Source organism: Bacillota bacterium (assembly GCA_009711825.1).
Taxonomy (GTDB): Bacteria; Bacillota; Proteinivoracia; order UBA4975; family VEMY01; genus VEMY01.
The window spans coordinates 1-115,343 of the sequence record VEMY01000026.1 but is presented as its reverse complement, the minus strand read 5'-3'; the positions used below and the strand labels follow the sequence as shown (position 1 = coordinate 115,343).

The 115,343-nt window shown below is 49.3% G+C and carries 127 protein-coding genes and 10 tRNA genes (1 of these 137 running past the window's edge); 13 read left to right on the top strand and 124 right to left on the bottom strand.

What is annotated here, in order from left to right; genetic code table 11:
- From murE to FH749_09350, 9 genes are all read left to right on the top strand, one after another.
- Positions 1-943 carry the 3' portion of a UDP-N-acetylmuramyl-tripeptide synthetase gene (murE, locus tag FH749_09390; protein MTI95681.1) on the top strand. The gene continues 611 nt to the left of window position 1, outside the view, so the window shows 943 of its 1,554 coding nt (coding positions 612-1,554); its start codon lies off the left edge, out of view; the stop codon is at positions 941-943.
- A gap of 38 nt (positions 944-981) precedes the next feature.
- A tRNA-Pro gene (locus tag FH749_09385) sits at positions 982-1,058 on the top strand.
- 12 nt (positions 1,059-1,070) lie between these two features.
- Positions 1,071-1,147: transfer RNA gene (locus FH749_09380), tRNA-Glu, on the top strand.
- Positions 1,148-1,150: 3 nt separating this feature from the next.
- Positions 1,151-1,227, top strand: a tRNA-Asp gene (locus tag FH749_09375).
- Between the two features lie 3 nt (positions 1,228-1,230).
- Positions 1,231-1,306, top strand: a tRNA-Thr gene (locus tag FH749_09370).
- Between the two features lie 9 nt (positions 1,307-1,315).
- Positions 1,316-1,401, top strand: a tRNA-Tyr gene (locus FH749_09365).
- Between the two features lie 5 nt (positions 1,402-1,406).
- A tRNA-Gln gene (locus tag FH749_09360) sits at positions 1,407-1,482 on the top strand.
- A 7-nt stretch (positions 1,483-1,489) separates the two neighbouring features.
- A tRNA-Lys gene (locus FH749_09355) sits at positions 1,490-1,565 on the top strand.
- A 45-nt stretch (positions 1,566-1,610) separates the two neighbouring features.
- Positions 1,611-1,698, top strand: a tRNA-Leu gene (locus FH749_09350).
- Positions 1,699-1,744: 46 nt separating this feature from the next.
- On the opposite strand, the gene FH749_09345 is transcribed toward FH749_09350, so the two are convergent.
- The 49 genes from FH749_09345 to FH749_09105 form a co-directional block, all read right to left on the bottom strand.
- The gene (locus tag FH749_09345; protein MTI95680.1) at positions 1,745-2,518 is read right to left on the bottom strand and encodes a protein-glutamate O-methyltransferase CheR; all 774 of its coding nucleotides are present in this window, start codon (positions 2,516-2,518) and stop codon (positions 1,745-1,747) included.
- Complete coding sequence (locus FH749_09340) at positions 2,515-2,925, bottom strand: nucleoside-diphosphate kinase (GenBank protein ID MTI95679.1); 411 nt, start codon at positions 2,923-2,925, stop codon at positions 2,515-2,517. The genes FH749_09345 and FH749_09340 overlap by 4 nt, the downstream gene beginning before the upstream one ends.
- 142 nt (positions 2,926-3,067) lie before the next feature.
- Entirely contained in the window at positions 3,068-3,454 is a 387-nt protein-coding gene (locus tag FH749_09335) for an S-adenosylmethionine decarboxylase proenzyme (GenBank protein ID MTI95678.1), read from the bottom strand.
- 123 nt (positions 3,455-3,577) lie between these two features.
- Positions 3,578-3,654 (bottom strand) — tRNA-Pro (locus FH749_09330).
- Positions 3,655-3,746: 92 nt separating this feature from the next.
- A complete protein-coding gene (spoIVA, locus tag FH749_09325; GenBank protein ID MTI95677.1) occupies positions 3,747-5,228 on the bottom strand; it encodes a stage IV sporulation protein A in 1,482 nt (493 codons plus the stop codon).
- A 94-nt stretch (positions 5,229-5,322) separates the two neighbouring features.
- A complete protein-coding gene (locus FH749_09320; protein ID MTI95676.1) occupies positions 5,323-6,363 on the bottom strand; it encodes an NAD(P)H-dependent glycerol-3-phosphate dehydrogenase in 1,041 nt (346 codons plus the stop codon).
- Positions 6,360-7,673: a ribosome biogenesis GTPase Der gene (gene der / locus FH749_09315; protein ID MTI95675.1), complete on the bottom strand. Its 1,314-nt coding sequence runs from the start codon at positions 7,671-7,673 to the stop codon at positions 6,360-6,362. The genes FH749_09320 and der overlap by 4 nt, the downstream gene beginning before the upstream one ends.
- Positions 7,674-7,675: 2 nt before the next feature.
- Positions 7,676-8,965 carry a DUF512 domain-containing protein gene (locus FH749_09310; GenBank protein ID MTI95674.1) on the bottom strand — a complete coding sequence of 430 codons (1,290 nt, stop codon included), beginning with the start codon at positions 8,963-8,965 and terminating at the stop codon, positions 7,676-7,678.
- Positions 8,966-9,003: 38 nt separating this feature from the next.
- Positions 9,004-9,450, bottom strand: a complete 447-nt coding sequence (locus FH749_09305) for a DUF3189 family protein (GenBank protein MTI95673.1) — start codon at positions 9,448-9,450, stop codon at positions 9,004-9,006.
- On the bottom strand, positions 9,447-9,941 hold the full coding sequence (locus tag FH749_09300; protein MTI95672.1) for a DUF3189 family protein: 495 nt from the start codon (positions 9,939-9,941) through the stop codon (positions 9,447-9,449). Before FH749_09300 ends, FH749_09305 begins: the two co-directional genes overlap by 4 nt.
- A 30-nt stretch (positions 9,942-9,971) precedes the next feature.
- On the bottom strand, positions 9,972-10,175 hold the full coding sequence (locus FH749_09295) for a hypothetical protein (GenBank protein ID MTI95671.1): 204 nt from the start codon (positions 10,173-10,175) through the stop codon (positions 9,972-9,974).
- On the bottom strand, positions 10,165-11,088 hold the full coding sequence (locus FH749_09290; protein MTI95670.1) for a hypothetical protein: 924 nt from the start codon (positions 11,086-11,088) through the stop codon (positions 10,165-10,167). The genes FH749_09295 and FH749_09290 overlap by 11 nt, the downstream gene beginning before the upstream one ends.
- Complete coding sequence (locus tag FH749_09285; GenBank protein ID MTI95669.1) at positions 11,088-11,744, bottom strand: DUF1614 domain-containing protein; 657 nt, start codon at positions 11,742-11,744, stop codon at positions 11,088-11,090. The genes FH749_09290 and FH749_09285 overlap by 1 nt, the downstream gene beginning before the upstream one ends.
- 24 nt (positions 11,745-11,768) lie before the next feature.
- Positions 11,769-12,815: a type 2 isopentenyl-diphosphate Delta-isomerase gene (locus FH749_09280; GenBank protein ID MTI95668.1), complete on the bottom strand. Its 1,047-nt coding sequence runs from the start codon at positions 12,813-12,815 to the stop codon at positions 11,769-11,771.
- Complete coding sequence (locus tag FH749_09275) at positions 12,808-14,796, bottom strand: bifunctional 4-hydroxy-3-methylbut-2-enyl diphosphate reductase/30S ribosomal protein S1 (protein ID MTI95667.1); 1,989 nt, start codon at positions 14,794-14,796, stop codon at positions 12,808-12,810. Before FH749_09275 ends, FH749_09280 begins: the two co-directional genes overlap by 8 nt.
- 64 nt (positions 14,797-14,860) lie before the next feature.
- The gene (locus tag FH749_09270; GenBank protein MTI95666.1) at positions 14,861-15,541 is read right to left on the bottom strand and encodes a (d)CMP kinase; all 681 of its coding nucleotides are present in this window, start codon (positions 15,539-15,541) and stop codon (positions 14,861-14,863) included.
- Positions 15,542-15,566: 25 nt separating this feature from the next.
- Positions 15,567-16,385 (bottom strand): 3-deoxy-7-phosphoheptulonate synthase, encoded by an 819-nt coding sequence (gene aroF, locus FH749_09265; GenBank protein ID MTI95665.1) that lies wholly within the window; start codon positions 16,383-16,385, stop codon positions 15,567-15,569.
- 15 nt (positions 16,386-16,400) lie between these two features.
- Positions 16,401-16,772: a chorismate mutase gene (aroH, locus tag FH749_09260; GenBank protein ID MTI95664.1), complete on the bottom strand. Its 372-nt coding sequence runs from the start codon at positions 16,770-16,772 to the stop codon at positions 16,401-16,403.
- A 154-nt stretch (positions 16,773-16,926) separates the two neighbouring features.
- Complete coding sequence (locus FH749_09255; GenBank protein MTI95663.1) at positions 16,927-17,511, bottom strand: cob(I)yrinic acid a,c-diamide adenosyltransferase; 585 nt, start codon at positions 17,509-17,511, stop codon at positions 16,927-16,929.
- 3 nt (positions 17,512-17,514) lie between these two features.
- On the bottom strand, positions 17,515-19,374 hold the full coding sequence (locus tag FH749_09250) for a glycine--tRNA ligase subunit beta (protein ID MTI95662.1): 1,860 nt from the start codon (positions 19,372-19,374) through the stop codon (positions 17,515-17,517).
- A gap of 66 nt (positions 19,375-19,440) precedes the next feature.
- Positions 19,441-20,202, bottom strand: coding sequence for a DNA repair protein RecO (gene recO / locus FH749_09245; GenBank protein ID MTI95661.1), 762 nt, complete (start codon positions 20,200-20,202; stop codon positions 19,441-19,443).
- Complete coding sequence (locus FH749_09240; GenBank protein MTI95660.1) at positions 20,202-21,065, bottom strand: GTPase Era; 864 nt, start codon at positions 21,063-21,065, stop codon at positions 20,202-20,204. The genes recO and FH749_09240 overlap by 1 nt, the downstream gene beginning before the upstream one ends.
- Positions 21,066-21,070: 5 nt before the next feature.
- Positions 21,071-21,484 carry a cytidine deaminase gene (gene cdd / locus FH749_09235; GenBank protein MTI95659.1) on the bottom strand — a complete coding sequence of 138 codons (414 nt, stop codon included), beginning with the start codon at positions 21,482-21,484 and terminating at the stop codon, positions 21,071-21,073.
- Between the two features lie 12 nt (positions 21,485-21,496).
- A complete protein-coding gene (locus FH749_09230; GenBank protein ID MTI95658.1) occupies positions 21,497-22,549 on the bottom strand; it encodes a DUF881 domain-containing protein in 1,053 nt (350 codons plus the stop codon).
- Complete coding sequence (locus FH749_09225; GenBank protein MTI95657.1) at positions 22,546-23,601, bottom strand: DUF881 domain-containing protein; 1,056 nt, start codon at positions 23,599-23,601, stop codon at positions 22,546-22,548. Before FH749_09225 ends, FH749_09230 begins: the two co-directional genes overlap by 4 nt.
- A gap of 6 nt (positions 23,602-23,607) precedes the next feature.
- On the bottom strand, positions 23,608-23,973 hold the full coding sequence (locus FH749_09220; protein ID MTI95656.1) for a diacylglycerol kinase family protein: 366 nt from the start codon (positions 23,971-23,973) through the stop codon (positions 23,608-23,610).
- A 6-nt stretch (positions 23,974-23,979) separates the two neighbouring features.
- Positions 23,980-24,414: an rRNA maturation RNase YbeY gene (gene ybeY, locus FH749_09215; GenBank protein ID MTI95655.1), complete on the bottom strand. Its 435-nt coding sequence runs from the start codon at positions 24,412-24,414 to the stop codon at positions 23,980-23,982.
- Between the two features lie 15 nt (positions 24,415-24,429).
- The gene (locus tag FH749_09210; GenBank protein MTI95654.1) at positions 24,430-26,607 is read right to left on the bottom strand and encodes an HDIG domain-containing protein; all 2,178 of its coding nucleotides are present in this window, start codon (positions 26,605-26,607) and stop codon (positions 24,430-24,432) included.
- A gap of 4 nt (positions 26,608-26,611) precedes the next feature.
- On the bottom strand, positions 26,612-27,517 hold the full coding sequence (locus tag FH749_09205; protein ID MTI95653.1) for a PhoH family protein: 906 nt from the start codon (positions 27,515-27,517) through the stop codon (positions 26,612-26,614).
- Positions 27,518-27,574: 57 nt separating this feature from the next.
- Positions 27,575-28,744: a hypothetical protein gene (locus tag FH749_09200; GenBank protein ID MTI95652.1), complete on the bottom strand. Its 1,170-nt coding sequence runs from the start codon at positions 28,742-28,744 to the stop codon at positions 27,575-27,577.
- Positions 28,741-29,028, bottom strand: a complete 288-nt coding sequence (gene yqfC, locus FH749_09195) for a sporulation protein YqfC (GenBank protein ID MTI95651.1) — start codon at positions 29,026-29,028, stop codon at positions 28,741-28,743. The genes FH749_09200 and yqfC overlap by 4 nt, the downstream gene beginning before the upstream one ends.
- 71 nt (positions 29,029-29,099) lie before the next feature.
- The gene (locus FH749_09190; GenBank protein MTI95650.1) at positions 29,100-29,441 is read right to left on the bottom strand and encodes a hypothetical protein; all 342 of its coding nucleotides are present in this window, start codon (positions 29,439-29,441) and stop codon (positions 29,100-29,102) included.
- Between the two features lie 9 nt (positions 29,442-29,450).
- Positions 29,451-30,446, bottom strand: a complete 996-nt coding sequence (locus tag FH749_09185) for a UPF0365 family protein (protein MTI95649.1) — start codon at positions 30,444-30,446, stop codon at positions 29,451-29,453.
- Positions 30,447-30,507: 61 nt separating this feature from the next.
- Positions 30,508-31,824 (bottom strand): nodulation protein NfeD, encoded by a 1,317-nt coding sequence (locus FH749_09180; GenBank protein MTI95648.1) that lies wholly within the window; start codon positions 31,822-31,824, stop codon positions 30,508-30,510.
- A gap of 91 nt (positions 31,825-31,915) precedes the next feature.
- Positions 31,916-32,365, bottom strand: coding sequence for a GatB/YqeY domain-containing protein (locus FH749_09175; protein MTI95647.1), 450 nt, complete (start codon positions 32,363-32,365; stop codon positions 31,916-31,918).
- A 16-nt stretch (positions 32,366-32,381) separates the two neighbouring features.
- A complete protein-coding gene (locus tag FH749_09170; protein MTI95646.1) occupies positions 32,382-32,561 on the bottom strand; it encodes a 30S ribosomal protein S21 in 180 nt (59 codons plus the stop codon).
- Between the two features lie 84 nt (positions 32,562-32,645).
- Positions 32,646-32,984 (bottom strand): histidine triad nucleotide-binding protein, encoded by a 339-nt coding sequence (locus tag FH749_09165; protein MTI95645.1) that lies wholly within the window; start codon positions 32,982-32,984, stop codon positions 32,646-32,648.
- A gap of 87 nt (positions 32,985-33,071) precedes the next feature.
- Positions 33,072-33,515, bottom strand: a complete 444-nt coding sequence (locus FH749_09160; GenBank protein MTI95644.1) for a hypothetical protein — start codon at positions 33,513-33,515, stop codon at positions 33,072-33,074.
- A 56-nt stretch (positions 33,516-33,571) separates the two neighbouring features.
- Positions 33,572-35,092 (bottom strand): tRNA (N(6)-L-threonylcarbamoyladenosine(37)-C(2))-methylthiotransferase MtaB, encoded by a 1,521-nt coding sequence (gene mtaB, locus FH749_09155; GenBank protein MTI95643.1) that lies wholly within the window; start codon positions 35,090-35,092, stop codon positions 33,572-33,574.
- Positions 34,867-35,577, bottom strand: coding sequence for a 16S rRNA (uracil(1498)-N(3))-methyltransferase (locus FH749_09150; GenBank protein MTI95642.1), 711 nt, complete (start codon positions 35,575-35,577; stop codon positions 34,867-34,869). Before FH749_09150 ends, mtaB begins: the two co-directional genes overlap by 226 nt.
- Positions 35,574-36,425 carry a 50S ribosomal protein L11 methyltransferase gene (locus tag FH749_09145; protein ID MTI95641.1) on the bottom strand — a complete coding sequence of 284 codons (852 nt, stop codon included), beginning with the start codon at positions 36,423-36,425 and terminating at the stop codon, positions 35,574-35,576. Before FH749_09145 ends, FH749_09150 begins: the two co-directional genes overlap by 4 nt.
- On the bottom strand, positions 36,412-37,542 hold the full coding sequence (dnaJ, locus tag FH749_09140; GenBank protein MTI95640.1) for a molecular chaperone DnaJ: 1,131 nt from the start codon (positions 37,540-37,542) through the stop codon (positions 36,412-36,414). The genes FH749_09145 and dnaJ overlap by 14 nt, the downstream gene beginning before the upstream one ends.
- 62 nt (positions 37,543-37,604) lie before the next feature.
- Complete coding sequence (dnaK, locus tag FH749_09135; protein ID MTI95639.1) at positions 37,605-39,416, bottom strand: molecular chaperone DnaK; 1,812 nt, start codon at positions 39,414-39,416, stop codon at positions 37,605-37,607.
- A complete protein-coding gene (locus tag FH749_09130; GenBank protein ID MTI95638.1) occupies positions 39,409-39,930 on the bottom strand; it encodes a nucleotide exchange factor GrpE in 522 nt (173 codons plus the stop codon). The genes dnaK and FH749_09130 overlap by 8 nt, the downstream gene beginning before the upstream one ends.
- A complete protein-coding gene (gene hrcA / locus FH749_09125) occupies positions 39,923-41,014 on the bottom strand; it encodes a heat-inducible transcription repressor HrcA (GenBank protein MTI95637.1) in 1,092 nt (363 codons plus the stop codon). The genes FH749_09130 and hrcA overlap by 8 nt, the downstream gene beginning before the upstream one ends.
- Positions 41,014-41,268, bottom strand: coding sequence for a hypothetical protein (locus tag FH749_09120; GenBank protein MTI95636.1), 255 nt, complete (start codon positions 41,266-41,268; stop codon positions 41,014-41,016). The genes hrcA and FH749_09120 overlap by 1 nt, the downstream gene beginning before the upstream one ends.
- A gap of 67 nt (positions 41,269-41,335) precedes the next feature.
- Positions 41,336-42,295: a hypothetical protein gene (locus FH749_09115; protein ID MTI95635.1), complete on the bottom strand. Its 960-nt coding sequence runs from the start codon at positions 42,293-42,295 to the stop codon at positions 41,336-41,338.
- A 54-nt stretch (positions 42,296-42,349) separates the two neighbouring features.
- Positions 42,350-43,324: a GPR endopeptidase gene (locus tag FH749_09110; protein ID MTI95634.1), complete on the bottom strand. Its 975-nt coding sequence runs from the start codon at positions 43,322-43,324 to the stop codon at positions 42,350-42,352.
- Between the two features lie 13 nt (positions 43,325-43,337).
- The gene (locus tag FH749_09105; protein MTI95633.1) at positions 43,338-43,664 is read right to left on the bottom strand and encodes a phage holin family protein; all 327 of its coding nucleotides are present in this window, start codon (positions 43,662-43,664) and stop codon (positions 43,338-43,340) included.
- 130 nt (positions 43,665-43,794) lie between these two features.
- On the opposite strand from FH749_09105, the gene rpsT reads away from it, so the two are divergent.
- Positions 43,795-44,046 carry a 30S ribosomal protein S20 gene (gene rpsT, locus FH749_09100; protein MTI95632.1) on the top strand — a complete coding sequence of 84 codons (252 nt, stop codon included), beginning with the start codon at positions 43,795-43,797 and terminating at the stop codon, positions 44,044-44,046.
- Between the two features lie 28 nt (positions 44,047-44,074).
- On the opposite strand, the gene holA is transcribed toward rpsT, so the two are convergent.
- The 3 genes from holA to pyrR are packed head-to-tail and all read right to left on the bottom strand — an operon-like array spanning position 44,075 to position 47,660.
- Positions 44,075-44,989, bottom strand: a complete 915-nt coding sequence (gene holA / locus FH749_09095; protein ID MTI95631.1) for a DNA polymerase III subunit delta — start codon at positions 44,987-44,989, stop codon at positions 44,075-44,077.
- On the bottom strand, positions 44,926-47,130 hold the full coding sequence (locus tag FH749_09090; GenBank protein MTI95630.1) for a DNA internalization-related competence protein ComEC/Rec2: 2,205 nt from the start codon (positions 47,128-47,130) through the stop codon (positions 44,926-44,928). Before FH749_09090 ends, holA begins: the two co-directional genes overlap by 64 nt.
- Entirely contained in the window at positions 47,127-47,660 is a 534-nt protein-coding gene (gene pyrR / locus FH749_09085; protein ID MTI95629.1) for a bifunctional pyr operon transcriptional regulator/uracil phosphoribosyltransferase PyrR, read from the bottom strand. The genes FH749_09090 and pyrR overlap by 4 nt, the downstream gene beginning before the upstream one ends.
- A 196-nt stretch (positions 47,661-47,856) precedes the next feature.
- On the opposite strand from pyrR, the gene FH749_09080 reads away from it, so the two are divergent.
- Positions 47,857-48,609, top strand: coding sequence for a LysM peptidoglycan-binding domain-containing protein (locus tag FH749_09080; protein MTI95628.1), 753 nt, complete (start codon positions 47,857-47,859; stop codon positions 48,607-48,609).
- A 35-nt stretch (positions 48,610-48,644) separates the two neighbouring features.
- On the opposite strand, the gene speE is transcribed toward FH749_09080, so the two are convergent.
- The 48 genes from speE to FH749_08840 form a co-directional block, all read right to left on the bottom strand.
- Positions 48,645-49,457, bottom strand: a complete 813-nt coding sequence (speE, locus tag FH749_09075) for a polyamine aminopropyltransferase (protein MTI95627.1) — start codon at positions 49,455-49,457, stop codon at positions 48,645-48,647.
- Positions 49,458-49,506: 49 nt separating this feature from the next.
- Positions 49,507-50,088 carry a hypothetical protein gene (locus FH749_09070; protein MTI95626.1) on the bottom strand — a complete coding sequence of 194 codons (582 nt, stop codon included), beginning with the start codon at positions 50,086-50,088 and terminating at the stop codon, positions 49,507-49,509.
- A 38-nt stretch (positions 50,089-50,126) separates the two neighbouring features.
- Positions 50,127-50,324 (bottom strand): DUF1858 domain-containing protein, encoded by a 198-nt coding sequence (locus tag FH749_09065; protein MTI95625.1) that lies wholly within the window; start codon positions 50,322-50,324, stop codon positions 50,127-50,129.
- A 6-nt stretch (positions 50,325-50,330) separates the two neighbouring features.
- Entirely contained in the window at positions 50,331-51,053 is a 723-nt protein-coding gene (locus tag FH749_09060) for a class I SAM-dependent methyltransferase (GenBank protein ID MTI95624.1), read from the bottom strand.
- Positions 51,050-51,373: a ribosome silencing factor gene (gene rsfS / locus FH749_09055; protein ID MTI95623.1), complete on the bottom strand. Its 324-nt coding sequence runs from the start codon at positions 51,371-51,373 to the stop codon at positions 51,050-51,052. Before rsfS ends, FH749_09060 begins: the two co-directional genes overlap by 4 nt.
- Positions 51,370-52,569, bottom strand: a complete 1,200-nt coding sequence (locus FH749_09050; protein MTI95622.1) for a LytR family transcriptional regulator — start codon at positions 52,567-52,569, stop codon at positions 51,370-51,372. Before FH749_09050 ends, rsfS begins: the two co-directional genes overlap by 4 nt.
- Before the next feature lie 35 nt (positions 52,570-52,604).
- Positions 52,605-53,210 carry a nicotinate (nicotinamide) nucleotide adenylyltransferase gene (nadD, locus tag FH749_09045; protein ID MTI95621.1) on the bottom strand — a complete coding sequence of 202 codons (606 nt, stop codon included), beginning with the start codon at positions 53,208-53,210 and terminating at the stop codon, positions 52,605-52,607.
- Entirely contained in the window at positions 53,203-54,456 is a 1,254-nt protein-coding gene (gene obgE, locus FH749_09040; GenBank protein ID MTI95620.1) for a GTPase ObgE, read from the bottom strand. The genes nadD and obgE overlap by 8 nt, the downstream gene beginning before the upstream one ends.
- 89 nt (positions 54,457-54,545) lie before the next feature.
- Complete coding sequence (locus tag FH749_09035; GenBank protein ID MTI95619.1) at positions 54,546-54,827, bottom strand: 50S ribosomal protein L27; 282 nt, start codon at positions 54,825-54,827, stop codon at positions 54,546-54,548.
- A 4-nt stretch (positions 54,828-54,831) separates the two neighbouring features.
- Positions 54,832-55,161: a ribosomal-processing cysteine protease Prp gene (locus FH749_09030; GenBank protein MTI95618.1), complete on the bottom strand. Its 330-nt coding sequence runs from the start codon at positions 55,159-55,161 to the stop codon at positions 54,832-54,834.
- Positions 55,162-55,476 carry a 50S ribosomal protein L21 gene (rplU, locus tag FH749_09025; GenBank protein MTI95617.1) on the bottom strand — a complete coding sequence of 105 codons (315 nt, stop codon included), beginning with the start codon at positions 55,474-55,476 and terminating at the stop codon, positions 55,162-55,164.
- A gap of 112 nt (positions 55,477-55,588) precedes the next feature.
- A complete protein-coding gene (locus FH749_09020) occupies positions 55,589-56,305 on the bottom strand; it encodes a DUF2344 domain-containing protein (GenBank protein MTI95616.1) in 717 nt (238 codons plus the stop codon).
- Positions 56,218-58,062 (bottom strand): TIGR03960 family B12-binding radical SAM protein, encoded by a 1,845-nt coding sequence (locus FH749_09015; GenBank protein MTI95615.1) that lies wholly within the window; start codon positions 58,060-58,062, stop codon positions 56,218-56,220. Before FH749_09015 ends, FH749_09020 begins: the two co-directional genes overlap by 88 nt.
- 5 nt (positions 58,063-58,067) lie before the next feature.
- Positions 58,068-58,919 (bottom strand): hypothetical protein, encoded by an 852-nt coding sequence (locus FH749_09010; protein ID MTI95614.1) that lies wholly within the window; start codon positions 58,917-58,919, stop codon positions 58,068-58,070.
- A gap of 87 nt (positions 58,920-59,006) precedes the next feature.
- Positions 59,007-60,122: a rod shape-determining protein RodA gene (gene rodA / locus FH749_09005; protein ID MTI95613.1), complete on the bottom strand. Its 1,116-nt coding sequence runs from the start codon at positions 60,120-60,122 to the stop codon at positions 59,007-59,009.
- Complete coding sequence (locus FH749_09000) at positions 60,115-61,842, bottom strand: hypothetical protein (protein MTI95612.1); 1,728 nt, start codon at positions 61,840-61,842, stop codon at positions 60,115-60,117. Before FH749_09000 ends, rodA begins: the two co-directional genes overlap by 8 nt.
- On the bottom strand, positions 61,839-62,345 hold the full coding sequence (locus FH749_08995; protein MTI95611.1) for a hypothetical protein: 507 nt from the start codon (positions 62,343-62,345) through the stop codon (positions 61,839-61,841). The genes FH749_09000 and FH749_08995 overlap by 4 nt, the downstream gene beginning before the upstream one ends.
- 17 nt (positions 62,346-62,362) lie before the next feature.
- On the bottom strand, positions 62,363-63,187 hold the full coding sequence (gene mreC / locus FH749_08990) for a rod shape-determining protein MreC (GenBank protein ID MTI95610.1): 825 nt from the start codon (positions 63,185-63,187) through the stop codon (positions 62,363-62,365).
- 23 nt (positions 63,188-63,210) lie between these two features.
- On the bottom strand, positions 63,211-64,236 hold the full coding sequence (locus FH749_08985; GenBank protein MTI95609.1) for a rod shape-determining protein: 1,026 nt from the start codon (positions 64,234-64,236) through the stop codon (positions 63,211-63,213).
- Between the two features lie 76 nt (positions 64,237-64,312).
- On the bottom strand, positions 64,313-64,993 hold the full coding sequence (locus tag FH749_08980; GenBank protein ID MTI95608.1) for a JAB domain-containing protein: 681 nt from the start codon (positions 64,991-64,993) through the stop codon (positions 64,313-64,315).
- 16 nt (positions 64,994-65,009) lie between these two features.
- A complete protein-coding gene (gene maf, locus FH749_08975) occupies positions 65,010-65,567 on the bottom strand; it encodes a septum formation protein Maf (protein MTI95607.1) in 558 nt (185 codons plus the stop codon).
- On the bottom strand, positions 65,564-66,052 hold the full coding sequence (locus FH749_08970) for a Gx transporter family protein (GenBank protein ID MTI95606.1): 489 nt from the start codon (positions 66,050-66,052) through the stop codon (positions 65,564-65,566). The genes maf and FH749_08970 overlap by 4 nt, the downstream gene beginning before the upstream one ends.
- Positions 66,053-66,123: 71 nt before the next feature.
- Positions 66,124-66,498, bottom strand: coding sequence for a NusG domain II-containing protein (locus FH749_08965; protein MTI95605.1), 375 nt, complete (start codon positions 66,496-66,498; stop codon positions 66,124-66,126).
- Between the two features lie 5 nt (positions 66,499-66,503).
- Positions 66,504-67,517 carry an FAD:protein FMN transferase gene (locus tag FH749_08960; protein MTI95604.1) on the bottom strand — a complete coding sequence of 338 codons (1,014 nt, stop codon included), beginning with the start codon at positions 67,515-67,517 and terminating at the stop codon, positions 66,504-66,506.
- Positions 67,518-67,553: 36 nt separating this feature from the next.
- A complete protein-coding gene (locus tag FH749_08955) occupies positions 67,554-69,824 on the bottom strand; it encodes an NADH dehydrogenase (protein MTI95603.1) in 2,271 nt (756 codons plus the stop codon).
- Between the two features lie 4 nt (positions 69,825-69,828).
- Positions 69,829-71,310: a monovalent cation/H+ antiporter subunit D family protein gene (locus tag FH749_08950; protein MTI95602.1), complete on the bottom strand. Its 1,482-nt coding sequence runs from the start codon at positions 71,308-71,310 to the stop codon at positions 69,829-69,831.
- A gap of 15 nt (positions 71,311-71,325) precedes the next feature.
- Positions 71,326-72,798, bottom strand: a complete 1,473-nt coding sequence (locus FH749_08945) for a monovalent cation/H+ antiporter subunit D family protein (GenBank protein MTI95601.1) — start codon at positions 72,796-72,798, stop codon at positions 71,326-71,328.
- Positions 72,795-73,157 (bottom strand): cation:proton antiporter, encoded by a 363-nt coding sequence (locus FH749_08940; GenBank protein MTI95600.1) that lies wholly within the window; start codon positions 73,155-73,157, stop codon positions 72,795-72,797. The genes FH749_08945 and FH749_08940 overlap by 4 nt, the downstream gene beginning before the upstream one ends.
- Positions 73,150-73,572, bottom strand: coding sequence for a sodium:proton antiporter (locus FH749_08935; protein MTI95599.1), 423 nt, complete (start codon positions 73,570-73,572; stop codon positions 73,150-73,152). The genes FH749_08940 and FH749_08935 overlap by 8 nt, the downstream gene beginning before the upstream one ends.
- Positions 73,565-73,882, bottom strand: coding sequence for a hypothetical protein (locus FH749_08930; protein ID MTI95598.1), 318 nt, complete (start codon positions 73,880-73,882; stop codon positions 73,565-73,567). Before FH749_08930 ends, FH749_08935 begins: the two co-directional genes overlap by 8 nt.
- The gene (locus tag FH749_08925; GenBank protein MTI95597.1) at positions 73,882-74,121 is read right to left on the bottom strand and encodes a DUF4040 domain-containing protein; all 240 of its coding nucleotides are present in this window, start codon (positions 74,119-74,121) and stop codon (positions 73,882-73,884) included. The genes FH749_08930 and FH749_08925 overlap by 1 nt, the downstream gene beginning before the upstream one ends.
- A complete protein-coding gene (locus FH749_08920; GenBank protein MTI95596.1) occupies positions 74,122-74,451 on the bottom strand; it encodes a monovalent cation/H(+) antiporter subunit G in 330 nt (109 codons plus the stop codon). It abuts the gene before it with no gap.
- On the bottom strand, positions 74,448-74,711 hold the full coding sequence (locus tag FH749_08915; protein MTI95595.1) for a cation:proton antiporter: 264 nt from the start codon (positions 74,709-74,711) through the stop codon (positions 74,448-74,450). The genes FH749_08920 and FH749_08915 overlap by 4 nt, the downstream gene beginning before the upstream one ends.
- Positions 74,712-75,260, bottom strand: a complete 549-nt coding sequence (locus tag FH749_08910; GenBank protein ID MTI95594.1) for a cation transporter — start codon at positions 75,258-75,260, stop codon at positions 74,712-74,714.
- A 2-nt stretch (positions 75,261-75,262) separates the two neighbouring features.
- Positions 75,263-76,063, bottom strand: coding sequence for an RnfABCDGE type electron transport complex subunit B (locus FH749_08905; GenBank protein MTI95593.1), 801 nt, complete (start codon positions 76,061-76,063; stop codon positions 75,263-75,265).
- Positions 76,064-76,083: 20 nt separating this feature from the next.
- Positions 76,084-76,677, bottom strand: a complete 594-nt coding sequence (locus FH749_08900) for an RnfABCDGE type electron transport complex subunit A (protein ID MTI95592.1) — start codon at positions 76,675-76,677, stop codon at positions 76,084-76,086.
- Positions 76,677-77,333 carry an electron transport complex subunit E gene (locus FH749_08895; GenBank protein MTI95591.1) on the bottom strand — a complete coding sequence of 219 codons (657 nt, stop codon included), beginning with the start codon at positions 77,331-77,333 and terminating at the stop codon, positions 76,677-76,679. The genes FH749_08900 and FH749_08895 overlap by 1 nt, the downstream gene beginning before the upstream one ends.
- Positions 77,334-77,345: 12 nt before the next feature.
- Positions 77,346-79,010 (bottom strand): FMN-binding protein, encoded by a 1,665-nt coding sequence (locus FH749_08890; GenBank protein MTI95590.1) that lies wholly within the window; start codon positions 79,008-79,010, stop codon positions 77,346-77,348.
- Positions 79,007-79,945 (bottom strand): RnfABCDGE type electron transport complex subunit D, encoded by a 939-nt coding sequence (locus tag FH749_08885; protein MTI95589.1) that lies wholly within the window; start codon positions 79,943-79,945, stop codon positions 79,007-79,009. Before FH749_08885 ends, FH749_08890 begins: the two co-directional genes overlap by 4 nt.
- 28 nt (positions 79,946-79,973) lie before the next feature.
- Positions 79,974-81,251 carry an electron transport complex subunit RsxC gene (rsxC, locus tag FH749_08880; protein MTI95588.1) on the bottom strand — a complete coding sequence of 426 codons (1,278 nt, stop codon included), beginning with the start codon at positions 81,249-81,251 and terminating at the stop codon, positions 79,974-79,976.
- A 78-nt stretch (positions 81,252-81,329) separates the two neighbouring features.
- Complete coding sequence (gene aspA, locus FH749_08875) at positions 81,330-82,742, bottom strand: aspartate ammonia-lyase (protein ID MTI95587.1); 1,413 nt, start codon at positions 82,740-82,742, stop codon at positions 81,330-81,332.
- 74 nt (positions 82,743-82,816) lie between these two features.
- Positions 82,817-83,440, bottom strand: a complete 624-nt coding sequence (locus tag FH749_08870) for a redox-sensing transcriptional repressor Rex (GenBank protein MTI95586.1) — start codon at positions 83,438-83,440, stop codon at positions 82,817-82,819.
- 109 nt (positions 83,441-83,549) lie between these two features.
- A complete protein-coding gene (locus tag FH749_08865) occupies positions 83,550-86,183 on the bottom strand; it encodes a formate dehydrogenase subunit alpha (GenBank protein MTI95585.1) in 2,634 nt (877 codons plus the stop codon).
- An 11-nt stretch (positions 86,184-86,194) separates the two neighbouring features.
- Entirely contained in the window at positions 86,195-87,697 is a 1,503-nt protein-coding gene (gene nuoF, locus FH749_08860; protein MTI95584.1) for an NADH-quinone oxidoreductase subunit NuoF, read from the bottom strand.
- 2 nt (positions 87,698-87,699) lie between these two features.
- A complete protein-coding gene (locus tag FH749_08855; protein MTI95583.1) occupies positions 87,700-88,068 on the bottom strand; it encodes a (2Fe-2S) ferredoxin domain-containing protein in 369 nt (122 codons plus the stop codon).
- A 55-nt stretch (positions 88,069-88,123) separates the two neighbouring features.
- Positions 88,124-88,588 (bottom strand): NADH-quinone oxidoreductase subunit NuoE, encoded by a 465-nt coding sequence (nuoE, locus tag FH749_08850; GenBank protein ID MTI95582.1) that lies wholly within the window; start codon positions 88,586-88,588, stop codon positions 88,124-88,126.
- Between the two features lie 233 nt (positions 88,589-88,821).
- Positions 88,822-89,538: a deacetylase gene (locus FH749_08845; GenBank protein ID MTI95581.1), complete on the bottom strand. Its 717-nt coding sequence runs from the start codon at positions 89,536-89,538 to the stop codon at positions 88,822-88,824.
- The gene (locus FH749_08840) at positions 89,535-90,272 is read right to left on the bottom strand and encodes a hypothetical protein (protein MTI95580.1); all 738 of its coding nucleotides are present in this window, start codon (positions 90,270-90,272) and stop codon (positions 89,535-89,537) included. The genes FH749_08845 and FH749_08840 overlap by 4 nt, the downstream gene beginning before the upstream one ends.
- A 111-nt stretch (positions 90,273-90,383) precedes the next feature.
- On the opposite strand from FH749_08840, the gene FH749_08835 reads away from it, so the two are divergent.
- On the top strand, positions 90,384-91,586 hold the full coding sequence (locus tag FH749_08835) for a winged helix-turn-helix domain-containing protein (GenBank protein MTI95579.1): 1,203 nt from the start codon (positions 90,384-90,386) through the stop codon (positions 91,584-91,586).
- A gap of 26 nt (positions 91,587-91,612) precedes the next feature.
- Here FH749_08835 and FH749_08830 read toward each other — a convergent pair whose 3' ends face one another.
- The 11 genes from FH749_08830 to FH749_08780 all read right to left on the bottom strand — a co-directional run bounded on the left by FH749_08830 (position 91,613) and on the right by FH749_08780 (position 101,957).
- Positions 91,613-93,193, bottom strand: coding sequence for a tetratricopeptide repeat protein (locus tag FH749_08830; GenBank protein ID MTI95578.1), 1,581 nt, complete (start codon positions 93,191-93,193; stop codon positions 91,613-91,615).
- Between the two features lie 51 nt (positions 93,194-93,244).
- Complete coding sequence (locus tag FH749_08825; GenBank protein ID MTI95577.1) at positions 93,245-94,459, bottom strand: hypothetical protein; 1,215 nt, start codon at positions 94,457-94,459, stop codon at positions 93,245-93,247.
- On the bottom strand, positions 94,437-97,049 hold the full coding sequence (locus FH749_08820; GenBank protein MTI95576.1) for a valine--tRNA ligase: 2,613 nt from the start codon (positions 97,047-97,049) through the stop codon (positions 94,437-94,439). Before FH749_08820 ends, FH749_08825 begins: the two co-directional genes overlap by 23 nt.
- Before the next feature lie 291 nt (positions 97,050-97,340).
- Positions 97,341-97,949, bottom strand: a complete 609-nt coding sequence (locus FH749_08815; GenBank protein MTI95575.1) for a DMT family transporter — start codon at positions 97,947-97,949, stop codon at positions 97,341-97,343.
- Positions 97,871-98,266 carry a DMT family transporter gene (locus FH749_08810; protein MTI95574.1) on the bottom strand — a complete coding sequence of 132 codons (396 nt, stop codon included), beginning with the start codon at positions 98,264-98,266 and terminating at the stop codon, positions 97,871-97,873. Before FH749_08810 ends, FH749_08815 begins: the two co-directional genes overlap by 79 nt.
- A gap of 104 nt (positions 98,267-98,370) precedes the next feature.
- Positions 98,371-98,607 (bottom strand): hypothetical protein, encoded by a 237-nt coding sequence (locus FH749_08805; GenBank protein MTI95573.1) that lies wholly within the window; start codon positions 98,605-98,607, stop codon positions 98,371-98,373.
- Between the two features lie 87 nt (positions 98,608-98,694).
- Positions 98,695-99,846 carry an FAD-binding oxidoreductase gene (locus tag FH749_08800; protein ID MTI95572.1) on the bottom strand — a complete coding sequence of 384 codons (1,152 nt, stop codon included), beginning with the start codon at positions 99,844-99,846 and terminating at the stop codon, positions 98,695-98,697.
- Positions 99,839-100,120 (bottom strand): (2Fe-2S)-binding protein, encoded by a 282-nt coding sequence (locus FH749_08795; GenBank protein ID MTI95571.1) that lies wholly within the window; start codon positions 100,118-100,120, stop codon positions 99,839-99,841. The genes FH749_08800 and FH749_08795 overlap by 8 nt, the downstream gene beginning before the upstream one ends.
- On the bottom strand, positions 100,113-100,613 hold the full coding sequence (locus FH749_08790) for a 4Fe-4S ferredoxin (GenBank protein MTI95570.1): 501 nt from the start codon (positions 100,611-100,613) through the stop codon (positions 100,113-100,115). The genes FH749_08795 and FH749_08790 overlap by 8 nt, the downstream gene beginning before the upstream one ends.
- Complete coding sequence (locus FH749_08785; protein ID MTI95569.1) at positions 100,606-101,697, bottom strand: FAD-dependent oxidoreductase; 1,092 nt, start codon at positions 101,695-101,697, stop codon at positions 100,606-100,608. Before FH749_08785 ends, FH749_08790 begins: the two co-directional genes overlap by 8 nt.
- Positions 101,691-101,957: a (2Fe-2S)-binding protein gene (locus FH749_08780; protein MTI95568.1), complete on the bottom strand. Its 267-nt coding sequence runs from the start codon at positions 101,955-101,957 to the stop codon at positions 101,691-101,693. Before FH749_08780 ends, FH749_08785 begins: the two co-directional genes overlap by 7 nt.
- 246 nt (positions 101,958-102,203) lie before the next feature.
- On the opposite strand from FH749_08780, the gene FH749_08775 reads away from it, so the two are divergent.
- The gene (locus FH749_08775) at positions 102,204-102,686 is read left to right on the top strand and encodes a hypothetical protein (GenBank protein ID MTI95567.1); all 483 of its coding nucleotides are present in this window, start codon (positions 102,204-102,206) and stop codon (positions 102,684-102,686) included.
- 31 nt (positions 102,687-102,717) lie between these two features.
- On the opposite strand, the gene FH749_08770 is transcribed toward FH749_08775, so the two are convergent.
- The 13 genes from FH749_08770 to FH749_08710 form a co-directional block, all read right to left on the bottom strand.
- On the bottom strand, positions 102,718-103,035 hold the full coding sequence (locus FH749_08770) for a hypothetical protein (GenBank protein ID MTI95566.1): 318 nt from the start codon (positions 103,033-103,035) through the stop codon (positions 102,718-102,720).
- Between the two features lie 129 nt (positions 103,036-103,164).
- Positions 103,165-103,587, bottom strand: coding sequence for an aminopeptidase P family protein (locus FH749_08765; protein MTI95565.1), 423 nt, complete (start codon positions 103,585-103,587; stop codon positions 103,165-103,167).
- 129 nt (positions 103,588-103,716) lie between these two features.
- Positions 103,717-104,649 (bottom strand): HPr(Ser) kinase/phosphatase, encoded by a 933-nt coding sequence (gene hprK, locus FH749_08760; protein MTI95564.1) that lies wholly within the window; start codon positions 104,647-104,649, stop codon positions 103,717-103,719.
- A complete protein-coding gene (locus FH749_08755) occupies positions 104,646-105,239 on the bottom strand; it encodes a YihA family ribosome biogenesis GTP-binding protein (GenBank protein MTI95563.1) in 594 nt (197 codons plus the stop codon). Before FH749_08755 ends, hprK begins: the two co-directional genes overlap by 4 nt.
- Positions 105,229-107,550 carry an endopeptidase La gene (gene lon / locus FH749_08750; protein ID MTI95562.1) on the bottom strand — a complete coding sequence of 774 codons (2,322 nt, stop codon included), beginning with the start codon at positions 107,548-107,550 and terminating at the stop codon, positions 105,229-105,231. Before lon ends, FH749_08755 begins: the two co-directional genes overlap by 11 nt.
- A 27-nt stretch (positions 107,551-107,577) precedes the next feature.
- A complete protein-coding gene (gene lonB, locus FH749_08745) occupies positions 107,578-109,266 on the bottom strand; it encodes an ATP-dependent protease LonB (GenBank protein ID MTI95561.1) in 1,689 nt (562 codons plus the stop codon).
- A gap of 98 nt (positions 109,267-109,364) precedes the next feature.
- Entirely contained in the window at positions 109,365-110,627 is a 1,263-nt protein-coding gene (clpX, locus tag FH749_08740) for an ATP-dependent Clp protease ATP-binding subunit ClpX (protein MTI95560.1), read from the bottom strand.
- Between the two features lie 18 nt (positions 110,628-110,645).
- Positions 110,646-111,239 (bottom strand): ATP-dependent Clp endopeptidase proteolytic subunit ClpP, encoded by a 594-nt coding sequence (gene clpP, locus FH749_08735; protein MTI95559.1) that lies wholly within the window; start codon positions 111,237-111,239, stop codon positions 110,646-110,648.
- Positions 111,240-111,253: 14 nt separating this feature from the next.
- A complete protein-coding gene (locus tag FH749_08730) occupies positions 111,254-112,540 on the bottom strand; it encodes a trigger factor (protein ID MTI95558.1) in 1,287 nt (428 codons plus the stop codon).
- A gap of 115 nt (positions 112,541-112,655) precedes the next feature.
- Positions 112,656-112,730: transfer RNA gene (locus FH749_08725), tRNA-Gly, on the bottom strand.
- Between the two features lie 44 nt (positions 112,731-112,774).
- Positions 112,775-113,872 (bottom strand): hypothetical protein, encoded by a 1,098-nt coding sequence (locus tag FH749_08720; GenBank protein ID MTI95557.1) that lies wholly within the window; start codon positions 113,870-113,872, stop codon positions 112,775-112,777.
- Between the two features lie 107 nt (positions 113,873-113,979).
- Positions 113,980-114,870 carry a hypothetical protein gene (locus FH749_08715; protein MTI95556.1) on the bottom strand — a complete coding sequence of 297 codons (891 nt, stop codon included), beginning with the start codon at positions 114,868-114,870 and terminating at the stop codon, positions 113,980-113,982.
- Between the two features lie 3 nt (positions 114,871-114,873).
- Complete coding sequence (locus FH749_08710) at positions 114,874-115,260, bottom strand: sigma-70 family RNA polymerase sigma factor (GenBank protein ID MTI95555.1); 387 nt, start codon at positions 115,258-115,260, stop codon at positions 114,874-114,876.
- Positions 115,261-115,343: the final 83 nt, after the last annotated feature.

Genomic DNA, 115,343 nt, shown 5'->3' with positions numbered 1-115,343 from the left:
ACACATTGACTTCCATGGTTCCTTTGAGAATTACTGGTATTGGAAGTCAAGCCTTATCCGAGAATTGGATTCTGACGCAATCGCCATCCTCAACGCCGATGAACCAAAGATCAAGGATTTGCAGCACCAAACTAAAGCTCAGGTTGTTACCTACAGCCTCAAGGGCGATCCAGACGCTGACTTTCTGATATCGGAGGTTGATTTATCTACCACCAACACCAGCTACCGTTTACAATCTCTTAAGCCCGTAACAATTGGCAGTAAAAAAATTCCGGCCCTCGATTTGCGCCTAAAACTTGGCGTACTGGGTTTGCACAATATCTACAATTCAACTGTTGCTGTTATCATCGCACTGGTTGCCGGGGTAGAACCTGAATTGATTCAACAACGACTGCCCGGCTTTACCGGCGTTGAACGCCGGTTCCAGCTGATTTATGATGGAGAGTTTGCCGTTATTGACGATCATTTTGCTAACGCCGGCAATATCGACATTACACTAGAGACTCTTAACATGATGCCCTATAACAACCTAATTTTAGTCGCGGCCATCAGGGGCAGCCGTGGCGTTATTGTGAATACTGAGAATGCGGAAACTGTCTGTAAATGGGCCTCTAAACTGAAATTAACGGAAATTATTGTTACCGACAGCGCTGAGTTTACCGGCGAGAAAGACCTGGTAACTGATGCCGAAAGAAAAGCGTTTATCAGTATTTTGGAGGAAAATGGGTTAAAAGTTGAGTATCATAAAAAACTGGAGTCAGCAACAGATTCCGCTCTTAAAAAAGTCTGTAAAGGTGATATTATTTTGCTGGCCGGCTGCCAGGGCATGGATAGCGGCGCCCATGTTATTTTACCCAAAGTAGCAGCTACAAGGCCGGATGCTGAACAGAAAAAAATTCTGGCGCCACTGGCAGATAGAGTTGCAGGAAACACCTTGACTTAATTTTTTTCCTGCTGTATAATACTAAACGTCCGCTTTTTCGGGGCGTAGCGCAGTTTGGTAGCGCATCTGGTTTGGGACCAGAGGGTCGCAGGTTCAAATCCTGTCGCCCCGACCATTTTACGGACATGGCCCCTTGGAGAAGCGGCTTAACTCACCAGCCTTTCACGCTGGCATTCAGGGGTTCGAATCCCCTAGGGGTCACCATATGGAGCTGTGGTGTAGTGGCCTAACATGCCTGCCTGTCACGCAGGAGATCGCGGGTTCGACTCCCGTCAGCTCCGCCATACGCCGACGTAGCTCAATTGGCAGAGCAGCTGACTTGTAATCAGCAGGTTATCGGTTCAAGTCCGATCGTCGGCTCCATATTTTTTTGGAGAGGTTCCCGAGTTGGCCAAAGGGGGCAGACTGTAAATCTGCTGGCTCCGCCTTCACTGGTTCGAATCCAGTCCTCTCCACCATCCGCTGGGGCGTCGCCAAGTCGGTAAGGCACGGGACTTTGACTCCCGCATGCGTAGGTTCGAGTCCTGCCGCCCCAGCCATTTTTATGGGCCATTAGCTCAGTTGGTAGAGCACCTGACTTTTAATCAGGGTGTCCCAGGTTCGAATCCTGGATGGCTCACCATATTGACAACCAACACATTCTGTGTTATAAATATTCTTGTGATTTGCGAGAGTGGTGGAACTGGCAGACACGCTAGATTCAGGATCTAGTGGGCACTACGCCTGTGGGGGTTCAAATCCCCCCTCTCGCACCATTATTACAAACTATACAGGGTTGGCAAATGCCAACCTTGTTTTATTCTATAACTTTTTATATAAGTACAAGCTCTCTGGCTTTAAATTATAATGTTCTGGACTGAGAATCTGCTCAGTAGCACCCAGAAACAAGTACCCATTCTGCACCAGGGCTGCGGCAAGTTTTTGATGGATTTTTGCCTTTGCTGCTTCATTAAAATGGATGATAACATTGCGACAAATAATCATGTGATTATCCTGCAGATAATGGGAACTGTGTAAATCATGACTAAAGAATTGGATTCGCTTGCGAAATTGCTCTCTGACCTGAAAACCGTCCTCCTTTTGCTTAAACCACCGGCTCCGCTCTGCGACACCGATTTCCTGCACAGCTTTTGACGGATAAAGTCCCGCCCGGGCATGGGCCAGCGCCTGCTTGTCTACATCAGATGCATAGATTTGGTATCTGTGGGTCGGAAGCAAAGTGGCCAACATAAATGCCAAGGAATAGGCCTCTTCACCGGTAGCACATCCACAACTCCAAAATTTTAATACTCCGCTGTTTACTAGCTCCAGCTCTGCAACAGCCTGCTGCAAATTCAGCCAGTAGCGCTTGTCCCTGAAAAATCCTGTGTAGACGATTGTCAGGCGTTGGATTGTCGCTTCTACCAAGCTGGAATCAGTTTTCAGAGCGGCCAAATATTCATCCATTGAATTAAAACCAAATTTGACGCGTAAAAGCGCTAACCGACGCCGTAATTGCGGGACATTATATTGTTTTAGGTCCACCCTAGATTTAGCGCTCAAAACTGCTATGATTTCTGAACTGGGCTCACTCACTGCTCAATCCCGCCAAAAAACAAACTGGCTTCCCTTTGGGCTGCTTCAATGCTGTCGGCGCCATGCACCAGATTCTCGGTGCTAAGCATAGCGAAGTCGCCTCTGATTGTCCCTGGCAATGCCTGCAGTGGATCCCGATGGCCAATCATTAGACGGGCAAGCTTGACGGCATTCTCTCCCTGCCAAATCATTGCCACAACTGGTCCCGAGCATATGTGCTCCACCAGCCGCTCGAAAAACGGTTTACCTTGGTGTTCCTGATAATGTTCCCGGGCCAGCGGAGGCTCTACTTGCATCTTTTTTATCGCCACCAGCTTCATTCCCTTGGCTTCAAAACGGCGGATAATTTCGCCGGTTAGTTGTCTTTTTACACCGTCGGGCTTAATCATCACAAATGTCTTTTCCAATCTGTACACATCCTTAGATTTATTAAACTATATTATACACAAAATATGTATATAAAACCAAATCCCTACGCTCGCACATAACGTCGTAGGGATTGGCACTAATCTTCAGCTTTATGCGAGTATAACAAAATATACTCCTCCTTTAGTCATTCACCGCGGGTTTATGAGCTACATCATACTCGAAAACCCCTCTTTTTACTTCCTTGGCCTCTAAACGTTCGGCGCTAAAGTTATCCTTGATGTAATTACATGATACCCAAGGGTCCACCGTATCCCCGCATGTAAACACATCAACCGCAGCGTAGCCAAGTTCCGGCCAGGTGTGAATAGCCAGGTGTGATTCAGAAATAACAACCACACCGCTTACACCCTGCGGAGAAAATTTGTGAAAAGCAACCTCTCTGACCTCCGCGCCGGCCACCAACGCAGCTTTAACCATGATTTTTTCTACAGTCTGAATATCATTGAGTATCTCTTCTTTGCAACCATAGATTTCGGCTAGGACATGCCTGCCCAAAGATTTGGCCATCTTTCAACCTCCCCGATTAGTATTAGTATACGGAAAAAACTCAAACTAATTTTAAACACATTCATTCTAAAAGTCAAGAAATAAAAAAACTCGCCTTTGGCGAGTTGAGAAATGCAAATTTAATGGTCGGGCTGACAGGATTTGAACCTGCGACCCCTACACCCCCAGCGTAGTGCGCTACCAAACTGCGCTACAGCCCGAACCGAACATTTTATATCTTAAGCCATCAACGAGACTTTGTCAAGTATCCGGCAAAAAGAAAAAATAATGGCGCATTGCCATGCGCCAAAGCCTACAGAATAATCGCGATCAGGCCGCCATTGCCCTCGTTGATAATTTTTTCCAATGTCTCCTGCAATTTCGCCTGGGCACTTGGCGGTAAGTTGGAAAGCTTGGATTGGATACCATCCTTGACAACTGAATGTAAAGATTTACCGAATATGTCTGATTCCCAGATTTTTTCAGGATTATCTTCAAATTCGTCAAGAATATAATTTACCAAATCCTCGCTTTGCTTTTCAGTGCCGACTATCGGTGCAAACTCCGACTCAACATCAACTCTGATCATATGGATTGCCGGCGCACTGGCGCGTAGACGAACACCAAACCGACTGCCCTGGCGGATGATTTCTGGCTCATCTAAGGTCATTTCCTCTAATGACGGCGGGACGATTCCATATCCCTGGCTCTTGACGTCTACCAGCGCCTCTTCAATCTTATCGTATTCACGCTTAGCCACGGCAAGGTTCCGCATCTGTGCAAACAGCTCTCCGGCATTTTTAACATCATAACCGGTAGTCTCAGTAAGCACCGAGTAGAATAAGTCCGTCGGGCTCTCCATGGTAATTTCCACTTCACCAGTTCCCAGGTCCGAACCGGTTATTGACACCCGGTTGACAAACTCAAACTGCTCAGTAATTGGCTCCAGCGTACACCGCAGATCCCGGACCTTCCCCAAAGTGCCGAGGATATTGGTGATTATCTCGGTATACCCGGTTTTTAACCAATGATCTTCATCCAACACTTCCACCCAATCAGGCATCAAAATATTGGCCTGATTTACCGGAAACTCATACAGTGCTTCCCGAAGGATAAGATCAACGCTCTTTCTGTCCAAACGCAGACAATTACAAGCAATCACCGGCGCTCCATAAATACCCGTCAATTCTTCACGCAGCTGTTGACACTGTTGTGAATCGGGATTATTGGAATTGAGTATTACTACAAACGGCTTGCCGATTGCCTTTAATTCCTCAATAACGCGCTCTTCTGACGGCTGGTACTCATCCCTGGGCAACTCGGAAAAAGAACCATCAGTTGTAATAACCAATCCAAGCGTTGAATGATCGGCAATTACTTTGCGGGTGCCAATCTCCGCAGCCTGCTGAAAGGGTATTTCCTCTTCTGCCCATGGGGAAATAACCAAACGCTCTCCCCGTTCATCTTGATAACCCAGGGCGCTTTCCACAGTATAACCGACGCAGTCCACAAGTCTTACCCTCATGGTGAAGTCTTCATCAAAACGGACTTCAACTGCCTCGTCGGGAATAAATTTCGGCTCGGTGGTGGTAATCGTTTTACCGCCGCTAGATTGCGGCAGCTCATCTACGGCCCGCATTTTGTCCTGTTCGTTGGTGATATTGGGAATGACCAATAACTCCATGAATTTTTTTATGAAAGTGGATTTTCCACTGCGTACGGGCCCTACGACACCTAAGTAGATGTCTCCGCCGGTGCGCCTGGCAATATCATGATATAAGCTGTGCTCTGCCAATTTTCTCCTCCCCCTCATCGTTATATCCGCAATTGTTCACAATATATATATGTGCAATTTTTGGATGTATGCCGATGACAGGAAAAAAGCCCGTCTATATCTTCATCAATTTACCTTTTATTGCCACTATATCTTCGGTCTCATTTGTCTTGCCACGGAGCATCAAACCTCCGACAGCGTCTAGTGGAGTCTGCTTGTTCTGCAAAACATCCCGGAGCGCGCAAGTGATTGGCATACTAACGGACATTTTCTCAGAGAGCTGGGCAGCAATCTCAGTAATCCGAACACCTTCCACCACCATTCCGGTGCGCTCCATAATCGCTATCATACTTTCCCCCTGACCCAACGCGTAGCCGGTCTTCCAGTTGCGACTATGCTTACTAGTACATGTGGCTATCAGGTCTCCTATCCCTGCCAATCCGGCAAAAGTAAGACTGTCGGCGCCCATCTGCACACCCAAGCGTGCAATCTCTGTCAGCCCCCGGGTCATCAGGGCCGCTTTAGTATTATCACCAAAGCCCAAACCGTCACAAATTCCTGCAGCAAGCGCGATTATGTTCTTCAAAGCGCCAGCCAGCTCCACCCCAACAATATCAGGATTGGTATAGACGCGAAATTTTGGAGTCATAAATACATCCTGCACAGTTTGGGCTGTGGAGTCGTTGGTGGCGGCCACCACTGTGGCGCTAGGAATATCTCTGGCCACTTCCTCCGCGTGATTGGGACCGCTGAGGACCGCAACCAACTCCGGCCGGCCAGTTACCTCTGCTAATACCTGGGAGCTGGGAAGGAATGTTTCCTTTTCCAGACCTTTGCTGAGGCTAACCAAAATCGTCTCCGTTTTTAGATAGCGAGCTACTGCCTTGGCGGTCTCCCGCACCGCCTTTGAAGGAGTTGCAATCGCCACCAAATCAGCATCAGCCAATGCAACTGCTAAATCGGCGGTAATTGCTATATTTGCCGGCAGCATCACACCTGGCAGATAGGCGGTATTTTCCCGGTATTTGTCTAATTTTGAGGCAAACTCCTGTTTCCGTGACCAAAGGGTTACCTGGCAGCCTTTTTTGGCCAGAACAATGGCAATCGCCGTTCCCCAGCCGCCGCTGCCAATAACTGCAACACGGCGCGTATTCATTGCTTTTCCCCCCGTTTACGTAGAATAAACTGAATTGGCGATCCCATAAAGCCAAAGGCCTCCCGAAACCTGTTTTCAAGGTAACGGAGATATGAAAAGTGCACGAATTCGGGTTCATTACAAAAGAGCACAAATCTAGGCGGCTTAACACCGACTTGGGTTCCATAATAGATCCGCACTTTCTTGCCCTTAGCTGAAGGTGGATTGGCTGCCAACGCATCGTTTAATAAGTCGTTAAGCAGGCCTGTGCTAATCCGCATGTTGTATTGCTCCACAGTCCCGTGGATGAGCGGAAACAGCTTTTGTATCCTAGCGCCGGTCAGGGCCGAAATAAACTCGATTACGGCATAATTGAGAAACTTGAGTTCCCGATAAATTTCTTCCCGGAACTGATGCATGGTATGGGTATCACGTTCGACAGCATCCCATTTATTGACCAAGATAATTATTGCTTTACCGGCTTCATGGGCAATGCCGGCAATCCGCTTATCCTGTTCCGTTACACCATCCACCGCATCTAAGACCAACAGGGCAATCTCACAGCGTTGTACAGCGCGGATACTTCGCAACATGCTGTAATACTCCACGCCGGAAGCAAGTCGACTCTTTTTGCGAATGCCGGCTGTGTCGATAAATGTGTAGTTTATATCATCATGAACGATTCTGGTATCGACAGCGTCCCTGGTCGTTCCTGGAATTGAGCTTACAACAGAGCGTTCGCTCCCGGATAGACGATTAATCAAAGATGATTTCCCGACATTGGGTCGGCCGATTATCGCAACCGGAATGCCGTCATCTTCAGTTCCCTCTGGCAATTTTTCCAGATGAATAACCAACTGATCCAGCAAATCCCCGATGTTCAGGCCGTTGGCGGCTGAAACTGGAATCGGTTCTCCAAGCCCGAGGCCGTAGAATTCCGCCACTTTGGCGCTGCTGTCGGCAAAGGAATCGACTTTATTTACCGCCAACAGCACCGGCTTATTTCGCTTGCGGAGAATGGAAGCCAGCTCCTCATCAGCCCCGGTAACGCCTGCCTTGGCATCGACAACGAAGATTATACAATCACTTTCTGCAACAGCTTCTTCAGCTTGCCTGGTGACGGCGGCGTCTAAAACATCACCATCCCAGACAAAACCGCCGGTATCCACTAGCATAAAATGAAATCCATTCCAGTCAGTGGCTGCGTACAAACGATCCCGGGTCACTCCCGGGGTATCCTCGACAATGGCAATCCGCTTCTGCATGAACTTATTAAACAGAGTAGACTTCCCCACATTGGGGCGCCCGACCACAGAAACAATTGGCAACATTTTTATTCCTCCCCACCTGCAAGCAGTTCAAATAGATCTAGTATTGTCTCCCGTGCCTCCACTTGACAGCGGGCGACAGCAGTCAGTTCATCGAGAGTATAGTCATCTACAAAACAGCCGGCCCGGACCGCCGTTCCCGGAACTACCAGTAAATCCGGGGGTCGGGATTCGCCTTTTAGTGTTCTGATTATGTCGCTGCCCGACAAAAGTCCAGCGACAGTGATGGTTTTGCCTAAGAATCTATTCTCAACACCCTTCACAGTAAGCTCAAGACCCGCTAACTTAGCCTCCAGCACTGTCTGCGCCCTGGTCAATACCGGCGCTGCGAGAGTGCCGGTTAACAGTAGCACCCGTTGGAAAGAAGACTTGTACTTCGGTTTCTGGGCTACAGTTTCCAAATCCATCAGGGTCTTACGGACCATCCCTACCCCATTTTCCAATTGCGAAAAATCTTCATAGTATTTACGTTCGGGAACAGTACGCCCTGAGAGTAGAAAAATTTCATCAGCAATATATACAGTTCTGCGGCCTGTTAGCTGATAAAACCGTTCCCGATATGTGTCGGCCAGCTCAATAGTAGTTTGGGCAGTCTGAGGGTCAACCGAGGGGATCTGGGGCAGACCTTGGCGATGTTTTGTCAACCCCACCGGCACTATTGCCAGTGACAACAGCTGATTCGCCATCGTAAGTAAATCTGATAAAGTTTGTTCCAGAACCTGTCCGTCATTGTAGCCAGGACAAAGGACGATTTGACCATGGAACAGAATACCGTTTGCTGCCAGGCGCTCCAAAATCTCCACCAGATTGCGGCCTCTGTCCTTACCTAGCATGGCGCGGCGGACTGTAGGGTCAGTGGCATGTATCGAGATATATAATGGTGATAGATGCTCATCTATAATTCGCGCTAAGTCCTTTTCACTTAAGTTGGTCAGGGTTACGTAATTGCCATGCAGGAAAGACAGACGGTAATCATCGTCCTTGACATATAGAGTCTGCCGCATCCCCGGCGGCTGCTGGTCGATAAAACAAAACACGCATTTATTGGCGCAGCTTCTTGTTACAAAATCAAATTCCAGGTCGAGGTCATCATCATAGTCCTTTTCTATATCATAAACTGTCAGCTCACCATTTGCCGACAAAATTTCAATTGCCACAGTTTGACAATTGATATGAAAATGATAGTCCAGAATATCATTGACTTTATTACCATTGATAGTAAGAATTTTATCCCCGGGAGCAATGCCCAACTCCCACCCGATGCCTGCCGGCGCTGCTCTTGCGACTCTTAGCAATCCACTCACTCCTAACGACAAAAGCTGACCTTACCAAATTATACTTGTTCAGCCCGCGCTTGTAAAACCATATCCCGCAGTTTGTGGTAATTGCGTGCAATTTCCCGGGCCGCAAGTCGCCTCCCAAAATCACGGCTCCGTGGATAGTTAGACAAATAGCCGCCGATTCGCGTCCAGGGACCGATTGCCCGCAGACAGTCAACCAGTTTGTAGTGGAGATCAATCCCCAACTCGCCGATTATGCTGTCCAGCAGCCGGGAAAAGACCAAGCTGCCGCCGTTAATGCCAACAAAATATACTTTATTGTCTGCATTATCGCGTCCGGCAAATACAGGAACTCCAAAATCTACTCTCTGCAGACAATCGAAATAATCTAAGCGCAAAATATCATCAGCTCCAGGGTTGTCCGGCAGTTTCTCCAAATGTATGGCTGCTGCAACTACCGACATATGCGCCCCCCGATAACAATGGTAAATATAAATCAAATCCTCTCCTCCTTAACCACGTCAACTATCTTTTGCAAATCGTATATCGCCTTTTTGACTCCGTACGTAACCAGTGGTCGACCAATCTGTTTAAGTCCCAGCGCCCTGGAACACACCCCGCCCAATTTCATCCAGAGATTTACCGCCGGCAGTGTGTCGATAAAATGCATATGCTGATAATGCTGGCCAAATATCGCCAGCGTAGCTTTTAATGCAGTAATCACAGACGGCCCTACCGTTTCCAGGCCGACCGAAAACACCAAATTTCCGTTCTCATCAGTGCCCACAAATTGCAGCACTCCATGGTCATCTGCTTTTTGTGTATCAAAATACGGCAGGCTCAACAAATAATTGTCCGAAACTGCCTGCTCTGGCTTTAGCAGTCCGGTATGCAAAGCGGCAGCAACTGCCGACGAATGTGAACCGCCGTAGCAGTGATAAATAATAATTTTCTTGATTTCTGTCACCACCACCGTCGAATTCATCCGCAAAAGGTCGAATTTTGTGATTGCCCGGGAAAGTCAATGTTTTACTACAACCATTACGTCGTTCTCAAGGTCATGGGCCACCGCCTCCATGATTCGAGAGAGATACATGGAAATCTTTTGTTGTTCTTCTTTGTTTTCAGCAACAAATACTGGCCCTAAACCAGGGGATGCAACTTTGTCCTTGCTCGATTCTAGAACAACGGTTGCCAAAATTGCTTTTGTTAAATCAACCTTCATTTGGTCTTCGCTCCTGTCCAGAACTGGTCTCACTGGGCCGGGATACCGACCCTTCCAGCACGGGGATTTTTTCCACTGCTTTCAATAGCGCAGTTTCATCCCGGAAATCCGGTACAATCACCAAGCCCAATTTACCTGTTTCCACCTGTCTGCGCACCAAAGGCGTAAACTCGGCTGTATCCACATCTTTATAGACTCCCAACAACATTGCGCATATATGGGCAATCGCCTGGCGTTGACCGGTATTGGCAAGCGTGGCCGCCGAATCCATACTTCGCGGTTCGATTATCAGTCCCAATCCATGCTCCAGATAAACCTCTTTAATTTCTTCCAAACCAAGGTTCATGAAGTGCACATCATCAACAAATAAATTTGGTCCCTCGAAGCGTATTTCCCCGATTTTGACCTTAGCTATGTGGCCAAGCCGTTTACCTTCCATGACCTTTGTCATGAAGAATAAGAGCAGAGCGGCGGCGCCGGCCATTACCCCTATTCGGACGACTAATGGCTGGCCGTCCAAGAGCAAGATGTCCAGGATGCTAAGGGCCAAAGAACAGCCCATTACCATAAAGTTCCGGGCTTCAAATGCGCGGGCGATACCTTCGATAAAGTGGTCTCCCCGGGGCACCAACTCCCGCTTATCAAGGTTGGACAAAGTCTCCCGTTCAATATTGCGAATATCCCGGAATTGCTGGGCTGCCAGTGCAAGAAAAGTAACTGCCACATATTCTTCCGCCAACAGGGCTGGCAATGCCACAGCTCCAAGACCGGCTGCAATGAACCCCAGGGACATATGTGAGATATAACCATGGGGATATGTCGGGTATTGGCGGTAATCAGAACGTAAAATCAGAATGCGTAGCAAACCGCCAAGGATGCCGGCAATGATTACGGTGGAAATATAGCCCTCCATTATTCCTTCCCCTTTCTGCGCTCATCCGGCGCCACAAGTTCCCTGCTTTCCCCAATCAGTTCAGCAGTGCCAACAGCAAGCACGCCGGCAATTAAAGTCGAATCAAATATTCCAGCGCCGCCGATGTACTGAACCATTCCCAGGGGGATTCGCCAAAACGCCACTAAAGAATCCGCCAAAAGCACCCCGGCAGTGGCGCCAACAAACGCTGAGCGCCGCGACCGGCCTGCCAGATAGCCGATTATACCGGCAACAATCCCGTAGGCATACATCGGGTCTAAAAACATAACTCCCGGCTCCTGGGGTAACACACGATCCACAACCAAAATGGCGACTGTGGTGGCGATTATCGCCAAAACAGCTCGGATTTGCTCAATCCTGGTATCGGCCGTGCCAACCAAATAAATAATCATCGCCAGCGGCACAAGCGCTCCGCCAATGTTTATCCGCAATAATCCGATAGCTATATCCGGCAAGTAAGTGCCAACAAACATTAATCCGATTATCACCAAGGCCGCACGATCACTGAGCCGCATTCTGTCGAGAGTCCTCTGGAGGAGACCCAGAAAAATCAGTGCCGCCAGAATTGTTAACACCAACGGACTTAAATTCAAGTTCGCTTCCTCCCTTCGATTCCTTATCTTAGGTTGCACCATTTTGGATTAAAAAAAACAAGGTCGTCAGACCTTGTTTTGTGAGTAACAAGCCAGCAGCGCCGCCAGCTTACCGCCAATATGAGGTTTTTGATTGCGCAGTTCGCCGATGGATTTTAGTCCCATCAATGCTAACCCCACTCGCAGCTGGCGGATTAAGTTAGCTGTAAACAAATTAGCCGCCTCGGGGCCCTGCCGTATGAGCAACTGCACATAATGCCCGGCTATTCCTGTGGAATCGGCCCCCAACGCCAGCAGCTTTAAGCTCTTCAACCCATCGGTTATCCCTCCGGAAGCGACTAAATCGACCCCCGTGGTTTTAAGCGGAGCACAAAGAGCAACGCAGACCGGGGTGGGATAGCCCCAGTTGGTAAACGGCCGCCACCAATCGCCGCAGTTGCGTCGGCCCTCGATCACGGCAAAATTTGTCCCGCCTGTCCCGCTGATATCGATGCCCTGGACGCCGAGCGTAGTCAATTGTTTATATTGAGCAGGCAAAATCCCAAAGCCCACTTCCTTAACAATAACAGGAACCGATGCGCGGGAACAAATTTCTGCGATATTGTTCAGCAACCCCGATTTAGGCCTGTCTCCTTCTGGCATAATAAACTCCTGAGCAGGGTTTAGATGAAGCTGCAAAATCTGGGCATCCAGCATATCTACCGCTCGCAATGCCAGTGCCGGCGGGGTACTGGCGCTGACATTGGCCATAATTAGTCCATGGGGATTGAGTTTTCGGACTATCCGGAATGTCTTCTCCATACGTTTATTGTCTAAGGCCGCCGTTTGTGACCCAACGGCCATTGGTACTTGGAAGCGCTTGGCGACCTGAGCCAAATTCATGTTGACAGTCATCGTGCGCAGGGTGCCACCGGTAATCGCGTTAATAAAAAAAGGAACATCAACCGGATAACCGCATAGGCTGCCAGAAAGATCAACCTCACCGGGGTTAACCGTCGTCAGACAATCATGGGGAAGCTGAATGTCATCGAAGTATGTAGCAAAAGAACATCTGGACCCTTGTAGGGCAAGGGCCAGATGTTCATGCTTTCTTTGAGCTCTAAATTTACTCATCCGACTGGTCAAACAAATTGCCAAGCCGTTCGCCGATAGTAACCCCAATTGAACCCTGCTCTTGGGACTTTTCTTCTTTGGCTGGTTTACGCGGGGTGCGAGTTGCTTCCCGAATGCTGAGACTTACCCGCTTTGCCTGTGTATCAATGTCAAGGATTTTAACCTTAACATCCTCACCAACACTCAACACATCTCCGGGTTTCTCCACATGTTCTTCAGAAATCTGGGATACATGCACCAGACCGTCGACGCCGGGAATCAGCTCCACAAAAGCGCCAAAATCGGCAAGACGGACAACCTTACCTTCTACAACGTCCCCGGCTTTAAATTCTTTGCCAATTTGAGTCCAGGGATCAGGCAAGGTTTCTTTCAGGCTTAAGGATACCCGTTCTTCCTCAGGATCGACCTTGAGGACATAGACGTCGACCTCTTGGTTCTCGGAGAGAACTTCACTGGGATGTTCCACCCGATTATGGGCCAGTTCGGAAATATGAATCAGGCCGTCGATACCGCCAATGTCGACAAATGCGCCAAAATTGGTGAGTCGGCGGACGATCCCTTTGACTACCGAGCCTTCTTCCAAATTGGCCAGAGTCTCGGATTTCTTTTCTTCCAGTTCTTTGAGCAGATACGCCTTCCTGGAGACAATAACCTTGTTGCGTCGGCGTTCCAACTCAATGACCAAGATGGTCACTTCCTGACCAACAAATTGGTTGAGGTCTTCAACGAAACGCAAGTCAACCAAGGAAGCAGGCATAAACCCTCTCAACCCCAAGTCGACAATCAGGCCGCCCTTTACCACTTCAACTACAGGAGCGGTAAGGGGTGTCTGGTTTTCGAAAGCCTCTTTGACCTTGGTCCAGGCTTTGGACTGGGCAACCTTACGGGCTGACATCTCCAGTAAATCATCAGACAGCTTGGTCACTTCCGCTTCGATGGAGTCGCCAACAGCGACCAATTCGCTGCAGTCGTCCACCCGACGGAAGGACAGCTCATCTTTACGGATAAGACCTTCCAACTTGTAGCCAACATCGACCAGGATTTCGTCTGGATTCACCTGAACAACCTCGCCAACTACTATATCGCCAACCGCGATCGGTTTAGTTTCTTGTTCCAAAATTTCGCTGGTCTCCTCCTTTGTTTCAACGCCATCATTATTAATTTCATTCACCACGTCAACTACCTCCCTTATAATCCATTCCGGTGTAGACGCACCGGCAGCAATGCCAACGGTTTGGATGTTATTAAACCAGTTGAGCTCAAGCTGCGATTTGTTTTGTATATGATGTGTCGGAACACCGGATTGCGAACAAATGTTAACTAACTCTCTTGTATTAGAACTGTTGGCGCCGCCAATAACCAACATCAAATCTACTTTAGCCGCCAATTGGGCGACCTCCCGTTGGCGATCTTTTGTGGTTGGACATATCGTATCAATTATGTCCAAATCCGGGTAACGGGAGCGAAGAATCTTTAGAATATCCTTTAATTTATCCAGGTTGTAGGTCGTTTGAATAACAGCTGCAGCCGGTATAGGGATGCTGGCTCCTTCGGCATCTTCGATACTATCCACCACAGTCAGGCTGGATTCTGACCAACCCTTTATACCTTCAACTTCCGGGTGATCATCTTTACCAATTATAACTATGTGCTTACCCTGTCGACTAATATCCCGAACAAGATTATGAATCCGGGTCACATACGGGCAGGTGCCATCAATTACATTGTATCCCTTGGCGGCCAAATCATCGGCGACCTCAGGCCCCACTCCATGGGAACGCAGGACAACAGTGTCTGTTCCCTGTTGAAAATCCTCCGCGGCCTTTATCCCTTTGGCCTCAAGATGGGCAAGCATATCGGTGTTATGAACCAGGGGGCCATGAGTCAGCACCGGGCCTACCGCGGCGACGTCTTCTGCTTTTTTTAGCGCCCGTTTTACTCCCGGGCAAAAACCTGCATACTCTGAAATAATTACCTTCATTTTTACAATTCTCCATGTCTGAAACTAACTAAGATTATATAACAAATTCGGGCATTTGGCAAAACTAGCACTTATTCACCACAGAAAGCACTTTATCCAGAACCTCGGGAATAGTCAGTTCGGTGGTGTCAATCACAATTGCATCCTCGGGAATAGAAAGCGGCGCCACAGCCCTGGTGCTGTCAAGATGGTCCCGGGTTAAGATATTTGTTCGGACTGCCTCCAAACTTACTTCCTCAGATGTTTGCTTCAATTCTAAATAGCGTCGCTCCGCACGTTTATCCGCGGAAGCAGTGAGAAAAAACTTATATCTCGCGTGGGGCAGAACCACTGTGCCTATATCCCGACCTTCCATTACAACATCACTTTCGGCAGCCAATTGCCGCTGGATTTCAGTAAGCGCGTTGCGCACGCCTGGCAGCTTGGCCACCAGTGATACTCCGGCGGAAACTGCTTCGCTGCGAATAAGCTCACTGACATCACGCCCGCCATAATAGGTGCGAAAGCTGCCTGTGCAATCAGGCACAAACCGGAACATATATGCTGTAACCAAATCGACGATAGCACGTTCACTGTCCGCTTCCAGGGGCAAACTATGCTCCAACGCCAATAGTGTGGCTGTCCGGTACATAGCCCCGGTATCGATATATTGAAAGTTTAACCGGTAAGCCAGGGTTTTGGCAATAGTGCTCTTGCCCACCCCCGCCGGTCCGTCAAATACAACAGAAATTTTATTTGTCCTCATTGCCAACCTCCATTTGTCCTACCCTTTAAAATTCGACGTTAATTCTTGAATCCCTGCAAAAAACTCCAGACAGGATTGCATTAACGTCAACACATATCTGCTTCAGTTGGCTGGGGGTCAGCGATTGGGGGCCATCCGACAGCGCCTTGGCAGGCGCCTGATGCACCTCAAGCAATAACCCGTCTGCGCCGGCGGCCACAGCAGCACGGCATAATGGGGGGACAAGACTGGCATCGCCGGCGGCATGGGAAGGGTCCACAAAAATCGGCAAATGCGTTAATTGCTTCAAAGCTGCAACCGCGCCCAAATCGAGGCAATTACGAGTCCTTGTTTCAAATGTCCTGATTCCACGTTCACAAAGAATGACATTGGGATTACCCTGGGTGAGTATATGCTCGGCAGCCAACAATAACTCGTCCACAGTGGCTGCAAAGTGCCGCTTAAGCAAGATAATCCGTTCTGTGGCCGCAGCCGCCGCCAACAAAGGGTAATTATACATGTTACGGGCGCCAATCTGAATGATATCTATTTTGGGAGCCAATAGCGCTAATTGTTCTCTATCAAGAGCCTCAACAACCACGGGCTTGTCATATTTTTGGCTGACCTCTGTCAACCAATCAATTCCGCTGCTGCCGACACCGCTAAAAGCGTGGGGAGAGGTTCTCGCCTTAAATAGGCCTCCCCTGACCACATGGACATAGGGGTAAATTTGGTTTATTACCGCCTTCAACTGCTGTTCACTCTCAACGGCGCAAGGTCCGGCTGCAATGACAAAGTCTTCGCCAATGGCAATATCATTGAGCTTAAATACCGACTTGTGACCAGGATAGTGTTTTTCATACATGTATCTGCTCATTGCTTATTCCTCCACCAGATCCGGACGCAACCCCTGGGCTGCACCCAAGTAAACATGCTGAGGCCGGTACTCCCCTGGCTTGTTTGTGACTACCAAAACTCGGAGGCAGGCGGCCAGTGAATTTACTACATGCATTTCCTGGACACAAAACATAGGAACCTGCTGAAAGCCGACAGCCCTAACCGCCTCGGCAGGGTATGCGGCGTCCAAATCCTGGGTTGCGGAAAACATTATGTATACAATATCAGCGCTTTGCAGCTGATTTCTGAGGCAGATCTGACTTACCAGTTCCACCGCGGCAGTGGCGATACTCTGACGAGTATTTTCCACCGGCGCCGTGGCGCCCCTAATTGCCCCACTTATCATTCCATCCACACATAATCAGTCCCCTCAAACTTCTCCAACAATATAAGGTTGCGAGCGCATGCAGGCACGCTCAAAACGTACTGAAAAATGACCAGCAGCAATAGTAATCCAAGCACAGCACGGATTGCCAGACCTTCCACCCGGTCAAGGAACTGCTCATTCATTAATATTCAATCCCTCTTCTGGCCGGAATGCCAACTTCATAAGGGTGTCGCACCTGTTTCATTTCGGTAATTAACTGTGCCCGCTCTGCAATCGAATCAGTCAGGTTTCGACCCGTGAGAATCAGCTCCACCGAGGCTGGTTTTTTATCAATGATTTCATGGACGGTGGCTTCAGTTACCAATTCAAAGTAAACAGCATTAAGGATTTCATCCAGAACAACTAATTGGAACTCGCCACCGCCGACTATGTTGAGGCTACGCTCCACAGCTTTCTTTGAGTAAAAGTGGTCAAAATCAGTCGCTTTGCCTTTCTCGACAAAACATTGACCACAGGCCAGGCAATCGCTTTCTCCTTGCTTAATCAATGCATTATGGGAACATATGCGTCCATATTGCCAAACCTCAACAGCCGGCGCCAACTTCGTCAATGTTGTAAGCTCTCCATAGTAACTACTGCCCTTCATAAACTGAATAAACGCTGCGCGCCAACCGTGCCCGATTGCGCGGATAGTTTGTCCTATGGCAGCCGTCGTCTTGCCTTTGCTGTTACCAGTATAAATTTGAACGATACCGGGTTCAGGCATATTTTACACCTCCGTAGGTTCCAGTTTTGTAAAATCGGCAAATTCCCATAACAACTCTCTGATTTCGCTCAACAGCCCCAGGCGGTTCATGGTAACAGGCATATCATCGAAATCTAGATGGACACTTTCAGTGAATCGGGCCAGCGGATTTTTCAACCTGGCTAATCCAGCCAGTGCCTGTCGGAATTTGCGTTGCTCAAGTTCTGATTCTACCTCATCTTTGAGAACCAGAAGCAATTCAAACAAGTCCTTTTCAGCGCTTGTCTCCAAAAATTCCCGGGCTGACTCTTCATAATTATAGCCTCTGGGACAGTTTTTTTCCACCATAGCGGCCACAGCTATACAATCATCCACCAAATCCCTTTCTTCACCTGAATCAAGCAATTTCACTCTTTCTATTGCTGTATAGACATTGGTCGGCCTAACTGCCAGTAGCGCACGGATGCTCTTTTCCCCATAATTTTGCTGTCGAAGATATGCACCCAAGCGTTCAAGAAATATCTTTAACAATTTGTCAAGGTCTTTACGCTGCCAGGGAACAAGCCCCTGAGATTCATAAAGAGACAAAGAAAAACGTAGCAAACGGGCCAGCGATAAATCGAGGGCAACGCTGTCGACAATCTGGATTATCTGGTCAAATAACTGCTTTACCTCCCGATAGCGGGAAAAACTCAACTCATCTAGATGGTAGTAACCGCAGATATCATCGAGTCGGTCGGCAATGCCCAACACAGCTCCAACCAAAGTATGCGGCAATTTGGAGCAGTAGGTGCCCGGACACAAGTGTTCCCGGATTGCAACGCCAACAACATCAGGCTCACCCAAATGGATAGCCAGTTGTTCTCCCATATGCCCCTGCATTTGCGGGAAATGTTTGCAGACCTGGGTGACAGTATCTGCTTTACAGATACGTGCAGCTTTTTCTGCCACTTCTTCCACCTGCTTGCCGGCATCCAACAAGTCGATAATTGTAATGCTTTGTTTTAAAATCCGTTTCTGTTTATCCCATAAGCTGCCCAAGCCGGTCTTATAAGCTGTTGCCCGTAACATTTGTTCTCTGACCGCCGGTTTGAGATTAAGATCCCTGTGATAAATATTGGCAATATGTGCCAAGCTCTTGTCAAGCAGGGCCTGGAAGCGTTCATCATCCACAGTGTCAGCGTCCACAACCACTAGACCCCGACAGATTAATTCTCCATCCCTGTACAAAGGAAACACGTTATTATCCAGAAGTACAATTCGCAGCAGCTGCTCGGGAAACTGGAGGTGTTGCTGAGGGAAAGTAACCTTGATCACCTCAGGCTTTTCTACAGATATCAAAACTTCATTTAATAGCGATTCTGCACTGATTTCACCACCCAATTCTGCTGCACCTTCAGCCAGAAGCTTACGCAGATAATCTTCCCGTTCTCGATTATCTATCAAAACACCCTGGCTCTCCATAAGAGCCCAGTAGCTTTCAACACTTGTTATCTCGAGTAACTGACCGGTGTTATCCGGAGTCCAGTTTGCAACTTCAAAATCGCTAAGCCTGACAGCCAGCAATTCGTCGCCATAAAGAGCGAGAACATTAACTACTTGCTCCCAACAGTCGGAAAGGCAGCGTTTAAACTGGTTCAAGGCGTCCCCCAAGGCAATTTCGATAGTAGACTGGGAGATAATCTGCTCCTCCGGTTCACCGCTGTTTAGCCAGACGACAATTCTTCGCACACTGAAATAAAGTTCGGAGCGGCTGTACTCGATTTCATGCTTAAGCATACTCTGTTTAACAGCTTCAAATAGAAGTTCCGCGGCCTTGGGAACCCGCCGGTACCCCAAACCGTCAAAAGAGAGTTCAATCAACAAGTTACTTTGGAGCTGCAAAATATATCTCCCCTTAATTACAGGAATTAACAGTAAAACCCTTCAACCTCTGTCGAAGGGTGGAGGTTATGGGCAGTCGTCGCAAACAGGATATAAAATCTGATTCCGGAATGACTGCATTTTAGTCTTTCCCTCTGTAAGGGAAAATATAAGAGTATCAACAATCCCGGAGCACTCCCGGGCTTGCTGGTCAGTAACAGAAAGCTTGTCAAGTTTATTCAGCTCAGTGCCGCTAAGTCGGCGCAGTATGTTGAGTATGTCTGACCTTATCCAGAGCAGGTGCTCACCTTGCCCGCGACACTCTGGGCAAATAACGCCACCGGAATCGGGGCATAAGCTCCCCTGGGCCAGTGACTGATAACATCGAGCACAAACAGAAAAATCAAGTCCATACCCCAGGCTGGCTAAAAACTGCAACCGGCATCCCTCAAACACCATCGCCGACCAGGGGTTAGAATCTAGTAGCTCAAGATAATCCTTGGCGAGCTTAAATGCACTTTCCTCTCCTGCTTCTTCAGCCACAAGTAATCGACATAATTCTAAAATCGCGAAACTTGCCGTGCATTTCTGCAAATCGTTGCGAAGATTACGAAAAGAACGGCTGATATCTGCCTGGCGCAGGTAGGGTAAACCCTTGCCATAATATAATACATACTCACCATAAACAAATTGTTGGACTGGAGCGCTGAAGCGGCTCTTGGTTTTCCGGGCGCCTTTGGCAACAAAACGAAGCATGTTGCCGGATTCTGTAAATAACCAGACAATTAAGTCTGCCTCGCCAAAGCCAAAAACATGGACCACAAGCCCTTTCTGTTTCTGCAGGCGCATTACTTATAGCCCAACGCTTTCAGTTGAACAGGGTCTTTACGCCAATTTTTTCGAACCTTTACAAACAGTTTCAGGTGCACGGGTACATTAAGTAATTCTGTAAGCTTCATGCGAGCGGATTTGCCGATGCGGCCCAGCATTTGCCCTCCCCGGCCAATAACAATTGGCTTATGGGATTCTTTTTCGACAATGATACTGGCCTGAATCTTGGCTTCAGCATCCGACTCCCTGAACTGCTCTATCTCGACAGCCACCCCGTGGGGGACTTCATCATTTAAGAGTTTCAGCGCTTGCTCGCGAATAACCTCTGACGCCACAAACCGCAGGTCTGTATCCAGTAATTGATCTTCCGGGTAGAGCATCTCGCCCTCTGGCAGCAACATCTTCAGTGTATCAATCAGCTTATCCATGTTAACCGCTTCGCTTGCAGACACGGGCACAACCGCCTCAAATTTCCCTTCGGTCTCAAACCGGCTTAAAAGTTCAATCACAACATCCTGCTCCAACAAATCAATCTTGTTCAAAACCAGAACATGGGGAATCTTGGCGCTGAATTCAAGCCAGGATTGTTTGTCCGCCTTGGTCGCATCGATAATAACCAAAACCAAGTCTGCGTCTTCAGCGGCCCTCCCGATTTCAGCGGCCATGTATTCGCCCAACTTGTTTTTGGGCACCTGGGTCCCGGGAGTATCGACAAAGATTATCTGGTAGTCGGAACCAGTGAGAATACAACGAACATGTTTACGGGTTGTCTGATGCTTTTCCGAAGTAATCAAAAACGGTTCTTGTAAAAGCGCATTAATCAAGGTCGACTTTCCTGCATTGGGAGCACCAACAACTGCGACAAAACCTGTTTTAATAATTCCACCTACCTTTCATTCAAGTTCCTGGGTGTAAACGCAGCTGGCAACAGCTGGGAAATGGTGGTGATATCGCCGTGGCCAGCTGTATTTATCAATATAATTTCCGTATTGTCGGTAAAAAACTCACTCATGACCTGTCGGCAGGCGCCACAGGGCGTCGCCGGCTGCTCTGTATCAACGGCAACGGCTATTGCCTTAAACTCCTGTTCCCCCTCAGAGATTGCTTTAAAAATTGCCGTTCGTTCTGCACAGACAGTAAGGCCGTACGAAGAATTTTCGATATTGCAACCGCTGTATATTTTTCCGCTACGGGTAAGCACAGCCGCCCCCACACGATACATAGAGTAAGGCACGTAGGCCTGTTCCCTGGCCTTGAGCGCTGCCCCAACCAGACGTTGATGATAGTCCCCTTTCGTCACCTAGCTTCCCTCCTAACGTGTTTTTGCGGGCAGAGTTAAGTTTTCTCTGGGTTCAGCCTCAATTTCGAACTGTCCAGGGAGCCAAATCTGGTCAAAGAGCAGGAATACAGCAGAGTTTATAGTGTCGTAATCCCCCACTGCCTGGATAACAAGAGGATTGGTACGGATACGAGAACCATCGACGATAATGCCATTATCGCCGTCGATGATAAAACTGGTTGCAGTCATCCGCTTTCCGTCAATTGTAACCCCCAGGGCTTCAGCATCAAAAATCTCACCCACTAAATTTCGCACATCCTCAGCCTGAATGCCCTGTGCAGGCCGAATCCGAAACTCTATGCCTGCCCCGGATAGTTCACCATAGCCGGCCAATTGGGCAGTACGGTTATATTCGTTACGGAGAGCCTGAATTTCCCGCTCCCAGTAAGCAACACTATCATAATCGGACTCGGGTTGGATTATACGGGCTGTGCCATTTTCTATCTCAATATTAATCACTGACTGGTCATAAAAACTGTCAAATAGATTGCGGAAATAGTCGTGGCTGAATAGGGTTGGGACCTCGGCCAATTGCGCGACAGTTGCATCGGTAAGCCGGTTGGAATCACGGGCTGCCAAACCACCATCGGGCAGCGGCTCCAGAGTCAGCACCGTTTTAGAACCAACCGCCTGGATTTCCGGGGCTTCGTTTAATATGGTCATCACTTGTTCACCGTTGCTCCTGATGTACTCAGAACTGATAATATTCCTGACTTCAGCGGCGTCATGCTGTACAAGCTGGGCGAGTTCTGTACGACTCCTGGCCAAATAAACATCATAATGGAGCTTAGCCAGGGCCTGTTTAACCGCACCCCGCTCTTCTACGCCCAAATCAGTAGCAAGATTGCGCATGCTTTCCACCAACTGATTGGCAAAATCCTTAGAGGTGTCCAGCGGCGGTTGCGAGCGCAAATCCCGAATATCCGATTGATTATAGAATACAACCACATTGAGGATAAATATCAAACCTGCCAGGACAGCAATTATAGTGAGTGTGCGTTTAGGCAATTTGCTCACCCCTCTCATTGACGACGCCGGTAGGCAGGCAGATGAATTTCTTCTTCTTCCATCACCTCAACCCGGAGGCCTCGTTGCTCAGTTAAGTAATCAAACAAAGGCGACAGAGCTGCAAGCATTGCGTCAGAATCGCCAACAGCGACAATCACCCATGGCTTTCCTGCAATTGCCTCATTATTTACATACACCAAAGCGCCGACACAGCGTATAGAACTTGAAGCTATCAGTCGTTTGCCACCAACTGTAATTCCCTTGGCGCCATTTGCAAACAATGTATGGACAATTTCGTAAAAATCTTCGGCATGAAACCACTCGGTTGAATCGATGGGAAACTCTGCATCATCGAGGTATATAGTGAGACCGGGACCGGTAAGTTCAGCATGACCGGCCTGCGCCCGCAGCTGATGAAGTTCTTGCTCAAGAAACTTATACTGGTTCTCCAACTGGACAATCGAGCCCACATCGAGAGCCGGTTCCCTGGCCGCGGTTACAGGCAAGCCGTCAACGAGATCAATGACCACCGCTACAGTCTGTAAACGCAAGGCTTCAGGGATTTTATAGTTCATTAACTGTTCTTGCGTTTCAGGCGACAGGTGCTCTCCGCCTTCAATTTCCACATAATTATCACCGGAAAAACTGATGTGAATTTCATGGGGGAATGATTCCAGTTCCTCATGGTTGGGGTCTTGACCAATAATATATTTCAAATCTTGGGCAAGGGAGTAATCTGCATGTTCCCAAATCCGCCGTTCAAGTTCATTCATCTCGGTCATTATGATGTCGTAAACTTCCTCGGGAGTGGTTGCATTATCGATCATGTTTCGGATGTTCACGGCCGGCCAGGCGATGGGCGGATCGTCGACAGATATCCCCAGCTCAGTTGCAGCGTCCAAATTTGCTTCAACCAAACCCTGGGCATAATTTTGCACAATCCGCAACTCTTTGGTGCTAAAACTAATGATGTCAAAGGCAGCCAGTACTTGTACAACCGAAAGGCAGATTGTCAAACTTAAGACTATCAGCAATCCATTAAGACATTTCTTTTGCCACCGGTCAGTCATCAGGCATCACCTCACAAAATCAATTATTCGGGGCAGAATTATGAATAGAGCAGCAATCAGCGCAAATATAGCAGAAAGCAAAACGGCAGCGGCGGCACAATTTTTGGCGATTTTCGCCAGTGGATGAATGCGCGTTGTATACAGGTCAATAGTTTTCTCGATGGCCGTGTTAAACAACTCGCAAATCAAAACGGCAAAAGCCGCCGCAAACAAAAGGACAGCTTCGACAGCTGGGATATCCAGCCAGAAGATAATTGCGGCCAATAAGATTACCGAGAGGATGTGCACACGAAAGTTACGTTCTGTGCGCAACGCATACTGAAAACCCTGCCAAGCGTAGTAGAAGCTCTGCCATAAGGTTTTGGCACGCATCGGCAACTACCTCCCTGCATCCATCTTGGTCAGTAACTCCTCTTCCCGCACTCGCATTTGGCGATTGGGTTCATTGCCATGCTTATAACCAATCAAATGTAGCAGGCCGTGGATTACTAACCAAGAGAGCTCGCGTTTTAGCGAGTATCCATACTCTGCTGCTTGTTCAGTTGTCCGTTGCCAGCAAATATATACTTCTCCCAACATGCCAGCTTCCTCCAAAGGAAAGCTCAGCACATCGGTCACCGAGTCTTTTTGCCGGTAATCTCTGTTCAACGAACGTATAAAGTCTGCGCTGGTTATGATGACATTTACCGTACTGGTGCCACAGAGCTCCGGATCATTGTCAGCAATCACCCGAGCCCGGTTGATAACATCGGCAATCAGCGCCTGTTCTTGCTCCGATAAATCATCATGGTCGATAAATAAATCCAGATTCATTTCTTCACTGTCCTTTTATGAGCTGGCATTTGCCAGTTCTTGTTCTGTCGGATAGGCAATTCGTTTATGATGCGAACCGGCCAAATTGCGGACAAAGGCGTCCCCAATAAGGTTAAGCTCCCGCAGTGTTAAATCGCAATCATCCAATTGTCCGTCCGCCAACTTATCATTGATAATCTTCTTCACCAGATTGGCAATCCGAAACTGATTGGGCTGGGACAATGAACGGACCGCAGCTTCAACCGAATCTGCAAGCATAATAATTCCTGCTTCTTTAAACTGGGGACGCGGTCCCTCATAGCGGAATTTTTCCTCCAGCAATTGATCCTTGCCGGTACGCTCTGCCAAAGCCCGGTGATAGAAATATCCGATGAGACTGTCGCCATGATGCTGCTGAATAATGTCCCGGATTACCGGTGGTAACTTGTATTGATTTGCCAGCTCCACTCCATTTTTAACATGGGCCGTCAGAATCATGCTGCTCAGGCTGGGGGGAATCTTATCATGGGGGTTGTCGCCGGAAAATTGGTTTTCGATGAAAAAATACGGCCGGGACAATTTGCCCAAATCATGGTAATAGGCGCCGACCCGGGCCAGGATCGGGTCAGCATTTACCACTTCGGCTGCCGCTTCCGCCAGGTTGCCGACAAGAATGCTGTGATGATAAGTTCCCGGCGCTTCTAATAATAGACGTTTCAAAGGTTTTTGGTTGGGATTTGCCAACTCAAGTAAGCGCACCGAGGTTGTTATACCGAAGGTGTTTTCGAAAATCGGCAAAAGGCCAATGGCAAAGATTGAAGCCAAAATACCACCGCCCACACCCATAAGCATTTCAATCAACACGCGCTGAAGTGAAGGCATAGACACTGAAATACCTTCACCAAGCAAAAACACACCGGATATTAGCACAAAGTTGGCCCCGGCAACAATCAATCCGGCCCGGGTTAAGTCGGAGCGTTGATTAACATTTGTCACGCTGAATGCGGCAACGATACCACCAACCAGTGCGAGCAATACTGAATTGAATTCGCCTCCAGTCATTAGCCCGATTATCAGAGATAGCGAAACGCCGAAAAACACACCCAGATTTACGTCAAAGAGAATTGTAATCAGCATTGCCGCCATCGTCACCGGCATAATCAGGGGTTGCTCCAACAAATTAATTGAGACATTTGCCAGAATAATCGTGACTATGATAATTAGCCCCAACAGCAAGACTGACGAAGCGTTTTCGTACACCTTGGGGTAAAGTCTGTATAGATAATATGCCCAGACAGCAAAAATAAAGAAAATTATCCCTGCCAAACCAGCGTAATATCCATAGGCGACCGACCCCTGAAGCAGCCCCAAAGCCTGGAGTTGATGAATATGGGTCGAGGTTACCACCTCGCCCTGGTCAAGTATTTTTTCTCCCCTGCGAATAACTATTTCATCAACACTTTCCCAGGCCTCCCTGCGGGCCTCAGCGGTTTTTTCAGGCGAGAACACCCAATTGGGCCGAAATTCTGCCCTCAACTTGTCGTTTAAGAATCCAATAATTGCCGGTTCTACATCCAGTCTGTTAAACTCAGCAATCAGGTTATTCAAATGGTGCTCACGGTTGTTTTCGGTAACCTCAAAGCGCATTTCCTCAAGTATCAGTGCTTCTACATTGAGAATAATCTGCTGCAGTTCCGGCAGTTCTAGTGTCAACAGCGCCACAGCAGTATGCTCGTCCACAGTCGGGTCAAATTCTTTGATTGCCGCAACCATTCCATCGATGTCGGGTTCCGGCTCTGACTCTAAATCGCCGTCCTGATCATCAGCGCCGTCATCCACTCCCGTTTCAGTTTCTCCAGGTTCTTCAATCGGCTCCCGCTCCAAGTCATATACAAAAGACAATAAAGCAGTAACCGTTTCCGCCACTTCATCAACGATGCGGGGATCCCGTTCATATTGGTCCTCAACAGCATTCTCCGCTTCCTGGCGGGCATTTCTCGTGGCTGTTTGATCGATAACCTCCCGGGGAGCGAAAATAGTTTCCGACGCAATCTGCCCTTCCTCCAAAGCATGCTGGGCAGGTAAAATCCCAACGACAACAGCCATGAATATAAGGATGCATAGCAAAACTGCCTGCACAAATCTATAGGAGCGTGTGTGGGTCAGCCCATGAATTTTGCCAATATGGGGAATCTTATTTAAAATGTTTTTCACGTGCTCACCTCATTTTTTCGGCATACTCAGCATACGCCCGGACAATTTCACCCACCAGTCTATGTCTGACAACATCGGCCTGATCCAAATTAATAACGCCAATACCGTCGATACCGCTTAAAATACCTACTACCTGGCGCAAACCGGAAACCTTGTCCCCAGGCAGGTCAATCTGTGTGATATCACCGGTAATTATTGCTTTTGAACCAAAGCCAAAGCGGGTCAGAAACATTTTCATTTGTTCCGGTGTGGTGTTTTGCGCTTCGTCAAGTATGATAAACGCATCATTTAGAGTCCGGCCACGCATATACGCCAGGGGCGCCACCTCAATAATACCCTTTTCCATAAACTTTTGATAGACATCGAGGCCTAAAAATTCTAACAAAGCGTCATATAACGGGCGCAGATAAGGATCGACCTTGTCCTGCAAATCGCCGGGCAAAAAGCCCAAGCGTTCGCCTGCTTCGATTGCTGGTCGGGTTAGGATAATTTTACTTATTTGCTTCTCCTTCAGTGCCCTTACAGCCATGGCAACGCCCAAATAAGTCTTGCCGGTACCAGCCGGTCCAATGCCAAAAACCATTTCGTTTTTTTGGATCGCTTTAATATAGCGGTACTGTCCCATGGTTTTGGCATAGATTTTTTTGCCGCGGGGAGTGGTGATTATTACATCCCGGTAAAACTGGCGGTAATCGGCGGGGCTGCGGCGATAATTTTTAACCATATATGCTATTTCATCATAAGTGGGAGAATGACCAGAGCGGATTATTTCCAATATCTGAACTACCAGTTCCTTTGCCTGTTCACATTGTTCTTTAGGTCCGGAAAGCACCAAACCCTCATCGCGAACATTGGCTCGAATGCCAAAATTATTAATGAATATCTCCAAATTTTTATCCTGGTTTCCCATTAATTTTGCCAGCTCGACATTATCTGTTAGCTTTACCACACAACTGAATTCCGCCAATCAATTGCCTCCTTCATGGCCATCTTCAATGCCAATATTAACCTCCAGCTCGAGGTATACTTTTACACGAAAAATATCTTCGTGTTCAAGCGTAATATCCTTAATCTCTTTTTTCAATAGCTCCGCATCAGTGTAGGTTTGCAGGTGAAGGGATATCAAGGCCCGTTCCTCTGCCAATCTTCTGGCCTCTTCGGGTGAATATTCTGTGGTTACCGCTTCAATCTCCGTGTATGTGCGCTCAACCAACTGCACCGGCAGCCAACTATTCCAGCGAATATCTGTGCTTGATTCTTCAGTATTATATAGTTCATATTTGGGCTTGCGCCCGGAAATCAGTAGACGACGTTCACCAAATTCAATAAATTTTTGCACCTGGGTATTACCTGTGGGGATAAACTCTGTTTCTGCGAGCGCGCACTCGCCATAACCCTCAAGGTAAACAGTTGCTTTAACATTGCCGGAGGCATGAACTACATTCTCGCCCTCCCGGTATCCAGCTATCAAGACATCGCCGACAACGACTGTCATGCCCGGCTCAACCAAGGGCCTGCCCTGAAGTACCATTATTGCCGATATTATACCATCATAAGCAGCAACTATGTCAATGGGAGTATCTATCTCCTTGGGAACCGGCTCCTTCTCCACTACTGTTATTTTAACATAAGTCCCCTGCCTTTCGACGGCTGCCCACGCAATTTGGGGAAATTCTATAATTATTCCGGATTCCAACGTATCAAAATCCAGCCGGCGATGTAGACTGCCCCGGTATAAACCGTGCTCTTCTACAAATTCTAGAAATTCATCCTCTTTGATAGTTTCAAGGCCGCTAATTTCAAGAGTCCACACGAACCCAGCCAGCCAATAGACCAAGAGCCAAAAACAAAAAAAACCAGCAATCAGCAATTTGCGGCGACGTAAAGTCCGCAACCAGATATAGAGCCCGCCGCGCCAAAGCACTTCCAGCGAACTTCCCGTTTTATGATGCAGACCCCAGGATTTTCGGTAGCTGAAAACATCGGTACTGAACTCCAACCAACCATCACCGACGATGATATCCCACATACCGATATCGTTAGCGACGAGAATATTCACCATCTTTTCCGGAAAAGGAGTTTGACTGCGTACCCGGACATAACCAACTAACCAACCGAGAAATTTTCGGCCTATCATTGTCCATCGAGTCCTTCCAGGTTTATTTCAGTAATTGTGCCTTCCACGTAAATATCATCACTGTATACAGTGCGCAAGCGTAGTCCGTTTCCCTTGATCACAACTTCGCCGCCATTGACGCTAATCTTAACAGCAGTGTCCGTATACAGGGTGATTCCCCGATGGTTTTCCACATAAACCTGGATATTTCCAATGACTGTAATCCGATGCAAATCCATAACTACATCAGGCGGAAACTCAAATACATCAGCCATCTTTTTTTTCACTTTTTTACTCACAGGCATTCACCTCTTGTAAAAAACTATGCCTGCGAAAACACTGGTAGCACATAAAAAACGCAGAAAAAAGCCGGAGATTAGTTTCTCCGGCTCATCAATCTGTGGGGATTTCTAGAACGTGGTTTGCCTAGAATTTCGGCCATGATAATACCGTTAACCACATCCTGTGTATCCAGCACCCAAGGGCCGCCATCTTGATCATCATCTAAATCTTCCACCATCAATGGCGCTTCTTCCTGACGCAAATCAACTTTTGGTTTTGGAGCTGTTTGCGCACCACGGAGCTCTGCTTCGGTCGCCTCCGGCATTTCTACCAGGGGCCGCACCGGTGTCCGCTGGGGCTGTTTAGGTGGTTCCTGGTTCAGGGACTTAATTACCATCCAGATAATGCCGATGGCAAACAGAATAAGTATTTCCATTTTAGTTTCCTACTTGTTACCTTTGTCGTTGGAACCGCCCTTACCGGACTTACCTATGGAATCCCGCATCTGGGTATCAGCCACTACATTTTGTAGGTTGTAGTAATCGAGGGCACCCAGCTTACCTTCACGCAACGCGGTGGAAAGGGCTTTCGGAACCTCTGCCTCGGCTTCCACAACTTTCGCGCGCATTTCCTGGACAGATGCCTTCATCTCCTGCTCCTTAGCTACAGCCATTGCACGGCGCTCTTCTGCCTTTGCTTGGGCGATCCGCTTGTCGGCTTCCGCCTGATCGGTTTGCAGCTGGGCACCAATATTCTTGCCTACATCGACATCGGCAATATCGATGGAAAGGATCTGAAACGCGGTTCCAGCATCCAAAGAACGATCAAGTACGTTTTTGGAAATTAAATCAGGATTCTCCAGCACTTGCTTATGGGTGCTAGCAGAACCGATGGTGGTGACAATACCTTCGCCAACTCGTGCGATAATCGTTTCTTCGCCGGCGCCACCAACCAAACGATCGATATTGGCCCGCACAGTAACCCGGGCTTTGGCCTTGACTTCAATGCCATCCTTGGCCACAGCGGCAACGATTGGGGTTTCAATAACCTTAGGGTTGACGCTCATCTGGACAGCGGTGAGCACGTCACGGCCTGCAAGATCGATAGCAGCAGCCCGTTCAAAACCCAGTTCGATATTTGCCCGCTGGGAGGCAATCAATGCGTTAATCACCCGGTCCACATTCCCACCAGCCAGGTAATGTCCTTCAAGCTTGTCGATACTGACAGTCAGTCCAGCCTTGGTAGCCTTAATCATCGGCGCGATTATCCGCGCAGGGATAACCCTCCGCAGACGCATACCAATAAGAGTTGGCAGGCCGACACGAACTCCTGCCGCCCAGGCGCTAATCCAGAGACCAACCGGGATAAAGCTAAAGAGCAGCGAAAGTACAAGTATCCCGAGAACAATCGCAACAAACACAAACGCTATTTCTGGACCCATAACAATCTCCCTTCCAAATCTTAAATTTTTTATTGCTGTGCAAAAGCACAATTACAACCAGTTACTCTTTCTTTTCAAATACCACAACTTCCGCGCCGGAATAACCGCTGACAAAAATTACGGTGTCCCGAGGGATATATGAGCCTTGGGTAATTGCATCAATCCGTTCGCCATTACTGAGCTCAACCGTGCCGCTTGGCCTTAAGGGGGTAACAGTTACACCCTCCATGCCAATATGTGATGTAATATCCTTAGGCCCCACATATCCTTCCTCTTTAGACTCAGAGGAACTGAGCACCAGGCGTTGCCACAGGGTGCTACGCCTCAAAAACCGGAAGGCGACGGCAATAATCACCACGGCAAACAGTGTCGCCCAGCCCAAAGTTTTAAAGCCCTGCTCCACAGTTTCCGCTGAGAGAATGATACTAAAGGCCACAGCAACCAGACCAACTATACCTAAGACGCCGAATCCGGCGATAAAGATTTCTGCCGCCAAAAACACTATGCCCAGCAGAAACACGGCAATATGTTCCCAGTGTGCAAACCCGGCAACAAGATGACCACCGAAATAAAGGGCAAATGCTGCCACCGAGATAGAACCGGCGACTCCAAAACCGGCGGTGAATAGCTCAATGAACAATGCGGCAATCGCCACCGATAACAGAAGCGGACTAATTAATGGTCCGGTCAGCCAGCGGGCAATTCCATCGGCCCGGGAGGGCTGATATTCGATAGTTTCTCTACCAGCAAGGCCCACTTCCTCAAGAACCTCCGTACGGCTATTGACAATTGCCTCGGTATATCCCAAATCATATGCCTCTTGAGAAGTAAGGGTCAACAGCTCTCCGCGACCCACGATACCATCAATCTGTTTTTCAGGCCGAACCATCGCCGAGGCAATTTCAGGATCGCGGCCGTTACGCTCTGCAGCCGAACGAACCGCCTTCTCAACAGCAGAAAAAGTCTTCTCGTCAGCAGGCGCACCTTCGCCAGTAACGGGCATAATCGACCCCATGGTGCTGCCGGCATTCATATAAAGCTCATCACAGGCCAGGGCTATGTAACCACCGGCTGAAAGAGCGTACGTGCGTACATACGCATAGACGGGTATGCCAGTCTGGATTATAACATCGCCGATATCAAACGCTGCCAGCACAAAGCCGCCAGGTGTGGTAATTTCCAGGATAATCGCCTCAGCTCCGGCATTTTCCGCCGACTCAAAAGCGCGTTGCAAATAAGTGGGCAGGTAATTATCCACTTCTCCATCCAAGCGGACTATTTGCACACTGCCCTCCTGGGCCTCACCGACAGCCGGCAGAAACAAAGACACACATAAGATGACTGCCAGATAAATGATAATTCTCGTTTTCCTAGACATGTTACACCTCCCCTGAACTATTACTAATAAATTAATATTCGTCAAAATGCTGGATTTATCCTGCTCTAAAAGTAAATAACCGGTCTCCCGGTTATTTACTGATTAATTTCCGGGCAAAAGCAGAAACCTGCTTTCCATCAGCCCGTCCCTTGACCTGGGGCATAACGATTCCCATGACTTTGCCGATATCGGCAGGGGTCGAGGCCCCGGTCTCGGTTATTGCAGCGCTGACAAGTTCTGTAAGTTCTGTCTCACTCAGTGGTTCTGGTAAGTAGCGGCTGATTATCGCTACTTCCTGTTCAAGATTTTTCGCCGTCTCAGCGCGCCCCGCTTTTACATAATCAGCGGCCGCATCGCGGCGTTTCTTGGCCTCCCGGGACAAAACATCAATAACCTGCTCCTCATTTAAAGAGGAACCTGCTGCAATTTCTGCATATTTGATTTCTGAGCGGAGCATCCGAATTACTGAGAGGGTGAACTTATCCTTCTCTTTCATGGCAGCTTTCATATCCTGATCGAGGATATTAATAATTTCAACCATTTGCCCTGCTCCTTAATTAAAATCTTCTTTTTTTGCGTCGTGCTGCTTCTGACTTCTTCTTCCGCTTGACGCTGGGTTTCTCATAATGCTCCCGCTTGCGGACCTCTGACAAAACGCCGGACTTTTGACACTGACGTTTAAACCGGCGCAGGGCGTTATCCAAAGATTCGTTTTTGCCTACCTTTACTTCAGACACGTGTTTCTACCCTCCCCTCAAAAAAACCGACAACTGTTGCACGCAGTAAATTATACCCTTGTTTTTGGTTAGCTGTCAACTTATTTAGCCCGGAGGCCACTGTAACTCCCTACCGGACAGTACATGGAAATGAACATGCCCCACGGTTTGACCGGCCAAGCGCCCTGTATTTATCACGACCCGGAAACCGTTTTCCTGCCCGTAGCGTTTACCAAGCTCGGAGGCTTTGGCCAGCAGTCGACCCATAAGCGGAGCTTCAAACTCGGGGGCAGTGAGATCCTGGTAGTGTTTTGCCGGAATTACCAGCAAATGCACCGGCGCCTGCGGGTTAATATCCTTGATGACGATTATTTCGTCGTCCCGGTAAATTGCTTCCGAGTCGATTTCGCCACTAGCAATTTTACAAAAAATACAGTCAGACATTGATATCACCTCCTGAACCCTATGTTAATATTTCTAGATATATTTCCCAAATCCTGCATAAAAATTAAACGCCCGTTCACTGGGCGTCTAATTAGACGTTAGTTCGAATTTAATATCCATGCCTCCCCCAGGCAGGTGAGTCCGATCAATAACAATCAGTTGATATGTGTCTTTTCGCTCTAAAGCAGCAATTGACACAACACCTTCATCAGAAATCGCAGTACTCCGCGCCTGACAGTTTAGCAAAAGCAAGGCGATTTCGGTGTCGGGATTAAAATCATAGTCACTGAGACCTATTCCCAGTGTTCCATGAACAGAAACCCACATATCCCAATCGCTGATCACGATAATCTCGTTACCCGACAAAAGCGAACCCTGGCCGACACTGCGGTAAGGAATTGTATCTGCCTCATGGGTTACAGGCGAAACCGGCCCGGACAGTCCGTCATAAACCGATACAGCCAAGAGCATCAAAAACAATACCGCCAGCGGCAGCAGCCGTTTGGCCTCAACAACGATTAATCTGGTCATAACATTACCTCCCATTTTTTGCGAGGTAATGTATATATATGATTATGGACTCTTGCTTATACCATTTGTCCCTTCAACTCTCCGTTGAACTGACTGGTAATCTTAACAGGCAGGATACTGCCGGGTTCTGCCTCTGCGGCGCAATGGATTCGCACATAACGCTCGCCATAGCCAACCATGTAACCTTCATCCACCGGACTCGGTTCCTCTATTAATACCGATTCTTCAAACCCAACTAAAGAATTGGCATAGCGTAGCGCGGAACCGTGTCCGGCATCAATCAAGATTTCGCTACGGCTATTTTTCAGTTGGGGAGCAATTTGCTCCTTGAATTTTGCCGCCGGAGTGCCCTGCCGGGCAGAAAACCGAAACACATGGAGCTTGCAAAACTCAACAGCTTCAACCAACTCTACTGTTTGCAGAAAATCAGCATCAGATTCGCCGGGAAAACCGACAATGATGTCAGTGGAAAAAGACGGCTTATTAAACTTATTCTTAAGGCCGGCAATCAAATCCAAATAATCTTTACGTTGATATTTCCGTCCCATGCGCCTGAGAATATTGTCACTCCCGCTTTGCAAAGGGATATGAAAATGTTTGCAGACCCTGGGGTTACCGGCAATGGCATCGATCAAATCAGCGTTGAAATCGGTGGGCTCCACCGAACTAATCCGGACACGAACATCGACAGGCAAAACGTCCAGGGCGCGAATCACCGCTGCCAGAGAGCGGCCGTCAACAGTTTCCCGCCCATAGGAAGTCAAGTTGATACCGGTAAGAACAATTTCACCATACCCTTTGGCCGCCAGCTCTTGAGCCCGCTCCACAACCTGGGCCACCGGCATGCTCCGCAATCCGCCCCGGGCCATTGGCACAATGCAATATGTGCAAAACCGCTGGCACCCTTCCTGGATTTTAAGGGTCGCACGATGCCTACTGGCGGTCACCGCCACCGGCAATTCATCAAAGCTCTCAAGTGGGTGCACCACCACCCGCCGTTGGTTGCCTTGTATAGCCTTTTCGACAATGTTAACAATTTCTCGCTTGTGGCTGTTCCCCACCACCAAATCAACTTCGGCCATTTCACTCAACTCACCGGAAGCAGTTTGGGGATAACAGCCCAGGGCAACAACACAGGCCGCATTATTGCGCCGACGCGCCTGTCGTAATAGTTGACGGGATTTCCGACTACCCAGGTGGGTTACAGTGCAGGTATTAACAATATAAACATCTGCATGCTCGGAAAAATTAACAATATCATGGCCTGCGTTGGTAAATAATTGTTCAATTCCTGCCGATTCGTCCTGATTAACTTTACAACCCAAAGTGGTAATTGCGATTTTAATCGGTTTCACCCCAATTCGCCTGCAGCAAAGAGCACACAGGTTAACATGGCAATGGCAGCAGTTTCGGCCCGCAATATTCGTGGCCCCAGACTCACCTGCTGCCAGCCAGCCTGGGTCAAAATCTCTGCTTCTTCTTCGGTAAGCCCGCCCTCGGGGCCCACGAGAATTCTTAGGGCGCCGGTAACAGAAGCTGTCAAACGGGACAGCCCGGGATCTTTGGCCTCCTCCCATGCGAACAGAGACAGACGGTCACCGCCAGGCAATTGTTCCAAATTCTTCATCCCAACGATCTCCGGTATCCGGGTACGTCGACACTGCTGCACAGCGTTGACAGCGATTGTCTGCCATCGGGCCAGCTTGCGTTGGAAACTCCCCGTCACCTTGACAACACTACGGGCAGCGGAGTAAAGAACAATCCTTTGCACTCCCAATTCAACACTTTTCTGGATAACCCATTCCAGTTTATCACCTTTTAGCAGCGGTAAGCATAACTCGACATCGATCTGCGGCTCATTATCGGCAATTGCAGCTGTCATCTCCAAATGGCAATGTTCAGACTGGAGAACAGCCAAGTATCCTTGGCCTTGCTGATCAATCAAAACAAACTTGTCCCCGGGACTAAGGCGCAGCACTGTCTGCAAATAATGCAGCTGCTCCTGAGAAAGCGGAACCGCTTCTCCGGGCGCGAAATGTCCTGCAACTACCAAGCGTTTCATTGTCCAACAACCAGGCAGCCCCAACCATCTTTGGTTCGGGAACGAACAAAGATTTCAGCAGCATCAGCCTGCCGCTGTAACTGCTGGAGCTGTTCGTTGGAAAAACCGCTGAGAACCATTAAGCCGGCTTTAAGTTTATCGGCATACAAACCTAACAAAGTCAGGGCAGCGTTAAAACCAATATTTGCCACTAACAAATCAGCTTCCTGAAGCAGGTCGCCCTTTAGCGCATCGGCCTCAATAAAATTCACGCTGCAATTATTGCGCAAACTGTTTTCCCTGGCAATTCGCACTGCCATTGAATCAATTTCATAGCCGGTTACCCGATGCGCTCCCAGCTTCGCGGCGAGAATGGACAAAATCCCCGAACCGGAGCCGATATCTATGACCGTCCACCCGGGACGAACTAATTTCACAAGTTCCCGCACACAGAGCTGGGTGGTGGGATGAATACCGGTACCAAAAGCCAACCCTGGGTCCAACTCGATTACAATTGGCGAAGCGCCAGAGAAATCCAGCCAGGAAGGTTTAATTGTAACGCTGCCAATTGTCACCGGATGATAATATTTTTTCCACTCTTCCGCCCAGTCTTCTTCCTTTATCGGCGTGATACTATACTCCAGATTTTCACCCAGGTCAGAAAATAGATTTTCCAACCGGGCCAGAACATCCTCTACACCCGGGCCGCTTTGCAGATAAGCGATTGCCGAGCTCTGGGCACCCGGCCCCTGCTCAATAACCACACCACCAGCATTGGTTTCATGAAAAAAGTTTGCCACTGTTTCAATATAGTTCCCTGCCGTTGTCACCTTTATTTCAGACCAGCTCAAGTTACTACCTCCTGCCAAAAGCCCGTTTTATTCGGGTGAGAATATCGCCGTCTACATTCTCAATAGTTTCCCCGCTGTACTTGGCATATGTCCGCAAAGCTTCCCTGGCCTCGGGGCTCAGACGCTTTGGCACATCAATGCGGACTTTCACCAGTTGGTCGCCGCGGATATTCCGATTTACAGCTGGTATCCCTTTGCCCCGAATGCGGAAACTGTCGCCACTTTGGGTCCCGGGGGGAATATTCAAACGTTGGACGCCATCAAGTGTGGGCACATCCAATTCAACCCCCAGGGCCGCCTGGGCAAGGCCAATGGGAACATCCAAGTGCACATCCTGCCCCTTTCTAGTGAAATATTCATGGGGGCGCACAGAAACCACCAGATATAGGTCTCCGGCCGGGGCTCCTTGATGACCGGCATGGCCACCGCCGCTAACCCTGATTCGGGACCCATTATCGACGCCAGCGGGAATTTTGATCTTCTTACGCAGCTGCGTTTCCACCCGCCCCTGGCCACGGCAATTGGGACAATTCTCCTTGATCACACTGCCCTGGCCGGAACAACTGGGACAGGTTTGGACCTGTACCATCCTGCCCAACAAGGTGTTTTTTACCACACGCACTTGTCCGCTGCCCTTACACTCGGAACACTGCTGACGACTTGTGCCCGGACGGGCGCCGGAACCATGACAGTCGGAACATACGGTATAGACATGATACGAAACTTCTTTTTCGGTTCCAAAAGCGGCCTCCTCAAAACTCAAGGAGAGATCCATGCGCAAATCAGCACCTCGTTGTGGCCGCTGCCTGCCGCCTTGGCCGCCAAAACCCTGGCCAAACATCGACTCAAAGATGTCTTCAAAGTTTACTCCAAAACCGCCGTCAAAACCGCCAAAACCACCAGCTTGCTGTTCATCGCCGGTAAAGCCGTAATTATCGTATTGCTCCCGCCGGTTGGCATCGCCAATGATGTCATAGGCCTTCTTTAATTCTTTGAACTTGACTTCCGCGCTCTTATCGCCAGGATTGTGGTCCGGATGATATTTACGAGCCAGTTTCCGATATGCTTTTTTTATTTCCTCCTGGGAAGCATTTTTGCTTACACCCAGGGTCTGATAGGGATCAAATCCAGACATCGGCAACACCTCCCGCATTTAAAAAGTCAAAGCCAAGCCAGGCTTTGACTTTGGGTCCCAAATTATTTTTCTTCATCTACATCAGTGGCGTCAGCGTCAACTGTCCCCTCTTCAGCGCCAGCATCTGCCCCTTCAGCTTCTGCTGATTGCTGATAAGCCTGAGCCGATAACTCATGCATGATTTTTGTAACAGTCTCGGTTTCAGCCTCAATCTGCTGCAGGTCTTCACTCTTAATGGCCTCTTCCAACTTCGTTACGGCCGCCTCAATTTCCTGTTTACGTGCCGCATCTACTTTGTCACCCAGGTCGCTGACGGTTTTGCGAGTGCTGTAGACCAAATTGTCGGCGTTATTCTTAGCTTCCGCCAGCTTTTTGCGCTCTTCATCAGACTGGGCATACTTTTCGGCATCCTGAACCATTTTTTCGATTTCATTATCATCGAGACCGCTGGAAGCAGTGATTGTAATTTTTTGTTCCTTCTTGGTAGCCAAGTCCTTGGCGGAAACATTGACAATCCCGTTGGCGTCGATATCAAAAGAAACCTCGATCTGTGGCACACCACGGGGTGCCGGCGGAATGCCGTCCAGATGGAAGCGGCCCAAAGTTTTGTTATCGGCAGCCATCGGGCGCTCACCCTGAAGCACGTGGATTTCAACACTGGGCTGATTGTCAGAGGCAGTGGAAAAAATCTGGCTCTTTGAAGTGGGTATTGTCGTATTCCGTTCAATCAGTTTGGTAAACACGCCGCCCAGGGTTTCAATACCCAAGGACAGGGGCGTAACATCCAAAAGCAGGACATCTTTAACTTCGCCAGCCAAAACTGCGCCCTGAATTGCAGCGCCTAGGGCCACAACTTCATCGGGGTTGACCCCTTTATGGGGCTCCTTGCCGGTCATTTCCTTGATTGCATCCTGGACGGCGGGGATGCGGGTAGAGCCGCCAACCAAGATGATTTTGTCAATTTCTTCGGGCTTGAGTTTGGCATCTTCCAGCGCCTGACGCGTCGGCTTCATAGTCAACTCCACCAAATGTCTGGTGAGCTCATTAAACTTAGCCCGGGTCAAGGTCATATCCAAATGCTGCGGCCCGTCTTGGGTTGCGGTGATAAACGGTAGACTGATATTTGTTTGTAAAGTAGAGGAAAGTTCAATCTTTGCCTTTTCCGCTGCCTCAACCAAACGCTGAGCAGCAGTTTTATCTTTGCTGAGGTCAATTCCGGTTTGCTTTTTAAACTCGCTGACCATCCAATCCATTACACATTGGTCAAAATCATCGCCACCCAGGCGGTTATTGCCATTTGTTGCCTTTACCTCAAAAACGCCGTCGCCAATTTCAAGGATTGAAACATCGAAGGTACCACCACCCAGGTCAAAGACCAAAATTACCTGATCATTATCTTTATCCAGACCGTATGCCAGGGCTGCTGCTGTCGGCTCGTTAATTATACGCAGTACATTGAGACCGGCAATCTTGCCAGCATCCTTGGTTGCCTGCCGCTGGGAATCGCTGAAATAAGCGGGGACGGTAACTACCGCATCCTTTACTTCCTCGCCCAGATATTCCTCGGCGTCTTTTTTCATTTTTTGTAAGACCATTGCCGATATTTCTTGGGGAGTAAAAGATTTATCATCAATGGTTACTTTGTGATCTGTGCCCATATGCCGTTTAATTGAAGAGATTGTCCGTTCCGGGTTAACAACGGCCTGTCGCTTTGCAGTTTGTCCAACCAAACGCTCGCCATTCTTGCTGAAGGCCACCACTGAAGGAGTAAGGCGGCCACCCTCGGAGTTGACGATAACCTCCGGTTTACCCCCTTCCATCACAGCCAAAACTGAGTTTGTTGTTCCCAAATCAATACCAATTACTTTACTCATCGTCTTGTTCCTCCTTCTGTTTACTCACCTTAACCATACATGGTCTGATTAGCTTATCACCCAGCTTATAGCCCAGGCGTAAATCTTCCGTTACTATGTTGCCCGGGCAGTCCGCATCAGCATCAACAAAGGCCACCGCTTCGTGAAAAGATGGGTCAAAGCTCTCCCCTTGTGCCGAAAGGGGCTGAAGTCCCTCTGCCTGCAAAACATCCATCAACTGTTGATGAATCATTTCCATTCCCTTGAAAAAAGGATCGTCCTGCTTACCTCGATCCAGGGCAATCCGGAAATTATCCAACACCGGAAGCAGCTTGCAAACCAGGTCTTCTGTGGCCCGGGACACAATTTCCCGATTCACTCGTTCAGAGCGCTTTCGGAAATTTTCCAAATCAGCGGCCAGGCGCTTATATCTTGCCTCCAACTCCTGGCATTGCGGACAGGGTCCGGTTTCTTCTGGTTCAGCAGAATTCGCTTGTTCTTCAACTTGCTCAGGATTTTGCTTTTCTTCAGTCATTGCCAATACCTCCAAAACTATTCAAATACTCCCGCAACACCTTGATAAAACTAAGTGTCTTTGCGTAGTCCATCCGTGTAGGACCAAGAATACCAATAGTCATATTTTTGTTGTTTCGTTTAAAAGCCGTAACCACAAGACTGCAATTATTAAATGAATCGAGTCCAATCTCGGAACCGATTTTGATGATTGTATCAGCCTCGGCGCGACCTGCATTTAACAGTTGTAAAAGCAAATCGTTTTGCTCCAGTGACTGAAGCAGCTCTCGGACTTTACCGACATCGTTAAATTCTGGTTGCTGGAGCATGTTAACAGCGCCGTCCACCACCAGGTTTTCATTTTCGCTGTCCAGCATAAACTGAACCAATTTAATTATGTGGTCTACGACGGCAATATTGCCGGCAAAATCGCTCTTGATGCCCCGCAACAGCGAATCTGAAATCTGGGCAAGCGGTACCCCCTGAAGGTGGTGATTCACAAATGTTGTAAGAGCCTTGATTTGAGAAACCTGCAGCCCGTCCGGTAAAGTAACCGAACGAAACTTGACAATACCGTCATTGAGCACAACAATCATCGTTCCCAAATCATTGGTTCGGGGGATTATATCCACATGACTGATGCAGCGATCTTTGTCAGACGGTTCGGCGATCAAAGAAATGTAGCTGGTCAATGAGGAGAGCAATTTTGCAATCTGCCGGGGAAATTGGTTGGTTTCCGGGCTGACTTCTGAAATCAAGTTCTTAAGTTGAAACAAATCATCGCCAGTCAGCTCCATGTCCTCCATCAGTGAGTGCACATAAAACCTGTAGCCGTTATGTGACGGGATGCGTCCAGCAGAAGTGTGCGGCTGCTCTAAATAGCCCAGCTCCTCCAGGTCTGCCATTTCATTACGAATTGTGGCCGGACTGAGCCCGATATCATGCCGTTTGACCAGGGCCCTGGAACCAACCGGCTCTGCGGTAAAGATATAGTCCTGAATAATCGCCTTCAGAATTTGACGCTTTCTGGCATCCAGCATCGCGCTCCTCCCTTCTGTTAGCACTCGTTTAACATGAGTGCTAATCCACACTAAAAAAAATACCATTAGCGCATTGTTTTGTCAATATCTGCAGCTTGCGAACCAAGTCTAAACAAATCAATGTACAAAGGCAGCGTAAATTGGGTTTCGCCAATGGTTACTACTATATGTTCATCCTGAACAGCCAGGTTAAATAATTGCAGGCCCGGAATGTTGTAAACATTGTCCGGACCAGCTAAAACAAACCCATGGGCATACTCGATGCCGATGGTTACAAACGGGGAATCTGGTTGCTGCAGGGCGGTGAACTTTCTATCCACAATGTTGATTCCTGTCGGGACAGCAATCGCGAGTATCAGCATACAGACGAACAACAGGTTCTTCTCTTCAGCGCTCAGGATTTAACCCCTCCAGATATACTGCCACCGCGTCCGCAAACAGCTCGGCGCCATACATCGCTTCCTCTAAAGTATTATGATCGCCACCGATTTCCACTAATATTGACTGGGGATGCAAATCCTGATTATACGTTGCAAAACTATACACCCGTACTCCCCGAGTCAATCCCGGATACATCTCTTCGATAATTGCGTCCAGCGACATGGCAACCCGGTAATTTTCCCGCCAGTTTTGATGCCGTGAGCCCACTATAAACATTATCATCCCTGCTTCACGACCATTTATGCGTGCTGTAGTTGCCCCTCTCGGATTAGATCTCACCGAATCCCGGTGGACATCCATTATTAAGTTAAAGCCGGGATGGCTGGCTTTCATTTTTTTTAGCGTCTCAGCGGAACGCCGGTAGGATTCGCTGTAAATCTGGTCATGGTATGTGCGGTCATGTACGACATCGATTCCCCGGGCGGTTAGGGAGTCTGCAATAACCATTCCAAGCCGTACTACAGTTTTGTCAAAGTTTTCTGTATGTGTCACTCCCGCGGTAGAAATAAAAGATTCAGTTGTATGGGAGTGGTAAATCCCCACAAGACCGTCCACCTTAATCGCGGGCGCCTCAGGGTCTGTCGGCTGGTTAAGTCCGGGAGAGACAGGTTCTAAAGGACTGGGCTCAATAACCGGAACTTCCTCCGGGAGTTCCAGGGCGGCAAACGCGGGTAGCTGCAAGCCCAACAAGCGCCACGGTTCCACCTGAGCGCTGAGGCCACGGTTACCAAAGCCGTCGTAAAAAACCGCGGGGGCGCCCCAACTCAATAAATATGTGGGGTCAAAACCCAAAGTCATGGATAGTGGAGCAAACCACTGGCCCAAAAGTAAACTCACCAATAACAACATGCAAAGGCCAAGAATAATTGCCGGTTTAATCGCTATCTTCATTATGAACACCCCCATAAAATATAGTATGCAGGCAAAACCGAAATAATAAAAAAAAAGGGTCACATGACCCTAATTTAAATATTCCCTGGCTACCCGCGGATGTAAAGCCACATTGAGGGCATTGGCCAACAGCGACGAAATATCTTCTAATAATCGATCAACTTCTTTTGGTGTGACCATCAACAAGCCGATTGTCGGGTCCAGGACTTCTCTAATCATTTTGTGCTTGTCTTCGGTGGCGAAATCATCAAGAATCTTGAGGATATTCTCGGTGTTGGAACTCAATTCCGCCGCTTCATCACGCATCGCTTGAATCAGAAGGTCAATGACATCGTTTGTCATGGTGGCGGCATCAACTACTGTCGGAACGCCGACTGCAATCACAGGAACTCCCAGTGTATCTTTTGTCAACCCCTGACGTCTGTTGCCAACCCCTGAGCCGGGATAAATACCTGTGTCGGATATTTGTATTGTCGTGTTCAACCGATGCAGACTTCTAGCGGCTAGAGCATCAATCGCAACCACAACATCCGGTTTAACCCGCTGCACGATGCCATAGATGATTTCGCTGGTTTCGATACCGGTAATTCCCAGCACACCAGGGGCGATCGCGCATAGGTTTCGAAAGCCCGGCCCCAGTTTATCCGGATAGAGGGATTTAAGGTGCCTTGTAACATAAAGATTTTCCACGACGCTGGGGCCAAGCGAGTCGGGGGTTACATTCCAGTTTCCCAATCCCACCACCAGTACCGAGGTGTCCTCACTGAGGGGCACAATATCCTGTAACTGAGTGTTAAGGATGCCCAGTAAATGCTCTTCAAGCTGAGAGTTTTTGTCCCGCATGCCCGGAGCCTCTAATGTAACGTACTTTCCCTTGGCTTTGCCTATTTTCTCAGCTGCAGCATCCGATAGAATCTCAATTACTGAAATATCCACATCGCCTTCCCGAAAATGACGAGTGTCAATACCCTCGATTTCAGGCAACTGGCTGGTTTGGAGCAGTACCTCGTGTGCTTCGATTACCAGTCCGGTCTTTAACTCCATATTAACCTCCACGTTACCTTAACTCAGTGGGCACGAATGCGTCGATTATCCCGATAACCAAGGCAGCCAACAGGGCGCCAATGATTGAGACATTGAATTCAGGCACCAGCCATTGGGTCAGATAAATAACCACAGCTGCCGAAGCAAAGCCGGCTAAACCCCGGTTTTGAGGAGAAGCGTTTTTGCCAAACAGCGACTCCGCCAGATATCCCAAGACGCTGATTACTACTGCCGCCAGGAGAGCGGTCCCAAAACCCATTCCAGAGACACCCGGCACAAGAAATCCGACGAACATCAAAACCAAAGCAGAAACTATAAACCTAACCACTAATCTTAGCATTGTATTCCCTCCTTCTTGCTTAGATTGTCCCAGAAAAAACAAAATAATTCTGGCCGGTAAAACTTGCAATCCACCCGGAGCCGTGATAAAATCCTTATGTTGCCTATTCAGAAACAAGGAGGTGTACCAATTGCCAAATATCAAATCAGCGAAGAAGCGCGTCAAAATCAGCGCTGTTAAACGTGTACGCAACACTAGCGCCAAATCCGCCATCAAAACAACGGCAAAAAAATATGAACAAGCTGTCAACGCCGGCGAACAAGAAAAAGCCACTGTCCTTTTCCAAAAAGTTTCATCCCAGCTCGACAAAGCTGCAGCCAAAGGTATCATCCATAAAAACGCCGCTGCCCGTCGCAAATCGAGACTGGCCGCAAAACTATAAAAAAATCCCGACCAATAATCGGGATTTTTTATTTTGCTAATTTGGTGATCAGACTATGCAACAGAGCAAACGCGGGGTAAGCTCCTGTCTTAAATTTATAATCGGCTTCGGCCAAGTTCTGCAAAGCGACGGCACATTTCGCTACATCCAGGTTATTTGCCTGCTTCCACATAATTTCAAAGGCGTAGGAATGCAATTTTAAACGCTCGCTGATTTCACTGGCGCCGAAACCTTGTTTCTTTAAAAAAACAATCTGAAATAAATAACGGTATTGACGGGCGAGCATCTGGATAATATACGGAAACGCCGAAGCGCCAGTATATAACAAGCTGGCTGTTTCTAGACTGCGCTTAGTGTTGCCGGTTACCACCGCGTCCACCAATTGAAACACATTGGCCTGGACAGAGTTAGTCGCCAGCTCAGTTACGGATTCTTCAGTTATCTGTGCATTATAACTGAGCAATTTGTCAATTTCAGTGCTGAGCAATTGCAGATCCGGACCTGTCCGGGCCAAAAGCGCCCGGGCTGCCGACCGCGAAATAGTTCCCTGACGATGATTTGTCTCGTCCATCACCCAGCGCACCAGGTCACGTGGAGCGGACAAAACTTCTTCCCTGGAATGTTTGCTTACGGCTTTATACAATCCCGTACGCTTGTCCGGCTTACCCAGAGCATAAATAACTAAAACATTAGTATGGCTGGGTAGAACTCTCTCCACACTGCCGGCATCGACACCCTGCCAGCGGGTTAACTCCCCATAATCAACAATAAAGACCCTGCTCTCAGCAAACATACCCTGGGTTGCCAGCTTATCAGCCAACTCCTGCCAGGAACCGGGACGCTCGATATCCCAAATATTTTCGCCGGCAAACTTTGCAGTTAATTCCCGGATTTTGCTGCGGACAAGATATTCCGAACCACGGATGAAAAAGTTTTCGGCCATACGTCACCCCCGAAAGATTTTAAATTGTAGGACCCACCCGGCAACAACATGGCCCTGACATAGCCTTGGTGGTCAAGGCGCCAGATTTCGATATCATTGCTTGCCAAAACCTGCAGCGTATGCTCATGAGGAAACTGATAACGATTATTCAGCCCGCAACTGATTATCGCTGCTTCAGGAGCCACCGCCTCGATAAAACTATGGCTTGAGGAAGTATCACTGCCATGATGCGGCACTTTAAGAATTTGGTGATTATCCACCGACTCTTGCCAGAATTCCTCTCCGGCCAACTCTATATCCCCAGTAAGCAACACAGAAGTCTGATTAAGATCCAGCGAAGCCAAGAGCGAATTATTATTCAAGGACCCCAGATCCCTGCCTGGCGCATGGAGCATAATCCCGGCGGCCAGTTCAATTGAACCGGTCAAAGTCTGGGTACTCTCATTTATCTCTATATCAAAATCCTCATTAACCCATATAGCATCCACCGTAAATTCATCAAGAATCACCGGCAGACCGCCGACATGATCCCAATGGGGGTGTGAGATTATTACTGCCCGTAATTTGTTCACCCCAAGCTGACGAAGGGCGGGAATCAACCCCCATTGGGCGGCATACTCATCGCCAGTGTCAATCAAATACCATTGTCTCTGATTGCGAATTAGAATCGCATCGCCCTGCCCCACATCAAGAAACCAAACGGCCGGTATTGATTGCACAGCAAAATGTCCGACAAGGAGCAGTATACCGGCGCCAGCGGCTAATTTCAACCGAAAACGCGGCCACAAACGCAATGAAAGATAATAGGTTGCCAGACTGCCGCTCAGTATCGCTATAACCGGCCACGGAACCCACAGCCAGCCAGGAAGGCTTGCGAACCCGTCAACAATAGCCAACAAGCCGGCAATCAAGGGCAAAGCGAAGCCACTAGCCAGCGTCGCCGTCATACCCCCTAGACCACATAACAATGCAAAGAACATTAAAACCGGCAGCAGCGGCACAATAATTGTGTTCAACAGCACCGCCCACACAGAAACCCCGCCAAACAACCATAAGTTGAGGGGAAGCATACCAAGCTGGATTGCAGCGCTAAGGGCCAGCACCCGACGAAAGGGGTGCGGTACAAGCGCTAGCCGTGATTCAACCTGCCTTCCAAATAGTAAACAACATAAGGTAGCGCCAAAGGAAAGCAAAAAAGCGCTTTCAAATAGCCACAAAGGATTGTAGCATAAAAAAACAAAACTCACCCAGCACAGGGCCTGAACTCCTGAAGTTGATCGCCCAGTGCTGATATACCCAACTAAACTGAAACCAGTCATTGCTGCGGCCCGTAACAACGAGATACGGGGCCCTACAAAAACAATAAAGCCGATTATCAACATGCCAGTAGCGACTTCAGCAACAAATTTACGTTTTGATATCTGCCGCATCATCAGAAGGCAAAGTGCTGATAACACACTTAAATGCATGCCCGAGAGAGCAGTTATATGCCCGATACCCGTTTGATTTAAAAGTGACCGGGTGTCGGGTCCCAAGAGCGAGCGGTCACCTGTTGTCAACGCCAAGGCAACCGGGCCCGCCTCGTCACCCAAGTATGTCAAGAGATTTTGACGATAGCTTCCACGAACAGTTTCAAGCGCTGACGGATTGCGGGGTTGAACAAAGATTACTTCGCTGTCAGTAAGCCTGCCAACTTGTCTTTTAAACATATACTGGCGATAGCGCCAGAGTTCACCTGGGTTTCGGTAACGCACCGGTGGAACCAAGACTGCTTCCGCTGTGTACGTCCCTAATTCACTGACATCAGTAACTGTCACAACTGCTCCCGATAACTCTGGTGGCAACAGCACTTCTGCCTCCCAAACCATTTGCTCCCCATGTAAATATACAGGGCGATTGAGGGCAAATTGATAAGTTAATTTTTCTCCATAAAACGGTTCCGGTCTGGGAAGCGCTATAAAAGCCTGGGCCGCCAACCCAATCCCAAATAAAATCCAGGCTAGAGCTAAAAGGGATTTCGTTTTAAACCGAAGCCAGGCTCCGATGCTGATTATGGCCGCAGCAAAAGCCCAGACACCTACGCCGGTGACAAGCCCCAACGCAATTCCAACAATCAGGGCCCTCAGCGCCAGGTAGATCATTTTGCAATTACTACAGAGTCCTGTCCATCGACTTCTTCAAAACGCACACATATTATTTCGTCCCGGGCGGTCGGCACATTTTTACCCACAAAATCTGCCCGAATCGGCAGTTCCCGATGACCGCGATCGACCAATACAGCAAGCTGTATCGCCCGGGGACGCCCTAAATCGACAATTGCATCCATGGCGGCCCGGACGGTGCGGCCTGTATAGAGGACGTCATCAACCAAGACCACTATCTTTCCCTGAACTGGAAATGGAATTTCGGTCTTATGGACCACTGGCTGCTCCAATTCAGTAGTCAAATCGTCACGATAAAGAGTTATATCCAACTCTCCCACTGCCAACTCGGCACCTTCAATTGCATATATTCGTTCTTGAATCCGCCTGGCAAGCGGTACCCCCCTGGTTTTAATACCTAGCAAAACTACATTCTCGACACCTTGGTTTCTCTCGATAATTTGATGGGATATACGACTGATCGTGCGTTTGATATCTTTGTCTTCAAGAATTTTACTTTTAATTTCCATATGAGCACCTCCCTTCTACCCAAATCTGCCATCATACAGCAATCATAAGAAAAAACTTGGATAAGTTTACATAACATAAACTAGTGCGCAATTGACGCCGATATGGACAAGTAAGCGGTTTGTTGCGGCTCCCTGAAACATCTATAATTTACACTGTATTTCGATAAACTACAGAATTACTAAGGGACGGTGAATTATGTTAAGAAAGCTATCGAGAACAGCGACGTTTACCATCTGTTTGACGATCCTCCTCGCGTCATTATCCACTGCCTACGGTCAAACTTATCAAATCAAGCCCGGAGACAACCTGTGGCGTATATCAAATCAGTTTGGGGTTTCAGTACAAAACCTGAAAGATGCCAATGATCTGTCCAGTGATTTGATTTATGCAGGCAGAGAGTTGAAAATCCCCCAAGTACACACGGTAGTGCGTGGCAACACCTTGTTTATGCTGGCCCGTCAATATGACACAACAGTTGATGCGATAAAACAAGCCAATAACCTGCAGAGCAACTTGATTGTAGTCGGGCAACGTCTGACCATGCCCACCCGGCAACAATCAAACGGCAATCCAAATGGGCAGCGAATGAATGTAACCAGCGAAGAAATGGATCTCCTGGCTAGGGCAGTATACAGCGAAGCCCGGGGAGAACCATTCAACGGTCAGGTTGCAGTGGCAGCAGTCATTTTCAACCGCGTTGAACATGATGAATTTCCCAACACAATTTCCAGCGTAATTTTTGAACCTTGGGCATTTACCGCTGTTCATGACGGCCAGTTTTGGCTCACTCCTAATCAGACAGCGTATGACGCTGTAGAAGAAGCTTTAGAAGGTACCGATCCCAGCCAGGGCGCAATCTTCTACTACAATCCGGTTACCGCCACCAATCAATGGATCCGGATACGTCCAATAATCACTCAAATTGGACGCCATGTATTTGCCCGTTAAAAACGTGCCTTAAGAGGACTCAACGAGTCCTTTTTTTATTTCAACAAATCTTGAAAATATGCAGGCAGCATAAAAGCGCCTTGGTGTATAGCATCATTATAATACCGGCAGCCGCTGGTGACTGACATATTAACCCCTTTAATGTTTTGACCGGCCAGGGCAAAGCTCCAGGGGCCAATCGAATAGGTTGGAACGTTGGCCCAGTAAAATCGCACATCTTGAAATATCTGTCGCAAACCCTTAGTGACCTGGCGGATCAAATCCTGATTGAAAAGCGGCGACTCTGTCTGAGCAGCCATCAACCCTCCCGGTTTGAGCGCCCTGAAAATATCACTATAGAACTCCCGGGCAAATAATCCGACAGCCGGACCGACGGGGTCTGATGAATCAACCAAGACACAGTCATAGGCCGCCTCCCGCTTACGTACATACTCAATCCCATCACCAATGTGGACTCTAACCCGGGGGTCATCCAGACCGCCTGCCAACTCCGGCAGAAATTCCCTACAGAGCCGGACCACATCGCCGTCTATTTCCACCAGGTCAACGGAATCAATATTATGTTTCAAAACCTCCCTCACAGTCCCTCCGTCACCGCCACCGACAACCAGCACTGTTTTCGGATTGGGATGGGTGTTGAGCGGAACATGAGCCAGCATCTCATGATATATGAATTCGTCACTCAGAGTTGTTTGAATAACCCCGTCTAAGATTAATCCGCGACCGAACTCAACAAATTCTACAATATCGATCTTTTGATACTGGGATTGGTGGGATGCCAGAGTGCGGGCGAGTTTCCATTGCACTTTGATATTCTCGGTTTCTCTTTCCGAAAACCACAAATCCATCATATTCACCTCCTGTCTAATCATACCATGTCTTCCGGCGGCGACCAAACTACTCAACACATATTAAGCTGCGGATGTTTTCAAATGTCTTGGGCCCGATTCGGTCGACATTCATTATGTCTTCGGGACTGGAAAAACCGCCGGTCTGCTCTCTGTAAGTGATAATCCTCTCCGCGATCGCAGGTCCGATTCCAGGCAGTGTTTGCAATTCGCTGAGGTTGGCTACATTGATATTTATCAGGCCATTTGTCTGTGATTCGGTTTGCTCAGCTCTTTGCAAAGCAGGAACATAGATTTTTTGCCCGTCAAAAACATAGGCAGCCAAATTTAGCGTGTCGGCATTGCCCTCACTCTTAATACCCCCGGCGGCAGCCAGCGCATCTTGAACCCGGGCCCCGTAAGTAAGCTCGTACACCCCCGGATTGTTAACAGCGCCGGCAACATGCACTAGCACAGATGCGTCAGCTTCTGTGCTTTCCGCCGGCGGGGCCGAGCGCAGATTACACGTCCCGACAATCGCCATCATAACAGCCAAAATACTCACAGCCAGCACTTCTTTAATGGAAATTTGCATATCTCCCCCCCCCCGATATGTGTGAATATTCAACAAAAGGGGTGAGAAATCCTGCATATTAAAAGCTGTTGTCGAAACAACAGCTTTTTGGCTACTTATTTAACTTCGTTTAGCTTATCCATTAAGAGGTCGAGGTTGATTCCATGCACAGCTGCGGCTTGTTCAATTGTTTCACCGCTGGCTGTGGGGCACCCCACACAGTGCATACCGAAACTTAAAAAAACATCAACAGTCTTCGGTTCTTTTTCAAGTACTTCCCGAATTGTCATTCCCTTATCGAAACTCACAGTCATCACTCCTTAGATTTTTTTGCCGACAAAGGTGATCCTCTGTGTCTTAAAGCCAGGCGAACGCATAGTATAGTCATCCTTCAAGTCACCGACCGAGAAACCAGTTTGTCGCAACCAGTATAACAGGGATGACGGTTGATAGCAACGCTCCACAATCGAAATGCGATGCCGGCTGTAGAAATCCCCTTTCCTTTCGAATAGGGTCAAATCAGCTTCGTTCCAGGGGTAGCTGAAATGATTCTGCCAGATTATTTCACCAGTATCGGAAGACAAATAAAATAAATTGTCGGCTAGAATATGCCGATATTTATCCGGCGAGTTGATGTCAAATATAAAGCATCCGCCGGGACGCAACTTGCGGTAAACCTGCCGGAAGACAGCGATGATATCTTTCACCTGGATGATATGGTTAAGCCCATCACAAGTACAGCAAACCAAGTCGGCTGTTTCGGTAAAATTAAAAAAACTTTGGTGCAGCCATTGAACCTGGCCGCTGCCCGGTTTGGCACTGGCGATACTAAGCATCGCCGGTGATATATCAATCCCGATGACCTGAAATCCGGCCCTGCTTAAGCGCAAAGCCAAATTGCCTGTCCCGCAACCCAAGTCAATAATTTTTGCTCCGGGCGCTGCAAAAGCAGCAATAAATTTTGCCCAGCGCCCGTAGGGAACTGATGCCATCAATCGGTCATAATGCCTTGCCAAAGTCGCGTAGGGATCAGGCGTATTCAAGCTTCTCCCCACAGCCGTTCCAGCTGGTAGTATTCGCGGCTGGCAGGCAAAAACACGTGAATGACAACATCAATATAATCCAGGAGAATCCACTCTCCTTCCTGGTACCCCTGCTTGCGAAATAACTGTACATCATGCTCGGCAAGAGCATCCTGAATTGAATCAGCGATGGCTCTGGTCTGTATTTTGTTGGAACCGGTGATAACTAGAAAATAATCCGCAACCGATGATTGCCCGCTGATATCGAGAATGCTGATCTCTTGGGCTTTCTTGTCGTCAGCAGCGCTTACAGCAATGTCTAAGAGTTCGGTGCCAGTCATTCACTACCTCCAATCAGATCTTTACCTAAGATAATTGAAACCGGGTTTTCGGAATCATTATATTCACCCTCAATTAACGCCGGCTCACAGTCCAGAATCAGCGCCAGTTCCAGCGCAGCCAATTGGTACTCAGGCAAATAATAAATCTGGGTTTGTTGAGTAACGTCGGCATTGTCCACTCGGCCAATCTGGTATTCCAAAGCTCGCAGGTTTTCAGCCGAACTGCCGGCGAACCCATCAACCCCGTTACCATTATAAACATCTACAACCAGAGTATCCCGGTTGTACGCGGGAATATCCTCCAGAAACTGCCTGACCACCAAATTGACTAGCCGTGGTTCCGCTGACCAGAATCTGTCGTTATCTGCGCTCAACCACCGGCCCGGCAGCAATAAAACATCCGAATTATGTTGATTGACTGCCGCTAAAGTGTCCCGGAAACGGGCAAGCTCCCGGGCGGATAAATTTGTGTCATGCATAGTGTTTACCAATCTCAGATTATCGACCATATTAACTAGATTATTTAGCGCAAAAACTTCATTAAAAACCGCGACTATCAATTTGTTATGGGCATAAATTGCTTCCGGAGACAAGGAGTCGTCGGCCAAGGCGGCAAAAGCCTGAACGTTGGTGTCAGAAATTGAGTTTGCACCGGCAGCAAAAACATAATCGGTATCATCGATGGTTACCGAATGTCCTTGCTCCAGTGTTATTTGTAACGGCTGCACTGACTCCAACAGGGCCGGTAACTCATCAAATTCATAGGTTAACCAATAATCCACAGAAAGGGAGCCCAGCAGGTTGTCCAGCGAACTGATAACAGGTTCGATACCCTTATGGGCAAACATTTTGGATAACGATTCCCTGACACCGTCCGCATCGTCCACCAACGTTTCCGGTGGAATGTTTAGCAGATATACAGGACGCGAACTGTCGGCGGGTACACTCAATATCGATGCGGTAGTGACGGAGTCTTGATAACTACCGAGCACCAAAAACTGGGTGCGCTCCTGATCCTGAGGATACCAGATTGTCGGACTATCAGACACTCTGAGCGCATTATAGAGCGTAAAGAAATTGACACTCGCCGCAATCAATATAAGAAACACAACAACCGTCAGAATCGTGCCCATACGCCGGTAGTTGAAGCCCCTGCGCCGGCGCCGATAATACCCGGAACGTGAATATCTACGCACTGTGCTTACACCTCCCCATATTTATTCTTTCAACGCTAGACGCGTTTTTCCTTCAGATACAAACCCCTTTCCGCAATAAAATCAGCCACTGCCTCAGGAAGCATGTACCTGACACTCTTATATTGTTGTATTCGCTGGCGAATAAAAGTAGAAGAAATCTGGACGATTGGCGCATCACAAATTTCTAACCGCAGGTTCAAACTCCGGCGTACACCTGTGAGATCAAGCTCAGACCAAGCTTGTCGGGGATAAACCAATAAAGTACATAAAGCGGCAATCCTTTCCGGGTTGCGCCATGTTTCCAATTCTGTCACTGAGTCGCTACCCAACAAGAAGTACAAGCTGTCCGCCTGTAGCTGGTAACGTGCTTGCAATTGTTCCAGGGTCTCATATGTATACGCCGGTTCTCGTCGCTTGATTTCCGTATCATCAACCGAAAACAGAGTGTTTCCGGCAATTGCAAGTCGAACCATCTCCAGGCGCTGGGCCGCTGTGCAGCGCACCTGTTTGTGGGGAGGGATGCCTGCAGGCAAAAAAGTCACCGGCGCCCCCAGCTTCTCCGAAGCCAGCTGCGCCATCAGCAAATGGCCTAAATGAGGGGGATCAAAAGAACCGCCAAAAAATATTTTAATTTTACTCATATGTAAACTCCTGGTCGGCTATGACCACAGTATCTCCCTCTTTGATACCGCAAGCCCGCAAGCGGTCGTAAACCCCGATACGTTTTAGCATTCGAAAGAAGTTGCGAACGGCATCATCGTTCTCGAAGTCTGTCTTTGCAGCCAGGATTTCCACCCGCCTGCCCCGGACTACAAAATAATCTTCCACCTTATCTACAATAATCCCTTCCTCCGGGGTGAGATCAATAACCGGTGACTGTTCAGGGGCCACCAATGCTTGTCGAGGCAAGTCCTGAAGCTTGCCCGCAACATGATGCATCAGCTCTTTCAATCCAGAACCGGTTACACCGGAAACCACAAACACCTCGCCCGGCAATTTGCTACGCACTTGCTCCACGTAAGCTGCCTCTGCAATATCACTCTTATTGAGGACGATTATCTGAGGCAAGCTTGCCAGGCGATCATTAAATTCTCCTAGTTCAGCATTTACAGCCTTCCAGTCGGCAAGAGGATCACGCCCGCTGAGGCCCGAAACATCCAGCACGTGAATTAACAGGCGGGTGCGCTCAACATGACGCAGAAACTGATGCCCTAACCCCTTACCCTGGGCAGCGCCCTCAATTAAACCGGGAATATCCGCCAAAACAAAAGAGTCATCGCCGGCTGCCACTACCCCCAGATTGGGTGTAATTGTCGTAAAAGGAAAGTCGGCAATTTTCGGCCGTGCCGCTGAGACATTAGCCAGCAAAGTTGATTTGCCAACATTGGGAAAACCAATCAACCCCACATCGGCCATCAATTTCAGTTCCAGACGCAGCTCAATTTCTTCGCCTGGCAGCCCCAATTCAGCTGATTTAGGTGCACGATTGACAGAGTTGGCGAAGCGAGCATTACCACGACCACCTTTTCCACCCTTGGCGACAACAAATGTCTGCTCATCCTGATCTAAATCGGCCAGCAGTTTATTTGATTCGGCAGCGTAGACAATGGTTCCCACAGGGACCTCGATGACCAAATCATCGCCGTTTTTTCCATGGCGGTTTCCCTTTCGGCCAGCAACGCCATCTTCAGCTTTAAACTTGCGTTTATAACGAAAACTGAGTAAAGTATTCTTCTCCGACACGGCTTTCAAAACTACATTGCCGCCATTGCCTCCGTCGCCGCCATCAGGCCCGCCGCGGGGTACGTATTTTTCCCGCCGGAAACTGACTGCCCCGTTACCGCCGGCGCCAGCGCTGACTATGATTTTCACAAGATCCACAAACATATTTTCACCTGCCGTCTAATCTATTGCTATTGTTATATGATACCATTAATAGAGGATACAAAAAAACTCCGGTCACCCGGAGTCTTTAATTATTGCGCATAAACACTGACCTTTTTACGGCCACCCTTGCCATTGCCTTCATAGGCAACTACGCCGTCAATTTTGGCGAATAAAGTATCGTCACCGCCGATACCGACATTATTACCCGGGTGGATTTTAGTGCCCCGCTGGCGAACAAGAATTGAACCTGCGGACACAAACTGGCCATCCTGCCGCTTAACGCCCAGTCGCTTAGAAATAGAATCGCGGCCGTTTTTAGAACTGCCAACCCCTTTTTTTTGGGCAAATAATTGCAAATCAATCCTGAACATCGGCTTACACCTCCTCGTTCATTAACTGGATATAGGTAGGATATTGTCGGGCGATATTTTCCAGACCGACAATCAAAGTTTGTAAAACAATCTGTGCGCGCTCAGTTTGTCGCTCATCCAGGCCATCAGGTATGCGACAGTTTAAAAAGCCTTCATCCCGGGCCCATTCCGGCGCAACACCCAACACCTGCGTGAGCGCGGGGATTGCTGTCTGACTCAAGGCAGAAACGGCCGCGCAGATTATGTCGGCGCCGTGGACGGCATATAGAGAATGCCCGGACACCGAAAATCCAACTATCAGCTGATGGTGGTTCTGGATAGTTATCTTAATCATTTAACCAAGCGTGATTTTTTCGATGCTTACTTTGGTGAAGGGCTGACGGTGGCCCTGCTTACGACGGTAATTCTTTTTGGCTTTGTATTTAAAGACAATAACTTTTTTGCCTTTGCCCTGTTCCAAAACCTTTGCTTCCACACTGGCATTGGCAACTAGGGGATTGCCGACTTGCAGTTGCTCATCAGTGCTCACAGCCAAAACTTCGTTGAGAGTCACAGTTTCACCCGGCTCAGCATTGAGCTTTTCCAGGGAAATGACATCACCTTCGCTGACCCGATACTGTTTGCCGCCACTTTGAACGATTGCGTACATTTCTACACCTCCAATACAGCGTACTCGCCGAACCTAGGCAGCCATAGGCATTTAAACCCGGTCCGAGCGGTTAAAACCACGCCTTTAATATTAGCACATCCGCCTATTCCCGTCAACAATCAAGGGATTTTAAACCAACAGGCAAGTCTCCGTCAAAGCAAGTGAAAAATTCCGTCCTGATCACCCGCAACAACGGAGATTCTGGGAAAAGATGGGCGGCTGCCAACTCCGGCCGCACAGTCACCTGGTTTTGAACATGCAGGCGCAATTGCAGTATCTTCTTGTCCTGATGCCAATAGATCAAAAAATCTTTGATATTAAATTTTTTGTCCTTTTGTTCAACAATAGAATTGCCTGCCAGTATTCTTTCTGCCTTTTCCATGTCGGGCTCTTTGGCAAAGTAAAGCTCATAGCCAAGCCCAGCCACCATAGCAGTCAATTTTGGCATGTTTTCAGGGGCCTCCTGACATGCAACGACCAATAGTCCCTCGGGCAGAATCGCGTTCAGTCTAACCTGCAAATCTCCTGGCGTTACTGGGGTCAAAACGCTAATTTCCAAGAGCTCTCCCCGGGATTCATAACCGGTGGCCAGAGGCAGGGCAAAGCGCATCTTAGGATGGGGATTAAACCCTTTGCTCATTTGCATTTGCACCCCGGCAATCTTCAACACCCGCTGCCACAAGCGTTGCAAATCCAAGTGGGAAATAAACCGCGCCGGACCAGTTTTAGAAAAAGAAACTATCAATCGCACGTGCGTTCCCCCCGACTCCAGGGTTTTAGCGAATAGGCAGTGCAAATTCCACAACCATGGCAATCGAAGAATGTGCAGTCAGCGGTCTGCTCGGCTGCTTCCGCCCGCTCCGCCTCTCTTGCCAAGAACTGTTTGCGAATGCCGCTATCGATGTGGTCCCAAGGCAGCTTTTGCGCAAGGGGCATCCGATTACATACCAGTTTTCGGGGATTGAGCCCATTGCTCATAAAGGCCTGTTCCCATAAATCGGGGCGGAAATGCTCCCGCCAGGCATCAAACCGACACCCCAGCTGCCAGGCAGTAAAAATCGCGTTAGCCAACCGCCGGTCGCCTCGGGCCAAGGTCGCCTCCAAAAAACTCTCTTCCCAGCCGGTGGTCTGAATCTTGATATTTTTTGCCGGCAGCTGTTTTCGCAGCAAATCTTGTCTATACTCCACTTCTTCTTTCTCTAAAAGCGGCTCCCATTGAAATGGGGTGTGGGGTTTGGGAACAAATGTAGAAACGCCAAGATTTATCCGCAGCCGGCCTTTGGCGCCTCCTGCTTCCCGGTAGAGAGTTTGGATTTTAGCGACCAGAGCGGCAATACCCAACACATCATCGCGGGTTTCAGTAGGCAAACCAATCATGAAATATAATTTTACCGTGGTCCAGCCATTGCTGAACGCAGATTTCACCGCAGTCAGGATATCGTCTTCAGTGACATTTTTGTTTATCACGTTCCGAAGCCGCTGGGTGCCAGCTTCTGGCGCCAGCGTCAGTCCGCTCTTGCGCTGGGCGCCGGTGAGCTTGGCAAGGTTAACGGAATATGAGTCGACCCGCAGGGACGGCAATGCCACGCTGATACCGGGCTTCATAAACCGACTAATTAACTCCTCAATTTCGGTATAATCAGCGCTGCTAAGCGAGCTGAGACTAAGCTCCCCGGATCCAGTTTTCGCCAACAGCTGTTGGCCCTGGCGTGCAAGCAGATTGGAATTGCGTTCCCGCACCGGCCGATAAATCATCCCGGCCTGACAGAATCGGCAGCCCCGGGCGCAGCCCCGGCAAATTTCGATACTTGTGCGATCATGCACCGGTTGCACAAGCGGTACAATTACGTTTTCCGGCAAAGGAAATTCGGCGAAATCATTGACTATCCGCTTGCGGGGTCGAGATGGAACCAAGTCGTTGATTGGTATGGTTCCGATATACGCTCCCGCTTGATCGAACTGGGGATGATAAAATTCCGGCACATAAATTCCTCCGATTGCAGCCAGTCGCACAAGCGTCTGTTCCCGGCTCCAGTCCGAGGATTTTGCCTGGCGTACAAGTTCAATAACTTCGGCAATCAGCTCTTCACCTTCGCCGAGTACAAACGCATCGACAAAACCGGAAAGCGGCTCGGGATTATAAGCGCCAGGCCCGCCAGCAATGATAAACGGCAAACCAGTCCGCTCCCGGGTCCAAATGGGAATGTCGGCAAGGTTTAGCATGTTGAGGATGTTTGTATAACCCAACTCATATTGAAGCGTAAACCCGACTATATCAAAGGCCGCCAGCGGACGTTTGGTCTCCAGGCCAAAAAGAGGAATATTATTATCCCGCATTTTCGATTCCATGTCCGGCCAGGGTGCAAAGACCCGTTCTGCCTGCGCTCCCGGCAGTCGATTAATAATATCATAGAGTATCTGAAAGCCCAGATAGCTTGTACCTATCTCATACACATCAGGGAACGCCAAAACCACGGAAACGTCTACCGAATCCAGGTTTTTGCGAACGGCATTAATTTCGTTGCCTGTATACCGGGCCGGCTTTTCCACCTCAGGGAGAATTGCCTCCAACTGTTCCCAAAGCATGCACATCAATCCTCTCGTCCACTGTCAATTAAATCAGCTAATTTTCTTTCGCCTGCGCCTTCCATAAATTTGGACAGCAATTTGTGTTCGGAAACCTGACCACAAACCGTCCAGTCGGCTTTCAAAACCGAAATCAAATAATAGCGCTGGGGACGCATGAATTTAAAGACATCTTTAATTTTAGCATCTTTGCTGGCGACAAAATTATCGGCGTTCAGTAACGGCTGCCCCCGAAGCTGACGGAGACGGCCAACCGCATATCGCATCAGCGGTACCATCAGATTCTTCTTTTCGCTGTATGCATTGTACAGCAAAAACACACCGGCTGCAAATATTGTCGGATTGGGTACCCCTTGCCATAAATACAATCCGCCCAAGGCCAGAAGACCTATACCACAAACATGACCACTGAAAACTGTGATTTCAGTTGCCCGGTAAAATGAAGTCCAGCCAATCAGAGAAGCCCGGAGAATACGTCCCCCATCAAGAGGCAAAGCCGGAAGCAGATTAAAGGCCATAAGCATCAGATTGGCGCTAACAAAATATGCGCCAAAGCCGGAGCCTTGCGAACTTATAGTCATTGTCAATAGCGCGGTAAATAGACTGGCCACCGGGCCGGCCAAAGCAATTCGAACTTCTGAGAAAGGATTTAGCTCCACCAAATCATCCAACTGCAAATAACTGCCGATCGGATAGAGGGTAATTTTTTCTATCCGATACCCCAAAGCCCGGGCGACCAGCGCATGCCCCGCTTCATGAATACCGAGCGCCAAAAGCAACGCTGTCGCTTCCCGGAAATGCCCAAGAAAAATGAATAACGCAAATAGGAGCAAAAAAAAATGCGACACCTTAATCATGTCCTGCACCAGCCCCCAAATTATCTGATGCTAATAGATATTATTTGGGAGCAGTCAGATATGCCAAAGCCCGGCAAAAGCCGGGCTTTAAAATAGCGAAGAATCTTTGTGGGCGCTGACACTAAGCACCAGGCCTAGAGCCATGCAGGTGGCCAAAAACGAACTGCCACCGTGACTAATTAAAGGCAGGGGCAAGCCGGTGACTGGCATGATGCTGATGGTCATACCCACATTGACCAAGAGCTGGAACATCAGCATGCTGGCAACGCCAATACAAAGGTAACGTCCCAAACTGTCCTTGGCCTCCATGGCGACCTTGAAAACCCGCCAGATTAAGAGCATATAGACAATCAAAAACGCCACAGAGCCAACAAACCCCAGCTCTTCCCCAATAACCGCGAAAATAAAGTCGGTATGGTTTTCCGGCAAAAAACGGAGCTGGTTGTGGATGCCCTGGAACAGCCCGCGGCCTTTAAACTGGCCGGCGCCAATTGCCACCTTGGACTGGATGATTTGCCAACCGCTGCCCTGGACATCCTGCCAGGGATCAAGAAAGATCGTGAGCCGGGCAATCTGATAATCTTTCAACACAAAGAGAAATGCTAGGACACCGGCGATTACCCCTGCCACCGAGAGCACGGCCAAATGCAGCCAACGCAAGCCGGCGACAAACAACATTCCAAACAGAATCGCAATCAGCACCAGAGATGTCCCCAAATCCGGCTGTTGGAAAATCAGGAGCATCGGCAAGGCCGTATGGGCAAAGGGCAGTACCAAATCAAACCAGCCCTCCACCGTCCGCCCTTCTTTGGAGAGCAGTATGGCCAGGGTGATTATTATACAAACCTTTGCAATCTCCGAGGGCTGCAAGTTGAAAAAACCAATTCGAATCCAGCGCTGGGACTCATAAATCTCGTACCCCCGGAAGATAACCAGCACCAGGAGCGCAAGGTTGAACAAATAGATTGGAATCGCCAACCGGCGCAGCTCGTTATAATCAATCAAGGAGAGCACAAGCAAGGCGACAAGACCCATTCCCAGCCGCATCCCTTGATTAAGAAAGTAATTGGCGTTAAGCACATCAGTCAGGGAGCGGTCTGTTGTCACATATGAGGCCGTGACCATCAGCACGCCAAAGAAAGAGAGGCCGAGAATTAATGACAGAAGGGTGAAGTCATAATTCTTGAGAATTTTTTTATTCATCCTCGTTCTCCTCCTCAATCAGGCCAAAATAGTAATCAATAATATCCCGGCCAATTTCGGCGGAGCGGGAACCAAGAACACCATGCTCCATGAAGGCGACAATCGCAATCTCCGGCTCGTCATAAGGGGCGAAGCCGACCCACCAGGAGTGGGAGTCATAGCCCTTCCTGCCATCCTGGGCTGTACCGGTCTTGCCAGCCACATCGAAGGGCAGGCCCCGGAGCGAGGCTGTGCTGCGGGCAGCAGCCCGCATGCCCTCGTGAATGACGAGCATGTTCTCAGGAGCGAAAGCGTATTCCGCCAGCACTTCCGGCGCAAATTCCTCAACAGTTTCCCCGTTGGCATCAACAATCTGCTCAACCATATAGGGCTTGTAATGAATGCCGCCGTTGGCCAGCATCGTCACATAATTGGCAACCTGGAGCGGTGTAAATTCATTCAGCTGCCCATAGGAAATCTGGACGGTGTCACCACCCCACCAGGAATCCTGAGCGCGTCGAAAGTCCAGGGAAGTTTGCTGCTCACCTTGAGGCAAGTCTGTAAAGCCGGCATTCCTCACTTCCCGGGTAAGGCCGAACATTTCTGCATACTCATAAATCATTTCATACCCGAGGCGGACGCCCATGGTGCCAAAGTAAATATTGCAGGAGCGGTCCAGCGCGCCGCGCATACTCAGGTGGCCATGGGCAACAGAGTTATAACATACAGTTGGAAAACTGAGGATGCTGGTGCGACCAGTACAGCGAATCGTTTCTGTCGCTGTCGCCTTATTTTCTTCCAACGCGGCAAGGCCAGTAATCATTTTAAATGTTGAACCAATCGGGCGCCGATAACCAACTGCCCGATTAATCAAATATCTGTTTTCCGAGTCCCAGAGCGAAGTTTCATGTTTTTTGTTGGCGTCAAAAGTCGGCTCACTGACCATAGCCAGAATCTGCCCGGTATTGACATCCATAACCACAACCGAGCCGGAATAGGCCTGGTGAGCGCCCCGTTCCTCCCGGTTAAACTCAATCACCCGCTGCAAGGAATCCTGGGCTGCCTGCTGCAGGCCGGCATCAATGGTCAAATGCAAATTATGGCCCGGCACTGCCGGTTGACTGTATACCGGGGCGCCCACCGGCCGTGCGGTGGCGTTGACCTGAACGACGCTGAGGCCGTCCTGTCCCGTTAGATATTCATCCCATTGTAATTCCAGTCCTTCTGTGCCCGTATAATCAATATTTGTCCTTCCCAAAGCATGGGCCAAAAGCATCTCCTGGGGATAAACTCGCTTGGGAGTCACTTGAATAACCAGGGCCGGCATCCGATGCCGGTTTTCTTCCAATAGAAGCACCGTCTCAAAATCTATATCCCTGGCAACCACAACCGGCTCAAACCGCCGGGAATGACCGGCCACCCGCTCAACAATGTCTTCGACGGGCATGTCTATGATTGATGACAGCACCTCGATAGTTTCATTGCGTCGATCGCTATCCGGTTCATGGGCCAGGGCGACATTGTACGCAGGAATGTTGTCCGCCAACTCAACGCCGTCGGCAGTAATGATTTTACCCCGGGGAGCTGTCTGTACCAAGTGGCGGAAGCGGTTGTTTTCGGAAACATTGCGCCAATGCTCACCTTCGACAACTTGAATTTCAAAGAGGTTGTACACAAGCACCAGCACAATAAGGGCGGACAAAATACGGAGTAAATGCATACGGAAAATCGTCTGTTTCATACATTTTCCCCCAATACAGCCGCCATCGAAGCCTTGCCCCGGACCCGGAACAAGGCAAGGACAATAAGCAACAAGCCAAGGTTGGCCAAGAGATTTATGCCGGCATTAAACTGCAGTGTTGCCAGCAACTGACCGGAGTCCATGCCGTTCATATAAAATATAAAGGTGGCTGTCAAATCTTGAACCAAGGTTGCCACCGCCAAACGCAAGCCGCACATGTATACCCGCTCCACCAGAAGATTGGTCTTCAATTCCCAAAGCGCTACCGCAGACACAAAGTACATCAGCATAAACATGCCGGTGATTTCGCCATACAGCACATCCTGGACCAATCCTGCCAGCAAAGCAAAACCTAAGAGTTTGTTCCTGCCGGCAGTAAAGGAGATGAGCACCAGAAACACTAGGGCTGCATTCACCGGCAACCGGGGCAGAAACACAGGCAGAAAACTACCTTGTAACAATACCAGCAAAATAGTTGCACCGGCCTGATAAACAGATTTCATGGGCTCACCTGCCTTTCCTAATCATAATTGACGATAATCAGGACTTCTTCCAGACGCTCAAAATCCACTTCCGGGCGAATCAGGGCGCTGCGCTCTAGGGTTACCAGATCATCATAAACCTCCACCACACGGCCAATTACCAAGCCTTTGGGATAGATTCCCGTCAGTGGCGAAGAAATAATCACATCGCCTTCGGAAATATTGGAATCCGCCGGCAGCCGCGTCAACTGGGTGTAGCCGGCGGGACTGGTCAGTCCAAGCAATACGCCATTATCACGGGTACGCTGAACAATGGCACTGATACCACTGTCCGGACTGATAATCAATTGGACCTTGGAAAATGTAGGCGAAACAGAGATAACCTTGCCTACCAAACCTCTGTGGGTCACCACAGGCATGTCCAATTCGATTCCGTCATTAGAACCTTTGTCAATTGTAACTGTTGAGAACCATGTGGACGGATTCCGGCCGATAACCTGTGCCGGTGTTGTTTCAAAAGGTGCGTCTTCAGCGAAGTCCAGCAGTTCCCGCAACCGGCGGTTGGCATGCCGAACTTCCAACAATTCATATTCAATCCCGGCATATTGGGAGAGTTGTTCCTTTAGCTCCCTGTTCTCGATGAAAACATTACGAACATCTACCATAAACCCATGGGAGCTGACAAAAAAATCAGCCACCGCGTTAACTCCCACCTGGAGAGGATGTAAAGCCTGGGCAAACAGGTCTTCGATGAACTCAATGCGCTCCGGATTACTAGAGCTCCAACTCATTGTCAGACTGAGCACCAGGATAATTAGAACCCCGTTAATAATTTTTTGTCTTCGCCTGATTGCCGGCAGCATGTTATCCCTCCCCTCAGGTAATATTAGCGCTTAGCAGCCAACGCAACGCGACGTAATAGCTCAATTTCCCGTAATACTTTGCCTGCGCCCAAGACAACACAGTCCAGGGGATTATCGGCAATTACAACCGGCATGCCGGTTTCCTTACTCACCAAGCGGTCAAAGCCGTCAAGCAACGCGCCGCCTCCGGTCATGACAATGCCACGGTCCATAATATCCGCAGCCAACTCTGGTGGCGTTTTTTCTAACGTGACCTTAATCGCTTCCAAAATGCTGTTGATTGGATCTTTCATTGACTGATTAATTTCACCAGCAGTTACGCTCAAGGTCTTGGGTAGGCCGGAAACCATATCCCGCCCTCTAATTTCCATGGTTTTATCTTCGGATTCAGGAGCTGCCGAACCAATGGTAATTTTTATGTCTTCAGCAGTTCTTTCGCCGACCATCATATTATATTTTCTCTTAATATAATGAATTATACTTTCATCCATTTCATCGCCGCCAATCCGTATGGAACGATGGGTGACAATACCGCCAAGAGCGATGATCGCCACGTCGGTGGTCCCACCCCCGACATCAACAATCATGCTGCCGTTGGGTTCTTCCACCGGCAATCCGGCGCCAATTGCTGCAGCCATCGGTTCTTCGATCAAATGGACTTCCCGAGCTCCCGCCTGGTGAGTAGCTTCTTTAACTGCACGCTCTTCAACAGCAGTGACTCCCGAAGGCACACATACAACAACCCGGGGTTTACGCCGAAACCAATTTCGCCGATATGCCCTGCCAATGAAATAACGAAGCATTTCCTGAGTAATATCAAAATCGGCGATAACACCGTCTTTCATCGGTCTGATGGCAACAATGTGACCGGGGGTGCGGCCAATCATACGTTTGGCGCTCTCACCGACCGCCAAAACCTGGTCCCTGTCCCGGTGCTTCTGAATCGCCACTACTGATGGTTCCCGAAGAACGATTCCTTTTCCTTTTACGAATACAAACGTGTTTGCAGTTCCGAGATCAATTCCAATATCCTGTGACAAAAAACCCATCAAGCTCACTAAGCGGTCTCCTTTCAAATTTCAAGTGCATTGAATAGTTTGTTTTGAATTAGTTTACCCGGAATAATCAAACATAGCCCCGTTCTTTCAGACTACAAAATACACCATCGCCAATAACCAGATGATCGAGAACATCTATCCCCACCAGTTTGCCAACCTCGACCAAACGCCGGGTTACATTGATATCCTCCTGACTCGGTGTCGGATCGCCGCTGGGGTGGTTGTGAATCAGAATAACGGCGGCGGCGCTCCGCTTAATAGCGCGGGCAAAAACCTCCCGGGGATGGACAATTGACGCATTGAGGCTGCCCCGGGAAACCTCTTCACAACCAATGATTATATTTTTCGTGTTCAACAATAGAAGACGGAATTGTTCGTGCTGCAAAAAACGCATATCTTCCATTACCCACGCTGCAACATCATTGGGTGACTTGACCCGCACAACTTCAGCTTCTTGTTGATTGAGCCGGCGGCCAAGTTCTAAAGCGGCCTTAATTTGCGCTGCTTTAGCATGGCCAATACCGGAAGTTGCGGCGCAAATCTCCTCAACGCCGGCATGATTCACTCCCCGTAAGTCTCTGAATTGATAGAGCACCGATTCAGCCACCTGAATAGCGTTCTGATCCCTGGAACCTGTCCGTAAAATTATCGCCAACAGCTCCTGGTCAGTCAAGGTGTTCGGTCCATAGCGGAGCAACTTTTCCCGGGGACGCATATCAGGAGGTATGTCCTTAATGGTATACCTCACAGCATCCTCCCCCTGTCTAAATATAACCCTCCAGCAAGCGGGCTGTCGTCGCCAACGGCAACCCAACTACATTATAATAGCAACCGTCAATTGCTTCAACAAATTTACCGGCCTTATCTTGAATTCCGTAACCGCCAGCTTTGTCCAGTCCATTCCCGGAAGCGCTGTATTCATTGACTTCTTTAGCAGAAAGCTTACGAAACAAGACCTTTGTAACCACAAATTCCCTATTAAGGATTTCACCAGCACGGGCAATAACTACCGCTGTGCCCACAACATGTTGTCGATTTGAGAACTGCATAAGCATATTATAATTTTCTATGCTGTCCCGAGGCTTGCCAAAAATTTTCGTCCCAAGACAGACGATTGTATCTGCCCCGAAAACAAGCGCTTCCGGGTTTTGATCTGATATAAATTTTGCCTTTGCGCTCGCCGTATCTAAAGCATATAGTCCCGGCACCTGTAATGGGCCGGGACTTTCGTCCACTGCTGCTGGAAACACATCAAAATTTGGGGTAATCTGCTGAAGCAATTCCCGGCGACGTGGCGAAGCGGAAGCAAGGATTAGGTTCATCGCTGCAAACCTCCCTGAATTTTTGCCTTAGCCATCGCCTTAATCAACAAGCCGGCCGTAAGCCCAACCATAATGCCCGTAGGCACAGCAAAGAATAGCAAATATGGCAAAAGCGTAAACGTGGCCACTTGCTCCAAAACCCAACTAGCTACGGTCAATTGCGCCACGTTATGGGCCACCGCTCCGGCAAGGCTGATGCCCACCAGACTAAGGCGCTCCCGGAAGCGTCCATAGAGTAGCACCATCACCAACCAGCTCAAAAGCGCCCCAGACATACTCATGGCAAAGCCAACCACGCTAAAGCCAATTAGCAGAGAGCCGAGGATAACTCGGCTCACAGCGACAGCAAGACCAAACCGGGCGCCGAGAAGCGCAATTGTAGCGACTGTAATTATATTTGCCAGTCCCAGTTTTGCCCCGGGAACCGGTAACGGCGGCAGCATTCCCTCAAGAACATGGAGGACCGTAGCCAAAGTTGTCAGCATCGCCGCCAGGACCAAACTGTAAATATAAATCCGATTACTGGTTCCGGGTCTTTGCATCAATATCACCCTCGTTAGTTCGTAATAAAATCAAAATCATCTTGCTGACCGCGCACATGAACAATAACCCGGTTGGGCAGACATGCTATCGGCCTGCCGGGACGGTCTACCCATCCCATATTCACACAAACTTTATCCGGGCAATCGGAATGACTGACACGGACCCGGTTTTCACCCAGTTCAACGGTTGTAATACCAATTATCCCATTCACATCGATAATATCATGACGGCCCTGTTGGCTCAGGGGATAGCTGAATCGCTCATCGCCATCGACTTCGATCACTATCTCACCGGTATCTGCCTGCCAGGGGCGAAACTGCCAATAGGCAAGGCCACCAATAGCGACAAACAATATCAGTCCCAAAATCAGCCAGTCTCCACGTCTCATAAGCCTTACCTCAACTCTAACCGGTCTTCAAGACCGCTGGTCCAATGAATCTCATCATCAGCGTCCCAAATCAAAGCTTCCACGGAGTCAAGGGATTCAGCAAGGGCGAGCCCTTCCTCCGGTCCCATCACAAAAATTGCCGTAGAAAGCAAATCGGCCAGTTCTGCAGTCGGCGCGACAACAGTTACACTTTTGCAAAGATTACCTGGCAGACCTGTGGCCGGATCAATAATATGATGAAAACGTATGCCGTCTTGTTCAAAATACCGCTCATAATCGCCCGAAGTAACAATCGCGCTGTCGGACACTTCAATCACAGCAAACAGATGCTGTATTTCATTTGGATTCTTAATGCCAATCCGCCAGGGCGTTCCGTCGGGCTTGGAGCCTGATACCCGAATATCGCCACCGGCATTGACAGTGGCATATTCAACACCGTTGGCAAGTAGAAAATCAACAGCACGATCGACAATATAACCCTTGGCAATCCCACCCAGGTCAAGACGCATACTCTTCGGCAGCGCTATAGTTTGTCTGTCCGTGTCCACTTCAACCCGTGTATAGTCGACAAGCGGCAGATTATCGGCCAATTGCGCTTCATCCGGAAAACGTTTTTCGCCAAAGTCGTATAGGTCCAAAACAGGCGCCAGCGTTATATCAAAAGTGCCATTGGTCAAGTCGGCATATTGAAGCGCCGTGTTGACTACATTCAAGGTATGGGGACTTACAGACACTGGTTCAGAACTGGCGCTGATCTTTGCCACATCACTGTCCGGCAGATGAGCGCTGAGAATTGCTTCCAGACGCTGCATTTCCGCTTTCACCGCTGTCAAAACGCTTTCGGCCTCTGCGCTTTCCATTGTCGTAACAATCCGGACATCCACCAATGTATCCATAATATCGATATAAGTTTCGGTATACTCTTTTAGGTCTGGGTTATTTGTCGGCGACTGGCCATTTGAGCAGGCTACCAGAAAGAATATGGCTACCAACAACAACCCAACGCGTAGATATCTCACCGTTAACGCCTCCCTGCTGGGAAAATTAGATATTGCTTAACGTGTGCCGTACACCAACAATATTACCACAACGACGACAAAAGCAATTGCAACAAAAATTGATTCAACATTAAGATTGCTCAGTTCCCATTGGGGATTAGCCAATTGGTCCTGCAGGGAATGCCACCACTGCCGTTTGACAGGTGGTTTTTTGTATTCAGAGACATCAAACAACCCCTGCTCCATCGAATTAAGCCGGTGAATCGCCCGGGTCGAAACAAGACCCAGGTCTGAATACAGTTTATCCAAATCCTGGTCCAGTCGATCAAGATTGACACAAAACTGTTCGGAGCGGCGGCCCATGGACATATAAAGACTGTCCAAGGCTTGATCCCAGGCATCGATTGCATTGCATACATCAACCGAAATATTGCCCACACGGTAATAAAGGCGGTTTATAGAACCATCGACATGACCCAGATACCGGCATAGCTCCAAAGACATATCGCCAGTACTGGCGTAAATTTTGTTGATAGAATGATCAACTTTGCCCACATAGCGGCAAATTCCCATGGAGGCATCGCCAGTACCATGATAGACTTGGTTGACCTTTCGGTCAATAAACACACCGGGGCCTAAACAGAGCATCATAAACCCCTGCGCAATTGGGCGGTAAAATAATTTCTCAATACTGAACCAATCCGGAAAACGCAAGCGGTCAAGTCTTACTTTGACCACCAACAACCAAATCACCGCCGCAACGGCGATTGTCTTAAGCATGCCTAGCAAATCAGGACCGCTCCACACATTGACGGAAAGAGCGTAATCTAACGCCGATTCCCCAACGCCAACAGTGTCCATAGCAGGAACAATCAATTGCCGGGTCGTGAAATGGGGAAACAGACCGACAAAAGCGATTGCTGCTGAGCCGATTAATAGCGGCACCTGGTACCAGCGAGGTAGACGACGGGGAATAACTGCATCCCCGCGGACAGGCCCCATAAACACATTCAAAAACATTTTTAGAAAATAGCAAATCGTTATCGCGCTTGCGACAACAAAGACTTTTTCACCAAACCATAAAACCCAACCGGGGTTATAGTGTTCCAAAGCTTCAATACCATGATGCAAAAATGTTTTACTGGCATAGCCATTAAGTCCAGGCAGACCGGCTATACCCAGGGCGCCAAAGGCAAATGTAGCCGTTAGCAACGGACTTTGTCTTGCCAATCCACCTAGACGCTTGTAATCCAGAGTGCCGGCATAAGCCAGGATGACACCCGCCACCAGGAACAAAGTGCCTTTAAAAACAGAGTGGTTAAGAATGTGAAACAGCATTCCGGATACGCCTAGGCCTACATTTCCCCGAACAAATAAGGCAACTCCCAGTCCCAGTATCACATAGCCTATTTGACTGATGCTGCTGTACGCCAGCGTCTTTAACATGTTGGTCTGGCGCAGAGCCAGAAAGGCGCCGACAAACATGCTGCCCAGCCCCAGTCCCACCAGAAGCCAGCCCATAAAACTGCTATTGGCTGTGCCGCCAAAGGGGAACAATACTTCCGAATATACCCGCAGCAGGCCATAAGCGCCGGTCTTTATCATCAAAGCTGAAGAGATAATATTCACAGGCACCGGGGACACGCTGTATGCCTTTGGCATCCAAATATGCAGCGGCACAACACCGGTTTTAATGCCAAAACCGAAAAGAAAGCAAACAGCTGCGGCGATAATAATATTTGATTCGGCCTGGAGAGGCAGGAAATCAGTATTGCCAGCCACATAATAGACCAGGATAATCCCGGTAAGCAAGGCAAGACCACCGACAACACCAAGTAGTAAATATAAATAACCTGCATTCAGCGCTTGCTCGTTTTCCCGGTGAATAACTAGCACGTACGAAGCAAAAGTCATTAACTCAAAAAATAGAAACAATGTTACAAGATCAGCCGCCAGCACAACCCCCAGACAACCCAGCAGTGTCAACTGCATGAACATAAAGAAACGCCCCGGGGAATTTATATTTTTCAAAAACTGAACGGAGAAAATTGACACGACTGAGGCAGCAGCCGTAAACAATGTTGTGAAGAAAAAAGCGAGGGTATCCATTCGCAAATTCAAGCCCAGCAACAATACATTGGACAAGGATACTCGGGCTGTTTCTCCACCGGCCTTAATGCCGGCACCGAATAGTAACGCGGCTGTGAGCAAGGTAAGAATCAAATTGATAATCCCAGGGTTATTCAGGCGCTTGCGGGCAGTGAGAAAAATAACACTACCCATAAGCGGAACTGCCAGGGCACCGAAAATTAGAAATTCCATGGACATGGATTTATCCCCCCAATAACATTTTGGCAGCGATTTCGGCCCATGTCAAAGGAAAATTCAGAGGGAACAAGCCAAACAAGATGCAAGCAATTGCCAGCACACATACTGGCCAAAGCATTGACAGCTTCAACTCGGAAAACGGTTTTGCCCACACTTTCTTTTCGGGGCTGACACCGAAGAAAGCAGAAATAATAATCGGTAGATAATAAATACCGTTCATCAAACTACTGAGAATTAACAATACCACAAAATACCACTTTCCTGCGTCCAGCGCTCCCATGGCAAGCACAAGTTTAGAGATAAACCCGTTGAGCGGCGGAATCCCAATCATTGCAAAAGCAGCGATGGAAAAAGCAGCCATGGTAATTGGCATCTGCAAGCCAATACCCGAAAGCTCATTAATCTTTCGTTTGCCGGTTTTATAAATGATTGCCCCGGCACATAAGAACAAGGTAGACTTCATCAGTGCATGGGAAAAAATGTGAAAAATACTCCCAGTCAGACCATTAAGATTCATGAACGCCATGCCTAGCAAAACATAGCCCATTTGACCAATGCTAGAATATGCAAGTCGACGCTTGATATCGGTTTGGGCAATCGCCACCGCCGAACCCAAGAAGATTGTAATTGCGGCCATTACCAAAAGAATGTTGTGCCAACCTGCTTCCTGGATAAAATCAACGCCGTAAACATTATAGATAACCCGCATCATACCGTAGGCGCCGGTTTTAAGCATTATCCCTGACAAGAGCGCACTGGCCGGTGACGGCGCCACAGGATGGGCGTCGGGCAGCCATACATGCAGCGGGAACACACCCATCTTCATGCCAAAGCCGACTATGAATGCGAGAAAAGCAGAGAGCGCAAGCTGATTCGGTTCGCTGAACAGAAAGTTGTCGGGTAGAATATTGACATTGCCGGCGATTTCGTAGGCAATGACGATTCCAAAAAACAGGGCCAGACCGCCAATCAAAGTCAGAATCAAATACTTATACCCGGCTGCCATGGCCGCAGCAGACTCCTCGTGGACAACCAACACATATGAAGAAAGGGACATCAGTTCAAAGAACACAAACAGGCTGAAGAAATCACCGGTCAAAAACACACCCATGCAGCCGCCGAGACTGAGCAGCAAAAAGGGATAAAAACGGTTTTGACCGCCCTCATGGTCCATGTAAACAGTTGAATAGACCGTGGATAAAAACCAAACTGTCGAAGCAATCGCTGCCAAGATAAAGCCCAGCATATCAACACGGAAAGAAATGCCAAAGGGCGGGAATATCCGCGGAAACGCAATTGCCACCTCGCCGACATCCCTGATTTGCGGGTACATTGCTATGACCAAGACCAAAGTAGTTCCGGTTATCAATTGGGCAAAGAAATCGCGCAACCGGGCAGACCGTCGTTCAATTATATAAAGGGGAATGGTCGCCACGATAGGCAAAATTGTTGCCCAGACCGGCAGATAGTTAATAAAATCAGCCATAATTACCGCCTCCACTCAGTGCAGCCAGATAGCTGCTGCTTGTTCTGCCAGACGCACCAGTGAGCCGGGCAGGATGCCAAAATATAAATTTATCGCTGCTAAAATAACCAACGGCAGAAGCATCTTCCAGGGGAGCTGATCCATGGTGAACTTTCCAGATCCCCCGCCAAAAAACGCTCGCACGATAATCGGTAGATAATAAACGGAGTTTAGCAAACTGCTGATAATAATTACCAGCACAAAAAACGGTTGTCCCGCATCCAAAGCACCTAATGCAAGCCAAAGTTTGCTAAAAAAGCCGCTGGTGCCTGGAATGCCGACCATTGACAGCGCACCCACACCGAAGGCAGCCATCGTTAGTGGCATCTTATAACCGATTCCGTTCAAATCATCGATTTTCCGGATTCCGGTTTTGTATATAATTGCTCCGGCAGCGGTAAATAACAGGCTCTTCATCACAGCATGATTGAAAATGTGAAGCAGCCCGCCTGTGGCGCCCCGTGCACTAACCAGGGCTATGCCCATAAAAATGTAACCAACCTGTGCCACACTGGAGTACGCCAACATACGCTTGATGTCCGTCTGAGTTATCGCAAACAGCGAACCGAGGAAAATCCCCATGGTTGCCAATGTCAGGATTACCAACGGTATTGGAATTTGAACGAAGAGCTCGACGCCGAACATCTGGAACACAATCCTGCCAATAACGACAATAAAGACTTTGAGGACGACACCTGACAATAAGGCACTGGATGGCGTCGGTGCTGATGAATGCGCATCAGGCAGCCAGAGATGCAGCGGGAACAGCGCTGACTTAATTCCAAAGCCAACTACGAAGAGCGAAAGCGCAATCCTTACATTCCAGGTAAACGCTTCCGTGGCTTCCGGCAGCACCTGGGCAACGGCGCCGATGTTCAAGTGCCCTGTCACCATATAAATCAGGGCAATCCCCATCAAAATCATCCCCGAGCCCAAAGTGCTGAGAATCAAGTAATTTATTGCAGCCCGAAGACACACTCTTTTCGACTTGATAGCCACCATTGCGCAGGCAGTTAGGGTACCGATTTCTGTAAACACAAAGATATTGAAAAGGTCAAATGACATAACTAACCCGTTGAGGGCAGCCATCATTAAAAAATAGATAACATAGAACCAATTATGCATCCGTTCATCGATTTCCCGGTCTAAATCATCGACACTATAGACCGAAACCAAAAATCCGATGACAGCAATCGTCAACTGCAATAAAACCGTGATTTCATCGACAACAATCTCAATGCCCACCGGGCTCGCCCAATTGCCGGGAAAATACCGAAACGGACCGGCATCAAATACATGAAACGCGGTGGCCCCTACTATCAGCAAGCCTGCAGCACTGACGGCCACCCCGAAATAACGACTGGAAAACTTTTTTAACCGGCCCAATAGAGGCGTGATGAATGCCATCGCCAGATAGAACACAACCAGCATCAAAGGTAAGTGTATCATTCTTCCCCGTCCCTCAACCGCATAATTTCATCAGTATTAACGGTGCCATAGTATTCGTAAATCTTGATAACCATTGCCAGGGCAAAAGCCGTCAGACTGACGCCAACAACAATGCCGGTTAGAATCAAAGCCGATGGCAACGGATTTATATAGGCGGAAATTTGATCATCTATAATCGGTGCATTGCCGCCCCTGACATAACCCACCGAGATAAACAGCAAAAATACCGATGTTTCCATGATATTCATGCCGATAATTTTCTTTATCAGGTTGGAGTGGGTCAACATCGTATGGAAACCAATCAAAAATAGTAATATAGCGACAAAATAATGTAAATTAGCAAAAATAGTGCTAATCATGTTTCCCCTCCTCCAGGAGGTGATAAAACAAAGTGACAATTGTGCTGCAGACCTTGAGGCCAATGGCAATCGTCAATAAGGGTATAATTCCACCACTGACGAGGCTGCCGGCAGTTCCCTTGTCGAGAAAATTAGTGAGAAAATTGACTCCGGCCGCTAGCCCCAAAACACCGACAATGATGAAAATCAGACCGCCCAAGGACTCAAGCCACTTGGCAACCAAACGCGGCAAACGTTTAAAGCCCGCATCCACATCATAAGCCAGAGCATATAGGATAAAGCTCGAGGCAATTATTGCGCCGCCTGCAAAACCGCCACCCGGAGAAATGTGTCCATAGAAAACAATATACATGCCGTACAGCTGAATAAACGGCACAATCAGTTTAGCAACAGTCTGCAGGACAAGATCACCCATTTTTCTGCCCCCTTCCGGCACTTCTGTGGGCAAGCAGAACAGTTAAAACTGCGGCGATGCCCGCAAACAAAACCGAAGCCTCACCAAGCGTGTCGTAAGCCCGGTAATCGAGAATAATTGCCGAGATAACATTTTGAGCGCCGGTATCGGTAACTGTATTCTCCAACAGATATTGGGTTAGTTCGTTATAAGCCGGCCCCGGCTCACCGAATGTCGGCATTTCAGCTACCATGCTGAACATCAGCACAGCGATACAGACCAGGATTGCAGTGGCAAGAACTGAGCGAACGCTTTTCACTAGTAGACGCATTATTCATTCCTCCTGGTCTTGCTAATTACGACCAAAAGCAAAATCGTTGTGACTCCTGCCCCCATTGCAGCTTCGGTCAGGGCCAAGTCCGGCGCTTCCAGCTGTTGCCAAATAATCGCCATTACCAGAGAATAGGCGGCAAACATAATCACTGCGCTAAGTAAATCTCGGGTTCTAGCAACAACCACGGCGCAAACTACAAGGAAAATCAGCATCAAAGCATTAAGAATCTCCAGCATTTACCGATCCTCCTCGCCGTGGTAATTCCACTTGTAAGTCCCCTCCACATGAGGATACCGGTTGTTGTATGCAGCCCGGCCAATAACATGGGCCGCAGTTGCGTTGGTTATCCAGATAAGGATAATGATTGCAATTAACTTCAAAGCGTCGGTAACAGAACCCAGGCGCAGCGCCAAAGCCAATATTATCAGGCCACCGCCGAGAGTATCGCATTTTGTTGTTGCATGTGCGCGGGAATAGACATCTGGGAACCGCCACAAACCAAGTGCTCCGACGAAAAAGAAGAAAGCGCCGATTACCATCAATATTACAACCAAGATATCAATCATGATATATTACCCATTTCCAGATACTTGGCCACACTGACGGTCATCAGGAAACTGATTAATGCGTAAACAATTGCCACATCGAGGAAAAATACCTCGCCAAACACATAGGAGATAACTGCGATAATCGCTACCGTTTTAGTGCCAATGATGTTAATTGCCAGAATCCTGTCTATAGCGGTCGGTCCAACCACAGCCCTAGCAAGAGCGACAAAGATTAAGAGCATTAAGAAAACGCAAATGCCGATCATAAACTGAGTCATTTATAACCCCTCCTCAATCCGCCGCAGCAAATGAATTAATCGCCATTCAACAACGTCCCGGGCCGCAGCTAATGTCAGAGCATGCACAACAAATGTATCTCCCTCTACGGCGATTGTCAGAGTGCCGGGGGTCAGGGTGATGGAATTGGCGAGCAATGTCTTTGCCAAATCGGTTTTCAGCCCCGGATTAAATGTCACCAACCCCGGCTGCACAGGCAGCTTCGGGTCAAGAACAATCCGCGCCAGTTGGAGATTAGCCAATACAATCTGCCATAGAAGACTGAAACTATAAATTGCCAGCATTCCTACCTTGGCCGGTTTAATTTTCCTCTCCCGTGAAAACAAAGAATCCAGCAGGTCGCGGTTAATCAACACAACCGCGAAAGCTGTCAGCACCCCAAGCACTGCACCCAACAAACTGAAATTAGTTATAACAAGCCAAAACAGCATCAAGACTAAAAAGAAGATAAATTTATGGCCAAACAATATAAACCGCCCCTCCCGGATAAAGGCGACGGCGCCTGCCTGCGAAGACAGGCGCCATGCCATAATCACACACGAACTATGGAATTGGTCGGGCAGGCATCAATGCATGCTTCGCAATTGGTGCATTCATGATGGTCAATAACTGCCAGATTATCACGCATCGAAATTGCGTCCACAGGACAAGTCTTGACACATTTGGAACATGCAATACAGCCCACTTTGCAGACCTGCAGCACTGCTTTGCCTTTGTCCCGGGAGTTGCAGGCGATATCAACATAGGCGCCTGAGGGCTCCATGCGAATAACATCCTTGGGACAAATACTTTTACAACGATTACAGCCAGTGCATTTAAGTTCATCAAAGACAGGCAGGCCATCTTGCCCCGTGGAAATTGCGTCAAACGGACAAACCTCAATACAACTGCCCAATCCTAAACACCCATAAGGGCAAGCCTTGTCGCCACCATCGATCCGAGCAGCAGCGCGACAATCCTGGATGCCGTAATAGACCATTTTCGTCTTCGCCACTTCATCAGTTCCACGACAAGCCAGCTTGGCCACATATCGCTCGTCCTCATGGCCCACGGAAACATTCATAATCCTGCTGATTTCATCAGCAACTTTCTGGCGGCCAACAGGGCAGCCATTGACGGGCGCTTCTCCTGATGCGACAGCCTCAGCAAAGGCGCTGCATCCCGGATATCCGCAGGCACCGCAATTGACGCCTGGCAGTACCTCGAGAATGTCCTCAACCCGGGAATCCTGTTCCACACTAAAAACGATATTGGCAACAACCAAGACAATCCCGAAAAACAGCCCCAATCCTCCCAATCCCAGGATGGGAGCCAAAAGATCTAAAAAGCTCATTTAATTCACTCCCCTGCTACCTAGAGTACAAACCCGGAAAATGCCAGAGCGAGAATACCTGCAGAAATCAGAGCAATGGGAACACCGGCCAATGGTTTTGGCAGCTCCAGGTTATCCAGGTGCTCCCGGATTCCCGCAAGCATTACCAAAGCCAGTGTAAAGCCGACGCCGGCGCCCAGAGCATGGACGATGGATTGCAGCAAATTGTACGATCCGCTTGCCGGCACAAAGATGTCAGGACTGATGTTCAGGAGCGCCAAACCGAGAATTGCACAGTTTGTGGTTATCAGAGGCAGGAAAATACCCAGCGCCTTATAGAGGGTGGGACTGATCTTTTGTACTGCCAGCTCAACCAGCTGCACCAAGGATGCAATAACCAGGATGAAGGTGATTGTCTGCAGGTATCCGAGCCCAAGTAGATCCAAAAAGAATGCCTGCAGCAGCCAGGTTATCACCGAAGCCAAAGTCATAACAAAGATGACTGCCATACCCATGCCGACTGAAGTTTCTACCCGTTTGGAAACACCAAAGAACGGACAAATTCCTAAAAAACGGGAGAGCACAAAGTTGTTTACAAATATGGCTGCAAAGAAGAGCGCAAATAATTCAGCCATTAGTTGCCCCTCCTTTCGGTGGCGCCTTTGGCGCTAAAGTAGTTTATTATCGCCAACAACAGACCCAGCGAGATAAAGGCGCCGGGAGCAAGACTGAACACTGCGGCCATATCAACGCTTTCAACTGCCGGAGCGTTGAACAACCCGGCGACAAAGTTGCGAATCGGCAGAACAATGTCAACGCCAAAAATGGCGCCGGTACCAAAGAATTCACGCACGATTCCCAACACTCCAAGACTGAGGGTGAAGCCGGTCCCCATAACCACTGCGTCGACTACAGAGGCGCCGATACTCTTCTGTGAGGCAAAGGCCTCAGCACGCCCGAGAATCAAACAGTTAACTACAATCAGGGGGATGAAGAGCCCCAAGGCCTCAAAGAGTGGATAGAAAAATGCTTCCATAACCATGCCGACTATAGTCACAAAGGTGGCTATGATCACAATAAAACATGGTATCCGCACTTGTTTGGGAATGATGTTTTTCAACGAGGAAACGACAATGTTTGCCCCCAGCAAAACACTAAGGGTGGCCAGGCCCATGCCAAAACCGTTGACTGCAGATGTTGTTACCGCCAGCACCGGGCAAAGACCTAACAAGAGCCGGAACACAGGGTTTTCAAGAATAATACCGCGCTTAAATTCTTGAGCTAATTTCACGCCGTCCACCTCCTATTCACCGGCACTGCGCAACGCTGTTTCGACAGCATCAAGCAAACCGTTTACAGATATAGTTGCACCGCTAACGTTGTCAACATCCAGACTTTGAGCATTTATGATGCGTTCGATGGTTTGTTCAAAAGCGGGGCGAGCGATTTCCGGAGTATCCTGTTCTTCGGTTACCTCGATCTCGCTAATCTCGCCACCGGCAACCACCACCCGAACTTCAATTTCATCGTAAAACCCATCGGCCCTGCCGGTATATTCGCCGTCGGGAACGGCACTAATCTCAAGCTGTGGACCGCTCAGGAATGCTTCGCGAATTGCCTCAATAAAGCCTTCACAGCTAATTGTCGCTCCGCTGACAAAATCCACATCCAGAGCTTGTGACTCCAGGACCGCATCAATCATTTCGTCAAAAGCGGGATTGGCGATTTCTGGTGTATCGGAATGATCGACAATTTCTATACCGGTGATTTCACCAGCTTCCACTGTCACGGCAACCCGAATCTGACCACTGAAGCCTTCTGCCTCGCCAACATAAACGCCATCGCTAAGGTCGGGAACATGAATTATTACTGTTCCGCGGAGGGCGTTTTCAACAGCCAGCAGCAACGCTTCTGCTGAAATGGTGGCGCCGCTGACCAGGTCTACTTCCAGGGACTGTTCGTTGAGCATCCGCTCAATCACTTCCTCAAAAGCGGGCTCAGCGATATCTTCAGTGTCAGTATGGCTGAGAACGGTAATGTCGGTAATCTTGCCGCCGGCCACTGCAACTTCTACAGTCAGGTCGCCGCCGAATGATGACGCTGTGCCAATATAACGGCCGGAAGCAAGTGCTTCAATGTCTACGTCCTCAAGCTCCTCGCCGACAAACTCACTAAGAGCGTCGCGAACAGCGTTAATGATTCCGTTAGAACTTGCAGTGGAGCCAGAAACGATATCAACATCCAGCTGCTGCTCATCCACCATGCGGTCGGGGATAGCATCAAGAGCAGGTTCAACATAACCAGGTGTGTCGCTGTGACTGAGCACCACTACTTCAGCCAGTCTGCCGTCGGCAATTGTCACTTCAACAGTTATGTCGCCGCCAAAGCCGCGACCGGTACCTGTGTAAGTGCCATCGGGAATCTCACCGAAATCAATTTCGACAGGCGGCTCTAAAAGTCCAGCATACAGAGCAACATATTCCAGCGCGTTGCGAACACTGCCAATTACACCCTGGGCAGAGGCTGTCGCCCCGGAAATATTGTCCACATCGATACCGGTCTCAAAATCCTGTCCTTCAAACCGTTGCAGCCAGGAAGGATTTTCAATCTTGTCGCCAAGCCCCGGTGTTTCACTATGGGCGAAGATCTCTACGCCGGTGACAGCGCCTGCTGTATCAATCCCCACCAGGACATTGATGCCAGCGCTGCTGTAGCCTCCTCCGAGATACTGAACGACGTATCCCACATGGTCGCCACCTTTGTTGGCAAGCCACATGGTCAGTCTGTCTTCGATTTCTTCTTCAACAAATTCATCTGCGTCAATTACTTTGGCCAAGGTTTCCTGCAAACGGATTGCTGTGTTCTCTTCAATAATTGGCTCAGTCCAGGCATTGATGCCGGCCAGTAAGCCTGCGGCCACCGCCGCAATCAAAGTCAGAACCAGAATCATTCGGATACTTGCATTCACTTGCCCCTCACCTCCCCGAAGGTCTTGGGTACAGAGTAGCGATCAATCAGAGGCACCAGCGCGTTCATGAACAAGATGGCGTAGGTAACACCCTCTGGCGCGGATGCGAAAAGACGCACAAACATAGTAATAAGTCCACAACCCAAACCAAAGACAATCCTTCCGGTCTTGGTCACTGGTGTCGTCACCATATCTGTGGCCATAAACATTGCTGCAAACATGACTCCACCGGCAGTTATATGAAACAGAGGATCCTGTCCTGCTGCCAGGGAAAACACGGCCACAGTGCCCAGGTAAAAGCCGGGAATCCGCCAGTCGATATGGCCCTTGACGAATAGGTAGACACCACCAAGAAGTATCGCCAGCACTGAGGTCTCTCCGAGACTGCCGGCAATGTTCCCAGTAACTAAATCGGTTAGGCTGTCCGGAGCTCCGCCCAAGGGAGTAGCAGCGGTAACCATATCGGCATTAATCCGCGTAAACCAGTTACTGAATGGCAGCGGCGAATGCCACATAGTCATCAAACCAGCCCAAGACATAAAGACAAATGCCCGTCCTACCAAAGCAGGGTTAAAGATATTTTTACCTAAGCCGCCAAACACATGCTTGCCGAGGACTATTGCTACAGTGCTGGCGATAATCGCCAGCCACAATGGTGCGGCAGGCGGCACTATCAAGCCAACCAGCAAGCCGGTGACAGCGGCACTGCCATCGCCGATAATACTGGCAGGACGCAGATTACGATAAATAATCAGAGCTTCAACGATCATTGCGGACAGGGTAGACGCCAACAACACCCACACAGCAGCAATGCCAAAATATAGTACAGCAGCTACAGTCACGGGAATAAGTGCAATCACCACATCCCACATTACACTGTTGATTGACTTGGGGCCGAGAATGTGCGGCGACGGTCCTACTTTAAACTTTGTCATAACCTTCCCTCCGTTCTCCTCTACGGATTTACTTGCGACGCTTGATGTTTATTTCATGCTTAGCATTCTGAATGTACTGCACAATCGGAATCCGGGACGGACATACGTAGCTGCAGCACCCGCACTCGATACAATTAAACAGGTTAATATCTTCTGCAGTTTCATAACGCTTGCGCTTGCTGTATAAAGCAAGATAGTTGGGCAAAAGTTTCATTGGACAGGCATCGACACAGGAAGCGCAACGGATACAGGTGCGTTCTTCATAGATTCGCACCTCATCTTCAGTAAACGCGAGAATCCCGGAGGTTCCCTTGGTTACAGGGGCATTGAGATCCGATAAAGCCTTGCCCATCATTGGCCCGCCATTTACAACTTTAGCTGCTTCTTCCGATAATCCGCCACAGAAATCCAGTAAATCCTGGACGGGGGTTCCTAAGCGGACCAAGACATTTTGCGGTTCGGCCACACCGGCACCGGACACTGTAACAACCCGGTCAATCAATGGCTTTCCTTGACGCACTGCCTGGTGGACCGCTACCGCGGTGGCAATGTTGCTGACAACAATCCCCAAATCCAGCGGCAAACCGCCTACCGGCACTTCCTGACCAGTTAGAGTCTTGATAAGCTGTCTTTCACCGCCCTGGGGGTAAACAACCTCAACTCCGAAAACCTGGATATTATCGTCATTTGCCGAGAGTTCCTTGAGGGTTTCGATTGCGTCGGGTTTGTTTTCTTCAATTCCTATTAGCGTTTTAGACGCACCACAGGCCTCCATTAATAACTTCAGGCCATCAATGACAGCTTGTCCCTGTTCCACCATAACTCGATGGTCGGTGGTAAGAAATGGTTCACATTCAGCCCCGTTTAGAACCAATGTGTGAACTTCCTTGTCTTTAGGAGGCGAAAGCTTGACATGAGTTGGGAAGGTTGCACCTCCCAAACCGACAATGCCTGCTTCCCGAATAAGCTGACGCAATTCTTCAGGGCCTTGGTAACTTGCAGGGGAACCCTGAAACTCAGAGTTAGTCGCATCAGTTTCGATTTCAATTGCTTCACTATCTACACTGACTACCTTGCCGGCAACACTGGCGTGCACGGGAGCCGAAACAAACTTATCCGAATCGGCTATTAGCTGCCCTACCGTTACCTCATCGCCCTTTTGAACCTTCGGCTCGCAAGGAGCGCCCAAATGCTGTTGCAACAACAGCCGCACCTTTTTGGGCAGGGGCAAGGTTGCGATGGGTTTACCGGCAGTCAACTCTTTATTGTAATTTGGATGAATGCCGCCTGGAAATGCCTTCTTCAAATCTAAATCACCCCTTAAAATAGTATTGTATATGTGAAAACCACCACATTAGAGCGTAAAAAAGCCGGAGTCATTTTATTACTTGAGCAGATTTGCTCCGGCGATACCAGGTTTAGTCATCTCTTGCGGGTTGAGAATGATATCGAGTTCGTCTTCAGTCAAAATACCCCGCTCCAAGACTATTTCGCGCACCGGTCTGCCAGTTGTAATCGCTTCTTTGGCAACGGCAGATGCCGTCTCGTATCCGACGTGGGGGTTAATGGCGGTAATAATGCCGACACTGTTTTCAACCATCTTTCGACAACGCTGGACATTGGCGGTAATCCCCCGGACACAGCGGTCAGAAAAAACATTGACAACATTGCATAGGATATCCAAAGACTGCAAGAGATTAAAGGTCAGCACCGGCTCCATAACATTCAATTCCAGTTGTCCTGCTTCAGCAGCCATCGTAACCGTCATGTCATTGCCCATAACCTGGAAGGCAACCTGGTTCACAACCTCGGCCATGACTGGATTGACTTTTCCTGGCATAATTGACGACCCCGGCTGCATGGCAGGCAGGTTGATTTCATTTAAACCGCACCGTGGTCCCGATGCCAGCAGACGCAAGTCATTGGCCATCTTGGAAAGGTTAACGGCACAGACTTTCAGGGCGCCGGACACGGCAGCATAGACATCACAATTTTGGGTCGCGTCGACCATGTTTTTGGCTTTGGCCAACGGTAAACCCGTATTGAAGGCCAAAAGCTCAATAACTTTGTCGATGTACTCCACGTCTGCATTAAGGCCTGTCCCAATAGCTGTTGCGCCCATATTAATCTGCTCCAGGCCTTTGATAACCTGACTGATCCGAATAATATCCCGGTTCAGGGCGGTGGCATAGGCGCCAAACTCTTGTCCTAAGCGAATCGGCACCGCATCCTGGAGATGAGTCCGGCCCATCTTGATAATTCCGTCAAATTCCTGCTCTTTTTCCAGGAGCGCCTGACGCAGCTTGTGTAACGCATCAATCAGGTTTCCAGCAAGAACCAGCGAGGCGATTTTAATAGCTGTGGGGAAGACATCGTTTGTAGATTGGGCCATATTGACATGGGTGTTGGGCGATACCAAAAGATAATCTCCCCGCTTGCCCCCCAACAACTCGATGGCCCGGTTAGCGATTACCTCATTTGCGTTCATGTTATATGATGTTCCCGCGCCACCCTGAATCACGTCAACAACAAAGTGGTCATGAAATTGACCGTCGAGAATTTCAGTACAAGCTTTAATGATTGCGTCACCCAATTTAGGTGAAAGTCGGTTTACGTGAACATTGGCGGCGGCTGCAGCCATCTTAACATGCGCTAACGCAAAGATCATTTGTCGATGTGGTTTATATCCGGTAATCGGGAAATTATCAGCGGCCCTTGCTGTTTGGATACCATAATACACATCCTGAGGTACATCCCTGTCTCCCAGCAAGTCCCGCTCACGCCTGTACGGTGTCACTGCGGTTCCTCCTCATAGTGCATGCTCAAACCATAACTATAATTTCGTCGGCTGGCAAACAAACTCCTGCCAAACTACAAATAATAGGCTAGCGCCTGCAGCTCGGTGGTTACGTCAGAATTTTGAATCCGAACGCTTTCTGGAGCCTGCAGTAATACCGGTGCGAAGTTTAGAATTGCTTTGATTCCGGAGGCCACTAATACGTCGCACACTGATTGGGCAGCAGTGCCAGGAACTGCAATAATTGCCAGACGGACATCGTTATCCTGAATAAACCCAGACAACTCTTCCATCGGGCGCACTTCCAACGAGCCGTGAACCTGGCCAACCTTTGACGGATGGCCATCAAACAAACCAATAATTTTGGTGGTGGTTTGCTGATAGCGGTTATAGCGACAAAGGGCCGCACCTAGATTACCAACACCAACCAGAACGATGGGTATCTCCTTGTCCAAGCCCAGGATGCCAGCGAGCTTTTCCGCCAACTCATTGACCCGGTATCCCATTCCCTTGACACCAAAATCACCGAATATTGAAAGGTCTTTACGAATCTGCGCGGGATTCAGGTTCAAATCATGGCCCATCTGCTGTGAGGATACAGTATCAACATCATAGCTGTGCAATTGCTGCAGATAACGCAGATAGACGGGTAGGCGGCGAATTACCACATCAGGTATCCGCTGCAGTTTACCTGTCATACATTTCCCTCCTTGTGAAAAGTGCAATCTGTAACAATTTTAACATGATGCATCGACCATAGCAACAAAAGAAACAGGCGGTTATTGTAACCGCCTGAAATTAAAAATTTTACAATTTTTCAATTCGAACAGCTGCGACTTTTAGTTCGGGTGTTTTGGCAGTTTTATCCACAGCAGGATTGGTTAGCACATTTGCTGCAGACTCACGGAAATGGAAGGTCATAAACACTAAGTTTTCGCTTACCCGCTGAGACACTTTCACAGCTGCCTCTACTGAGCCTCGGCGGGAACTGATTTTTACCAATTCTCCATCTTCTACGTTCAGTTTTGCCGCAGTCTGGGGGTGAATCTCCACAAGCTCCATGGGACGGTGCTCGCTCAAGGCACTAGTGTTTCTTGTCATTGTTCCGGTATGGTAATGGTAGAGAATCCGGCCAGTGGTGAGAATAAAGGGATATTCAGCATCTGGCTGTTCCTTTGAACCAACGTGGGCAACGACCGAAAATTGTCCTTTGCCCCGGGCTGGTCCGTTGGCGTGTAGAATTGGTGTCCCGGAATGGTCAGAATCCAGGCATGGCCAGGAAATTCCGCCTGCAGACAAACGTTCATAATTGAGACCGGCATATGCCGAATTAACCGCGCCGATTTCCGCAAACACTTGTTCAGCGGTTTGGTACTGCCAATCGGCCCCCAGCCGACGCGCTATCTCAGTAACAATCTGCCAGTCGGGACGACTTCCGCCAACCGGTGATATCGCTTTTCTCACCAATTGCACCCGGCGTTCGGTATTGGTAAAGGTGCCGTTTTTTTCCGCAAAACTTACAGCAGGCAGTACAACATCAGCCAGTTCGGCAGTCTCGGTGAGGAAAATATCTTGAACCACCAGGAAATCCAGGTTTTGCAAACTTTCTTTTACATGATTGGCATCAGGGTCACTGAGGGCTGGGTTTTCCCCCACAATGTACATAGCTTTGATGCTGCCTGCATTCGCAGCAGTAAACATCTCACCTACCGTCTTGCCGGGATTCCCCTGAACCGGCTTATAGCCAGGAAGCACATTGGGTAAAGCGCCCATGTCGCAAGCACCCTGTACGTTATTCTGTCCTCGCAAGGGATTGATACCTGTTCCGGGTTTTCCAAGATTACCAGTGGCCATGGCCAGGTTGGCTATTGCCCGGACATTATCGGTACCATTGGTATGCTGAGTGATCCCCATGGTGTAGAAAATTGCTGCGGTTTCGGCAGCGCCATACAATCTTGCAGCGGCCCGAATGTCGTCAGCGTTTACCCCTGCAATTTCTGCCACATATTCTGGTGTATAGGCCTGGACATTTTCCTTAACAGCCACAAAGCTCTCGGTATGCTGGTCGATATATTCTTTGTCCAGCAAATCTTCTTCGACAATTACGTGGAGAAGCGCGTTCAACACAGCCACATCAGTACCCGGCTTAATTTGCAAATGCACATCTGCAAGTTCTGCAATTTCGGTGCGCCTGGGATCAACCACAACCAGTTTGCCACCCTCACGAAGATTACGTTTAATCTTGGCGCCGATAACCGGATGGGCTTCAGTGGTATTTGACCCTAAAATCATAATCGTATCTGCCCCAACAGCATCTTTGATACTATTGGTCATCGCCCCGCTGCCCAGCACTGTGGCCAGACCGGCCACGGTGGGAGCGTGTCAGAGCCGGGCACAATGGTCAATATTGTTTGTGCCCAACACCTCCCGGGTAAACTTTTGCATAAGGTAATTTTCTTCATTGGTGCACCGGGCGGAACTGAGCACAGCAACTGCATCAGCTCCATGGTCACTGACGGTGTCACCAAGCTTCGCCGCAACCAAATCCAGGGCCTCATCCCAGGAAGCAGGTTCCAAGCGCCCATTCTTCTTAACCAGCGGAGTTTGCAAGCGTTTATTGCTGTGAATGAAATCCCAGCCAAACCGACCTTTGACACAAAGATGTCCTTTGTTCACAGGAGCGTCAAAGGCAGGCGCCACACCCACAACTTTGTCATCCTTAACTTCCAGATACAGCCCGCAGCCCACGCCACAGTACGAACAGGTTGTCAGCACACGCTGCTTTTCCCAGGCCCGCCCCAGACCCTTGCCGACCCTTGGACTGAGGGCGCCTGTGGGACACAGATCCACGCAGTGACCACAGAAGGTACAGCCGCCACCCTCCAGCTCTTCATTAAATGGCGCAGCTATCGTAGACGAAAATCCGCGACGGGCAAAGTCAATGGCGTTATTTCCCTGAACTTCGGCACAGGCCCGAACACAAAGACCACAGAGGATACACTTTCGGTAGTCCCGCTCCAGAAAGGGATTACAAGCATGAACATCCCTGTCGCTGGTTTCACCAGTTAAACTGGACTCAGTGACATTGTAGCGATAACAATAATCCTGAAGCTTGCAGGCGCCGGCAGACTCGCAAGTCAAACAATCTAAAGGATGGTTGGCCAGCATCAAGTCGAGAATATCCCGCCTTGCCCGCACAACCGATTCCGATTCGGTATTTACTTTCATGCCGTCGGCAACAGGCTGCACACAAGATGCAGGTAGATTCCGCATCCCTTCTATCTCCACCACGCACATTCGGCAGGCCCCGGCCCCGGTGAGGTTTGCATGATGACAGAGGGTTGGCACATCTACACCTGCCTGGCGAGCCGCCTCCAGCACAGTGGTCCCCGGGGCCACTTTCACGACAGTATCGTTAATCTGAAGTTTGATTTCGCTCAAGTTATTCACCCCTAACCTTTGCTGATGGCGCTAAACTTACAAGCCTCAAAACATGCGCCGCACTGGATACAAATTTCTTGATCGATGAGGTGCACTTCCTTCACATTGCCGGAAATTGCGTCAACTGGACACACCTTTTTACACAGCGTACATCCTTTACAGTTATCTTCGATATAATAACTCAAAAGGTTCGTACACGCACCGGCTGGACATTTTCTATCTTTAATATGAGCGTCATATTCATGACGGAAATAACGCAGGGTGCTGAGCACCGGGTTAGGCGCAGTCTGGCCCAATCCGCATAGTGATGTCTGTTTAATCGTATTGCCTAAGGATTCCAGGACATCGATATCCTCAGGCTGTCCTTCACCTTCGGTAATCCGGGTAAGGATTTCCAGCATACGTTTAGTGCCTTCACGACAGGGTGTGCACTTACCGCAGGACTCACTCTGGGTGAAATTAAGGAAAAAACGGGCCAAATCCACCATGCAGGTCTCGCTGTCCATGACCACCAAACCGCCTGACCCCATCATCGCCCCCGCCTCCAGCAGCGAATCATAATCTACAGGCAAGTCCAGGAGTTCGCTGGGAATACAGCCCCCTGATGGTCCGCCGATTTGGACAGCCTTAAACTCTTTCCCGGAAGAAATACCGCCGCCAATCTCGAAAATTATTTCCTGCAGCTTTATGCCCATGGGGACTTCTACAAGGCCTGTATTTTTGATTTTTCCGGTTAGCGCAAAGACCTTGGTCCCCTTGCTTTTCTCAGTACCGATGCTGGCAAACCATTCACCGCCCTGCAGCAAAATCTGAGGCACATTGGCGAAAGTCTCGACATTGTTGATATTGGAAGGCTTGTCCCACAGGCCGCGCTGGGCTGGAAACGGCGGCCGGGGTCGGGGCATGCCACGGTGCCCTTCAATTGAGGCCATCAACGCGGTCTCCTCTCCGCAGACAAACGCCCCTGCCCCTTCCTTAATTTGCAACTTGAAATCGAAGCCACTACTAAAAATATCTTCGCCCAGCAAACCCAAAGCTTCCGCTTGTTCGATAGCAATCCGCAAACGCTTGATGGCCAACGGGTATTCAGCCCGCACGTAAATATAGCCTTCGTCGGCGCCCATTGCATAACCGGCAATGATCATCCCCTCTATCAAAGCATGGGGATCTCCTTCTAGGATGCTACGATCCATAAACGCGCCGGGGTCGCCTTCATCGGCGTTGCAGATAACAAATTTCTTTGCTCCCGGGCTTTGTTTGGCAAACTTCCATTTTAGCCCGGTAGGGAATCCACCGCCACCCCTGCCCCGTAAGCCGGAAGTGACAACTTCCTCGATAACTGCATCAGGGTCCATGGAAGTCAGGACTTTGCCCAGGGCCTCATAGCCCTGACGCCAGATATACTCTTCTATCCGCTCTGGATTAATACGTCCACAATTACGCAGGGCTATCCGCTTTTGCTTGCTGTAAAAATCCAGCTCTTTATACTTGGGAACAAACTGTTTTTCCACCATTCTCAATCCTCCCTGGTCAGGCGGGCAATTGCTGCGTCATAAACTATCTGCCCGTTGGCAATGTGGTCGGCAATAATCTTGCGTGCCAAATCCGGCGTAACCTGGCCGTAGGTAATACGTTCTTCAGGGACAAGCTGGATATCCAGCAGGGGTTCATATTCGCACATGCCAATACAGCCTGTCTCAATAATATTGACCTGGAGGCCATGCTCTGCAACGGCGTCTTTAACGGCTGCAAGCACATTCCTGGCCCCGGCCGCAATCCCGCAGGTTCCCATTCCGATAATAACATTTACCTGCTCAAGTTTCTCAGGCTCATGAATCTTTTGCTGTTGTTCACGGATTTTCTTCAAATCAGCCAGCGATTTTATCCGTTCCAAAATTTTTCCCTCCCAGCCTAAATCTTGTTGACTTTATCACTTTGTGCTACTCATACTGTTTGAGCAGTTCAGGAATTTTGTCTGTGGTCAGACGACCGTGGGTGTCATCATTGACCATCAGCACCGGTGCAAGACCACAAGCGCCAATGCATGCCACTGGTTCTATGGTATAACGTAAATCCTCTGTAGTCTCGCCGGCACCAACACCCAGTTCAGTTTGAATTTTATCCAGGATTTTGGCGGCGCCACGCACATGACATGCGGTCCCCAGACAAACACGAATAATATTCCGCCCCCGGGGATTAAGATGAAACTGAGCATAAAAGGTGGCGACACCGTATACCTGACTGAGGGGAAGCTTTAACCCATCTGCAACACGGCGCATGGCGTCTTTAGGTAAGTAACCATAAAGTTCTTGTGCTTTCTGCAAGACAGGAATCAATGCTCCCTTCCTGCCTGCATAGTCGGAAATAATCTGCTCTAGCTGATGTTCACATTTGCAAGTTCCCATTTTTTCTGGCCCTCCCTGTGCAAACTACGTCTTTTTGACGCAAAAATTGGTTGGAAACAGAACAACAATTAAAAATAACATGACCCTCTTAATTTCGTCACCAGCTGTCTAAAACCCTTCCTGCGCAACTTGAATAACCCAGATACGGCGCCTTACCCGGGCACTTAGTGAATTATTTCACTTAACTCCACTCCATTATACAACCCGTTTAGCCAATTGACAACCTATTTTGGTTATTTTTTATGTTGCCGCCCTTCATGATCGATGTAATAGTTATTTTTGTATATTAACTCTGAAATAGGGACAACATGATAGTCTCTCTCAGAGAAGTAGTCCAACAATAGTGGCAACGCCTGGGCAATGTATTTGGCATTATTGTGGAATAAGATAATTGAGCCGGGACCGGCCTGGGCTTGCACCCGCTGGACAATATCTTCCACTCCCCTTTCCTTCCAATCCAGCGAATCAACGTCCCATTGAATGGTGTAATAACCCAAGTCCTCCATTGTCTCAAGCAGTTGATCACTGTAGTGGCCAAAGGGCGGTCGAAACAAACATGGTTCAAAGCCTGTTGTTTCATAAATTGTCTTGTGGGTGGACATTATTTCTTCCTTAATCTGAGTTGGACTCAAATTACCCATCTCGGGATGGGTGGCCGAATGATTACCGATCTCGTGACCACGGTTTACAATCATTTGTGCCATCTCCGGGTAATCTTCCACCCAGAACTGAACAACGAAAAAAGTAGTCTTTATCCCGTACTCATCGAGAGTGTCCAGAATCTGCTCTGTATACTCGATTCCCCAGGCAGCATCAAAGGAGATTGCCAACTTGTTATCTTCACGGGCAACTGAATAGATTGGCAGTTTCTTGTCGGTAGTTACCGGCTCAGTCCCAGGCCGGCAACCTGCAAGGAGAATTATCAACAGAACAATAAGTAACTTTCTCATTTTACCCACCCCTCTATTTCAGCGAGCATTTCGGTGGCACGGCCGTAATCTGCCCCGTGTTTCTTTACTATTCCAGCCAGTAAATTGCGGGCGGGCTTGAAATCTTTCATAAAATAATATCCCGCCCCCCGTAAATATATCCATTCGTCGGACGTTCGTTTATCGACCCGCAATTGCCGTGCTGAGCGCAATGCCAAAAGCAGTTTTTTCCCTGCTTCCAGGCGGTATAAAGCCTGCACTTTTAGAGCCAGCCAGCGAATGTCTGGGCGCGCCGGGCACATCTGCAAAACAGCTTGATAATCGCCCTTCCCCATCCAAGCCACCGCCAGCCAATAATCACGCTCCTCGCTGTCCGGCAGCCGCTCCAGCCAGGAGATGGCCGATAACCAATATTCGCCAGACAGTGCGGCCCCTACATACTGCCAAATAATTATCGGGTCATCGGTGCCTTCCTCTGGAGCAGCTCCCCGGGCCGCCATCTGCAGCAATCGCTGTTTGGATAATTGTCGCCGCCACTGCCCCCGGGCCGAGGCAAACAGACTCCAGGCAAGCGTCAGGGCCAGCACAAGTCCCGCGAATAGAATGTAGTCCCATACCCAGAGTCCTGCAGCCGTTATGATCATCAGCCCACGGTAGCGATTGCCCAGCAAAGCAGGTCTAAAGCCGTTGAATTTCCGTGGCGTATAACTCACTTTCATTACCCCGCCCCGAAAGCTGCATTCGCCTTTGAACATAACCAGCACACCCCCTTTTAACCATATTCCCGGAAACTAAAAAAAATGAACCGTTGACCATGAACATCTGTTCGGGTATGATGGCGATATCAGCAGCAAAGGAGTCGGGAGATGAAAGCTTACAGTATCAGCACCAGCCAGGCAAAACGACTTATGTTGGCCTGGCAGCAATTACTGCCCCCCCGTTCATACAAAGGGAAGCAAGCAATCTTAGACTATCTGACCCGGGTCGGATGCATTCAATACGACCCAATCAATGTTGCCGGCTTTAATCATAACTTGGTCTTACAGGCAAGAATCAAGGATTATCAGCCCCCGTTGCTCCGCCAATTATTGTACAAAGACCGAAAATTAGTGGATCACTGGGACAAAAACATGTCCATTTATCCTGCTGCAGACTGGCCATATTTTGCCCGGCAGCGAGCGCGCCTGGGCACACAAATTCGCTCACATTCACAAATCCAAGCGGTGTTACCGAAAATTCGCCAAGAGCTGTCCAGCCGGGGCCCCCTTTCTTCCCGGGATCTGGACTTCGGTGCTACGGTGGACTGGTACTGGGCACCCGCCCGTTTGGCCAGAGCAGCCTTGGAGAGTGCCTACTTCCAGGGCGAGCTGCTTGTCCACCATAAAAGCCATACCCGCAAATATTATGATTTCGCCCATAAACACCTGCCTGCGGACATCGTAACAGCCCCAGACCCCCATCCCGACGACGCAGACTATCACGACTGGTATGTTCTCCGGCGCATCGGCAGCGTCGGATTGCTGTGGAACCGGGGCAGCGACGCCTGGCTGGGCATGCGGATAACAGCCCAGGAACGAAACGCCGCCTTCGCCCGGCTGCGTTCCAAAAAGGAGATTCTGCCCGTTTCTGTTCCCGGTATCAAACACGAACTGTACACAAAAAAAGAAGCTTTAGAGCTTCTGGACTACCGTTGCGACACCACCCCCCAGGCGGCTATTATTGCACCCCTAGACAATTTACTTTGGGACCGCAATCTTGTTAAAGCGCTCTTCGGGTTTAGTTATCGCTGGGAAGTTTATAAACCTGCCGCCCAACGCGAATACGGTTATTACGTGCTGCCAGTGCTTTATGGTGACCGGTTTATCGCCCGCTTTGAGCCGACCCGCGACAAAAAAACCGGCGCGTTGATTATCAAAAACTGGTGGTGGGAGGACGGAATAACACCGAACCCTGAAATTGAATCTGCCCTCGTCGACTGCTTTGACAATTTTATTCGGTTCCTCGCTGCCCCGCACCTGGAAAACCAGAGCGTCACCCCCCTCAATTGGGTTGGGCAGGCCATAAGCTAACCCGCGAGCCTCTCGCGGGTTAGTCTTTATATATCCGCCATGCACTCGGCAAGCCGTTTCAGCACGTGACGCAATGATGTTGAGTTCAGCTCGTGCTTACGGGCAAGACCGGCAACATCGGTGTGTTCCCCCCGCACAAAGTTAAGCAAGGCGACTTTCCACAGCTCCGGATTGCGAATAACCGGCTGATGCAATCTGCAAAACCGCTGCCATACAAGGTAGATTTGATACCAATGGTTGAAACTGTAATTTTCCGCCACTGCAGCTTCCAGGGCCAGTTCCAGAACCCGATTCCGGCTGCCGTCCAGCTTATCGGGACGCAGTTCTTTGCGCCATAGCGGAATTTCCTGTTCAGCAAGAGCGCAGAAAATTCCCTTCCGACAAAGAAACTGAACATCCGGCTGATAAATAAACGCCGCCAATTTAGTCAATAAAGGGGGTTCATTGAGCTTCAGGAACACCTCAGTAATCCTGGCCTGGGTGCTGAGGTTGCCGCTCTTGGCAATCCAGAGCAAATGTGGCCATAAACTGCGATTGCGTTTGAGTGCTGCCACCACGGCTGGCGTCAGCTCTTCGGCTTCCAACGCCTTGGACAACAGGCGATTGGGAATCCGTAAATGATATGGAAGCGGCTTCCGCCCCCGCAGCACTCGGTTTCGGTATGCCCGGGCATAAGGATTGTCCGGAAACTGTGATTGAAGCTGATCCAACAGCTCCACAGCCAGCTTGCTCCGCCCGGAATTATGAGCCGAAACAGCCAGAAGCAAAGACAATTCAAAGCTCTTTACCCCCTGGTCGATCATCGCGGAAAAAATATTGTATGCCCGCTGGTCTTTCCCCAACAGACCGTAAGTAGTGCCCAGTTTCAGCAGGTCATCAGGGTCATCACTGTACAGATTATTCAAAACCCGTAGTTGACGCCGGACAGCCAATTCGTCGTTGGCGGCGTGGCAGAAGATTGCCAGGTTGCAGTTGGCATAAATATTATCCGGCTCTATCGCCAATGCTGCAATTGTCTCGGAGATTGCCTTCTGTAAGTCGCCGAGGTAAAACCAGGCCAGGGCAAGGTTGTTCCTTGGCACCGCCAACTCCGGCTCTATCTTGCTAGCCTTAAAAAAACAATCAACCGCGCCGGAGATGTCGCCTTGACTGACCAACTCAATGCCTTGATGGCATAAGTGGTCAATCTTATCCCTCTGGGCATCTGTCAATTGGGGCGTCTCTAAACGAAGGTAATCGATAATCTCCTCGGCTTGCTGACTGTACTCGCCATCTGGCTCCCGATCAAGATACTCTTTCAAGAAACGATGGGCCTCCCGGTATTGGTGCATCTGGCCGTGGTTCATCGCCAACCAAAAAAGCGACTCATTAAAATCGGAGTCCATATCAGCCAGAATTTTTTTGAAGATCCGGCTGGATTCCCGGTATTTTCCCAACTCGCTCAGCAAGCAAGCGACATTAAAATGGTTAATCGGGTTTTCCGGGTCCACAGCCAACGCCCGTTGGTAGTAGCTGAGGGCCTTATCCATATTGTTCTTATAGTAAAAATGTGTTCCCAGGCGATAGTAAATCCTGGAACCGGTGCTGAAACTAATTACTTTGTCCAACCGTCTCACCTCCACCAGACCTTAACTCATTCTAGCAAAATCAAATCCCGTTTACAATAACGGGCGCACCTGTCGAACGACACTGAATGAACCGGTAACACAGATGACGTCGGGGCGGTGCAGTTCTGCGGCCTCAAGCCCCTGCGCCACCGAATTTACAGCCGCCACGCCAGGAGAAGCCAGGGGCTTTGCGCCACGGGCATCTGCAACCGGCGCAAACCACACCGGTCCCGTGTCCGCCAGCAACTTCAGCATTGGCTCTATAGGTTTGTCACTCAAAGCTCCAAACACAAACCCAATCCGGGCAGCGCCATAGCGTCGCTTCAGTCCCTGCAACAAATTGGTAATCGCTTCGGGATTATGGGCAACATCCAGGACAATCGGCGGGCTGCCATCAACTATCTCGAACCGGCCGGGCAATGAATAATCATTAAGCTTACTGAGGCAGGCCGTCGGCAGCTCTGGAAATGCCTGTACAGCCATACAGGCAGCCAGTGCCCGATTCTGCCGCGCGGCCACGGTCAGAGGAGTATCACAAGGAGCAATAGTGCGGTCGGGTAAAACCAGCTCCGTATCCCAGCGGAAATCCTGGTTCCAAGTTATGAGTTTGGCACCCATCAACCTGGCCCGGCGGGCAATCACCGCCAGGGCAGCGCCGTCAGCGGCGGTCACCAGTGGCCGTCCTCGCTTTATGCACCCCGCCTTTTCTCCGGCAATCTCCGCCTCAGTCTCGCCCAGGATGCCCTTATGTTCCAAAGAAATAGAGGTGATGCCAACTGCCAGGGGTTGGGGAAATAAATTCACAGGATCCAAGCGTCCTCCCAGTCCCGCTTCCAAAACCAGGACATCAGCCCGGGAGTTGCGGAAGTGCATCAGTGCAGCCAAAGTAAGAATCTCGGAATGAATCCAGCCTCCATACATTACCGGCAGCACAGGTAGATTATTTCGGATATCACTTAGCAGAGCATTTAGCTCCTCGCTGCCGATTTCTTGACCGGCAACACTGATTCGCTCATTGAACCGGTATAAATGGGGAGAGGTGTAAAGGCCGGGGTTGAAACCGGCCTCTTTTAATATTCCCGCCAGAGTCACAGCCGCGGTGCCTTTACCATTACTGCCGGTGAGCACAAACACAGGCAGCTGACGATAGTCAAGTTCAAAATGAACCAGCAGACGGTTAAACCGGAACAAGTTGTAGCGGATCTGGCTGTAGCGCGGCAGGCTTTCCAACCAGCCCAGAGGGTTATCCATTGTTCGGTCCGACATCCTTCATCTGGGCAAGCCGTTCGATTACAAGCTGCCGCTTGGCCTGATAATCGCGAAGCTTCTCCTGTTCTTTGGCGATAACCGCCGCCGGCGCCTTGCCAGTGAAGCCGGGATTAGCCAGTTTCTTCTCAAGCCGCTCCACCTCAAAGTCCAAGCTTCCCGTTTCCTTCTCCAGACGGGCGATTTCCTGATCGATGTCGATAACGCCTGCCAAAGGTACCAGCACTTCGCCAAAACCAAGAGTCCGCCCCACGGCTTCCCGGGGCTTCTCGCCGGCTGCGATTACTTTAAACTCAGAGACCCTTCCCAGGTGACAAACCAGTTCCCCCAGCTCATAGTAATCAGCATCTGATTCCACATAGAGCCAGGCCGGAATTTTTTTGCCGGGACTGATGTTTAGCTCGCTGCGGATATTGCGAACTGCCCGCACCAGCTCCATAACCTTCCGAAACGCACTGCCATCGTAATTTCCGGCCGCTTGGGGCCATTGGGACAGGGCAATGGAGCCGGGCTCCAATTGCTGCCATATTTCTTCGGTGATGAATGGCATTATCGGATGCAGGAGCTGGAGAGCGCCGGTCAGCACTTTCTTCAAAACTGCCTGGGTCAGTTTCCGGGCCTTGGCATCCCCTGCCAGGCCTAACTTTGCCGCCTCGATATACCAGTCACAGTATTCGTTCCATAAAAATTCGTAGATTACCCGGGCCGCCTCGCCCAGTTCATACTTCTCAAGGTTATTTGTTACCGCAGTAATCGTTTTGTTATAGCGTTCCAGAATCCAGCGGCTGGCGAAATCCAAATCCGCATCGTTGATTGGCTCAACTTCCCCTTCCAGGTTCATCAACACAAACCGGGAGGCATTCCAGATTTTGTTGGCGAAGTTTCTGCTCGCCTCCACTTTATCCTGCTGGAAGCGGATATCGTTGCCAGGGGCAGCGCCGGTCAGAAGTGTAAACCGCAAGGTATCGGCGCCATATTCCTTGATCATTTCCAGGGGATCGATGCCATTGCCCAAGGACTTGCTCATTTTGCGCCCCTGTTCATCGCGAATTAATCCGTGGATATATACATCTTTAAACGGGGCCTGACCGGTAAACTCAAGGGCGGTGAAAATCATTCTGGCGACCCAGAAAAAGATGATGTCATAACCGGTGACCAAAACATTGGTGGGAAAATACTTTTGCAAATCGCTCGTCTCATTGGGCCAGCCCATGGTTGAGAAGGGCCAGAGCGCAGAACTGAACCAGGTGTCCAGCACATCCTCATCCTGACACAGGTCATTGCTGCCGCATTTGCTGCAGGCAGTCGGCTCTTCAGTGGATACGATAGTTTCCCCGCACTGGCAGTACCAGGCAGGGATACGGTGACCCCACCAGATTTGCCGGGAAATACACCAATCGCGGATATTTTCCAGCCAGTTGAAATAAATCTTTTCGAATCGACTGGGAACAAAGCGGATGTCACCGCTTTTTACCGCCTCGATTGCCGGCTCAGCCAGGGGTTTCATCTTGACAAACCATTGCTTGGAAACCAAAGGCTCAACAATTGTTTCACACCGCTGGCAATGCCCAGCGGCATGCTGGTGGCTCTCAGTATCCAGCAGCCAGCCAGCCGCCTCGAGATCCGCCAGCAATTGCTTGCGGCACTGATAGCGGTCCATTCCTTCATACTTACCTGTGGCCCCAGTCATTTTTCCAGTGGGATCAATAACCACCACATGGGGTAGCTGATGGCGGAGCCCGATTTCAAAATCATTGGGATCATGGGCCGGCGTCACCTTTACTGCGCCGGTGCCAAACTCGGGGTCCACATGTTCGTCGGCAATCACGGGTATCCGGCGTTCCATAACCGGCAACAAAATTTCTTTACCGACGAAATCCTGATACCGCTCATCTTCCGGATGCACTGCCACGGCAGTGTCCCCCAACATCGTCTCCGGCCGGGTGGTGGCCACTACAAGCTGTCCGGAGCCGTCTGCCAACGGATATTTGATATGCCAGAGACTACCTTCGGCATCCTGGTGCTCAACCTCGATATCGGAGATCGCAGTCTGGCAGCGGGGACACCAGTTGACCATGTACTCACCCTGATAAATCAGACCCTTCTCATAGAGCCGGACAAATACTTCTCTGACCGCCCGGGAACATCCCTCATCCAGGGTAAACCGCTCCCGGGACCAGTCGCAGGAAATCCCTATCTGTTCAAGCTGACTAATAATCCGTCCGTGATACTCTTCTTTCCACTTCCAGACCTGGTCAATAAACTCCTCGCGGCCGAGATCATGACGACTCAAGCCCTCTTCACGCAATTTTTCTTCCACCTTGATCTGGGTGGCAATGCCCGCGTGGTCAGTGCCCGGCAGCCAAAGCGTGGCTACGCCCTGCATCCGCTTCCACCGGGTGAGGACATCCTGCAGTGTATTATCCATGGCATGGCCCATGTGCAATGCGCCTGTGACATTTGGCGGCGGCATCACAATTGAAAATGTTTCTCCCTCAGGATTATCCGGTGCCTTGAATTTGTCCTGCCAGTATTCCCGCAGACGCGGTTCAATTTCCGCCGGATTGTATGCAGTGCTCATTTTATCCATTCAAATCAACCTCCTTTAAAATCAAAAAAGCCCATCGCCATAAGGGCGAAGGGCTCGCGGTACCACCTTATTTTCCGAAAAAATGCGGAATCTCTCGTTGATAACGGGCACAAGGCCCGGCGCAGAGAAGCGCTGGCTCCGGGGCGACATTCCGATGGGTCTGCCGGGAGAACTTGCAGCCAATGATTCTCCTCTCTTAGCGGCGACTAACCACCGTACTCCTCCCCTTCACAGCCGATGACTGTATTGGGTTATATATAATCATACTGCAGCAGCTATGCAAAAGTCAAGTCAAGATAGAGATTTTTGCGGGATTATCAGCTGCTGCCCGCTCGGTTTAGCCTTTGCGGTGCGGGCGGTATATAATCCGGTAACAATCAGTGCCGCTCCCGCCAATTGCAATAACGACACACCTTCGCCCAAGGCAAGCCAGCCGGTAATCATGGCAAAGACCGGCGTCAGGTTATTATATATAGCAGTCCTGCCAGCCCCCAGCTTTTTCACCCCGTTTATCCAAATGTAGTATCCCAGGACAATCGCCAACGCAGACGAGTAGGCAAGCCCTCCCCAACCAATCATCCCAACAGCGGCCCAGTCTTGACGTATAAGGGCCGACGTTGAAAACAATAGCAAAGCAATAGAACCGAAGGTCATCGTCCAGGTGGTAAACTGTAGCGGTGAATAACGGCTCAGCAATACTTTGCTGTTCAAAGTATACCAGCTATAAAAAAAAGTTCCGGCAACAACCATTAAATCCCCCCGCCAGGAAGCGCCCAGCTCCAGTTTTTGGCCACCGCCAATTGTCACCAGGGCAATCCCTGCTATTGAGATGCCGATCCCCAACCAGGTCTGCTTGGTGGAAACCTCGGCGCCAGTAAGGCAGCCAACGCCGTTACCCAAATGGGAATTGTCGCCAATAGCAATGCGGTATTGCCGGCGCTGGTGAGGTTAATCCCGGAAATGAACAGAACCTGGTATAGCATATGCCCCGTGAGGCCAAGCACAAGCAAACGGGGAATATCTTGCCGCCGGGGCAGGCTCAGATTGCCGGTGGCGGCCAGGAGCAGCCAGCTAAGCACCGTGGCAATCAAAAAACGCAGTGAATTAAAGGGCAGAGGGCCCAACTCTTCCAGCGCGGACTTAACCACAGCCACGTTTGCGCCCCAAATCATCGCTACAATCAACAAATATAAATCTGCCAAGGTAATCCTTTTCACTATACCACCGCTCCCAGTTACTCAACTAAAATATACTATCCTCCTTTTCCCCTTGGTTGTCAACTAAGAACAGATAAAGTTTAAAACACCCTTTGAGGGTGTTTTTAGTCGGCAGCATTGGTGATCGTGATTACCATGCTCACTTCCCCAGATTTCTTGGCATTCTGGAACATTTGCTGCAATCCTTGCCAAACCTGCTCTTCATTGCCGTGAAGATGGGTGCTCATGGACCCAACCGAATATTGGACACCCTGAGATCCCAAGGCATCAATCGAATTGTTAATTACATCACTGGCCTGATTTGTTTTCAGTGGATATAGTGAAACTTCAGCATGAATCAATTGTCCGCACCTCCTTAACTATAGCATTGCCAACGGTCATTGCTATGATACCGATAAAAAAAGGGCCTGCCAATGCAGACCCGTTTTTTATACAACAGAAGGTTCCCGAAGCAATTCTCCCTTTTCAAAGCGCTCGATGGACAGTGGCTTGATGTCCAAGTGTGGCTCTTGGCCGCTCATCAACTCGGCCATCAACATGCCAGTAACCGGAGCCAGCATAAAGCCGTGGCCACTGAAACCAACTGCATTGAAAAATCCTTGGAGATTCGGCATTTCACCGAGAATCGGTTGGGCGTCGGGACTCATATTATAGAGCCCCGCCCACTGGCGTACAACCCGGAGCTCAGCCAGAGGCGGCAGCACCGGTAACACCTTTTCGGCCATCTCCTCCATGAAATTCCAGGAAGATGTGACCACATGCTCTTTGAGCTCGTTGGGGTCGCCAAAGCCCATCACGAAGCTGCCGTGGGGTGTTTGCTGACAATAGAACCCGTGCTGCAGGGAGATAACCATTGGGTCCTGCAGGCGTGCAACCGGCTCGGTAACGAGAATTTGGTGACGCTCAGGATGGGTTGGCAGTTCAACCCCCGCCATTGCCCCGACTTCCCTGGAATAACCGCCGGACGCATTGAACACCTTGTTGGTGTGAATTTTTCCATTGCTGGTGTTCACTGCCACCACCTTGTTATTTTCCACCTCAATACCGGTAACTTCGGTATAGGTCATTACCCGCACACCCAGACGTTTGGCCGCCTCAGCGTACGAGATTGTTGCCGTAAATGGATTAATATGACCATCGGTGGGGCAGAAGGTGGCTGCCAGCAAACCATCGGTGTTCAGATGCGGCACGATCTCCTTGGCCTCATCCGGAGTAATTAGTTTAACTGGAATGTCCAAGGATTGTTGCAGCGCGACATTCTTCTTATACTGCTCCACCATCTTTTCGTTATAGGCCAGCATCAAATAGCCCTTTTGCTTGAACTCTATATCAAATCCTGTATCTAATTCTTCATTCAGAGTTTCAAAAGCGCGGATGCTTTCCTTGGCCAGAAGACAATTCATCTTCAGGCCCCACTGCTGACGGACACCTGCGCCGCAGCGACCGGTGGACCCGCTGGACAGGTAGTTTCGCTCCACCACAACGACATCGGTTACCCCGGCCTTAGCCAGATAATATGCGGTGGCGCAGCCGATTATCCCACCGCCGATAATGACGACTTCAGCTGTATTTTTATTCATGTGACTCAGCCTCCTTCAGGAGTGTCCCCAGTTTGACACCCTTGATTGGGGGCCGGGCAACAGCAGGCGCAATTTCTTCTGCACTCTGCCCGGTAATCGAGGCAATTTCCCGCACCAGCAATTGGTGACAAGTGCGCCCCTGGCAAGGACCCATCCCGCAGCGACTGACACGCTTGATTTCTTCAATGGTGGTAAAACCGGCTTCAATCAGCTTGCGCACTTCTTCCCGGGTCAAATCTTCACAACGGCAAATGATTACATCTTTATCAGCCATTAATTTCACCCCCGAGCTTAATCCCCCGGACAACGTTCACATGCTCCAACGGCACCTTTAAACCGATGACAGCCGTCCTGTCCTGGTTTTTTATATTGCGTACCTCAACAACCTCGGCGGTACACACTTCTTTACCATCCCTGCCTACGGCAGTAACCGTATCACCCTTGGCAGGCAACGGCTTGTACTCCCAGGGAATCATAACTTTTCCGTAACCTTCGGCATAGGTTTCATCAACGACAAATATTGCCAGCCCAGGACAGCGGGCGACACAGATAGCGCAACCATTGCAAAGGCCATAATCGATACAGGGTATTGTATTGATATCTTCGCCAATGGCCACTGCGTTCCGGGGACACGCCTGCTCACATGGGTTACAGGGAATTTCCTGGAAACATTCAAAGACCACATACGGTCCCTGTTTACGACGCTGGCTGTCAGGCAGTTTTGCCTCCCAATCCTTGGGGCCGGCGACACCGGTTGCCTTAAGCATTGACAGCTCCCCCTTCCAGTTTGGCAATTCCAGAACGGATCTTTTCTCCCACAGGACCGCCTCGCAAAGCGTCAAGGCTGGCCAGGCAACGGCTAATAACTGTGTCTGCCTCCTGCTTATCCGCGCCCAACTCGGCAGCGGCAGCAGCACCGGCAAGACGACCTTCTACCATAGCAGCGCTAGCTTCCTCGACACCAGCCACATCACCAGCCACATAAATCCAACCAGTGGCAGTTTTCAGGTTTTTGTCCCGAATCGGCACATGACCGCCCAACTCCGGCACATACTTCATTTCGCAGCCCAGCTGCCGCAGCAAATCTACCACCGGCGAAAGACCGACTGCCAGGCAGACCACATCCACATCCACCTCTTCCTCAGTACCGGGAACAACCTGCCAGTTATCATCCAGCTGGGCAATAACTGCCGACTCAACCGCATCCTTACCCCGGGCTTCGAGAATAGTGTGACGGGTAAGAATTGGAACTCCGGCCCGGGCTAGCTTTGAGGCGTGGACCAGATAACCGCCAATTGTAGGGGCAGCTTCCACAACAGCAGCCACAGGAACCCCTGCCTGCAGCAATTGGTAGCTGACTATAATCCCGATATTGCCGGCGCCGACCATCAGCACCCGCTTGCCGGGGATAACGCCAAACTGATTCATCAAGGTCTGAACTGCGCCAGCGCCATATACACCTGGCAAATCATTACCCGGGAATGACAAAAACTTTTCGGTGGCGCCAGTGGCAAAAATAGCGCGCTTGGCCTTGATTTTAAAGTAATTATCTTCACCGGTCAGGGCGCTAACCACACCATCTTCATAACAGCCGACAACAGTAGTGTCTGTAAGGATCCGGACACGCTGACTGTTTTCTTCACGATTAAGCAGCTTGGGGATATCAATGCCGCGCACGCCGGCATAGTGCTCTCCAGAGCCAAAAAATTTATGGGTCTGTTTCACCAACTGACCGCCTACCGCGCGTCCCTCGTCCACCAAAAGCACATCTATACCCAGTGAAGCAGCTGTATCGGCTGCAGCCAAGCCGGCCGGGCCACCACCGACAACTAACAGATCAGTGTTTACCATTTCAGCTCACCTCCGGTGGCGGGCTGCAACTTAACGTCCATACCTTCCTCCAACGGCACGATGCACACCCGAACATTGGGTTCACCATTGACTTCCATTAAACAGGACGAACACTGCCCGATTGCACAAAAAAAGCCCCGGGGACGATGATGGCGACGACTGTGACTAAGCACCTTGATTCCATTGGCATGGAGCGCCGCGGCGATTGTGTCTCCTTCGCGGCCTTCAAGTTCCCGGCCTTCGAATTTAAAGCGCACCATAGGCTTTTCTCCAAAATTTAAAATCGGATGGTCGACAATTCTGCTCAAGCCCACATACCTCCTGTCATAAAGTATTAAAAATATCTTTCATATATTTCGATGTACAAAGATGGTTTTCCTTCCTGAAGCGGGTTAATATTTTCACTAATACTTCGAGAATCTGTAACATAGTTTTGTAAAAATATAGACATGGCATATCCGGACATATGCAATATACTTAGTTTGGATTAAGGAGGTTGGATTCTTATGGCAGAAAGGAACCCGTTTTTAAATCAAAGCGCATCTTGGCGCGGCTCACTTTCCAACTACGTAAATATTGACGGTGGCAAAACCCAGACCGGTGAAATTGAGGTGGCGGTTGAAATAATTAATGATATTCTCACCATAAAAAACCGTCTTTTCAGACCCGATGGCAGCCAAACCGACTATGAAGGCGCCCTCGAGGCACGAATCGTAGGCAATCGCCTGCTCAATATTCATGAGCAAACTGTGGACCCCAATACCAAAAATCAAATCCGCAACCACCAGTTTGAAGGCTACTTTACACAAAACCACATTTTCATTGTCGAAACTTATACAGAGGTTTTCAAGGATCAGGAAAAAGAGGAAATGCGGCATAATGAGCTCCATTACTATCTACCAGACGTTGACACAGCGCTAAATGTGATCAGCGTCCATGTCAAAGACAAGCTCCTGGTGTTTGGCAACGCATATCTGAAGCGTCAATAAAAAAGGGCCGCCCCAGCGGGGTAGCCCTTTTTTATATAAGATAGAACTCGCTCTGTCTGTCAGCGAGGAATTGCATTTTTCCGCCCAGTATAGCCACAGTTTCCTCAAGGTTCAGAGTCAGTGTCTTAGACCATTCTGAGACCTGCTTCGCTACACATAACTCCAGTGCGTAGCAGCAATTATCTGCAATCGGGCACTCACCGCGGCCAGGAACGCCTTGTTGGCAATTCCAAATACCGACAGGTGCCCCCGGTCCGTGACCATATGCGCCTACCGGATTAAAATAGGCCTCAATTTGTACCTCCGCTGCCTGGCGGCGAACACGTTTGAGGATTTCATTTCCGCTCAATCCCGGGCTTACACTCTGCTAATACAATATCCTGGACGCGATTGCAAGCGGCTAGAGCCGAAGTCAATCCTCGCGGCGGCGCTGTTTCGCCCGCCCTGAGGACATATGCCTGGCGCTGGGTATCGGTTGTTAGATCAAGGTACCGATCCCCAAATCGCAAAAGAGCAAATCCCCTCGCTCAATAACACCCTGCCACTGCATTCCCGCACCACCGGGCCGATTTAGGGCCACCATCGGTCTGAACCAAGCCTTCAAGCCCAAGTCCCGGAGCTTTTGCCACATCCACCAGGCCACATCTGCGATTAAGGTCTGTCCTGGTTTAACTACTGAGGATGAGAATGCTTCTTCGATAATTTTGTGGCCAAGTTCGATTAGTGGCGGATACACTTGCATTTCAGCTCTGGTCCGTTGCTCCAACCAGGCCACAGCCAATCCCTCGGCGCTGCTTAGCCGGGATGAATGCACAAGTCCCCGGTCTCCCGACAAGACTGGCGGCAAAAGTGAGGATGCAACCGGGTCCTCATTGTCTTCCCTGGTTACCAGAATCCACATATCAAGCTCTTCCTTTGCCATTAGCTCGGGTAATATTGTTTCCAGTCGTTCACGGCGCCATTGATTCTGAAGCATGTCCTGTTCACGCAATGACAGCCTAAGGTTTTACCTAGCATGCTCTCCACTCCCTTATGTTGTCGGGTCCTTCGACTGATTCATTGCATCGGTAATCCGCTGGTTAATTTCCGCGGCCACATCCAATCCCATGGCCTTTGCCCGAAAGTTTATGGCTGCGGTCTCTACAATCATCGCCAGGTTCCGTCCCGGCGCCACAGGCACACGCACAAATGGCACCTTCACCCCCAGGATATCCTGACATTCCCCATCAAATCCCAGGCGGTCATAGGCGGCGCCCTCCACCCAGTGTTCAAAATGCAAGATTAATTCCACCCGTTTATCAGGTCGGACAGCGGCGGCACCATACAATCTACACACATCGATGATTCCCACACCCCGAAGCTCCATCATATTACTGAGTACAGCGGGACTTGCTCCCACCAGCACTTCCTCCGAGGGGCGACGTATTTCCACCGCATCGTCAGCCACAAGGCGGTGTCCCCGCTTGATCAATTCCATTGCTGTCTCGCTTTTGCCGATGCCGCTTTTACCAGTTATCAGCACACCGACCCCAAACAGCTCAACAAACACTCCGTGGATAGTTTTGCGGGGGGCAAGTTGATTATCCAGCCAATGCCCAAGACGACTAATCAGACGGGTGGTTGAAATTTTCGTCCCCAATAGCGGAACGTTACGTCTCCGGGCAGTGGCCAACACCGGTTGGGAAGGCTGAATATCCCGGGCCAGAATAAAGGCCGGCGTCTCCGGCTGCATTAACTCTTGCGCCCGTTCTTCCTTAACCGACTCTGACAAAGTACTGAAGAAGTCATGCTCGGTCTGGCCGATTACCTGCACCCTCCATTTGGGATAATGGGTGAAATAACCTGCCACTTCAAGCGCCGGTCGATTGATGTCGCTAACAGTAATCTCCCGGGAATCCAAATCCGTACCACAATAAACATTCAACTTCAGTTCCTTAACTAAATCGGCCACAGTCGGTTTCATTCAACATCCCCCTGCTTGCCAACAAGTTCATCAATAAGCGACCACAGCTGGCTTTTACCTATTCCTTTGACACTGGAAAACGGAATAATTGGTGTCTGAAAGTACGCCTGCTCCAATTTATTAAGCTTGTCCTTATAATCTTTCTGCTTTAATTTGTCCACCTTGGTGGCCACAACTATCAGTGGCTTGTTGTAATAGCGCAGCCACTGAAACATTTGCAAATCCGCCTCCAGGGGATCGTGGCGACTATCCACCAACAACACTACGCCCCGCAACAAGTTGCGCTTGCTGAGATAACCCTCCAGTAACCGCTTCCACTTGTCACGAACAGAATGCGGTACCTTGGCGTAACCATAGCCCGGCAAATCCACCAGGTAGAAATTGTCATTGACCAGATAGAAATTAAGCGTCTGGGTCTTGCCCGGCTGACCGCTGGTTCGGGCCAGACTCTTGCGGTTTAACAGGCTGTTTATCAATGAGGATTTGCCCACATTGGACCGGCCGGCAAAGGCCACCTCAGGCAGGCCGGTCTCCGGCATTTGTTGAACCGTTGCCACACAATGAGCAAACTCTGCATTATTAACTTTCATCGGCCAGTACCCGCGGCAGTATTTCTTCAATATGCTCTGTCCAGACAACTTTTAACTTTCGACGCACGTTGGCGGGAATATCTTCGGCATCCCGCTGATTATTTTTGGGCAAAAGTACTGTCGTAACTCCAGCCCGGTGGGCAGCCAACACTTTTTCTTTGATTCCCCCGACCGGCAACACCCGGCCCCGCAGGGTAATCTCACCAGTCATCGCCACATCCCGTCGCAGCGGGCGATTGGCGATGGCCGAATAAAGCGCGCAGGCAATCGTCACCCCAGCCGATGGTCCGTCTTTAGGAATCGCCCCTTCAGGCACATGGACATGAATATCGTGTTTTTGGTAGTAATTTTCGGCAAAATCCAATTCTGGGCGCGAGCGCACATAGCTGAGGGCAGCTTGGGCCGATTCGCGCATAACTTCACCCAGTTTGCCAGTGAGAATCAATTTCCCGGTCCCCGGCATAATTGTCGATTCCACACTCAGGGTTTCGCCGCCGGTTTGAGTCCAAGCCATGCCGACGGCAACGCCGGTTGCCGGCTCCAATTCATGATCGGTATCATGAAAGCGGGGCGGTCCCAAATAACTGTGCAGGTTCTGAACAGTGACCTTCACCTGTTTCTGTTCGCCGGCGACCAGCTGCTTCGCCACCTTCCGGCATATTGCCGCAAATTGGCGCTCTAAATTCCTCACCCCGGCTTCCCGGGTATAAAGACGAACGACATTGCTCATGGCGTGGTTGGTAAACTTTAAAGAGTCCTTGTTCAGCCCATGTTGGGTAAATAGCTTTGGCAGCAGATGGCGCTTGAGGATCTCCAGTTTTTCTTCCTCTGTATACCCGGAAATATGAATAGTTTCCATGCGGTCCAAAAGAGGCTGGGGTATTTGGTACAAGGTGTTAGCAGTGGTAATAAACAGGACCTTGCTGAGATCGAAAGGCGCTTCGATATAGTGATCACTAAACGTGTTGTTTTGTTCCGGGTCGAGCACTTCCAAAAGGGCAGCTGAGGGATCGCCCCGGAAATCGGTGCTCATCTTGTCGATTTCGTCCAATAGAAACACGGGGTTGGCTGTGCCGGCCGTCCGGATTCCCTGAATAATCCTACCGGGCATTGCCCCCACATAAGTGCGTCGGTGGCCGCGAATTTCTGCCTCATCCCGCACACCGCCGAGCGAGATGCGAACAAACTCCCGTTGCAGTGAACGGGCAACCGAACGGGCCAGGGAAGTCTTGCCCACCCCCGGTGGTCCCACTAAACACACAATCGGGCTTTTGAGTTTTTTGGCCAGTTTGCGCACCGCCAAAAATTCCAGAATCCTTTCCTTCACTTTCTCCAGGCCGTAGTGGTCTGCCTCCAGTATATTTTCTGCCTTTTTTAAGTCTAAGCGGTCGCGGCTTTCCTTGCCCCAAGGCAATTCCAACACCCAATCCAAATAGGTGCGCAGCACCGAGCTTTCAGCGCTGGCCGGCGACATCCGCTCCAGGCGGTCAATCTCCTGTTCCATTTTATTACGCACTTCATCAGGCATTTTCAACGCAGCTAGAAGTTCACGGAACTTGTCGGCTTCCTCGGCATTGGCGTCCCGTTCTCCAAGTTCCTTTTGGATTGCTTTAATTTGTTCACGTAAATAATATTCCTTTTGGTTTTTTTCCATCTGCTTGCGAACCCGGTTCCCTACCCGGCGCTCAATCTCCAACATTTCATTTTCACCGGCGAGGATTTCTGTAAGCCGGTCGATACGCTGCCGGGGTTCAAACGCCTCGAGAATGCTTTGTTTGGCGTCTGTTTTTAATGTCAGATGCGATGTAATAACATCCGCCAGCCGTCCCGGGTCTTCAATTTCTGAAACTGACATTAACGTATCGGCGGGGATTTTCTTACTCATCTTAATATAACGTTCAAATTGGTGGAGCAAAGCGCGCATATACGCCTCCAACTCCCGGTCTGCGCCACCAGGTTCTGCAACTGCTTCTGCTTCGGCAAGATAAAAGGGCTCTGTGTCAAGATAATCGGTAATGCGCGCCCGGGACAACCCCTCCACCAACACCCGGACAGTGCCGCCGGGAAGCTTCAAGACCTGCTTAATCGCCGCAATTGTGCCCACAGAAAAAAGGTCGTCAATTTCCGGCTCGTCTACATTGGACTGCCGTTGACTGACCAGAAGTATTTCGTTATCTTCAACCATCGCTTTTTCCAATGCGGCCACAGATTTTTCCCGTCCAACGTCCAAATGCATAATCATATGGGGGAAAATTAGTATTCCGCGCAAAGCCATTAAAGGCAAGACCCGCGTTGATTTTGTCTCACTCATTCGTACACCTCCTGCAAAAATATTACCCTAATTTTGGCAGTGGGACAACCCTTGAACCATTTGGGCGCTTGCCACCACTTTTCCTTCTTCGTAACAACCTTCAGTTTCAAAGGCTGCTGCGAGAATTTCCTGGAGATTATCCACCGGAACTACTTCAATTTCAAGCCCGGTATTGAACAAATGCAAATAATTTTCCCGGGGAATAAACACCCGCTTGACCCCGGCTAGGCGTGCAGCTTCTATCTTGGGAACTATCCCGCCCACCGGTTTGACGGTCCCATGAATCGAAACCTCTCCAGTCATAGCACAATAATGATCCACTTTTTGTTCCTTAATCGCTGAGTAAACAGCTGTCGCAATCGCCACCCCTGCCGATGGTCCGTCAATCGGGACCCCGCCCGGGAAATTAACATGGATATCGTAATCCCGGGGGTCCTCACTCATAATTCTCCGGAGCACAGTGAGAACATTTTCCACCGAACCCCGAGCCATGCTCTTTCGCCGCACAGTTTTGCCGGGTCGCCCCAACTCTTCCTCATCAACCGCGCCTGTAACGATGAGTTTTCCCGTCCCCGCAGTGGTTGGGTAAGCATTGGCCTCGATTTCCAACAATGCACCCATGTTTGGACCATACACTGCCAGTCCGGTAACTGTGCCAACCCGGGAACGCTGGGGCACAACCGATTTGGGCCGGGGAGGAATCTGGCTGCTGTTGACCACCCATTCAATATCGGCGGCTTCAATCTGCTCCCGTTCTTCGTTTATAGCAACACCGGCGGCCACCTGGACAATATTCACTGCTTCCCGGCCATTGGTAGCATACTCGCAAACTACCTTCAAAGCCTCTTCTTTTAAAGGCATCTCAATTTTATTTGCCGCATTGCGGGCGATAATACCGATTTCCTTGGGCAATAACGAACGGAAATATATCTCTACGCAGCGGGAGCGAATCGCCGGCGGTATTTCGTCCGGCATTCTGGTTGTGGCGCCAATCAATCTGAAATCGGCGGGAAGCCCGTTGGTAAAGATTTCGTGTATGTGTTTGGGAATATTGCTGTCTTCGTTGTTGTAATAGGCACTTTCCAGAAATACTTTGCGGTCCTCAAGAACCTTCAACAATTTATTCATTTGAACGGGGTGCAACTCACCAATCTCATCGATGAATAACACCCCGCCATGGGCTTTGGTAACCGCCCCCGGTTTCGGTTGGGGAATCCCCGCAACCCCCATCGGGCCCGCCCCCTGATAAATCGGATCGTGAACCGAGCCAATCAGCGGATCAGCAATTCCCCGTTCATCAAAACGGGCAGTGGTGGCGTCAAGTTCCACAAATTTGGAACTGGTGTTAAACGGTGAATGCGGATTGTTCTTGGCCTCTTCCAAAACTAAGCGGGCAGCGGCAGTTTTGCCGACACCGGGCGGGCCATAAACAATGATATGTTGAGGATTAGAACCACATAACGCCGCCCGCAATCCCTTTAAACCGTCTGCCTGCCCTATGATTTCATCAAACCGGGTGGGACGGGTTTTTTCCGACAACGGTTCTGTGAGGCGTATGCTCCGTAATTGATTGAGTTTATCCATTTCCTTCTTTGAATCCCTGTCAACTGCAACCTTATTTGACTGCTGATTACGCAAAAGGTTCCAGAAATATAGACCGATAACCACTGCAAAGAAAAGCTGGACAACTGTAAATAGACCGGCCAGCTCACCCATAGATATCTCCCCCTTACTAATGTGTCGAACTTATTATTAGCAAGGGACTGCCAATCTATCCAATACAAAAGCGGGAGCAAAACATGCTCCCGCCATTTTTAAGCTGTGACATTTCTTTTTTTTGAAGAGCGTTTCTCGGTGGAAACATACAGCGGCTCTTCCTTATTGGCAATCACTTCTTTTGTGATGATACATTTCTCCAAATCGGTGCGGGCCGGAATTTCAAACATGATATCCAGCATAACTTTCTCCATTATCGAGCGCAAACCCCTGGCGCCGGTGTTCCGCTGAATTGCCTCTTGAGCGACCAGCTCCAGTGCATCTTGTTTAAATTCCAGGACCACATTGTCGAGACTGAACATCTTTTTATACTGTTTGACCAGAGCATTGCGCGGTTCGGTAAGAATTTGAATCAAAGCCTCTTCATCCAAGGCATCCAAAGAAGCGACAATCGGCACCCGGCCAACAAACTCAGGAATCAACCCAAACTTAACCAAATCGCTGGGCTGTACCTGGCGCAACAATTCGCCAATGTTGGAATCCTGTTTTTTTGTGCCTTCGGCGCCAAAGCCAATAATTTTCTTGCCAATCCGGTTCTGGATAATCTTATCCACGCCGTCAAAGGCGCCGCCGCAAATAAACAGCACATTGGTGGTGTCAATCTGAATAAACTCCTGGTGAGGATGCTTGCGGCCACCCTGGGGTGGAACGCTGGCAACCGTACCTTCAAGTATCTTCAAGAGCGCCTGTTGAACGCCTTCGCCCGATACATCCCGGGTGATAGAAGGATTTTCAGACTTTCGGGCAATCTTGTCGATTTCATCGATATAGATTATCCCTTTTTCCGCCTTCTCCACATCATAATCGGCAGCCTGAATCAATTTCAACAGGATGTTTTCCACATCTTCGCCAACGTAACCGGCCTCGGTCAAGGAAGTGGCGTCTGCAATTGCAAAGGGCACATTGAGTATCTTGGCCAAAGTCTGGGCTAACAGGGTTTTACCTACCCCTGTAGGTCCTAAGAGTAGGATATTGCTCTTTTGCAATTCAACATCATCGCTGCCCACCTCGGCGCGAATCCGTTTGTAGTGATTGTACACGGCAACTGACAGGGTTCGCTTGGCATCTTCCTGGCCAATAACATATTGGTCCAAAATACCTTTGATCTCCTGGGGCTTGGGAATATCCTCGAGATTTAATTCCGTGGACTCACTGAACTCCTCTTCAATTATCTCTGTGCACAATTCAATGCATTCATCACAGATGTATACTCCCGGACCGGCCACCAGCTTACGAACCTGTTCCTGGGGCTTGCCGCAAAAGGAACATTTCAAATGCCCTTTGTCTTCACCATACTTCATGGTTTCACCTCGCTATTCTTAGCCAGTTGTTGTGTTGCGTTCCATAATCGAGTCGACAATACCATATTCCCTGGCTTCAACAGCAGTCATAAACTTGTCACGCTCAACATCCCGCTGAATTTCCTCCAGCGGTTTGCCAGTGCGTTCACTAAGGATTTCATTGAGCCGACGCTTCATGCGCAGCAAGCGCTGAGCATGAATTTCAATGTCAGTAGCCTGGCCTTGGGTGCCACCCCAGGGCTGGTGAATCATTACCTCGCTGTTGGGCAAACAGAAACGCTTGCCCTTGGCTCCGGCAGCCAAAAGGAACGCACCCATGCTAGCGGCCATGCCCATACATATCGTAGTGACATCAGGGCGAATGTACTGCATGGTATCATAGATGGCCATCCCGGCAGTAATCGAGCCGCCGGGGCTGTTAATATAGAGAAAGATGTCTTTATCGGGGTCATCCGCCTCCAAAAACAGCATCTGGGCGATTACCGCATTGGCGACATTGTCGTCCACTGCAGTACCAAGGAAGATAATACGGTCTTTGAGCAGCCGTGAATAGATGTCATAGGAACGCTCTCCACGGTTGGTCTGCTCAACAACAATGGGAATCAGGGTCATATTCGTTCACCCTCCTAACTGTTAACCTCAACTAAATAATCAAGTGCTTTTTTATGCAGGAGCACCTGCTCAATGCCTGCCATCTGCCCCCCGGATTCTAGAATGGTCTTAAGCTCTTCTTTGTTCCGGGAGTATGCCTCTGCCATTTTCTCCAATTCCTGATCCAGTTCTTCTTCGCTGACAGAAAGCGATTCCGCTTTCACCAACGCGTCAAGAACCAACTCGGTCTTCACATTTTTCTCGGCATTTGGACGCAACTCCTGTTTATATTGCTCCAAATCTTTTCCGCTATACTGGAGAAAATCTTCAAATTTAAAGCCCTGTTGAGCGAAACGTGTTTCAGTCTGACGGATTAATGCCTCTAATTCATTTTCAATCATTACGTCGGGAATGTCAACTTCAGAATTATCAGCAACGGCGGTCAATATCTCCTGACGCTGTTTTTGTTCGGCTTCATCCAAAGCTCTTTTTTCCATTTCTTCGCGCATATTTGCCTTAAAGGCCTCAAGAGTTTCAAACTCACTGACATCCTTGGCAAATTCGTCATCAAGTTCCGGCAGCTCCTGACGCTTTATCTCTTTGATGTCGACAGCAAACTCCACATCCTTGCCGGCCAAATGCTCGGCATGGTACTCTTCCGGCATTGTCACCTTGACAACTACATGCTCACCGGCTTTTTTGCCCAGTAATTGATCTTCAAAGCCAGGAATAAATTGGTTTGAGCCCAGAACCAGGGGATGGTTGGTGGCGGAGCCGCCTTCAAATTCTTCACCATCCAAACGGCCAACAAAATCAATAATTACCTGGTCTTCCTTCTGTGCAGCTTCGCCTTCCGGCAAGGCAACCATTTGCCCCTTTTGCTTTTGAAGCCCGGAAAGCTGCTCAGCGACATCTTCGTCGCTGATGGACACTTCATCCCGGGCGATGCCAAGCCCTTTGTATTCGCCCAGCTTTGCTTCCGGCTTCACAGTAACTTTAGCTGTATAAACAAACGGCTTATCAATGCCAAGTTCTTCGACATCAATCTCCGGCTTGTCTACCGGATCCAGCTGCGCTTCATCAATTGCGCCCGGATACGATTCTTGTAATAGAATGTTGGCTGCTTCTTCGTAAAACACTTCCACCCCAAACCGTTTCTCAATTATGTTTCTGGGGACTCTGCCCTTACGGAAACCCGGCAGGGAGATGTCTTTACGGATAATAACATATGCCCTGTCAATGGCTTTTGCCACAACATCAGGACCGAGTTCAACCTTGAGTGTAACGGTATTGCCTTCCCTATTAACTATTTCTGTCTTCAACGAAGTACCTCCTTATGCTCCAAAAAGATAACCATTATATTATATCATATGATTCAGGTAGGACAAGTAAGGATACCAAAAAAACGCCCTAAAAAGAGCGTTTTTTACATATGAATGGAGCGGAAGACGGGATTTGAACCCGCGACCCTCGCCTTGGCAAGGCGATGCTCTACCACTGAGCCACTTCCGCATCACAAGTGATAGTATAAAATACTCAGAGTCGCTTGTCAAGCGTCAGCGGAAATTTCCCGAAAGCGCAATCGACATCCATGCCGAAGCAGCTATACATGGCTCGTTATCTGCCATAAGCGCGCTGCCAACCGGCTGCCCTGTAAGCGCATCCAGCTCGGCTTCTAAATCCGGCGGGGTTTCGCCGGCTGCAGCCAAAACATTAAAATGCAGCCACTTTTCCGCTTCCGTCTGGGGCGCAAAATCGGTATCAACAAATTGGGATACCCTTTCGCCACTCAAGGCCATTGCCAATCCAGCATACGGGTCATATTGATCTCCGGCCTGTACTTCCCAGGCCGTGGCCAATGCCTGATATTCATTGTTATGACTTGTCAAAATTTCAAACAACAGCATGCCGGGAAGCTGCTGCCGGGGATCGTTGGGAACATACTGCAACTGCTCCAGGTAACCAGCATAAGCTTCCGCCTCAGCCCAAAGTACTGCCTGATCACTGGCCTTCGCCAAAAGCGCCGCTACATAACCCGCCCAGGCAGTGGCCTCAATAGATATTGCCGCATCGGCGTCCGCGCGGCCAAACACATCCACACTCTCCGGCAGACCCGAAAACTCCTGATGCACCGCCTGCAATGGCGCAAGCACATCAGCCGCGTCCTGGAGTTGGTCATTCATATACAGCGCCAGGGCAACCAAGGCCGTATCCAGTGGATCAACTAAATAATAATCGGCGCCGGGTTCACTTTCCAGCCAGGGATAATTCACAAAAGTCCGTGGCTCCAGCCATTGCCCTACCATTTCTTCATCCTGCCAGGCCAGGACAATCTTCGGACCGTATAAAACCGTAAGCTCCCAGTTGCCGCCGGGACCCGGTTCAACACTGTCAATTTCAGTCGGTTCAGAGTCAATATAGCTGTATGCCCTCACCTCCGAAGCACCGGAAACCGAGCCCGTTACCTCGCCAACATAGTGTAAACCAGGGCTGTCAGCAACAGACAAACTACCCTCCCAGCCAAAAGCGACTGTATGTAAGAATTCACTTAAATCGATTTTAATCTGTGGGTCAACATCGGCGAAGGGATCCGTAACCGTGCAACCACTGGCCAAAACTAATATGCAAACAGACACAAAAACAAATCTGTACATAAGTGTACCCTCCTATCATTAGAAGGAGTTCTATACCTGGGAAAAAAATCCTGCCAACTTGTTAAACTTTTCCGGACAAGGGGACAGGTCCCTTGTCCGGCGTTTGTTTATTTGAGGTTGGCAGGAATATCCGATTCCCCTCTTTCCTCGATGAACAGCGACCTACCTAAATTCTCTTCAAATTCCACTTTCATTGCCTGAGCTTCTGCCTCAGTTTCAAAGTAACCTACTTCAACAAAAGCATCGCCTTTTGCATCATGAATCAATCTTGCTGTCTCAACACCATGTTCCCACAGCAAAATTTCTTCTATGACTGCGATTGGCTCCAAGGCGGCCTCGGACGCGGTTCGTACGGAATATACCGGGGCCAAAGAATCAGTTTGTTTTTCCTCGAAAGCGATATAAATGCCACCGTTTTCTGTCTCTGCGACTGTATAGTCAACCGGGGTTGCGAAGGACAAAACTATCCGCTGCATTGAATCATCCAGTGTTACCATGCGATACATGTCAGTGAGTAGCAAGCTGTTTTCAGGCGCTGCCCAATCAGGCACAGAGACTCGGCGCACTCCGTTGATGGAAATTACCAAACGATTGGGATACTGCTCCTCGACAATTTCAAAGTACCCGGGCGCGGGAGCGACACCGTCCTCGGTAAATAATTTTAAGGTCACTGATTCCCGGTCGCCCTCTCTGGCCCAAACAATATCGCCCAGCTCCTGCCCGTCTGTTACCTTGCCGCCGACCCCGACACCGCGGTCAAACTCAATAATCCTTACAATACCCGACATTCCCGGAATTTCCTTTAATGCGTCGGCGAAGGCCGGCACTGCATTGACGCTGGCCACCAATGAGCCGACGAGTACGAGGCCGGCACAGGCAACTGCCTTGAGCACTGTAAACTTCTTCTTTTTGGTCTTCATCTTCAGTCTCCCCCTGGTAATTGATTTTTGGATAACCTGGTCTAACTCTTCGTGGGGTATATTAATTTTCGGATCCATTTTTTACACCTCCAATTTTACACGCAATGTTTTCAAGGCCCGATTCAACCGTGTCTTAACTGTCCCTAAAGGAATATTCAACATCGACGCAATTTCTTTAAGCGTAAACCCTTCTATATACATCAAGATTACGATGGTCTTTTCTTCCGGTTTCAGTTTGTCAATGGCGGAGTATAAGTCCACTGATTCCTCCTTGCTGATTCCGGTACTAGCGGCAACAGCAAAGTCATCATCCACAAGGGGCACGACCTTTTTCATTTTGTTTAATTGGTTTATAGAGCAGTTAATGACAATTCGTGTGAACCAGGTGTTAAAATACTCTGGATTTTTCAGCTTGCCTATGGATGATTCCACTGCAGAAAGTCCCTTTTCCCTTATAATTTCTTCCATTAACGGCAGGATTTTGCACCCCGGAAATTGAAGTAATACCTAGGAATATCGAGCTATTCCTACATAATCGGTGCATAAGGGGT

Bases quoted from the DNA above. Each gene is read 5' to 3' on its own strand.
- FH749_08715 (MTI95556.1), bottom strand. From the start codon at position 114,870: ATGGATCCGAAAATTAATATACCCCACGAAGAGTTAGACCAGGTTATC.
- FH749_08985 (MTI95609.1), bottom strand. From the start codon at position 64,236: ATGGGTTTTTTGTCACAGGATATTGGAATTGATCTCGGAACTGCAAAC.
- pyrR (MTI95629.1), bottom strand. From the start codon at position 47,660: ATGGAAATTAAAAGTAAAATTCTTGAAGACAAAGATATCAAACGCACG.
- mreC (MTI95610.1), bottom strand. From the start codon at position 63,187: ATGCTGCCGGCAATCAGGCGAAGACAAAAAATTATTAACGGGGTTCTA.
- FH749_08775 (MTI95567.1), top strand. From the start codon at position 102,204: ATGGCAGAAAGGAACCCGTTTTTAAATCAAAGCGCATCTTGGCGCGGC.
- FH749_08885 (MTI95589.1), bottom strand. From the start codon at position 79,945: ATGACAAAGTTTAAAGTAGGACCGTCGCCGCACATTCTCGGCCCCAAG.
- FH749_09105 (MTI95633.1), bottom strand. From the start codon at position 43,664: ATGCTAAGATTAGTGGTTAGGTTTATAGTTTCTGCTTTGGTTTTGATG.
- FH749_08945 (MTI95601.1), bottom strand. From the start codon at position 72,798: ATGATACACTTACCTTTGATGCTGGTTGTGTTCTATCTGGCGATGGCA.
- FH749_08765 (MTI95565.1), bottom strand. From the start codon at position 103,587: ATGTGGATTCTGGTAACCAGGGAAGACAATGAGGACCCGGTTGCATCC.
- FH749_09175 (MTI95647.1), bottom strand. From the start codon at position 32,365: ATGGTTGAAATTATTAATATCCTCGATCAGGATATGAAAGCTGCCATG.
- FH749_08900 (MTI95592.1), bottom strand. From the start codon at position 76,677: ATGGCTGAATTATTTGCGCTCTTCTTTGCAGCCATATTTGTAAACAAC.
- FH749_09035 (MTI95619.1), bottom strand. From the start codon at position 54,827: ATGTTCAGGATTGATTTGCAATTATTTGCCCAAAAAAAAGGGGTTGGC.
- aroF (MTI95665.1), bottom strand. From the start codon at position 16,385: ATGTATGAAAAACACTATCCTGGTCACAAGTCGGTATTTAAGCTCAAT.
- nuoF (MTI95584.1), bottom strand. From the start codon at position 87,697: ATGGTGGAAAAACAGTTTGTTCCCAAGTATAAAGAGCTGGATTTTTAC.
- FH749_08910 (MTI95594.1), bottom strand. From the start codon at position 75,260: ATGGCATGGCGCCTGTCTTCGCAGGCAGGCGCCGTCGCCTTTATCCGG.
- FH749_09285 (MTI95669.1), bottom strand. From the start codon at position 11,744: ATGGTGCAACCTAAGATAAGGAATCGAAGGGAGGAAGCGAACTTGAAT.
- FH749_09000 (MTI95612.1), bottom strand. From the start codon at position 61,842: ATGAAACAGACGATTTTCCGTATGCATTTACTCCGTATTTTGTCCGCC.
- FH749_08795 (MTI95571.1), bottom strand. From the start codon at position 100,120: ATGGCTGATAAAGATGTAATCATTTGCCGTTGTGAAGATTTGACCCGG.
- FH749_08800 (MTI95572.1), bottom strand. From the start codon at position 99,846: ATGAATAAAAATACAGCTGAAGTCGTCATTATCGGCGGTGGGATAATC.
- FH749_09275 (MTI95667.1), bottom strand. From the start codon at position 14,796: ATGAAGGTAATTATTTCAGAGTATGCAGGTTTTTGCCCGGGAGTAAAA.
- FH749_09290 (MTI95670.1), bottom strand. From the start codon at position 11,088: ATGGAGGGCTATATTTCCACCGTAATCATTGCCGGCATCCTTGGCGGT.
- FH749_09090 (MTI95630.1), bottom strand. From the start codon at position 47,130: ATGATCTACCTGGCGCTGAGGGCCCTGATTGTTGGAATTGCGTTGGGG.
- clpP (MTI95559.1), bottom strand. From the start codon at position 111,239: ATGACCCTGATTCCCATTGTTGTTGAGCAGACCAACCGTGGAGAGCGT.
- FH749_09280 (MTI95668.1), bottom strand. From the start codon at position 12,815: ATGAGTAAATTTAGAGCTCAAAGAAAGCATGAACATCTGGCCCTTGCC.
- FH749_09160 (MTI95644.1), bottom strand. From the start codon at position 33,515: ATGACCAGATTAATCGTTGTTGAGGCCAAACGGCTGCTGCCGCTGGCG.
- FH749_09180 (MTI95648.1), bottom strand. From the start codon at position 31,824: ATGTCTAGGAAAACGAGAATTATCATTTATCTGGCAGTCATCTTATGT.
- FH749_08785 (MTI95569.1), bottom strand. From the start codon at position 101,697: ATGGTAAACACTGATCTGTTAGTTGTCGGTGGTGGCCCGGCCGGCTTG.
- FH749_09130 (MTI95638.1), bottom strand. From the start codon at position 39,930: ATGACTGAAGAAAAGCAAAATCCTGAGCAAGTTGAAGAACAAGCGAAT.
- dnaJ (MTI95640.1), bottom strand. From the start codon at position 37,542: ATGTCTGGATTTGATCCCTATCAGACCCTGGGTGTAAGCAAAAATGCT.
- FH749_09230 (MTI95658.1), bottom strand. From the start codon at position 22,549: ATGAGAGGGGTGAGCAAATTGCCTAAACGCACACTCACTATAATTGCT.
- clpX (MTI95560.1), bottom strand. From the start codon at position 110,627: ATGAAGTATGGTGAAGACAAAGGGCATTTGAAATGTTCCTTTTGCGGC.
- FH749_09205 (MTI95653.1), bottom strand. From the start codon at position 27,517: ATGGGAAACCAGGATAAAAATTTGGAGATATTCATTAATAATTTTGGC.
- lonB (MTI95561.1), bottom strand. From the start codon at position 109,266: ATGGGTGAGCTGGCCGGTCTATTTACAGTTGTCCAGCTTTTCTTTGCA.
- FH749_08755 (MTI95563.1), bottom strand. From the start codon at position 105,239: ATGAAAGTTAATAATGCAGAGTTTGCTCATTGTGTGGCAACGGTTCAA.
- FH749_08955 (MTI95603.1), bottom strand. From the start codon at position 69,824: ATGTCCATGGAATTTCTAATTTTCGGTGCCCTGGCAGTTCCGCTTATG.
- FH749_09335 (MTI95678.1), bottom strand. From the start codon at position 3,454: ATGGCCAAATCTTTGGGCAGGCATGTCCTAGCCGAAATCTATGGTTGC.
- FH749_09225 (MTI95657.1), bottom strand. From the start codon at position 23,601: ATGACTGACCGGTGGCAAAAGAAATGTCTTAATGGATTGCTGATAGTC.
- hprK (MTI95564.1), bottom strand. From the start codon at position 104,649: ATGAAACCGACTGTGGCCGATTTAGTTAAGGAACTGAAGTTGAATGTT.
- holA (MTI95631.1), bottom strand. From the start codon at position 44,989: ATGGCCGAAAACTTTTTCATCCGTGGTTCGGAATATCTTGTCCGCAGC.
- recO (MTI95661.1), bottom strand. From the start codon at position 20,202: ATGCGCCTGCAGAAACAGAAAGGGCTTGTGGTCCATGTTTTTGGCTTT.
- FH749_08780 (MTI95568.1), bottom strand. From the start codon at position 101,957: ATGGTGCGCTTTAAATTCGAAGGCCGGGAACTTGAAGGCCGCGAAGGA.
- FH749_08840 (MTI95580.1), bottom strand. From the start codon at position 90,272: ATGTTCAAAGGCGAATGCAGCTTTCGGGGCGGGGTAATGAAAGTGAGT.
- speE (MTI95627.1), bottom strand. From the start codon at position 49,457: ATGGATTTGTGGTTTTCGGAAAGAGAAACCGAGAATATCAAAGTGCAA.
- rodA (MTI95613.1), bottom strand. From the start codon at position 60,122: ATGAATAAAAAAATTCTCAAGAATTATGACTTCACCCTTCTGTCATTA.
- nuoE (MTI95582.1), bottom strand. From the start codon at position 88,588: ATGGGAACTTGCAAATGTGAACATCAGCTAGAGCAGATTATTTCCGAC.
- FH749_08970 (MTI95606.1), bottom strand. From the start codon at position 66,052: ATGCTGACAACTTTGGCTACGGTCCTCCATGTTCTTGAGGGAATGCTG.
- FH749_09010 (MTI95614.1), bottom strand. From the start codon at position 58,919: ATGATTAAGGTGTCGCATTTTTTTTTGCTCCTATTTGCGTTATTCATT.
- FH749_08920 (MTI95596.1), bottom strand. From the start codon at position 74,451: ATGATTGATATCTTGGTTGTAATATTGATGGTAATCGGCGCTTTCTTC.
- FH749_08940 (MTI95600.1), bottom strand. From the start codon at position 73,157: ATGATTAGCACTATTTTTGCTAATTTACATTATTTTGTCGCTATATTA.
- FH749_09030 (MTI95618.1), bottom strand. From the start codon at position 55,161: ATGATTAAGATAACTATCCAGAACCACCATCAGCTGATAGTTGGATTT.
- maf (MTI95607.1), bottom strand. From the start codon at position 65,567: ATGAACCTAATCCTTGCTTCCGCTTCGCCACGTCGCCGGGAATTGCTT.
- FH749_09080 (MTI95628.1), top strand. From the start codon at position 47,857: ATGTTAAGAAAGCTATCGAGAACAGCGACGTTTACCATCTGTTTGACG.
- FH749_09115 (MTI95635.1), bottom strand. From the start codon at position 42,295: ATGGGGGTGTTCATAATGAAGATAGCGATTAAACCGGCAATTATTCTT.
- FH749_09190 (MTI95650.1), bottom strand. From the start codon at position 29,441: ATGGAAATACTTATTCTGTTTGCCATCGGCATTATCTGGATGGTAATT.
- FH749_08790 (MTI95570.1), bottom strand. From the start codon at position 100,613: ATGCTTAAGGCAACCGGTGTCGCCGGCCCCAAGGATTGGGAGGCAAAA.
- rplU (MTI95617.1), bottom strand. From the start codon at position 55,476: ATGTACGCAATCGTTCAAAGTGGCGGCAAACAGTATCGGGTCAGCGAA.
- rsfS (MTI95623.1), bottom strand. From the start codon at position 51,373: ATGACTGGCACCGAACTCTTAGACATTGCTGTAAGCGCTGCTGACGAC.
- yqfC (MTI95651.1), bottom strand. From the start codon at position 29,028: ATGCCTGTGAGTAAAAAAGTGAAAAAAAAGATGGCTGATGTATTTGAG.
- FH749_09255 (MTI95663.1), bottom strand. From the start codon at position 17,511: ATGCCTGAACCCGGTATCGTTCAAATTTATACTGGTAACAGCAAAGGC.
- FH749_09200 (MTI95652.1), bottom strand. From the start codon at position 28,744: ATGATAGGCCGAAAATTTCTCGGTTGGTTAGTTGGTTATGTCCGGGTA.
- FH749_09185 (MTI95649.1), bottom strand. From the start codon at position 30,446: ATGGGTCCAGAAATAGCGTTTGTGTTTGTTGCGATTGTTCTCGGGATA.
- FH749_09320 (MTI95676.1), bottom strand. From the start codon at position 6,363: ATGAATACGCGCCGTGTTGCAGTTATTGGCAGCGGCGGCTGGGGAACG.
- der (MTI95675.1), bottom strand. From the start codon at position 7,673: ATGTTGCCAATTGTTTCTGTGGTCGGGCGCCCCAATGTGGGGAAGTCT.
- FH749_08820 (MTI95576.1), bottom strand. From the start codon at position 97,049: ATGGATAAAATGAGCACTGCATACAATCCGGCGGAAATTGAACCGCGT.
- FH749_08905 (MTI95593.1), bottom strand. From the start codon at position 76,063: ATGAGCTTTTTAGATCTTTTGGCTCCCATCCTGGGATTGGGAGGATTG.
- FH749_08845 (MTI95581.1), bottom strand. From the start codon at position 89,538: ATGAGAAAGTTACTTATTGTTCTGTTGATAATTCTCCTTGCAGGTTGC.
- FH749_08720 (MTI95557.1), bottom strand. From the start codon at position 113,872: ATGTACAGATTTGTTTTTGTGTCTGTTTGCATATTAGTTTTGGCCAGT.
- nadD (MTI95621.1), bottom strand. From the start codon at position 53,210: ATGAGTAAAATTAAAATATTTTTTGGCGGTTCTTTTGATCCCCCTCAT.
- FH749_08870 (MTI95586.1), bottom strand. From the start codon at position 83,440: ATGACAGGTAAACTGCAGCGGATACCTGATGTGGTAATTCGCCGCCTA.
- FH749_08925 (MTI95597.1), bottom strand. From the start codon at position 74,121: ATGCTGGAGATTCTTAATGCTTTGATGCTGATTTTCCTTGTAGTTTGC.
- FH749_09065 (MTI95625.1), bottom strand. From the start codon at position 50,324: ATGACTGTGAGTTTCGATAAGGGAATGACAATTCGGGAAGTACTTGAA.
- FH749_08915 (MTI95595.1), bottom strand. From the start codon at position 74,711: ATGACTCAGTTTATGATCGGCATTTGCGTTTTCTTAATGCTCTTAATC.
- FH749_08825 (MTI95577.1), bottom strand. From the start codon at position 94,459: ATGTCGGACCGAACAATGGATAACCCTCTGGGCTGGTTGGAAAGCCTG.
- lon (MTI95562.1), bottom strand. From the start codon at position 107,550: ATGAGTGAGACAAAATCAACGCGGGTCTTGCCTTTAATGGCTTTGCGC.
- mtaB (MTI95643.1), bottom strand. From the start codon at position 35,092: ATGGGAGGAGGCCAAAGATCCCGGGCTGTCCCGTTTGACAGCTTCTGT.
- FH749_08835 (MTI95579.1), top strand. From the start codon at position 90,384: ATGAAAGCTTACAGTATCAGCACCAGCCAGGCAAAACGACTTATGTTG.
- dnaK (MTI95639.1), bottom strand. From the start codon at position 39,416: ATGAGTAAAGTAATTGGTATTGATTTGGGAACAACAAACTCAGTTTTG.
- FH749_09165 (MTI95645.1), bottom strand. From the start codon at position 32,984: ATGTCTGACTGTATTTTTTGTAAAATTGCTAGTGGCGAAATCGACTCG.
- FH749_08710 (MTI95555.1), bottom strand. From the start codon at position 115,260: ATGGAAGAAATTATAAGGGAAAAGGGACTTTCTGCAGTGGAATCATCC.
- ybeY (MTI95655.1), bottom strand. From the start codon at position 24,414: ATGAATCTGGATTTATTTATCGACCATGATGATTTATCGGAGCAAGAA.
- hrcA (MTI95637.1), bottom strand. From the start codon at position 41,014: ATGGTATTTTTTTTAGTGTGGATTAGCACTCATGTTAAACGAGTGCTA.
- FH749_09270 (MTI95666.1), bottom strand. From the start codon at position 15,541: ATGAGGACAAATAAAATTTCTGTTGTATTTGACGGACCGGCGGGGGTG.
- FH749_09110 (MTI95634.1), bottom strand. From the start codon at position 43,324: ATGGAGTTAAAGACCGGACTGGTAATCGAAGCACACGAGGTACTGCTC.
- FH749_08965 (MTI95605.1), bottom strand. From the start codon at position 66,498: ATGAGACGTGGAGACTGGCTGATTTTGGGACTGATATTGTTTGTCGCT.
- FH749_08930 (MTI95598.1), bottom strand. From the start codon at position 73,882: ATGCGTCTACTAGTGAAAAGCGTTCGCTCAGTTCTTGCCACTGCAATC.
- FH749_09070 (MTI95626.1), bottom strand. From the start codon at position 50,088: ATGCAGGATTTCTCACCCCTTTTGTTGAATATTCACACATATCGGGGG.
- FH749_09015 (MTI95615.1), bottom strand. From the start codon at position 58,062: ATGCTTTGGGAACAGTTGGAGGCAATTCTCCCTGAGGTGGAAAAGCCG.
- FH749_09295 (MTI95671.1), bottom strand. From the start codon at position 10,175: ATGAAGGTTGATTTAACAAAAGCAATTTTGGCAACCGTTGTTCTAGAA.
- FH749_08995 (MTI95611.1), bottom strand. From the start codon at position 62,345: ATGAAATCTGTTTATCAGGCCGGTGCAACTATTTTGCTGGTATTGTTA.
- FH749_09220 (MTI95656.1), bottom strand. From the start codon at position 23,973: ATGCGTGCCAAAACCTTATGGCAGAGCTTCTACTACGCTTGGCAGGGT.
- FH749_08950 (MTI95602.1), bottom strand. From the start codon at position 71,310: ATGGCTGATTTTATTAACTATCTGCCGGTCTGGGCAACAATTTTGCCT.
- obgE (MTI95620.1), bottom strand. From the start codon at position 54,456: ATGTTTGTGGATCTTGTGAAAATCATAGTCAGCGCTGGCGCCGGCGGT.
- FH749_09150 (MTI95642.1), bottom strand. From the start codon at position 35,577: ATGAAACGCTTGGTAGTTGCAGGACATTTCGCGCCCGGAGAAGCGGTT.
- FH749_08935 (MTI95599.1), bottom strand. From the start codon at position 73,572: ATGGGTGATCTTGTCCTGCAGACTGTTGCTAAACTGATTGTGCCGTTT.